The following is a 109737-nucleotide window of genomic DNA, read 5'->3' on the forward strand; positions in this document are numbered from 1 at the left end:
ACCTGATGGTGTCTTGCCGCATTGCGGGTGTGCGCATGGAAGAGACCGTGCGCTGGGTCGGCTGGATGCTGTTTTCGATGTTCCTGGTCATGCTGGCGGTGATTGCATGGCCCGAACTGGCTCTGTGGCTGCCGCGCTACCTGGGCTATTGAGCCCCTGTTTTCGTTTTTTCAACAAGGAGATAACCATGAAACTTCGTCGTCATTTGCTCAGCCTGCTGGCGGTTGCCGCTGGTTTGGGTGCGTTCACCGCCCCTGCGGTGGCTGCTGAATACAAGGCCGAATACCGCATGTCGCTGGTTTTGGGCCCACCCACACCCTGGGGTCAGGCCGGCAAAATGTGGGCCGACATGGTCAAGGAACGCACCCAGGGCCGTATCAACATCAAGCTCTACCCTGGTGTCTCGCTGATCCAAGGCGACCAGACCCGCGAATTCAGCGCGCTGCGCCAAGGCGTGATCGACATGGCTGTGGGCTCCACCATCAACTGGTCCCCCCAGGTCAAGGAATTGAACCTGTTCTCGCTGCCCTTTTTGATGCCCGACTACGCCGCCATTGACGCGCTGACGCAAGGCAGCGTGGGTCAGAAAATTTTCCAGACCCTGGACAAGTCGGGTGTGGTGCCCCTGGCGTGGGGTGAGAACGGCTTTCGTGAATTGACCAACTCCAAGCGCCCCATCAAGTCCCCAGCAGACTTGAAGGGCATGAAAATCCGTGTGGTGGGCTCGCCCATTTACTCGGACATGTTCTCGGCCATGGGCGCCAATCCCACGCAAATGAGCTGGGCCGATGCGCAGCCTGCGCTGTCCAGCGGCGCGGTGGATGGCCAGGAAAACCCCTTGTTCTTGTTCACCGTGCTGAAAATGCACAACGTGGGCCAGAAATTCGTGACCACCTGGGGCTATGTGGCCGATCCGCTGATCTTTGTGGTCAACAAGGACATCTGGGCATCGTGGACACCTGCTGACCAGGCCATCGTGCGCCAGGCGGCTGTGGACGCGGGCAAAGCCGAAATCGCGATCGCCCGCAAAGGCCTGGTCGAAGCCGACAAGCCTGTGCTCAAGGACATCGCTGGCATGGGCGTGACGGTGACATCGCTGAGCGCCGAAGAGCGCGAAGCCTTCGTCAAGGCCACCCGCCCGGTGTACGAGAAGTGGAAAAACACCGTGGGCCCCGCCCTGGTGAAAGAGGCCGAGACCGCCATCGCTGCACGCAAAAAGTGATGCCTAACGTGGCCAGCACACGCGCTGCTGGCCACGCGTTTCCTGTCTTGGTTTTGGCCATGACACTGCCCAAGGGCATTTCACGGTGACCCTGTGGCTTTCTTGCTGCGAGCGAGACACGCGAAGTGGCCTGCTGGCACCACAATCCCCGAATGCCCCAACCGATTCACCTACACCGACACGACCAACGTGCTTTGCTCGTGGCCTTGGTGCTGATCGTCATCTGGGGGGGCAACTTCACCCTCCAAAAGTACCTGTTTGACCTGATCACGCCGGGGGGGTTCTTGTGGGCGCGTTACCTCATCATGCCGTTGTGCGCCTTGGTTTTGATGCGCTGGCGTTTTGGTGTCTGGCTGCCGCCTTTGCCCCGCAAAGATTGGCAGCACATGGCCTGGCTGGGCTTCATTGGTCACTCCCTGCATGTGGGCTTGGTGACCTATGGCATCCATTGGTCCACGGCGTTTTCCAGTTCGGTGATTCTGGCCTGCGGGCCGATTTTCACCTTGCTGATTTTGCGCATGCAGGGCCTGGAGCGACTGAGCTTGCCCCAAATGGGTGGGGTGGCTTTGGCTTTTGGCGGCGTGTTGATGTTCTTGTCCGACAAATTGCTGGGCGGCAATTGGCGTGCAGGTGGTGGTGATCTGGTCTTGCTTGTTGCGGCCGGGCTTTTCTCCTATTACACCGTGGCGGTCAAGCCCGTGATGCAGCGCCACGGACCCGTGCTCACCATGGGTTACGCCACCTTGCTGGGCGGTTTGCCCGTGATGCTCTTGTCGGTGCCGGCGGGCATGGCCGCGAACTGGTCCGTGCTCGATGTTTGGGCTTGGGTGGGATTGTTTTGGTCTGTACTGGTCTCGGCCTTTGCCGGCTGGCTGGCTTGGGGCTGGATCAACAACGTGCGCGGCGTGGCCCGCACGGCCCCTTTGATGTATCTGATGCCGCCCATGGCGGGCCTGTTTGCTTGGGCGCTGTCGGATGAGCACTACACCTGGATCAAGATTGCCGGGGCCGGCGTCACACTGCTGGGCGTGGCGCTGGCGCAGTACGCTGGACAGATCAAGTGGCGCTTGCGTTGACCTGTGTGGCGCTCAGGCAGGCGCGGGCCAGGGCGTGCTGCCACCACCAGCCAGGTCAGGCTTTGATCCAGGTGTCGTAGGCGGTTTTGCAGATCAGGGCCAGCACCACGAAGATGAAGACCTGGCGAACAAAGCCCGCCCCGTGTTTGAGCGCCAGGCGCGTGCCGATCAGGCTGCCGATGATGTTGGCCACCGCCATGGCCAGTGCCAGATGCCACCACACATGGCCTTGGTAGGCGAACAGCATGAGGGCCGAAAAATTGGTCGCCACGTTGATCAGCTTGGCCGAGGCCGAGGCATTCAAAAAGTCATAACCGAGCAGCCGCACGTAGGCAAAGACCAGGAAACTGCCTGTGCCGGGGCCAAAAAACCCATCGTAAAAACCAATGGTCAAACCGATGCCTGAGGCGATCCAGGCTTCCTTTGGGCCGGCAAAGCGCGGGGCGTGCTGGCGGCCCATGTCTTTTTTGGCCAAGGTGTAGACCAGCACGGCTGCCAGCAGCACGGGCAGGGCCTTGCGAAACAGGGCCGGGTCGACCTGCGTGACCACCCAGGCCCCGATGACCGAACCCACCAGGCCCGCGCCCGCAGCGGGCAGCAAGGAGCGCCAGGGCAGGACCACTTTGCGGCTGTACTGGACTGTGGCAAAGGCGGTGCCCCAGATCGAGGCGCTTTTGTTGGTGCCAAACAAGGTGGCGGGGGCGGCGCCGGGAAAGGTGGCAAACAGAGCGGGCAGCAAGATCAGACCGCCACCGCCCACGATCGAGTCGATCAGCCCGGCCAGCAGCGAGGCCAGCGAAACAATCAGTAATTCCATGCCGGCGATTGTGGCACTTGGCGTTGGCCCCGCTTGTCCCGTCCGGGCGTGTGGGGCGGCCAAAAAAAAAGCGCCGCTTGCGCGACGCTTGGGAAAATCACACCTCGTTCGGATGTTGGTTCATGTTCGAATTCTTAGGGTGTCGAGATGTCTCCTCGGCCCTCGGGATGCCCATACTGCTTTGCATCGAGTGCATGAAATGTACGGGAACAAGACCTCGGTTTTTCTCAGGGATTTCCCCATTCAGGGGAAATCCCTGATGCCCATCCAGGCACCACCTGCAAAAAGCGCACCTTTGAGAGCGGCGGGGCAGGCCCAAGCCGATTAGCCGTGACCGTTGATCTTGTGGCCCGGTTGAAACGGACCCCGGGTCAAGCCCGGGGCCACCATGCGCCAACCTGACCCGGTTGGACTGGCGCTGTTACTTGGCTGTGGGCATCACAAATTCCGCACCCTTGCCAATGCTTTCAGGCCAGCGCTGCATGATGGACTTTTGCTTGGTGTAAAAGCGCACGCCCTCTTCGCCGTAGGCGTGCATGTCGCCAAACAGCGAACGCTTCCAGCCGCCAAAGCCGTGCCAGGCCATGGGCACCGGGATCGGCACGTTGATGCCGACCATGCCGACCTGGATGCGGCGCGAAAACTCGCGTGCCACGTTGCCGTCGCGGGTGAAGCAGGAGACGCCATTGCCGAACTCGTGGTCGTTGATGATCTGCACCGCCGTGCCGAAGTCGGGCACGCGCACGCAGCTCAGCACCGGGCCAAAAATCTCTTCCTTGTAGATCTTCATGTCGGTGGTCACGTGGTCGAACAGCGTGCCGCCCAGCCAGAAGCCTTGCTCGCAGCCTGCACCGGCTTTGGCGCCGTCAAAGGCGCGGCCATCCACCAGCAGCTTCGCGCCCTCGGCCACGCCGGCGTCGATGTAACCCTTGATGCGCTGACGCGCGGCGTCGGTCACGATGGGGCCCATCTCGGCGGCCAGGTTCTCACCGTTGAGCACTTGCAGGGCCTTTGTGCGCTCAACCAGCTTGGGCAGGATCTTGTCGGCCACATCGCCCACCAGCACCGCCACCGAAATCGCCATGCAACGCTCGCCGGCCGAGCCGTAGCCCGCGCCAATCAAAGCGTCCACGGTTTGGTCGATGTCGGCGTCGGGCATCACCACCAGGTGGTTCTTCGCGCCCCCCAGGGCTTGCACGCGCTTGCCGTGGTGCGCACCGGTTTCATAAATGTAGTTGGCAATCGGGGTGGAGCCCACGAAGCTGATGGCCTTCACATCGGGGTGCTCGAGCAGCGCGTCGACGGCTTCTTTGTCGCCTTGCACCACGTTGAACACGCCGTCGGGCAGACCGGCTTTTTTCAGCAACTCGGCCATGAACAGCGACGGTGTCGGGTCGGTCGGGCTGGGTTTGAGGATGAAGGTGTTGCCCGCCGCAATCGCGACCGGGAACATCCACATGGGCACCATCACAGGAAAGTTGAAGGGCGTGATGCCGGCCACCACGCCCAGGGGCTGGCGCATCGTCCAGTTGTCGATGCCCGTTGACACCTGCTCGGTGTAGTCGCCCTTGAGCAACTGGGGGATGCCGGTGGCAAATTCCACGATGTCGATGCCGCGCGAGACTTCGCCCTGCGCGTCGGTGAAGACCTTGCCGTGTTCGGCGGTGATCATGTGGGCCAGCTCGTCCTTGTGCAGGTTCAGCAGCTCCAAAAACTTGAACATCACGCGGGCTCGGCGCAGGGGCGGCGTGTCGGCCCAGGCGGGGAAGGCGGCTTGGGCGGCGGCCACGGCTTGGGCCACTTCGGCGCTGTTGGCCAGGGCCACGTGGCCGGTGACAGCCCCTGAAGCAGGGTTGGTGACAGGCTGGCTGCGGCCCGAAGCGCCTGCAGCCACTTGGCCGTTGATGTAGTGGCCGATTTGGGAAATGCTCATCTGGGACTTTCGTTGTGAATGTGGGAGCGCGCCCCTGCGCGCGAAGGTTTTTTGTGCAAGCTGTTCAGTTTAGGCACCACCGCCACCGCCTGCAATGCCGCAAATCTGAATTGATTGTTCAAAATAGTGAACAATGTATGCATGGAAGAGCAAAAAATCAACGCCCTCTGGACCCACCTGCACTGGCTGAGCGTGCTGGCGCAGCAAGGCAGTTACACGGCCGCCGCTGCCCGGCTGGGGGTGAGCAAGGCCGCCATGAGCCAGCGCATCGCCGAGCTGGAGCGTGCCGCCAAAGTCACCTTGGTGCAGCGCACCACCCGCAGCCTGCGCCTGACCGAGGCGGGCCAAAAGCTGGTGGACGAAACCCGTACCGCGTTCGAGCAGATCGCGCAGAGCTTCGCCCAGGTGCGTGACCTGGCCGAGCAGCCCAGCGGCTTATTGCGCGTGACCGCCCCTGTGGCACTGGCCCGCCAGCAACTGGTGCCGTTGATCGCCGCTTTCTTGCAAGACTTTCCGGATGTGCGCATCGAGTTGGACCTGTCCGACCGCTTGAGCGCCTTGGCCACCGAAGGCTATGACCTGGCCATTCGCCACACGGCCCGCCCACCCGACACCCATGTGGCTTGGGTGCTGTGCCCCACCCAATCGGTGCTGGTGGCCACCCGCGCATATCTGCGCCAGCATGGCGAGCCGCAAAGCCCTGCCGAGTTGCAAGCCCACAACTGCCTGCATTACCCCCGCTCGCAAGACACCCCGGCGTGGACCTTCGAGCCGCGAGGGGGCGTTGGTGGCGCTTCAGAAATCCGTGAGCGGGTCACTGTGCCGGTGACCGGCAACTTCGCCGCCAACAACAGCGAAGCCCTGCGCGAAGCGGCCTTGACGGGCGCGGGCATCGCCCTCATGCCCGACTTCAGTGCCCAGGCCGAGTTGCGCCAAGGGCATCTGGTCCGCGTCTTGCCCGACTGGCAGCCTGTGGGGGCATTTGCCGAAACCATCTACGCCATCCGCCCTTACGCACCGCATGTGCCCCGCGCCGTGGCGGCGCTGGTCGCGCATTTGAAGAAGGGTTTGGCGCCCGGTTTTGCTTGAGGGTCAGCGTCCGGCCAGAACCGGAAACAGTTTGTGCAGCCCGTCGGCCATCACTTCGACCGCGAGCGCCGCCAGGATCAGGCCCATCAGCCGGGTCATGACGTTGATGCCGGTTTTGCCCAAAATCCGCGCAATCGGCGTGGCCAGTGAAAAGCACAAGGCCGTGGCCAGGGCGATGACCACGCCGTAGCCGACCAAGGTGCCCAGTTGGGCGAAGTTCTTGGCTTTTTCGGCATAAATCACCACGGTGGACATGGTGGCTGGGCCGGTCAGCAGCGGGATGGTCAGCGGCACAACGGCGATGCTGGCCCCCACCGCCGCTTTGGCTTCGGCGTCGTGCACTTCGTCGGCATTGGCCCGTGCCTCGGCGGGTTGGGCGTTGAGCATCGACAGGGCCGAGGTGAGCAGCAGCATGCCGCCGCCGACCTGGAAGCTGGCCAGGGAGATGCCGAAAAATTCGAGAATTTGCAGGCCCAGCAAGGCGCTGGCCGCGATCACCACAAAGGCAGAAAAAGACGACACCCAAATCGTTTTTTGGCGTTGGGCTGGGCTGAAGCCCTGGGTGTAGTGGATGAAGAAGGGCACGATGGCCAGCGGGTTGACGATGGCCAGCAGGGTGATGAGTGGTTTGAAGTCCATCGCCCGATTGTGCGCCGCTTCAGCTCGGTTCTATGGCTGCGGGCGTGCGGCGGCGGAACATGCCCCAGCCTTCCATGTGCAGCACTTTGTCGCCATGCTGGTTGAACATCTCCCACAGGTTGCGCGTCATGCCCACATCCGGGCGTTTGCCCATGGGCTTGGTCTCGAGCACCGTGCTTTGCAGGCGCAAGGTGTCGCCCGGGTACACCGGCTTGAGCCATTTGATGCCTTCCAGACCCGGTGAGCCCAGGCTCGAGGTTTCGTGCAGGAAGTTGGTCACCATCAGCCGCATGGCCATGGCGCAGGTGTGCCAGCCGCTGGCCGACAGGGCGCCAAAGACCGAGTCCTTGGCCGCTTCGTCGTCCAGGTGAAAGGGCTGCGGGTCAAACTGGGTGGCAAAAGCAATGATCTCTTCGCGGGTGGGCGTGATGGTGCCCAGGTCGCGCACCTGGCCGGTGGCCATGTCTTCCCAGTGGTACTTGATCTCGGCCATCAGCGGCCTCCCGAAATGTCCAGAAAGCTCATGGTGGTGTAGCTGGCGTTGTCCGACAGCAGCCACACAATGCCCTCGGCCACTTCTTGGGCCGTGCCGCCGCGCCCCACGGGCACCAGGTGCTGCAGCGTTTTGACGCGGTCGGGCAAGCCGCCTGATGCATGGATCTCGGTTTCGATGAGGCCGGGGCGCACAGCGTTGACGCGGATGCCTTCGGCGGCGACCTCCTTGGCCAGACCGATGGTGAAAGCATCGATCGCGCCTTTGGCGGTGGCGTAGTCCACATACTGGCCTGGTGAACCCAGGCGCGATGCCGCACTCGACACATTGACGATGCTGCCACCTTCGCCGCCGTGTTTGTGGCTCATGCGGCGCACGGCCTCGCGGGCGCAGATCATGCTGCCGATCACGTTGATGTCAAACATGCGTTTCCATCGGACCACGCTCATCTCGTCCACACGGGCGGTCACATCGACCACGCCGGCGTTGTTGACCAAGCCGGTCAGGCGTCCGAATTTGGCGTCAATGTGCTCGAACATGCGCAGCACCTGGTCCTCCTGCGCCACATCGGCCTGCACCGACATGGCTTGCCCGCCCGAGGCGCGGATCTGGCGCACCACTTCGTCGGCGGCCAGCGAATTGGCGGTGTAATTCACCGCCACGGACCAGCCGTTTTGAGCCGCCAACAAGGCGGTGGCCGCCCCGATGCCCCGGCTGCCGCCGGTCACCAACAAGACCTTGTTCATCGCGTGTCTCCTGCAAAAATAGCTGCTTGCGGTTAAAACCGTGGCTTCAAAGATTACACAACACACAAGGAGACAGCATGGGTCGCACAGTGGACTATTACTTCGCCCCGCAAAGCCCCTGGGCATATTTGGGCCACCAGCGCCTGGCCGACATCGTGCAGCGCACCGGTGCCACGGTGCGCGTCATGCCCATTGACCTGGGCGGTAAGGTGTTCCCGATTTCGGGCGGCTTGCCCTTGGGGCAGCGTGCGCCGCAGCGCCAAGCCTACCGTTTGGTGGAGATGCAGCGATTCAGCCAGCACTTGAATGTGCCCTTGAACCTCAAGCCCAAGTATTTCCCCGTGGGCGGCGACGATGCGGCCCGGCTGATCATCGCCGCCGATCTGGCACAAGGCCAGCAGGCCGCCATGAAAATTGCGGGCGCGATTTTGGCGGCTTGCTGGGCGCAAGAGCGCAACATGGCCGACGACACGGTGCTGGCCGAGTTGCTGAGCGAGCAGGGCCTGCCGGGCCAGTGGATGGCGGCTTCGCGCACCCAGGGGGTGCAAGAGCGCTACGAAAGCCACACCCAGTCGGCCATCGATGCGGGGGTGTTTGGCGCACCGAGCTATGTGGTCGATGGCGAGATTTTCTGGGGCCAGGACCGTCTTGACTTTGTCGAGCGTGCGCTGGCCCGTTGAACGCAGTTGTCACTGAAAGGCAAACACATGGGAACGATGATGGAACTGCACAGCGCAGACGGCACAGCAGTGCCCGCCTACGAGGCTCGACCTGCAGGCATACCCAAGGGGGCTGTGGTGGTGATTCAGGAGATTTTTGGCGTCAACAGCCACATCCGCGCTGTGGCCGACGGCTATGCCGCCGAGGGTTACCTGGCGGTGGCTCCGGCCGCCTTTCACCGCGTCAAACCATGGGTGACGCTGGGGTACACCGATGCGGACATGGGCGAAGGCTTTGGCTACAAAACAGCGGTCGAGGCCTTGCCCGCGCCGGGTGTGATGCAGGACATTCAGGCCGCCATTGACCATGCGGCGCAGGCCTCAGGCGGCAAGAAAGTGGGCATCGTGGGTTATTGCTGGGGCGGCTTGCTGACCTGGCGTGCGGCCTGCACCTTGTCCGGCCTGAGCGCGGCAGTGCCGTATTACGGTGGGGGTATGACCACAGAGGTGGAAGCCGCCCGTCAGCCTCGCGTGCCTGTTCTGGCGCACTTTGCCGAGGAGGACAAGTGGATTGCGTTGGACACGGTGGTCGCATTCCAAAAGGCTCACCCCGAAGTGGCCGTCCACACCTATGCGGCGCATCACGGCTTCAACTGCGACCAGCGTGGTTCTTGGCATGCGCCTTCGGCCCAGCTGGCGCGGGAGCGTACGTTGGCCTTTTTCAAACAGCACATGGGCTGATCTGGCCGATCAATCGCCTGTCCGCGCCAAGTAGCGCTTGCGCCAGAACACCAAGCCCAAGGTGATGGCAATGGCCGCCATGCCGCCCAGCGTCCACCAAAAGGCGCTGGCGGTGTGCAGCCAGGGCATGAATTCAAAGTTCATGCCGAACACCGCCGCGATCAGGTTCAGTGGCAAAAAGATCGCGGTCAGCGCCGTCAGGGTGCGCATGATGTCGTTGGTGCGGTTGCCTTGGGCATTGAAGTGCATTTGCACCGCGGTTTCGGTGTTGTGCTCCAGGCGGCGCACGTGGTGCACGACCCGGTCAATGTGTTCCAGCACATCGCGGCAGCGCACCCTCAGCAACTCGTGCTCGCGCAGTGCCCCTGGGTCTTCGCTGACCACCCAGTCGTCCAGGGTTTCGTTCCAGTTGAGCATGGCGGTGTGCTGGTCGTCGCACAGGTCTTCGAGTTGGTGCAGGGCCAATCGCGCTTGAAGCAGGGCGTCCCAGCGGCGAAAACGTGCACCGGGGTGGATCAGCTCGGCCTGCCAGTGGTCGAGTTGGCGGCTCAGTTCACGGCGCAAGTCCAGGTAGGCGTCCACCATCTGGCTGACAATGCGCAGCATCATGTCGGCGGGGCTCAAGGGGATGCCCCGCGCACCGGCCGAGCGGGGGTCGTGCGCCAAGGCCTTGTCGCCCGTCGCGTTCAACAGGCGGCTGGCGTAGGCTTCGCGCACGGCGCAGTCGTCGGGGTGAACGCTCAGCAGCACCCTCTCAAACACCGCAAAACCCACCGGGCTGGTGTCGATGCGCTGCAAAATGGGGGGTCCGGGCCGTTTGCCCTGGGCGTGTGCGGCTTGGGTTGGGCTGTGCCGGGCCGCAGTGCCTGTTTGCTGCGCCAATCGGCGAAACACCAGCAGGTCGTAGTGCGAGGTGAAGTCGTAGCGCGAGGGCAGTTGGGCGTTGAGCAAGTCCGAGACATGCAGGTCCACCAGGCCCTGGCCTGTCAGCTGGTGCAGGCAAGCCTGGATGGCGGGCAAATGGCGCTCGAAATGCGAGCTCGAAAAAGCCAACCAAACAAAGCCTTGCTCGGGCAAAACCTCAGGCAGGGGGGTGACTGAGCCCTGCACAGGCCAAGCCTGCACCTGGCTGCCCTGAATGGCAAACACCCGCAACCCGGGCACTTCTGAAGGGCTGTGGCCGTTTTTCAATGGGCCGCGATCCAGCGGGCGGCGTCGCGGGCAAAGTAAGTCAGCACGCCATCGGCGCCGGCCCGTTTGAAGGCCAGCAGGCTCTCCATCATCACCAAATCATGGTCCAGCCAGCCGTTTTGCGCCGCTGCCTTGAGCATGGCGTATTCCCCCGACACCTGGTAGGCGAAAGTGGGTACCTTGAACTCGTCTTTGACGCGGCGCACGATGTCCAGATACGGCATGCCGGGCTTGACCATCACCATGTCGGCGCCTTCGGCCAGGTCCATGGCGACTTCGCGCAGGGCTTCGTCGCTGTTGCCCGGGTCCATCTGGTAGACCTTTTTGTTGCTCTTGCCCAGGTTGCCGGCCGAGCCGACCGCGTCGCGGAAGGGGCCATAAAAGGCGCTGGCGTATTTGGCGCTGTAGGCCATGATGCGGGTGTGGATCAGGCCACGCGCCTCCAGCGCTTGGCGGATCGCCCCGATGCGTCCGTCCATCATGTCGCTGGGCGCCACCATGTCCACGCCGGCTTCGGCCTGGGTCAGAGCCTGCTGGACCAGCACGGCGGTGGTTTCGTCGTTCAGGATGTAGCCGGTCTCGTCGAGCAGGCCGTCTTGGCCGTGGCTGGTGAAAGGGTCCAGTGCCACATCGGTCATCACGCCCAGTTCGGGGAAGCGTTTTTTCAGCTCACGCACCACACGCGGCACCAGGCCGTTGGGGTTCATGGCTTCGCTGCCGGTCGGGTCTTTCAGGCTGGCGTCGATCACCGGGAACAGCGCCATGACCGGGATGCCGAGCTTCACGCAGTCTTCGGCCACCGGCAGCAGCAGGTCCAGGCTCAGACGCTCCACGCCGGGCATCGAGCCCACTTGCTGGCGCTGGTTTTGCCCGTCCAGCACAAAGACCGGGTAGATCAGGTCGTGCGGTGTGACGCGGTTTTCGCGCACCAAATTGCGGGTGAATTCGTCACGGCGCAAGCGGCGTGGGCGGTTGGCGGGGAAGGGGGCGACTGGGTTCATGCTGAAAATTGTGCCTGAAGTCCCCGCAGATGCCAAAATTTGCGGGGTGCGCGCAGTCGCTCAGGCGGCAGTCCGGGTCCGCAAGGCGGCCCTGTTGTATCAAATACCAAAAAGCACATAAATGCAAAACATGTGCTTGTTATTGGTTTTGTTATTTGCTAAATTGCACTCCGGGCAGCTTGCTGCCTCCCGCTTTTCCTCCCTGAGCGGGGCCCTGACGCGGTAACGCCAAGGGGCTTCCTGCCCTCGGCCTCAGGCCGGGGGTTTTTTTTGCCTGCGCAAGACAAGGGGCAGACCCCGCCATCACTGACTACACTTGAGCCATGCTCTGGATCAAAGCCCTCCACATCGTTTTCATTGCCAGCTGGTTTGCGGGTCTGTTCTACCTGCCGCGGATTTTCGTCAATCTGGCAATGGTCGAGCCTGGCTCGGTCGCGGAACGGGCGCGTTTGCTGTTGATGTCGCGCAAGCTCTACCGCTTCATGACCATTTTGGCCATCCCGGCCCTGGCTTTGGGGTTGTGGCTTTGGCTGTATCACGGCATTGGCCTCGGTTCGGGGCAGGGCTGGATGCATGCCAAGCTGCTGATTGTGTTGGCCTTGCTCGGCTACCACCACAGCTGTGGTGTTTTGCTGCGCAAATTCGAGAGCGGTCAGATGCAGCGCAGCCACGTCTGGTTTCGCTGGTTCAATGAGGCGCCGGTGTTGATGATGGTGGCGGCCGTCATTTTGGTGGTGGTCAAGCCGTTTTAAGTGGCGAACATGCGCGCCACCCCACTGCGCACAACGGCCGCTTGGCCCCTGGTATGGATCTATGCGGTCCTGATCGTCTATGCCAGCCTCTATCCTTTTGACAGTTGGCGTATTCAAGGCATTGCCCCTTGGGCCTTTTTGACAGCCCCTTTGCCGCGCTACTGGACAGGTTTTGATGTCGGCTCCAACGTGGCCGGCTATGCGCCCTTTGGGTTTTTGATGGCCTTGGCCTTGCATCGGACCCGCGACCGTTGGCCCGCTGTGGCCTTGACCACCCTGACGGCAGCGGTGTTGTCCCTGACGATGGAGTCCCTGCAGATGTTCTTGCCTGTGCGGGTTCCTTCCAATGTGGATGCTGCATTGAACATCTGTGGCGCTTTCGCTGGGGCAGCCATGGCCAGCGCTTTGGAGCGGGTGGGCATGCTCGACCGCTGGAGCCGCTTTCGTGACCGTTGGTTCGTGCCCGATGCCAGTGGTGCCATGGCTTTGTTGGCGGTGTGGCCTCTGGCCTTGCTGTTTCCAGCGCCGGTGACGTTTGGTTTGGGGCAGGTGCTGGAGCGGGCTGAGGCCGCTTTGGCCCATCTTCTGGAAGACTCCCTGTTGCTGGAATGGTTGCCGTTGCGCGAGGTAGAACTGCAACCCTTGTTGCCCGTGAGCGAAATCTTGTGCGTGGCCATCGGCTTGCTGCTGCCCTGTTTGCTGGCTTTCGGGGTGTTGCGCCTGTGGGTGCAGCGCATGGTGGTGGCGGCGCTGTTGGTCGGCGCGGGGTTCGCGGCCAGCGCTTTGTCGGCCGCGCTCACTTATGGCCCGGCCCACGCCTGGGGTTGGGTCAGCTCCGAGGTGTGGACCGGCTTGGCCTTGGCGCTTGCCGCCGGGTTGGGCCTGTCGTTCTGTGCGGCTCGGGTGTGTTGGGTGCTGGCGCTGGCGGCCTTGGTGTGGCAACTGAGCTTGCTCAACAATGCTTCGGCCGATGCCTACTTTGCCCTGACGCTGCAAACCTGGGAGCAGGGGCGCTTCATCCGCTTTCATGGCCTGAGCCAGTGGCTGGGGTGGTTGTGGCCTTATGCCTTGCTGGTGTATTTGATCCATCGCCTGTCCTCGCCCGGCCTTGCGAAAGATGCGTGATCAGGTCCGGACCTAAAATTCAGGCATGACCATTGAAAACCCCAGCCCCTATTTCAAGCGCCACATCTTTTTTTGCCTGAATGAGCGCAAAAACAACGAGGCCTGCTGCGCCAAGCAGGGTGCGCAAGAGGCCTTTGACCATTGCAAAGCCCAGGTCAAATCGCTGGGTTTGGCGGGGCCCGGAGAGGTCCGCGTCAACAAAGCGGGTTGCCTTGACCGTTGCTCGGGTGGGCCGGTGGCCGTTGTTTATCCGGAAGGCGTTTGGTACAGCTATGTGGACAAAGCCGACATCGATGAAATTGTCGAGTCGCATTTGAAAAACGGCCAGGTCGTTGAGCGACTGCGCACACCTGAGCACCTGGGGCGCTGATGAACTCAGCGACGCAATCCTTGATCCTGCAAGGCCAGGCTGGGCCCATCGAAGCCTTGTGCGATGCCCCTGTGCAAGGGGACATCCAGGGAACCGCAGTCATCGCACACCCCCACCCTTTGTTTGGCGGGACCATGCAAAACAAGGTGGTGCAGACCCTGGCCCGCGCCTTTGTGCAGTGTGGCTGGCAGGCCGTGCGCTTCAATTTTCGGGGCGTGGGGGCCAGCGCCGGCGCCTACGATGAGGGGCGCGGCGAAGCGGCGGACATGCAGGCGGTGATCGACCAAGTGGCATCCTCAGGCCCATTGGCGCTGGCCGGTTTTTCCTTTGGGGCCTTTGTGACCAGCCATGTCGCCCGGACATTGGCCCCCGTGCGCGGCCTCGACAAGCTGGTCTTGGTCGGCACAGCCGCTTCGCGCTTTGAGGTGGCTCCGGTTGCGCCCGAGCTGCACGAGCAAACCTTGGTGCTGCACGGGGAGCAAGACGATACGGTTTCTTTGGCCAGTGTGATGGATTGGGCCAGACCCCAATCCTTGCCAGTCACGGTCATTCCCGGGGTCGAGCATTTCTTTCACGGACAATTGCCCCTTCTCAAAACCTTGGTCGCCAGGCACCTGCGTGCCTGAACCCCAGCGCCCCGCAGCAGAGCGCTTCCAGACGGTAAAGACCCGCATGACAACTTCATTGAAAACATTGGCCTTGGCGTTTTTGGCGGTCCTGACCCTGTGCGCTCAGGCACAAATGCCGCAGCCCCCCGAGGTGGCGGCCAAAGCTTATTTGCTGATCGATGTCACGGCCAATCAGGTGCTGGCGGCCAAAGACCCGGACATGGCGGTGGAGCCGGCCTCTTTGACCAAATTGATGACGGCGTATTTGGTGTTCGATGCCCTGAAGTCCCGCAAAATTGACCTCAAGCAAACTCTGCCGGTCTCCGAGCGGGCCTGGAAAATGCCGGGCTCGCGCATGTTCATCGACCCCAAAATGCGGGTTCCGGTCGAAGACCTGATCAAGGGCATGGTGGTCCAGTCGGGCAACGATGCCACCGTGGCCCTGGCCGAAGGGGTGGGCGGCAGTGTGGAGCGCTTTGTTCAACTCATGAACGACCAGGCCAAAGTCTTGGGCATGAAGAACTCCACCTACCGCAATCCGGAGGGGCTGATGGAGGCGGGACACAGCACCACAGCCCGGGACCTGGGCATCTTAGCCACCCGCCTGATGCGGGATTTTCCGGAATTTGTCCCTTATTACGCCATCAAAAAGTACCGATACGAAGGCACTCCTGCGGCCAACGACAGCAACCGCAACCTGCTGTTGTTCCGGGACCCTTCGGTGGATGGCCTGAAAACAGGGCACACCAACGCGGCGGGCTATGGCCTGGTGGCCACGGCCAAACGGGACTTCGCCAATGTAGGGTCTCGCCGCCTTTTATCGGTCGTTTTGGGGGCGGACACCGAAAATGCGCGCGCCAACGAAAGCCAGAAGCTTCTCAATTGGGGTTACACCGCTTTTGATGCGGTCAAACTCTTTGAGGCCGGCCAGGTCGTGGTGAGTCCGGCCTTGTGGAAGGGCAAGTCACCGGTCTTGAAGCTGGGTTCTTTCCAGCCACTGGTGGTGGCGGTGCCCGCGGGCACGATTGCCCAGATCAAAACCCAGGTGGCCCGTCCGGATCCGCTGGTGGCACCCTTCATCAAAGGCCAGTCTGTGGGCACGCTGCAGGTGTTGCGTGGTGACCAGTTCTTGTTCGAAGTCCCCCTGGTGGTCTTGGAGGCGGTCGAGCAAGCGGGCATTTGGGGTCGGGCGTGGGACGCCGTGCGCCTGTGGATCAAGTGAGCGCGCGCCTGCCCCGCGGGCCAAATTGTGGATAACTTGCCACCAGCCCGCCAGGCGGTTATACTGGCGGGCTTTTCCGCTTTTGGGGCGGAGAAGTTTCTTTTGTCTTTTCAAACGTTTAGGGACGTTACAAACAATGCCAACCATCAATCAATTGGTGCGTCAGGGGCGCGAGGTCGAAACGATCAAGTCCAAAAGCCCTGCGATGCAAAACTCTCCACAGCGTCGGGGTGTCTGCACACGTGTGTACACCACTACGCCTAAAAAGCCTAACTCCGCTCTGCGTAAAGTTGCCAAAGTGCGCTTGACCAACGGTTTTGAGGTCATCTCTTACATCGGCGGTGAAGGCCACAACCTGCAGGAACACTCCGTGGTTCTGGTGCGCGGTGGTCGTGTCAAAGACTTGCCCGGTGTGCGTTACCACATCGTCCGCGGTTCTTTGGACCTGCAAGGCGTGAAAGACCGCAAGCAGTCTCGCTCCAAGTACGGCGCGAAGAAGCCAAAAGCCAAGTAAACCCTTTGGGGTTGAGATTTTTCGGTGCTGTTTCCCGCGTGGCGCGGTGATCCAGCGAAGTGACCCGAAGCCCGGAATTGTCCAGGTGGGTCGAGTAAGTGAGCTGTTTTGAATAACGCTCGCGGTGTCTGAAAAGATACCAACTGAAGCAATATGAGGTGAAATATGCCACGTCGTCGCGAAGTCCCTAAACGTGAAATCCTGCCGGATCCCAAGTTCGGCAATGTCGAGTTGTCCAAGTTCATGAACGTGATCATGGAAGGCGGCAAAAAAGCTGTGGCCGAGCGCATCATTTACGGTGCCCTCGAAAACATGGAAAAGAAAACAGGCAAAGACCCCGTCGAGCTGTTCTCCATCGCCATCAACAACGTCAAGCCCATGGTGGAAGTCAAATCCCGCCGCGTGGGTGGTGCGAACTACCAGGTGCCTGTTGAAGTGCGCCCTGTTCGTCGTTTGGCCTTGTCGATGCGCTGGATCAAAGAAGCCGCACGCAAGCGCGGTGAGAAGTCGATGGCCCTGCGTTTGGCCAACGAACTGCTCGAGGCCAACGAAGGCCGTGGTGGAGCCATGAAAAAGCGTGACGAAGTTCACCGCATGGCCGAAGCCAACAAGGCGTTCTCGCACTTCCGCTTCTGATTCACAGGGGCTTCATAAACAAGCCCCACACTGTCAGAAGCCAGCCCGCTGGCCCCAAAAGGGGTGGCGGGCTTTAGTACATCATCATCGGAGAAACATATGGCTCGCATCACCCCCATCGAGCGTTATCGCAACATTGGTATTTCGGCGCACATTGACGCTGGCAAGACCACCACGACCGAACGTATTCTTTTTTATACGGGCGTGAACCACAAAATTGGTGAAGTCCATGATGGCGCAGCCACCATGGACTGGATGGAGCAAGAGCAAGAGCGTGGCATCACGATCACCTCGGCTGCCACCACCTGCTTCTGGAAGGGCATGGACGGCTCTTTCGAAGACCACCGCATCAACATCATCGACACCCCCGGCCACGTGGACTTCACGATTGAAGTGGAGCGTTCCATGCGCGTGCTGGATGGCGCTTGCATGGTGTACTGCGCTGTGGGCGGCGTGCAACCTCAGTCTGAAACCGTTTGGCGTCAGGCGAACAAATACAAAGTGCCACGTTTGGCTTTTGTGAACAAGATGGACCGTACCGGTGCCAACTTCTTCAAAGTCGTGGAACAAATGAAGTTGCGCCTCAAGGCCAACCCAGTTCCAATCGTCATCCCGATTGGCGCTGAAGAAAACTTCACCGGTGTGGTCGATCTGCGCAAGATGAAAGCCATCATTTGGGACGAAGCTTCCCAGGGCATGAAGTTCACTTTCGAGGAGATTCCAGCCGACTTGGTTGAAGTGGCCAAAGAGTGGCGCGAGAAGATGGTCGAAGCGGCTGCTGAGGCCTCTGAAGAACTGATGAACAAGTACCTCGAAGAAGGTGACTTGACCGAAGAAGAAATCACGCAGGGCTTGCGCGTTCGCACCATCAACAGCGAAATCCAGCCGATGTTGTGCGGAACAGCCTTCAAGAACAAAGGCGTTCAACGCATGCTGGATGCGGTTCTCGAGTTGATGCCTTCTCCTTTGGACGTGAAAGCCATCAAGGGCTTTGACGAAGACGAAGTGGAAATCACCCGCAAGGCCGACGACAACGAAAAGTTCTCGGCACTGGCTTTCAAATTGATGACCGATCCGTTCGTGGGTCAGTTGACCTTCGTGCGTGTCTACTCCGGCGTGCTGAAAAAGGGCGACACCGTGTTTAACTCGGTGCGCGGCAAGAAAGAGCGCATTGGCCGTATCGTTCAAATGCATGCCAACAACCGTGAAGAAGTCGACGAAATCCGTGCCGGCGACATTGCTGCTTGCGTGGGCTTGAAAGACGTGACCACGGGTGAAACTCTGTGCGATCCCAATGCGGTGATCACACTCGAGCGCATGGTGTTCCCGGACTCGGTGATCCGCCAAGCCGTTGAGCCCAAGACCAAAGCCGACCAGGAAAAAATGGGCATCGCTTTGTCCCGCCTGGCTGCTGAAGATCCATCTTTCCGCGTGCAAACCGACGAAGAATCGGGCCAAACCATCATTGGTGGTCAGGGCGAATTGCACCTGGAAATCATCGTGGACCGCATGAAACGCGAATTCGGTGTGGAAGCCAACGTGGGCAAGCCGCAAGTGGCTTACCGCGAAACCATCCGCAAGACCGTGGACGAAGCCGAAGGCAAGTTCGTGCGTCAGTCCGGTGGTAAGGGCCAGTACGGCCACGTGGTTCTGAAGGTGGAGCCTCAGGAACCTGGCAAGGGCTTTGAATTCGTTGACGCCATCAAGGGCGGTGTGGTTCCTCGCGAATACATCCCTGCGGTTGAAAAAGGCGTGATCGAAGCTTTGGGCCAAGGTGTGTTGGCGGGCTACCCTGTGGTGGACGTCAAAGTCACGCTGCACTTCGGTTCATACCACGATGTGGACTCGAACGAAATGGCCTTCAAGATGGCCGCCATCTTTGGTTTCAAAGAAGGTTGCCGCAAAGCTCAACCGGTCATTCTGGAGCCCATGATGGCTGTGGAAGTGGAGACACCCGAAGACTACGCCGGTAACGTGATGGGCGATTTGTCCTCACGCCGCGGCATGGTCCAGGGCATGGACGACATGGTCGGTGGCGGTAAAGCCATCAAAGCCGAAGTGCCATTGTCCGAAATGTTCGGCTATTCCACGACCCTGCGTTCAATGTCGCAAGGTCGCGCTACCTACACGATGGAATTCAAGCATTACGCTGAAGCCCCTCGCAACGTGGCCGAAGCCATCGTCGCTTCACGCGCAAAGTAATGACAAGCGTGCCCGAGCAAATTCGCCTGCGAATTTGCTCGGGCACCTCTAATTAAAGAACTGTCTGCGATCAAGTGCCACTCTGTGCCCGTGCGGAATGATCAAGCAACCTGATGCAAACATTAAACCAACACACGGGCATTGCTCTTTTTAAGGATTGAAAAATGGCTAAAGAAAAATTCGAACGGACCAAACCCCACGTCAACGTGGGCACCATCGGTCACGTTGACCACGGCAAAACCACCCTGACTGCCGCCATCACCACCGTGTTGGCTGCCAAGTTCGGCGGTGCTGCCAAAGCGTACGACCAGATCGACGCGGCGCCCGAAGAAAAAGCCCGTGGTATCACGATCAACACCGCGCACGTCGAGTACGAGACCGAAAACCGTCACTACGCGCACGTGGACTGCCCGGGTCACGCTGACTATGTGAAGAACATGATCACTGGTGCGGCCCAGATGGACGGCGCTATTTTGGTGTGCTCCGCTGCTGACGGCCCTATGCCTCAGACCCGTGAGCACATCCTGTTGGCCCGTCAGGTGGGCGTGCCTTACATCATCGTGTTCCTGAACAAGTGCGACATGGTCGACGACGCCGAGTTGTTGGAGCTGGTCGAGATGGAAGTGCGCGAGTTGTTGTCTAAGTACGACTTCCCAGGCGACGACACACCCATCGTGCAAGGCTCTGCCAAGCTGGCGCTGGAAGGCGACAAGGGTCCTTTGGGCGAGCAAGCCATCATGAAGCTGGCTGAAGCGCTGGACACTTACATCCCTACGCCTGACCGCGCAGTGGACGGCGCATTCCTGATGCCCGTGGAAGACGTGTTCTCCATCTCCGGTCGCGGCACTGTGGTGACTGGCCGTATCGAGCGCGGTATCGTCAAAGTCGGCGAAGAAATCGAAATCGTGGGCATCAAAGACACGGTCAAGACCACTTGCACAGGCGTTGAGATGTTCCGCAAGCTGCTGGACCAAGGTCAAGCGGGCGACAACGTCGGTATCTTGCTGCGCGGCACCAAGCGCGAAGACGTCGAGCGCGGCCAAGTGCTGTGCAAGCCCGGCTCGATCAAGCCGCACACCCACTTCACGGGCGAGATCTATGTCTTGTCCAAAGACGAAGGTGGCCGTCACACGCCTTTCTTCAACAACTACCGTCCTCAGTTCTACTTCCGTACGACGGACGTGACAGGCGCGATCGAATTGCCAGAAGGCAAAGAGATGGTGATGCCGGGTGACAACGTGTCGATCACTGTGAAGTTGATTAACCCCATTGCGATGGAAGAGGGCTTGCGCTTCGCCATCCGCGAAGGCGGCCGCACCGTTGGCGCTGGCGTCGTGGCCAAGATCATTGCTTAATTCTTTGTGGATCGGTGGCGCAAAGGCCAAGCCTTTGCGCTGCAGCAAGCAGAACACTCACCACAAGGAATTGACATGTCATCCAAGCAAAAAATCCGCATTCGCCTGAAAGCGTTTGACTACAAATTGATCGACCAGTCCGCTGCCGAGATCGTTGACACCGCCAAGCGCACCGGCGCGATTGTCAAGGGCCCCGTGCCTTTGCCAACCCGCATGAAGCGTTTTGACATCCTGCGCTCGCCGCACGTCAACAAGACCAGCCGTGACCAGTTGGAAATCCGCACGCACCAGCGTTTGATGGACATCGTGGACCCCACAGACAAAACTGTGGACGCCCTGATGAAACTCGACCTGCCCGCAGGCGTGGACGTCGAAATCAAGCTGCAGTGATGCAGTTTGGGGTGGCTGAAAAGCCATCCAAACACTTGAAACAAACCTGATTTGCCAGAAATGGCGAGTCGGGCTATAATTTCAGGCTCACCTCTTTTGGGGTGAGATTTATTAACAGTCTTTCACACACCAAACGAGGCTGCCAATTGAAGTGGCCTCGGTGAAAGTTTTGGAGAAAACAATGAGTCTGAGCAACTCCCTCGGGTTGCTGGGTCGCAAGGTGGGCATGATGCGTCTGTTCACTGATGATGGGGATTCCGTTCCTGTCACAGTGCTGGATGTGTCCAACAACCGTGTATCCCAGGTCAAAACCCAAGAGAACGATGGCTATGTCGCTTTGCAGGTGACATTTGGTGCCCGCAAGGCATCGCGCGTGACCAAGCCCATCGCTGGTCACCTGGCCAAAGCCGGTGTTGAAGCCGGTGAAATCATTCAAGAATTCCGCGTGACCGCCGACACGGCCGCCCAGTACGCCGCTGGCGCGACTGTGCCCGTGGCTGCTGTGTTTGCTGTGGGCCAGAAAGTGGACGTGCAAGGCACCTCCATCGGTAAAGGCTTCACCGGCACGATCAAGCGTCACAACTTCAAATCGCAGCGCGCATCGCACGGTAACAGCCGTTCGCACAATGTGCCCGGTTCGATTTCGATGGCGCAGGATCCTGGCCGTGTGTTCCCTGGCAAGAAAATGTCGGGTCACCTCGGTGATGTGACTTGCACCACCCAGAACCTGGCCGTCATCCGCGTTGACGAAGCCCGTGGCCTGTTGATGATCAAAGGTGCCATCCCTGGTTCTAAGGGTGGTTTCGTGACCGTGCGTCCCGCCATCAAAGTCAAAGGAGCGAACTGATGCAGCTCGAACTCCTGAACGACCAAGGTCAAGCCGCCTCCAAAGTGGATGCGCCCGAGACTGTGTTCGGTCGTGAATACAACGAAGCCCTGATCCACCAGATCGTGGTGGCTTATCAGGCCAATGCCCGTCAAGGCACCCGCGCTCAAAAGGACCGTGAACAAGTTCACCACTCTACCAAGAAGCCTTTCAAACAAAAAGGCACCGGTCGCGCTCGTGCTGGTATGACTTCCTCGCCTTTGTGGCGTGGCGGTGGTCGGATTTTCCCGAACATGCCCGACGAAAACTTCACCCAGAAGATCAACAAGAAAATGTACCGCGCTGGTATGGCTTCGATCTTCTCGCAGTTGGCCCGCGAAGGCCGTTTGGCTGTGGTGGATTCCTTCAAGGTTGAGACACCTAAAACAAAGCAGCTCGCTGCCAAGTTCAAGGCCATGAGTCTCGACAATGTGCTGGTGATCGCTGACGAAGTCGACGAAAACCTGTACTTGGCATCGCGCAACCTGATCAACATCCTGATTGTTGAGCCACGTTACGCCGATCCCGTGTCTTTGGTGAACTTCAAGAAAGTCCTCGTGACCAAAGGCGCCATGGACAAACTCAAGGAGATGTTTGCATGAGCGCCGTGAAGTTTGACGAAGGTCGTCTGATGTCCGTGCTGGTTGCCCCCATCGTGTCCGAAAAGGCCACCATGGTTGCAGAAAAATCCAACGCTGTGACATTCAAAGTGCTGCAGGACGCAACCAAGCCTGAAATCAAAGCCGCTGTGGAATTGATGTTCAAGGTCGAGGTCAAAGGCGTCTCTGTGGTGAATACCAAGGGCAAGACCAAGCGTTTTGGCAAGACCATTGGCCGCCGCGACAACGTTCGCAAGGCTTATGTCACGCTGCAACCAGGTCAAGAGCTGAACCTGTCCGGGGAGGCTGCGTAATCATGGCTGTCATCAAGATCAAACCGACATCCCCAGGCCGTCGTGGCGTGGTGAAGGTCACCCGTGACCACCTGCACAAAGGTGAGGGCTACGCGCCGTTGCTGGAACCCCAGCACCAGAAGTCGGGCCGTAACAACAACGGTCACATCACAACTCGCCACAAAGGCGGTGGTCACAAGCACCACTACCGCGTGGTCGATTTCAAGCGCAACAAAGATGCGATTCCGGCGAAAGTCGAGCGCATTGAGTACGACCCCAACCGTACTGCGCACATTGCTTTGCTGTGCTACGCCGATGGCGAGCGCCGTTACATCATTGCCCCCCGTGGCATTGAAACCGGTGCAACCCTGATGTCGGGCCCAGAAGCGCCTATCCGTGCTGGCAACACTTTGCCTATCCGCAACATCCCCGTGGGTTCGACCATCCATTGCATCGAGCTCAAGCCCGGTGCTGGTGCACAAATCGCTCGCTCGGCAGGTGCTTCGGCCACTTTGCTGGCTCGTGAAGGCATCTACGCTCAAGTGCGTATGCGCTCCGGTGAAGTTCGCAAGATCCACATCGAATGCCGTGCAACCATTGGTGAAGTCGCCAACGAAGAGCACAGCCTGCGCCAATTGGGTAAGGCCGGTGTCAAACGTTGGATGGGTATCCGCCCAACCGTTCGTGGCGTGGCCATGAACCCGGTGGACCACCCGCACGGTGGTGGCGAAGGCCGTACCGGCGAAGGCCGTCATGCAGTAGACCCGTGGGGCAACCTCACCAAGGGCTACCGTACCCGTAACAACAAGCGCACACAGGTCATGATCGTGTCGCGTCGCAAGAAGTAAGGGTTAGACAATGACACGCTCTCTCAAAAAGGGTCCATTCGTTGACCACCACTTGTTGGCCAAGGTTGAAAAAGCCGTTGCCACCAAAGACAAAAAGCCCGTCAAGACATGGTCGCGTCGCTCCATGGTTCTGCCCGATTTCATCGGTCTGACCATCGCCGTTCACAACGGCAAGCAACACGTTCCTGTTTATGTGACCGACCAAATGGTTGGCCACAAATTGGGCGAATTCGCATTGACCCGGACATTCAAGGGTCACCCTGCGGACAAAAAAGTCCAGAAGAAATAAGGAAAGACCATGGAAACACGTGCAGTCCTCCGGGGCGTCCGTTTGTCGGTCGATAAAGGCCGCCTGGTCGCCGATTTGATTCGCGGTAAAAAAGTGGATCAAGCTCTGAACATCCTGACTTTCACGCAGAAAAAAGCTGCGGGCATCGTCAAGAAGGTTTTGGAGTCCGCCATCGCCAACGCTGAGCACAACGACGGTGCCGACATCGACGAGTTGAAGGTGAAAACCATCTACGTCGAACAAGGCACCACGCTCAAGCGTTTCACCGCCCGCGCCAAAGGCCGTGGCAACCGCATCAGCAAGCCCACATGCCACGTGTATGTGACGGTTGGCAACTAAGCCAGGAAGAAACATGGGACAAAAAATCCATCCTACCGGCTTCCGTTTGGCCGTGAGCCGTAACTGGTCCAGCCGTTGGTACGCCAGCAACAAAGACTTCGCCGGCATGCTGGCCGAAGACATTAAGGTGCGTGAGTACCTCAAGGCCAAGCTCAAGAACGCTGCGGTTTCCCGCGTGCTGATCGAGCGTCCAGCCAAGAGCGCCCGCATCACCATTTTCTCGGCTCGTCCAGGCGTGGTGATCGGCAAGAAAGGTGAAGACATCGAGTTGCTCAAGAAGGAACTCGCTCTTCGTCTGGGTGTGCCAGTGGCTGTGAACATCGAAGAAGTGCGCAAGCCTGAAATCGATGCCCAACTGATCGCTGACAGCATCACGCAGCAGCTCGAAAAGCGGATCATGTTCCGCCGCGCCATGAAGCGTGCCATGCAAAACGCCATGCGTCTGGGTGCCCAAGGCATCAAGATCATGTCGGCTGGCCGCTTGAACGGCATCGAAATTGCCCGTACCGAGTGGTACCGTGAAGGCCGTGTGCCATTGCACACCCTGCGCGCTGACATCGATTACGCGACTTCTGAAGCCAAGACCACATATGGCGTCATCGGCGTCAAGGTCTGGGTCTACAAGGGTGACACTTTGGGTCGCAACGATGCGCCAGCTTTGGCTGAGCCCCGTTCCGAAGAAGAGCGCCGTCCGCGTGGCCCACGCCGTGATGCACGTCCTGGTGAGCGCCCCGCAGGCGATCGCCGTGGCGGCCCACGTCGTCCCGCTGGCACCAACACAGCACCCACCGACGGCAGCGACAAGCCTGCCGGCGCGGGTGGTGATTCCAAACCCGCCGTTAAGCGCGTACGCACAGTCGCCGCGCCAGCTGCAGCAGCTGACGGTCAATAAGGAGTAATTACATGCTGCAACCTGCTCGCAGAAAGTTCCGCAAGGAACAGAAAGGCCGCAACACCGGCGTCGCTACCCGTGGCAACACGGTGGCGTTCGGTGACTTCGGCCTGAAGTCCACAGACCGCGGCCGTTTGACGGCCCGCCAGATCGAAGCCGCACGCCGTGCGATTTCCCGTCACGTCAAACGTGGTGGCCGCATCTGGATTCGTGTGTTCCCTGACAAACCGATTTCCACCAAGCCTGCTGAAGTGCGTATGGGTAACGGTAAAGGTAACCCCGAATACTATGTGGCTGAGATCCAGCCCGGTAAGGTGCTCTACGAAATCGTGGGTGTGCCTGAAGAGTTGGCCCGTGAAGCCTTCAAATTGGCCGCTGCCAAGTTGCCCCTGCGTACCACTTTTGTGGCCCGCATGATTGGCCAATAATTCAGGAGAAATAAGAAATGAACGCTGCTGAATTGCGCCAAAAAGACGTTGCTGGTGTGAAAGACGAAATCAAAGCGCTGCAAAAAGCCCACTTTGGCCTTCGTATGCAAAAAGCCACGCAACAACTCGGCAACACCGGGACGCTGAGCCAGACTCGCCGTTCCATCGCCCGTGCCAAAACCATCCTTGCCCAAAAGCAAGCCGCCAAGTAAGGAGTGACCATGACGGAAGCTAAAACATCCCTCAAGCGCACCTTGATTGGCAAGGTGGTCAGCGACAAGCGCGCCAAAACCGTGACCGTGCTGGTCGAGCGTCGTGTGAAACACGCCCTCTACGGCAAGATCGTGGCCAAGTCGAGCAAGTACCACGCACACGACGAGACAGGTGAGTACCACCTGGGCGACACCATCGAAATCACGGAAAGCCGTCCGATTTCGAAGACCAAAAACTGGGTCGCTACGCGCCTGGTTCAGAAAGCTGCTGCCGTTTAAGCCCATCCGGCCAACTGCTGCAAACTTTTTGAAAACGACCCACAATGGTGGGTCGTTTTTTTTTACCCCGGCAATATCGCCACAACACAACAAGGAGCACAACATGATCAAAGTCGGAGACACATTGCCCGCAGCCACACTGATGGAATACGTCGAAGTGGAAGGCAACGGTTGCAGCATTGGCCCCAACCCGGTCGACGTGGCCAAAGCCACAGCAGGAAAAACCATCGCCCTGTTTGCCTTGCCTGGGGCTTTCACGCCCACCTGCTCGGCCAAACATGTCCCAGGTTATGTGGAAAACCACGATGCCTTGAAAGCGGCGGGCGTGGACGAAATCTGGTGCGTGAGCGTGAACGACGCATTCGTGATGGGTGCATGGGCGCGCGACCAAAAAACCGGAGCCAAAGTGCGCATGCTGGGCGACGGCAGTGGCGACTTCAGCAAAGCCACAGGCTTGACGCTGGACCTCACAGCGCGCGGCATGGGTTTGCGCAGCAACCGATACTCCATGCTCGTCAAAGATGGCAAGGTCGCCACCTTGAACGTGGAAGGTCCTGGCAAATTCGAAGTCAGCGATGCGGGCACTTTGTTGGCTCAAGCCAAGGGCTGAACGCACGCCAGCGAAAAAAAAAGGGGCCTTGGGCCCCTTTTTTGATGGGTTCGAAAACAGCAGTGGAACAGGTGGGCTGCCCCCCCTCAGAGAATGTCCACCTTGAGGTAATGTGCCCCTGCATGGGGGTTATGGTAGTAGGGCGGAATTTCGACAAAGCCCAAATCTTCGTACAGTGCGCGCGCCGCCTCCATGTCGTCCAGGGTGTCGAGCAAAACAGAGTGGTATGCCGCTGCACGGGCCGCATCCAGAATGCCTTCGGTCAACAATCGACCCAGCCCCAGACCTCGGTAGGCAGGGCGAACATACAGGCGCTTCATTTCGGCAGCATTGGGGTAGTCGCTGGCATCGAATGGCCGCAAAGCGCAGCAACCGGCCACAGTGCCGTCCACCCAGGCCAGAAGCAGCGCCCCACGAGGTTGGGTGTACTCGCCAGGCAGCGAATCGAGCTCTTGCGCAAAATCCTGAAACCCCAAATCCACCGTCAAGCTGGAAGCGTACTCCGTGAAAATGCTGCGGGTGGCGAGCCAATCAGCGCTCTGAACGGGGCTGAGCAATGCAATGACAGGTGAATCTGACGAACGGTTCAAGGGGCGCTTCCTCCACAGACGCACAGTGTAATGGCGACTCAGCTGCCCAGTGACAACAGGCCATAGACGGCCAAGGCCGCCAGTCCCAAGAGAAGCAAAGCCCCAAGACGGTGGCGCAGCTGGTCTTGAGAGACAGGGACCGGTGCAGGCAAGATCTTGTCACCATGCAGCATGGCCGGGACCAAGGGTGGATGTTTCTTGAAGCGGTGCCACAGCAAGGCCAGCAGGTGTGTGATCACCAACAGCAAGATGATCAGTTTGCCCCAGTTTTTGTGCCAAGCGGAGGCCCATGACACCCAGCTGCCGGAGACCAGTGCCGTCAAAGGCCCCGCATTGGCGATTTCATCGTCACTGATCAGACCGGTAGACACTTGCAACAATAAGAAAAACAGCATGGCGACAATGGACCACGAGCCCAGTGGGTTGTGTCCAGCATGGAGGCGATCGGTGGCGCGTGCATTGAGGTAGGCCAAAGCTTGTCTTGGGTGCAAAGGTAAATGGGACCAACGAGACCAATGCCCGCCCGCAAACCCCCAGGCCAGCCTGAAAAGCACCAAAGTGAAGACGGCATAGCCCAAGCGGAAATGCCAAACCATGGCATTGCCCCCCACATTGCCCGTGATGACCAAGCCAATCACACAAAAAGCCAAGGCCCAGTGGAACAAACGGGTGGGCAGATCCCAAATGCGAACTGTGAACATGGACACTTTCATGGATGCGGGAAAGAGAAAATTATGCGAAACTGAAACAAGGATAAATCTTTTTAACCTTTTAACCATGATGGGAGTCAAAGATGAAATACACAATGAGCTGCGCCAGTGCTTTGTTGCTGCTGGCGATGGGCCTGCCCGCCCAGGCGCAATTTGCCAAACCGGAAGATGCGATCAAATACCGCAAGGCCAGTTTCACCGTGATGGCCGCCCATTTCGGCCGTCTGGGTGCCATGGCCAATGGCCGTGCACCCTACGATGCCAAAGCAGCGGCCGACAACGCCGACGTGGTCGCCACATTGGCCAAATTGCCTTGGGCCGCGTTTGGTGAAGGCACCGACAAAGGTGACACCCGCGCCAAGCCAGAGGTCTGGAAAGAAGCTGCCAAGTACAAAGAAGCGGCTGATAAAATGCAAGCCGAAATCGTGAAGCTCAATACGGCTGCCAAAGCGGGCAACATCGATGCGTTGAAGGCGGCTTTTGGTCCGGCAGCCGCCTCATGCAAGGCGTGCCACGACAATTTCCGCAAGGACTGAAGGGCAGCGCAAACCCCAAGCCGAAGTCGATATCGGAAGCGGGTCAGTGCGACCCGCTGACCGATCCGGCTGATGTTCGCATCAGGATTCGGCCAGCAGCTTGTCGATCAGCTGATGCAGTTCAGCAAAATCAGGCGTGCCCACAAAACGTTTGACGACTTGTCCACGCTTGTTCACCAAAAAAGTGGTGGGCGTGAGCTTGACATCGCCCCAAGCGCGCGCCACACCACCGGTGTTGTCAATCGCCACTTTGAAGGGCAACTGACGGGTCTGTGCAAAATTGACCACGTAACTGGGCGGATCGTAGCTCATGGCCACGGCCACCGTTTCATAGCCCCGGTCCTTGAACTTGTTGTAGGTGGCGATCAATTCAGGCATTTCGGCCACGCACGAAGTGCAGCTGGTGGCCCAGAAATTGACCAAGGACACTTTTCCTTGCAATTGTTGAGTGCTGACGGTGCTGCCGTCGAGCAAGACAAAAGAAGACTCTGGCGCACGTTCACCCGCGCAACCGATGAGGGCCAGCAACAGGCCAAGTCCACAGGCACCATTGAAAAAGCGGCGCGCCTGTGAAGGCTGGTTCCAAGGAGAGTTCAAAGGCGTGTTCATGACTGGAAGTCTAATGCGTACGCCATGCCCGTAGAAACCAGGGCCAATGGCAGGCTGCCCCAGCGAAGCGGCGTGACCTCAAACCAATCCCAACAAAAGCTGGGTCAAGCCGTTCGGGTCACTGACCATGGGGTCATGACCGGTGTGCATCTGCATGACGTGTGAGCCCGGCAGCCAGGCCCCGTTCCAAAATTTGGGGTCGACCATGCGTTGGCGGCTGACATCGATGGTGCCCAAAGGCGGCGAGGTGCAGTTGATGAACGTGCGAGGCACACTGGCCACACGTTGTGGATCGAAGTCGAGCACCTGGGTATAAGGCCCGCCCGGATGCGGGGTTTGACGTCTTTGCACCCAAGCATGGTCGGCGGCGCTGAGGCCAAAAACCGACGGGTCGGGGGCAGGGAAAGCATGCAAGGGATCGGCTTGCGCCGCAGCGATGCGGGCATTGCGGGTGGCACTGGCGTGTGTGCTGCTCCAGCTCTCACCGGGTTGGGGCAGTACCGCGTCCAGATACACCAGGCGGCGCAGACGTTCAGGCCTGCGGTCGGCCACGGCCGTGCCCAACATACCGGCGTAAGAGTGCACCACCAGCAACACGTCGTCCATTTCTTCGGCGTCCATGGCGGCCATCACGTCCGCGATGTGACTTTCAAGATCAATGCCCGGGTGCAGCAGATGGGCGCGCTCACCCACCCCGGTCAGGGTGACGGCATGAACGCGGTGCCCGGCTCCCATCAGGCCCGGCACCACCCGCTGCCAACACCAAGCCCCGTGCCAAGCGCCATGAACCAGCAAAAAGTTGGCCATCAGATCACTCCTTTGCCGCGCAAGGGTCCGAGTTGCTCGGCGTTCCAGCCCAGCACTTCAGACAAAACTTCAGCGGTGTGCTGTCCCAGCATGGGCGGCGGCAAATCCTGGCGTACAGGGGTGCGGCTCATCTTGATGGGGCTGGCCACCAGTTTCAGGTCGGGTTTGATGGGGTGCTGCCAATCCTGCACCATGCCGCGGGCTTGGATTTGCGGGTCCACAAAGACCTCGCTCAGGGTGTTGATCGCCCCGCAGGGCACCTTGGCGGCTTCGAGGGCCGCCAGCCAGTCGGCCTTGGTGCGGGTTTTCAGGATGCTCTCCAGCAAGGGCACCAGGGTGTCACGGTGGCGGACGCGTTGGGTGTTTTGCGCGTAGCGCGGGTCCTGTGCCAGTTCGGAGCAGCCGGCCACGGCGCAGAATTTGGCAAACTGCCCGTCGTTGCCCACCGCCAGAATCAAGTGGTCGCGGCTGCCTGGAGCTGAACCCGCTGCGGCCATGACCTCGAACACCTGGTAGGGCACGATGTTTTGGTGCGCGTTGCCTGCGCGGCCCGGCGTTTTGCCGCTGACCAGGTAATTGGAGCCCAGGTTGGCCAGCATGGCGACCTGGGTGTCGAGCAAGGCCATGTCGACTTGCTGGCCTTCGCCTGTGCGCTCAGCGTGGCGCAGTGCCGCCAAAATGGCCACCGTGGCGTACATGCCGGTGAACAGGTCGGCCACGGCCACGCCCACTTTTTGTGGGCCGCCGCCCAGGTCGTCGCGCTCGCCGGTCACGCTCATCAGGCCGCCGATGCCCTGCACCGCATAGTCGTAGCCCGCCCGCTCGCGGTAAGGGCCGGTCTGACCAAAGCCGGTCACGCTGCAATAGACCAGTTTGGGGTTCAAGACACTCAGGCTGGCATAGTCCAGGCCGTAACGGGCCATGTCGCCCACCTTGAAGTTCTCCACAAACACGTCGCAGTGCCGGACCAGTTCCCGGATCAGGGCTTGGCCTTCGGGCTGGGCAATGTCGCAGGTCACCGATCGCTTGTTTCGGTTGGCACCCAGGTAGTAGGCGGCCTCGGCGCTGTCCTGACCCTGGGCATCTTTCAAAAAGGGTGGCCCCCAGGTGCGGGTGTCGTCGCCCGTGCCGGGGCGCTCGATCTTGATGACATCGGCCCCCAGGTCGGCCAAGGTCTGGGTGCACCAGGGGCCCGCCAGAACGCGGGAGAGGTCGAGAACGCGGATGCCGTCGAGTGAATTCATGGGGCACATTGTCGCCAAAACCCAATGTGGCCGCTGATCAGGATAATCACCCCATGCGAATCCATTCCTCGGCCTTGGTGGCCAGCCTCTTTGGGGCCCTGATTTTGAGCGCTTGCAGTCCTGCCCAGAACTGGCGGGACGTGACCTTTGAGGGCAGTGCGCTCAAGGCCCAACTGCCCTGTAAACCTGACCGAACCAACCGCAGCGTGCCCTTGGGCGGCGTGCCTGTCGACTTGCAAGTGGTGGGCTGTGAAAACGGCACAGCCATGGTGGCGGTGATGAGCGCGGCCTTGCCTGTGGGGGCCGATGCCAGCGCGGTGATGGCCGCCTGGCAAAAAGCCACCCTGGACAACGCCCGCGTCTCTCAACCCTTGACGGTCGGGCAGCAGCAGGCCTGGCAGCGCCCCGGCCAGTTGCCTTTGGCGACGTCTGTGCGAGTGCAAGCCCCGGGCCAGCGCGCCAATGGCGAGCCGGTGAACATGGACGCTGTGTGGGGTGCGGTGGCCGATGGCGAGCGGGTCAGGCTGGTCCATGCCGTGGTCTACGACCGCACAATTGCCTTGGAATTGGCCAACACTTTGTTTGATGGGATCAAGCCATGAGCGCCACCACCTTGAACGATCACACTTTGGCGCATCCCGACCACTTGCCGCGGCGCATGGCGGTGGTGGTGTTTCTGGCCTTTGCGCTGGCCTACTTCTTCTCGGCCTTGGTGCGGGCCATCACCGCCACCTTGTCGCCCACCTTGACCGCCGAATTCAGCCTGAGTGCGCAAGACCTCGGGCTGCTGGCGGGGGGGTACTTTTTGGGCTTTTCGCTGACTCAGCTGCCTTTGGGGCGCTGGTTGGACCAGCACGGTCCGAAAAAAGTCATCTTGGCTTTTTTGAGTTTTGCGGTGCTCGGTTGCCTGGCCTTTGCCTGGGCCGACAGTTTTCAAGGCCTGCTGGCCGCGCGCGTGTTGTGCGGCATGGGCGTGAGCGCCTGCCTCATGGCCCCGCTCACTGGGTACCGGCGCTGGTTTGACGCCAGCACCCAGCTGCGCACCAACTCCTGGATGCTGATGACCGGCTCTTTGGGGATGCTGGCGGCCACCTTGCCCGTGCAGTGGCTCATGCCCATCTGGGGCTGGCGTGCGCTGTTTGTGATGCTGGGCGTGATGATCGCCATCGCCATGCTCTTGATTGCCTTGGTGGTGCCGCTGTGGCAAAAAGCCACGCCCACGGCAGCCACAGCGCAAAAGCCGCTCGACGACGATGGCAGTTACCGCGAAATCTGGCGCAGCGCTTATTTTTGGCGCATGTCGCCGATCGGCTTTTTCACTTACGGCGGCATGGTGGCCATTCAGACCCTGTGGGCAGGTCCGTGGATGACCCAAGTGGCGGGCTGGACAGCGGCCGAAGCGGCCCAAGGCTTGTTCCTCATCAATCTGGCCATGCTCGTGAGTTTTTGGTTGTGGGGTTTGATCACGCCGGGACTGGCCCGCCGGGGCATTCCGGTTGAGCGCCTGATTGCCTGGGGTCTGCCCTTGAGCTTTTTGGCGGTTGGCGCTTTGGCCTGGATGGGGTCGGCAGTGGGTGCGGGTGCTGCCGTCGGCTTGGCCTTGTTCTGCGTGACCAGCACCTTTGTGGCGTTGGCTCAACCTGCAGTGGGCATGGCATTTCCCTCGCATCTGGCCGGACGCGCCTTGTCAGCCTACAACTTGGTGGTGTTCGCCGGCATTTTTGTGGTGCAGTGGGGCATTGGTTTGTTGGTCGATGCCGGTCTTGGCATGGGGCTGAGCAAGCCTGCCGCTTACCAGGCTGCGCTGGCCTGTTTTGGCATTTGTTCCATGCTCTCTTGGCTTTACTTCCTGCTGAAAAAGCCGGTTCAGCCCTGATAATGCAAGCCTCATGATCGGCATCCTCATCATTGCTCACGCCCCATTGGCCAGCGCTTTGCGCGACTGTGCTTTGCACGTCTTTCCGGATTGCGCCGCTGGGGTCCTGGCGATCGACGTGCGTTCAGACGACGCGCCAGAAGCCAGCCTGGCCAAGGCGCGTGAAGCCCTTGGCGCCTTGAACACACCCGAGGTTTTGCTGCTCAGCGATGTCTTTGGCGCCACCCCTTGCAACGTGGCCCAGCAACTCAATGACGGTCTGCATACGCGGCTGGTGGCCGGTGCCAATTTGCCCATGTTGTTGCGCAGTGTTTGCTACCGCCACGAAAGTCTGGAGGCCTTGGCCAACCGTGCGCACGCTGGCGGCACGCAAGGCGTGATGCCCGTGGGCAGTACGGCCCCCCAAAACCAAACAGGAAAGAGACATGCCCCAAGCGACCACGACCATCAGCAATAAATTGGGGCTGCATGCCCGGGCCTCGGCCAAGCTGACCAAGCTGGCAGGCAGTTTTCCCTGTGAGGTCTGGATGGGCAAGGGTGAGCGCCGCATCAATGCCAAAAGCATCATGGGGGTGATGATGCTGGCGGCCGGTATCGGCAGTGAGGTGGTGCTCGAAACCGCAGGTGAGCGTGAGCAAGAGGCACTCGATGCGCTGCTGGCCCTGATTGCCGACAAATTTGGCGAAGGCGAGTGAAGGTGTTGTTGGCCACCAAACGACCCATGGAGCCCCAGCGATGACCTTCAGTGTTCATGGTTTGGCGGTGGCCCGTGGCATTGCCATTGGCCGCGCTGTGCTGGTGGCTTCCAGCCGCGTTGATGTGGCGCACTACTTCATCAATCCAGAGCAAGTGCCTGCCGAGATCGAGCGCATGCGATCAGCCCGCGATGCCGTGATCGACGAGTTGCAACGCTTGCAACGCGACATGCCCAAAGATGCCCCACACGAATTGGCAGCATTGCTGGATGTGCACCTGATGCTGTTGATGGACGAAGAGCTCAACACCAGCGTGGTGCAGTGGATCAAGGAGCGCTTGTACAACGCCGAATGGGCGCTGAGCAGCCAACTGGAGATCATTGCCCGGCAGTTTGACGAGATGGATGACCCGTACCTGCGCGAAAGAAAAGCCGATGTGGAGCAGGTTGCGGAGCGTGTGTTGCACAGCCTCAAGGGCACGGGTTCTTTGGTGACCAAGGTCACCCGCCCCGCGCGGCCCCAGCAAGAGTTGCAGCTCGGCGACACCGACGTGCCCTTGGTTTTGATCGCCCACGACTTGTCGCCTGCCGACATGCTGCAGTTCAAGCAAAGTGTGTTCACCGGGTTTGTGACCGATGTGGGTGGCAAAACGTCCCACACAGCCATTGTGGCGCGCAGTCTGGACATTCCTGCTGTGGTGGGTGCCCGCACCGCCAGCCAGCTGATCAAACAAGACGACTGGGTCATCATCGACGGCGATGCGGGCGTGGTCATCGTCGATCCGTCGCCCATCATCCTGGCCGACTATGGTTTCAAGCAACGCCAGGGGGATCTGGAACGAGAGCGGCTGGCCCGATTGCGCCACACCCCGGCGGTCACGCTCGATGGTCAAAAAATCGAATTGCTGGCCAACATCGAGATGCCCGAAGACACCGGTGCCGCGATCACTGCGGGAGCCGTGGGCGTGGGCTTGTTCCGAAGCGAATTTTTGTTCATGGGCCGCAAGGGCGATTTGCCAGGCGAGGAGGAGCAATACCAAGCCTATCGCCGTGCGGTGGACGGCATGAATGGCCTGCCGGTCACCATCCGCACGGTCGACGTGGGGGCGGACAAACCCATTGATGAGGTGCGCCGCGATGCCGCGCACCTGAACCCCGCTTTGGGCTTGCGGGCCATTCGATGGAGTCTGGCCGACCCCGCCATGTTTTTGACACAGTTGCGGGCCATCTTGCGAGCCGCTGCCCACGGCAAAGTCAATTTGCTCATTCCCATGCTGGCGCATGGCAGTGAAATTCGCCAAACCATGGGCTTGATCGAACAGGCCCGCCACGAGCTGGACCGCCGAGGCCAGGCTTATGGGCCTGTGCACCTGGGGGCCATGATCGAGATCCCGGCTGCTGCTTTGTCCTTGCGGCTGTTTCTCAAGTACTTTGATTTCCTGTCCATCGGGACCAATGACCTGATCCAGTACACCTTAGCCATTGACCGGGCCGACGAATCGGTGGCGCACCTGTACGACCCGCTTCACCCGGCTGTCTTGCGCCTGATTGCCGACACCATTGCCGAGTGTCAGCGCCAGGGCAAGGACGTGTCGGTGTGCGGAGAAATGGCTGGAGATGTGGCCATGACCCGTTTGCTGCTGGGCTTGGGTTTGCGCAGTTTTTCCATGCACCCATCGCAGATTTTGTCGGTCAAGCACCAGGTGCTGCGGTCAGACGCCGCCAAGCTGGCGCTTTGGGCCGGTCAAGTGCTGGACTCGGACGATCCAGCCAGTTGCATGGGCCCTTGAGGGTCAGGCCTTGGCGATTTTGTCCTGCGTGCGGGTGTCGAAATCGCTGGCGTCATGGCGTTCGTGCAGTTGGCTCTCGGGTGCACCGATGACCCGGTTGACCATGCGCCCGCGTTGCACGGCAGGACGCTTGGCCAACTCATCGGCCCAGCGGTTCACATGCTCGTATTCGTGCACCTGCAAGAACTCTCCCGCCTCGTACATGGTGCCCTTGGCCATGCCGCCATACCAGGGCCAGATGGCGATGTCTGCGATGGTGTAATCATCGCCGGCAATGAAACGGCGCTCGGCCAAACGCCGATTCAGCACATCCATCTCGCGCTTGACCTCCATGGCAAATCGGTCGATGGCGTATTCGATTTTGAATGGCGCATAGGCATAAAAATGCCCAAAGCCACCGCCCAGGTACGGGGCGCTGCCCATTTGCCAGAACAGCCATGACAGGCATTCGGCACGTTGGGCCGGATCGGTGGGCACCAGGGCGCCAAACTTCTCGGCCAGGTACAGCAAGATCGCCCCCGACTCGAACACCCGCACCGGTTTTTCGCCGCTGCAGTCGAGCAGTGCCGGGATTTTGGAGTTCGGGTTGACATCCACAAAGCCGCTGCTGAACTGCTGGCCTTCCTGGATGCGGATCAACCAAGCGTCGTATTCGGCACCCGCATGCCCCAGGGCCAGCAACTCCTCGAGCATGACGGTGACTTTCACGCCGTTGGGGGTTCCCAGCGAATACAACTGCAGAGGATGCTTGCCGCGTGGCAGATCCTGCTCGTGTGTGGGGCCGGCGATGGGTCGATTGATGTTGGCGAAACGCCCACCATTGGCCTTGTTCCAGGTCCAGATTTTGGGCGGGGTGTAGGGGGTGGGATCGGTCATGGGGGCCTTGAATCAAAACGGGTGGGTGATGGGCTGGGTCAGGATTTTTCTGCCAAGCTCAGACTTGCCGAATGCGCCTGCTGGTCCGCGTGGTAGCTTGATCTGACCATGGCGCCCACTGCGGCATGGCTGAATCCCATTTCGTAGGCCTTGGCCTCGAACATCTTGAAGGTGTCGGGGTGCACGTAACGGCGCACCGGCAGATGGCTGTTGCTGGGGGCCAAGTACTGGCCAATGGTCAGCATCTCGATGTGGTGCGCGCGCATGTCGCGCATGACCTCCAGGATTTCTTCGTCGGTTTCGCCCAGGCCGACCATCAGGCCACTCTTGGTGGGCACATTGGGGAACAGTGCTTTGAATTTTTTCAGCAGGTTCAGTGAGAACTGGTAGTCCGAGCCGGGGCGCGCTTCCTTATAAAGCCGAGGTACGGTTTCCATGTTGTGGTTCATCACATCCGGTGGCGCGGCTTTCAGGATCTCGAGGGCGCGGTCATCCCGGCCCCGGAAGTCCGGCACCAGCACTTCGATCTGGGTGGTGGGCGAGAGTTCACGCGTTTTGCGGATGCATTCCACAAAGTGGCCCGCGCCGCCGTCGCGCAGGTCATCGCGGTCCACGCTGGTGATGACCACGTATTGCAGTTTGAGTTGCGCAATCGTTTTGGCCAAGTTGTCGGGCTCGTTCACATCCAGAGGGTCGGGGCGGCCGTGGCCCACGTCACAAAACGGGCAGCGCCGTGTGCATTTGTCGCCCATGATCATGAAAGTCGCTGTGCCCTTGCCAAAACACTCACCGATGTTGGGGCAGCTGGCCTCTTCGCACACGGTCACCAGTTTGTTGGCGCGCAGCACGTCTTTGATTTCGTAAAAACGGGTGGTGGGCGAGCCTGCCTTGACGCGGATCCACTCGGGCTTTTTCAGCACCTCGGCCTGCTCGACCTTGACCGGAATGCGCGAGAGTTTGGCGGCGGCCTTTTGCTTGGCCATGGGGTCATAGTTGTCCACGCTCTGGACTTCGCGGACCACGGGGCGTTCGGTGGGGGTGTTGCTCATGGGTTTCTTTCAGTCACCGCACGGCGGCGGGTCAGGTGCGTCAATTGGGGCGGTGTTTCAGAGTCGGGCAGCGAGCTGGCCTGCCAGCACCCGGGCGGCTTCTTCCCAAGTGGTTTCAACGCCGATTGTAAAAAGGTCCACGGTTTTCAAGCCGGCATAGCCACAGGGGTTGATACGCTCAAAGGGTTGAAGGTCCATGGCCACGTTCAGGGCCGCACCGTGGTAGGTGCAGTGGCGGCTGACCTTGATGCCCAGCGCGCTGATTTTGCCCAGGCCCTTGAACGGGTCGGCCGCCGGGGCTGGCCCCACCAGGGCCGCGTGGCTGAAGGGATCGTCCAAGCGCACATAGATGCCGGGCGCACCCGCCACCCGGTGGCCTGTCACGCCGAAGTGTGCGAGGGTGCGGATGATCGATTCTTCCAGCTTGAAGACGTATTCCTTGACGTAGTACCCGGCGCGCTGCAGGTTGACCAAGGGGTAAGCCATGACTTGGCCAGGGCCATGAAAAGTGACTTGTCCACCCCGGTTGGTCTGGACCACTGGAATGTCGCCGGGTACCAACAAGTGCGAAGCCAAGCCTGCCAGACCTTGTGTGAACACGGGCGGATGTTCACACATCCAAAGTTCATCGGGGCTGCTGGGTGTGCGAGCGGCCGTGAACGCCTGCATGGCTTCGTAGGTTGGCAAGTAGTCCACCTGCCCAAGAAGCCGAACGTCCATGCTCACATCACAATTTTGACCATCGGGTGCGAGGTCAGAGCGCGGTAGAGGTTGTCGAGTTGTTCGCGGCTGGTGGCCGTGATGCTGAGCGTCACGCCCAGGTAGTTGCCGCCTTTGCTGGGGCGCAACTCGATGGTGGCGGGGTCAAAGCCGGGGTCAAACTGCAAAGCAACTTGGCACATGGCCTCGGCAAAGCCGTCCACCATGGCGCCCATGACCTTGATGGGAAAGACCGAGGGGTATTCGATCAGGGTGTCTTTACGCGGGTCGATGCCAGCGGGTGGTGTGATGGAAGCGCTCATGAGAAGGTCCGTTTTGCCTGCTAGCTTAACGCCAGACGATGACCGCCAAAACCGCTAACCAGCCCAAAGCAAAATTGGCCAGCACCATGGGGTGAATTTCCCCCAAAGCCTTGCCCGCTGCGGGCCAATCGGTGTTTGCCACGGCAGCTTTCAAGCGTCGGAACGGTGCAAACCAGATGGGGGCAAAAATCAGGCACATCAGCAGCCCCAGCCCCGACATGGCGTGCCAACCTTTCGGCGCGAGCTTCAAGTCGGCCATTGACAGCATCCAGAAACCGGTGGCCAGAAGCAAGGCAATCGAGACCCAGACCATGGCAAAAAATCGGGTCAGGACGTCTGACATCAGGACCAGTCGCTCGGGTGGTTGCATTCTGGCGATCACAACCGGGCGCAGCGCCAAAATGACCAAGGCCATGCCGCCCAGCCAAACGATGGCCGCCGCCAGGTGAAAAAATTTAAACCATTCGTACATACGTTTTAACTCAAGGTGTCGTGGTTGAGGAGTTTGGAAATGAAAAGATTTGTGATGACAACATAGAATGCACGCAAAACATACAAATTGCGTGGATTAGGGGAAAAAATGGAAAGGCACGGGTTTTTACGTATAAAATCTGAGGCTTTGCAAAACTTGAAGCATGTTTAACCTGGTTGCCAATTGAGATGACTGACATCGCCTCAACTTCTCAAGTGGCCCCAGACAAACTGAAAGCAAGTGCAACAGATGATGTCACGGAACTTGAATTCAAGCCCCTGACAGCCGAAGAGGCGCAAGCTTGGCGGCTGAAAAATCCTGCATTGATGCCGTGGCGCATCATTGGTTTGCAGGCATTGGTGGGTGTCTTGATGGTTCTGTTGACATGGCTATTGATGGATGAGCGGCGATTGGCTGCATCAGTGGCTTGGGGTGTGGTTGCTGTGGTGATACCTGCCATGGTGTTTGTTAGGGCTTTGAGCCGACAAATGCAAGCGGCCAATCCAAAAGATGCGATGGTGGGTTTGTTTGCCTGGGAGTTGGTCAAAATAGTTTTGACCGTGGCGTTGCTTTTGGCTGCGCCTAAATTGATATCTGATTTGAGCTGGCTTGCCTTGGTGGCCAGCTTTGTGGTGACGATCAAGGTGTACTGGCTGGCCATGGCGCTGGGCTGGGTGCAACGAAAATCGAAATCGACTTTTTATTGAACTGATTGGTGATTTATGTCTGCTGAAAACGCTGGCGCGCATGCCCCAACGGCTGGAGAGTACATCCAGCATCACTTGCAACATCTGCAAATGAATTTCTCATTTGAAGGCGTCAAGCAAACAAGCATCGTCGACTTCAGTTTGTTCAACCTCGATTCGGTTGTGTTTTCGGTGTTGTTGGGTGTTGTTGGCTGTTTCCTTTTGTGGTCTGCTGCTCGCAAAGCCACATCGGGCGTGCCAGGGCGCTTCCAGGCGGCTGTTGAATTGCTCTCCGAGATGGTCGAAAACCAAGCCAAAGGGGTGATTCACAACGCCAAGAGCCGCAAGTTGATTTCACCTTTGGCGCTGACGGTGTTTGTTTGGATTTTCCTTATGAACGCGATGGACATGTTGCCCGTGGACTTACTACCAGGCATTTGGCATGCGGCGGGTCCGGCTTTGGGCTTTAAGGATTACATGCGTGTTGTTCCTACTGCGGACTTGTCTACAACCTTGGGTTTGTCGTGTTCAGTGCTGCTGATTTGCTTGTTTTACAACATCAAAATCAAGGGAGCTGGCGGCTGGGTGCATGAGCTCATTTCGGCGCCCTTTGGTGACCATTGGGCACTGTATCCGATCAATTTCTTGATGCAGATGATTGAATATTTGGCCAAGACCGTATCGCATGGCATGCGACTGTTTGGCAACATGTTTGCGGGTGAGTTGGTGTTCATGTTGATCGCCCTGATGGGTGGCGGCTGGGCGTTGTCAACAACGGGTGTGGGCTTGGCCATTGGCCATGTCATCGCCGGTACTGTGTGGACACTGTTCCACATCTTGGTCATCACCTTGCAAGCCTTCATCTTTATGATGTTGACCTTGGTCTACACAGGCCAGGCGCACGATGCACATTGATGACGTTTTTTTCTTTTCGTGTTTCTTTTTTCCACTAACTTTTAGGAGCTTCTCATGGAAAACATTCTCGGCCTGGTGGCATTGGCTTGCGGTTTGATCGTTGGTTTGGGCGCTTTGGGTGCCTCTATCGGCATCGGCATGATGGGTGGTAAATTCCTCGAATCCGGCGCACGTCAGCCTGAATTGATGAACGAATTGCAGACCAAAATGTTTCTGTTGGCTGGTTTGATCGACGCTGCGTTCTTGATCGGTGTGGCCATTGCTTTGCTGTTCGCCTTCGCCAACCCCTTCGTTTTGAAGTGATCCGCGCACCTCTTCCAACAGAAGAAGGATTGAACCGTGAACATTAACGCTACTCTGTTCATTCAGATGATCGTTTTTGCGATTCTGGTGTGGTTCACGATGAAATTCGTGTGGCCCCCGATCACAAAAGCGCTCGACGAACGGGCACAGAAAATCGCTGACGGCCTCGCTGCCGCCGACAAAGCCAAAGCCGAACTCTCCAACGCCAATGCGCGTGTCGAGTCCGAGTTGGCCAAGTCGCGCAACGAGACGGCTTCGCGCCTGGCTGATGCCGAGCGCCGTGCAAATGGCATCGTTGACGAAGCCAAAGCACGTGCCACCGAAGAAGGCAACAAGATCATCGCCACTGCAAAAGCTGAAGCTGAGCAGGAAGCTGTCAAAGTGCGTGAAGCTCTTCGTGAGCAGGTTGCAGCTTTGGCTGTGAAAGGCGCCGAGCAGATTCTCCGCAAGGAAGTCAATGCAGGCGTTCACGCTGATCTGCTCAGCCGCCTCAAGACCGAGCTGTAAAAGCTCCAGCCAGAGAAGACCATGGCAGAACTTGCTACCATCGCCCGCCCTTATGCCGAAGCGCTTTTCAAAGCGCAGGCATCCGATCTTGCTGGCACGGCCGCTTGGCTGGATGAACTGGCCGCTGTTGCGGAAAACGCGCAATTGCAACAGTTTGTCGACAGCCCCAAAGTGTCCGATGAGCAGGCTTTCGAGCTGATCTCTGGCGTGCTTCGAACAGCACTGCCTGAGGCCGGTAAGAACTTCCTGCGCCTGGTGATCGAAAACCGCCGTCTCAGTGCGCTGGCTGTCGTTGCACAGCAGTACCGGGCCCTCATGAATGCACAAGGTGGCACCGCTGACGCGGTGGTTTACAGTGCATTCCCCATCGACGCTTCGGCCTTGGCCGATTTGTCGTCCACGCTCGAAAAACGCTTTGCGCGCAAGCTCAACGTGAGCGTCGAATTGGATGCAGCCTTGATTGGCGGCATTCGTGTGGTGGTGGGTGACGAGGTGCTCGATACCTCTGTCAAGGCCCGACTGGAACAAATGAAATCGGCCCTCACCGCTTAAGCGGGTGAGACCGGACATATTTAAAGAAAGAAGGAAAGAGTCATGCAACTCAATCCCGCAGAAATTTCTGAACTGATCAAGAGCCGCATTGAAGGGCTGTCCGCCAGCGCCGATATCCGCAACCAGGGCACCGTGGTGTCCGTGACCGACGGTATCGTTCGCGTGCACGGCCTGTCCGATGTGATGCAGGGCGAGATGCTCGAATTCCCGGCCACCGCTGAAGGTGCCGCCACTTACGGTCTGGCCCTGAACCTCGAGCGTGACTCGGTGGGCGCCGTGATCTTGGGCGAGTACGAGCACATTTCCGAAGGCGATACGGTCAAGTGCACCGGCCGCATTCTGGAAGTGCCTGTCGGCCCCGAACTGATTGGCCGCGTGGTGAACGCACTGGGTCAACCGATCGACGGCAAAGGCCCCATCAACGCCAAGATGACCGACGTGATCGAGAAAGTCGCCCCGGGCGTGATCGCACGTAAATCGGTTGACCAGCCTATGCAAACTGGCCTGAAGTCGATCGACTCCATGGTGCCCGTGGGCCGTGGCCAGCGCGAACTGATCATTGGCGACCGTCAGACCGGCAAAACCGCCGTCGCGATCGACGCCATCATCAACCAAAAAGGTCATAACATGACCTGCGTTTACGTCGCGATTGGCCAAAAAGCCTCGTCGATCAAAAACGTGGTGCGCGCTCTGGAACAAGCTGGCGCGATGGAATACACCATCGTCGTGGCCGCCTCGGCATCTGAATCCGCGGCCATGCAGTACGTGTCGGCCTACTCCGGCTGCACGATGGGTGAATACTTCCGCGACCGCGGCGAAGACGCTTTGATCGTTTATGACGATCTGTCCAAGCAAGCCGTGGCTTACCGTCAAGTGTCACTGCTCTTGCGTCGCCCACCAGGCCGCGAAGCCTACCCTGGCGACGTGTTCTATCTCCACAGCCGTCTACTCGAGCGTGCAGCCCGCGTCAACGCCGACTACGTCGAAGCCTTCACCAAAGGCGCCGTCACTGGCAAAACAGGTTCATTGACCGCCTTGCCGATCATTGAGACCCAAGCCGGTGACGTGTCCGCTTTCGTGCCCACCAACGTGATTTCGATCACCGACGGTCAGATCTTCTTGGAAACCTCCTTGTTCAACGCCGGTATCCGTCCTGCGATCAACGCCGGTATCTCGGTGTCGCGCGTCGGTAGCTCCGCCCAGACCAAGATCATCAAAGGCCAGTCCGGCGGTATCCGTACCGATTTGGCCCAGTACCGTGAATTGGCTGCGTTCGCGCAGTTCGCTTCCGATCTGGACGAGTCCACACGAAAGCAGCTCGACCGTGGTGCCCGCGTGACCGAATTGCTCAAGCAAGCCCAGTACAGCCCGCTGTCCATCAGCCTGATGGGCGCCAGCCTGTTTGCGGTGAACAAAGGTTTCATGGACGACATCGACGTCAAGAAAGTTTTGGCTTTCGAGCACGGCTTGCACGCTTACCTGAAGGACTCGTGCGCTGCTTTGCTGGCCAAGATCGAAAGCTCCAAAGCGTTGGACAAAGAGGCGGAAGCCGAATTGCACGCCGCCGTGGCCGCTTTCAAGAAAAGCTTTGCTTAATTTCTACCTGATCAAAAGGAGCCTCTGATGGCATCGGGCAAGGAACTACGCACCAAGATCAAATCGGTGGAAAACACCAAGAAGATCACCAAGGCCATGGAGATGATTTCCGTCTCCAAAATGCGCAAAGCGCAGGAGCGTATGCGCACGGCCCGGCCTTACAGCGAGAAGATTCGCACCATTGCGAGCCATCTCGGTCAGGCCAACCCTGAGTACGTGCACCCCTTCATGAGGCGAAACGACGGCAAGTCGGTGGGCTTCATTGTGGTCACTACGGACAAGGGTTTGTGTGGCGGTTTGAACACCAACCTCTTGCGCGCTGTGACCGTTCAACTGCGTGAAACACAAGCCCAGGGCAAAACCCCTGTGGCCGTGGCCGTCGGTGGCAAGGGTCTCGGTTTTCTGAACCGGGTCAATGCCAAAGTGGTGGCCCATGTGACGCAATTGGGCGATAAGCCGCACCTCGACAAGCTGATTGGCCCCGTCAAAGTGCTGCTCGATGCCTACGCTGCAGGTGAAGTGAGCGCGGTGTACCTGTGCTACAACAAGTTTGTCAGCACCATGGCGCAAGTGCCCACCATCGACATGCTGCTGCCGCTGTCTGCTGCGGACATGAAAGCCGAAACCAAAGAGGCTGGCCATACGCACGCTTGGGATTACATCTATGAACCCGATGCCCAGTCGGTGATTGACGATCTCTTGGTCCGTTATGCAGAAGCCTTGGCCTACCAGGCCGTGGCTGAAAACATGGCCTCCGAGCATGCCGCCCGAATGGTGGCCATGAAGGCTGCGACCGACAACGCCGGCAATGTGATCGGCGAGCTCAAGCTCGTCTACAACAAGACCCGTCAAGCCGCCATCACCAAAGAACTGTCGGAAATCGTCTCTGGCGCAGCCGCGATCAGTGGTTGATTCCCAGTTCTGCAAATTCAAATTATTTGGAGCGAAAAATGCAAGCCCAAGGAAAAATTGTTCAGTGTATTGGCGCTGTGGTCGACGTGGAATTTCCACGCAACCAGATGCCCAAAGTTTATGACGCACTCAAAATGGAAGGCTCTGCGCTGACCCTGGAAGTGCAACAGCAACTCGGCGACGGCATCGTGCGCACCATTGCGCTCGGTTCTTCCGACGGTTTGCGTCGTGGCTTGATGGTGTCCAACACCGGCAAGGCGATCACCGTGCCCGTGGGCAAGGCCACACTGGGCCGCATCATGGACGTGTTGGGTTCGCCCATCGACGAACGCGGTCCAGTGAGCCAGGAACTCACCGCTTCCATTCACCGCAAAGCTCCCGCTTACGACGAACTGAGCCCCTCACAAGAACTGCTGGAAACCGGCATCAAGGTGATTGACTTGGTGTGCCCTTTCGCCAAAGGCGGTAAGGTCGGTCTGTTCGGTGGTGCCGGTGTGGGCAAGACCGTGAACATGATGGAACTCATCAATAACATCGCCAAGGCGCACAGCGGCTTGTCCGTGTTCGCCGGTGTGGGTGAGCGTACCCGTGAGGGCAACGACTTTTATCACGAGATGGCCGACTCCGGCGTCGTGAACCTCGAGAACCTGCCCGAGTCCAAAGTGGCCATGGTGTACGGTCAGATGAACGAGCCACCAGGCAACCGTTTGCGCGTCGCCTTGACCGGTCTGACCATCGCTGAATCCTTCCGTGACGAAGGCAAAGACGTGTTGTTCTTCGTGGACAACATCTACCGCTACACCTTGGCCGGTACCGAAGTGTCCGCCTTGTTGGGCCGTATGCCTTCTGCTGTGGGTTACCAGCCTACGCTGGCCGAAGAAATGGGCCGTCTGCAAGAGCGTATTACCTCTACCAAAGTGGGCTCTATCACATCGATTCAAGCCGTTTACGTGCCAGCGGACGACTTGACCGACCCATCGCCTGCGACCACCTTCGCGCACTTGGACTCCACCGTCGTGTTGTCCCGTGACATCGCTTCGCTCGGTATCTACCCTGCGGTCGATCCATTGGACTCCACCAGCCGCCAGCTGGATCCGCTGGTCGTTGGTCAAGACCACTACGAAACAGCCCGCGCTGTGCAAGGCACCTTGCAGCGTTACCGCGAACTGCGCGACATCATCGCCATCATGGGCATGGACGACTTGGCCCCTGAAGACAAATTGGCCGTGGCCCGTGCCCGCAAGATCCAGCGTTTCCTGTCGCAGCCCTTCCACGTGGCGGAAGTGTTCACTGGCTCGCCCGGCAAATACGTCACCTTGGCCGAAACCATCCGTGGTTTCAAGATGATTGTCGCTGGCGAGTGCGATCACCTGCCAGAGCAAGCCTTCTACATGGTCGGCACCATCGACGAAGCTTTCGAGAAGGCCAAAAAGGCCGCTTAAGGCTGTGCCTCGGGGCGGCATTTGCCCCCCGAAGCCCGCTTTAGAGCACCTTTTTAAGGAGTAAACATGAACACCATCCACGTTGATGTGGTCAGTGCCGAAGAGTCCATCTGGTCGGGTGAAGCCCGGTTCGTGGCCTTGCCCGGTGAGTCTGGTGAGCTGGGCATTTACCCACGCCACACGCCGCTGATCACCCGCATCAAAGCCGGGTCGGTTCGCATCGAGAAGGCTGATGGCGGCGAAGAATTCGTTTTCGTGGCCGGTGGCATTCTGGAAGTGCAGCCCGACTGCGTGACTGTGATGTCGGACACCGCGATTCGCGGCAAAGACCTCGACGAAGAAAAAGCCAATGCCGCCAAGCAATTGGCCGAAGAAGCCCTGCGCAACGCCAAAAGCGAAATCGATTTGGCCGTGGCCCAGTCCGAATTGGCGGTGCTGGCAGCCCAGCTGTCGGCCCTGCGCAAATACCGCAAAAAATAAGACCTGCGCTCAGGCGTGGTGTCTGCTCAAGAGCGGACGTCTTCAAAACCCGGCGCAGCAATGTGGCCGGGTTTTTTGTGCTCCGCCGTACTGTGCACACGTGTAGACTTCACACAACATGAAACGAGCCAAATTGCACGCCGCCATCGTGGGGGGAACACCTGACGATATTGAACAGAGCTTTTATGAAGCCCTGCACAACGCCGACATTGAGCAACTCATGGATTGCTGGGCGGAAGAAGATGACATCGTTTGCGTTCACCCTGGAGGCCCGCGATTGATCGGGCCGGGTGCCATTCGTGCCAATTTTGAGAGCATGTTTGCCAATGGCAGTGTGCAAGCCCATCCGGAAAGAATCCGCAAAATCAGTTCATTGGCCAGTGCTGTGCACCATTTGGTGGAAAGGGTTGAATTGATTACACCGCAAGGCGCCAAGCAGGCGTTTGTGCTGGCAACGAATGTTTTCCACAAGACACCACAAGGCTGGCGCATGGTGGTGCACCATGCCAGTCCGGGGACACCGAACGATATGGCGGATGTAGGCGTGAAGCCCGTGGTGTTGCACTGAACCCATGCAATACAAAGCGCCGGCATGGTTGCCTGGTGGGCACACCCAGACCATTTGGTCAGCACTCTGTTCGCGCAGACGCTGGGGACCCGTGTTGCCCAAAGTCCGCGAGCGCTGGGCCACACCGGATGGCGATTTCATCGATGTCGACCGGCAACAAGCTAGCCGACAGGACAGACCGATGATGGTGTTGTTTCACGGTCTGGAAGGTTCATCCAATAGCCACTACGCGCAGGCTTTTGCCGATTGGGCAGCGGTGCACGATTTCCATTTTGCATTGCCACATTTCCGAGGATGCAGTGGTGAACTCAACCAAGCCCCGCGGGCTTACCATTCGGGCGATCACCAGGAAATTGACTGGGTGCTGGGGCGCCTGCGCCAGAAGCATCAAGCGCAAGGGGGGCAATGCATGGTGGCTGCAGGCGTCTCATTGGGCGGCAATGCGCTCATGCGTTGGGCAGCGGAGCATGGCCAAGAGGCACGTCAAAAGGCGGATGCCATCGCTTCGATTTGCTCGCCCCTTGATCTCGTCCAAAGTGGGCATGCCATGGGCCGGGGATTGAACCGACACATCTACACCCGCATGTTTTTGCGCAGCATGAAACCCAAAGCCATGGCCAAGCTGAAACAGCATCCAGGGTTGTTTGATGCACAAAAACTGATGGCAGCGCGCGATCTTTATGAGTTTGACAATGTGTTCACCGCGCCCCTGCATGGCTTCAGGGATACGGATGAGTACTGGAGCCGAGCTTCAGCCAAGCCTTTGATGAAAAATATCGGTCTTCCTGCATTGGCCTTGAATGCCCGCAATGATCCTTTTGTCCCCGCCAGCAGCCTGCCTCAGCAGATGGACGTGTCAAAAACGGTCACACTCTGGCAACCGGAGCACGGGGGTCACGTGGGGTTTGCACAAGGCAATTGGCCCAGCCATGTTCGTGGCTTGCCTGATGCCGTTGGGGGCTGGCTGATGTCGGCGTCCGGGCATCCGATCACGCAGGGGATGTGACATGGATGACATCGTTCGACAAGCCATGGCCAAATGGCCGAATGTGCCCGATTGTTTCGGCTGGTTGGGCCTTGACAGTCGCGGGCGATGGCTCATGCGGGATGACCAGGTTCAGCGTTTGGGTGCCTTCCAAAGTGGGGTGGAAGGTGCCAAGGGCTCGGTGCTGCGGCATGACAAACTCATTGATTTCATTCAACGCAATTACGAGGCCGATGATCAAGGGCGATGGTATTTCCAAAATGGACCGCAAAGGGTATATGTCGAACTGGAAATGGCGCCTTATGTCTGGCGCTTGAGTGAGATTTTTGAGCCGACCGCACACACAGGGCAAACAACACGTGTCTTGTCATGCCTGGTCGATGAACTGGGTCATGTCTATTTGGACACGCCATTGGGCCTGGGCCTGGTGCACACTTCGGATGTGGTCTTGGTCGCCGATGCCATCGACCAGCGCCACTGGGTGCCAGAAGAATGCTTGTCCCGCAACTTGGCCGACCGCTTTGGTTTCGTGATCAGCCCGCAGAAAGCGCAAAGCCAAGCCAAGACAGACCCACCATAAAAAAACCGACCAAGCTGGTCGGTTCTTTGCGAGGTTTTGAGCGCTTACTTTTTGTCGGCTTCAGCAGCAGGTGCCTTGGGTTCTTCAAACTTGCCACCGGCACTGTTGGCCAGATAAACCACAGCACGGGCAATTTCGATGTCATTGAAATCACCACCACCTTGAGCACCCATGGCACCTTTGCCTTTGAGGGCAGAAGTGACCAAGGTGTCGAGACCTTGTTTGATGCGCACACCCCAAGCGCCAGCATCGGCAAACTTGGGTGCACCAGCAGCCCCTGCTGCATGGCAAGCAGCACATTGCGCCTTGTAAACCTCTTCGCCAGCTTTCAAGGGGCGATTGGCATCGCGAACTTCAACACTGCCCACCTTCTGGATGCGTTGAGCCACAGATTTCTCGGAGTCACTGGCGCCCGGCGCAGTCTTGTTGGCAGAAGTGACGTAAAACACCAGGCCGATGATGATGAACACCGGAATGATGAAAGAAGCAAGGCTGAGCAAAAGCATTTGCTTGGGTGTTTTCACCGGGCCGGTGTGTGCTTCGTGCTGATCGTGGCTGTTGTCGCTCATGAAATCCTCTTGTAGGGCTTGGCCGATGGGCCTTGGGATTGACCGGAATCAACCCAACATTATAGCCGCCCACCCTTCGCAGAGCTTGCATGAACAAGGAAGAAAGACAAGCCGTGAGATAATGCTCATCGTGATCATTGTGCGGCTGTAGCTCAGTGGATAGAGTATTGGCCTCCGAAGCCAAGGGTCGTGGGTTCGATCCCCGCCAGCCGCACCAAAATCAAGTTCGCCACCCTTTGCGGTGGCGTTTTTGTGTCACCAGAACCGTCCGCTCAGCGACTGGTGCTGTCTGGCGTTGTCGGTTCCTGGACTCGGCGCGCACCCGTGAATCGCTTGGTCCAATAGGCCGCTCGCAAGTCGTCTACGCGGACCGCTTTGCCAGCGCTGGGTGCATGGATGAACTTGCCATCGCCAATGTAGATGCCAACATGGCTGAACGTGCGTCGCATGGTGTTGAAAAACACCAAATCACCGGGGTTGAGCTCACTGCGGTCGATTTTCTCAGTGGCCACGGCCTGCTCTTCAGCACGACGCGGCAGCAAACGACCGATGGAAGTTTCGTAAAGGTGACGAACAAACCCACTGCAGTCAAAACCGGATTCAGCAGAATGGCCGCCCCTTTTGTAAGGCACACCCAGTAAGGTCATGGCCTGGCCCAGCATCAAATTGGTTTTTTCGCCAACACTCGTTTTGACTTGATCCCCCAGCTGAATCAAGTTGAGTGTCTCCATTGCACGCTTGTTCCCAGTTCCCTGATCGTCGTCAGGCGCTGCAATGAGCATTGAAGAGGCCAACAACAAACACGTTGCAAGGGCCAAAGGCTTGAATTTCACGTTAGGAACACATCATGGGTAGCCGCACATAATAACCCTTTATGCCGCATTCGGGCACATTCGGGCCCATTCGGGATTGCTCCGGTTCACGTCTCTGCAGCAGCCCAGTCAACCGTTGGCGGGGCCATGTGGATGGGTTTGCGCCATCGGAGGGCAGGTGTCACACACCGTATCGGTCGCGGTAAGCCTGTACCTTGGGCAGGTGTTGGCCCAATTCATGGCCTTTTTGCGCCGACAGGTAGGCCAGCAGGTCGGACAGTTGAGCGATGCAGCACACGTCCATGGCCAGCGTGCCCCGCACGTACTGCACGGCGCTGTGGGGCACGTCTTTGATTGAGCCGTCGGCCTGCTTTTCGGTGGCCATTTCCTGGCGGTCCAGCGCAATCGCAATGGCGTGAGGCGTGGCGCCGGTGGCCTTGATGAGTTCGATGGATTCGCGAGCAGCGGTGCCCGCGCTCATCACGTCGTCCACGATCAGCACGCGCCCTTTGAGTGGCGCGCCCACCAGCGAGCCGCCTTCTCCATGGTCCTTGGCTTCCTTGCGGTTGTAGGCAAAGGGCACGTTCTTGCCCAAGCGGGCCAGCTCGACGGCCACCGCTGCGCCTAGGGGGATGCCCTTGTAGGCTGGGCCAAAAATCATGTCGAACTCGATGCCGCTGGCCAGCAAGGCTTTTGCATAAAATTGCGCCAGTCGGCTGAGTTTGGCGCCATCGTCAAACAGGCCGGCGTTGAAAAAGTAAGGGCTCATGCGCCCGGCTTTGGTCTTGAATTCGCCAAAGCGCAGTACGCCCGAGTCGACCGCAAATTGCACAAATTCCTGAGCGAGCGCCTGCATCTCGGCGCTGCTTGCCTGTCCTGTCACCATGGGGAAGTCCTTGTTCAAACTCACCAGCCTCAACCTCAACGGCATCCGTTCAGCAACGACCAAGGGGGTCGCAGCATGGCTGGCTCAAGAGAAACCCGATTGTATTTGCGTGCAAGAGGTCAAAGCGCAGGCGTCCGATGTGGCGGGCAAGTTTGAAGAGCTGGCGGGTTTGAAGGGGCATTTTCACTTTGCCGAAAAGAAAGGCTATTCGGGCGTGGGTGTTTACTCCCGCCACGAACCCAGTGCCGTGGTGGTGGGATTTGACGGTGGTGAGTTCGATGCCGAAGGGCGCTATGTCGAAACGCGCTTCGACACACCCCAGCGCAAGTTGTCCATCATCAGCGTGTACTTTCCCAGCGGCTCCTCCGGCCCCGAGCGGCAGGAGGCCAAATTTCGATTCTTGAGCAAGATGTACCCGCACCTGATGGCGCTCAAGGCCGAGCGCGATTTCATCGTGTGCAGTGACGTGAACATCGCCCATCAACAGGCCGACCTCAAGAACTGGAAAGGCAACCTCAAGAACAGCGGCTTTTTGCCTGAAGAGCGTGCCTGGATGACGCAGCTGACCACCGAAGGCGGCGTGGTGGATGTGTACCGTCGCCTGCAACCCGAGACCACCGGTGCTTGCTACACCTGGTGGAGCAACCGTGGGCAGGCCTATGCCAAAAATGTGGGTTGGCGCCTGGACTACCACCTGGCCACGCCTGCCGTGGCCGAAAAAGCCCGGGCCGAACACATTTACAAAGGTGAAAAGTTTTCGGACCACGCGCCGATCACCATTTCCTATGAGGGTTTGCTTTGAGGCCCTGACAACCTGAAGCGGTTTCAATGGTTGTTTGGACCCTTGAGCCGAGTCAGGACGAAAAGCACCGGTGCTGCAGGGTCTGCAAGCCCCGAGCGTTCAATAGCGAGAGAGCATGGGTGCGACCCCGAAGGGAACGGGCGCCGCATCCACAGCGGGCATGCCAAAGCGCTGGCATGACGGGCGCGACAAGGCTTCAGCCCCGTGTGTAGGTGAGCATGCGGCCTTTGTAGGCGGCGACGCCATCCTGAGCGACACGGTCTATCCGTTGTTCATGCAGGGCAAAGCCAAGGCGTGCCATGTGTTTGTGAAAGGGGGCACGGTTTCCCCGGTTGGGATCGATCACCCAGATTTCTGAGCGGCTTGCAGCATGGTGATGGATGAAGTTGGCCAGTGTCCCTTCATCGTCACGTTCATACAGAATATCGCTGCCTACAATCAAATCAAAGATCCCGCTGACCTCGGCATCCTGCGCCAAGGTCAGGTTGGGCAAGCCGTCTTCGCGCAGGGCCGCGGTACCCCATAAACCATGACGGTAAGCCATGCGAGGCAAACCGTTCAAACGGGTGTTTTCGTCCAGAAAAGCATGGGTCAAGGGATGGCAGTCACTGGCCGTGATGTTGGCGCCGCGCCTGTGGGCGACCAAACTGGACAGACCCAGGCCACAGCCAATTTCGAGTATCCGCTCAGTGGTCACAGGCCTTTGCGCCATGCGCTCGGCCATGCACTGCCCAGAAGGCCACAGCAAACCAAACAGAGGCCAGGTGGCTGAAGAAATCCCCAGATTGAGGGCCTCGTCCAAAGGGTCATGGAACTGGTTTTTATCGAGCAGCGAACGGATCCACAAATCGTCGACACCGAGGACAGCAATGCTTTCCTGTTTGGTCAGGTAGCCAAGTGAGGTGGTTTGCAAAAGAACAATCGTTGCAGCGCGAGTGCACAAGATGGAAAAGGCGCTGGGTGATGCCACTGTACACCGCGTCTTGTGTGGACGTGCTGGGCTTAATTCGCCAGGAGTGTGCAACAGCGCACCGACATGACAGGTACTTCGATGGAACATGAACTCGGATTTGCCGATCAATGGTTTCAACCGAAAGCGCACATGAAGAAAAAAAATTTGGCTTCCTTGTTTTTTCGTGCTGGTGGCACAAGGCGCAACAGCCCAATCGGTGCCGAGTGCAGGTGGACAAATGCAGCAGATACCGGTGGTGCCCGAGATGCCCGTCATCACTCCCCCTGTGAAGTTGGCACCGCAGGTCACCCAGTCAGCAGCACCTCAAGCTGGGGCTGTCTTTGTGGTGAAGCAACTGAATGTGACGGGGGCCACGGCTTATTCCGCATCGGAGTTGCAACGCGTGGCGGGCTTTGAATCTGGCCGTGAAATCAGTTTGCCCGCGCTGTATGAAATGGCCGAAAAAATCACCCAACACTACCGGCAAGACGGCTATCCATTTCAAAGAACCGATGCAGGTAGAAAACTAAAAAATTTCGGCACCGGTCGCACCATGATCAAACAAACACAGTGTACCGACTTGATCCAGGACAGGAAATCGTCCAATTTCTGGGCGCATGTTCATGCCATGGATGAAGCTGAGTAATTTAAAAAATCTGCTTGCTTTTTTTGTTCATCGGTGTGCCACACCACAGACGCCTGCATGCCTGCGCTTTTAAAGTGGGCCTCTCCATTGGTTCCATTCATTAAAGGCTTTTATGTCAGATCAAAAAACAGCACACGAAAAAATTTCGGCATTGGGCGCCAATATTTCCAGCAACGTGAATGAGGCCTTGCAAGTTGCTCAGCCTGCCATGAACCGCATGAGTCACCGAGCCAAAGACGAACTGCACAACTTGGAGGAATCAGGCAAAGACGCTTATGCAGACGCCAAGCACAAACTTGAGAAAGAAGCCCACCATGTGCGCGTCACCACGGAGCACCTCATTCAGCACTCGCCTTTCAACGCGGTCCTGATCGCGGCAGGCACAGGTGCTGTCGCTGCGTTGGCGGTTTCCTGGTTCATGCGATCACGCCAGCATTGATGTCCACGCTGCTGAAACTGCTGTTGCTGCCGCCTCAATTACTCCAGTCGCATGCGCAAGCGTATGCAGACCTGGCCAGTGAGTTGACGGCCCGCTACCTGTGCACACTCAAAAACAGATGGGTGATGTATGGGCTCAGCGCGCTGGCGATGTTGCTGGCGCTGATTTTCGGCGGCGTTGCTTTGATGCTGTGGTCTGCGTTGCCTCTGCAAAACGCCACACACGCCTGGCTCTTGGTGGCATTGCCAGTCAGCAGCCTGGTCGTCAGTTTGCTTTGCTGGTGGAGGGCACGCAGCCTCCACTTGCAACCGATCCTGAGGGAAATCCAGACACAAATTCAGTTGGATCTTCAGGCCTTACAGCCAGCACATGCAGCATGAGCACCGGTTTGACGCCTGTCCAGCGCTTGGCTGTTTCGAGGGCCATGCTTGCAGACGCATTGCGCGATCCTGCATGGCTGATTTTGATGCGACGCTTGCTCAGTGAAAACCCCCAGAGGAAAGCCACACCCCCTGCTGGCCCCACTTGATTTGCGCTCTTTTTTGATACAGGCATCTCGCCATTTTTTTGGAGTAACAGACATGAAACGATTTGACATCAAACCCCATTCGGCGATGCTGGCTTTGGCCCTTGCGGCCAGTCCGGCGTTGTACGCACAAGAGGGCGCCACCAACACAGGCCTTTACATGGGCATCAGTGCAGGTGAATCCACGGCGAAAATTGACAATGCACGCATCCCACAAAGTCTGCTTGGCACCGGTTTCACCACCGATGCATTGACCATCGACCAAAAGGGCACGGGCTACAAAGCCTTTCTGGGTTTTCCCATGAGCCCCAATTGGGCTGTTGAGACCGGTTATTTTGATTTGGGGCGTTTTGGTTTTGATGCCAGCACCACGCCTGCTGGTACTTTGGCTGGCTCTTTGCGGATCAAGGGCTTGAACCTGGATCTGGTGGGCACATTGCCGATCACCGACCGTTGGTCTTTGCTCGGTCGCGTGGGTGCAGCCTACGCACAAACCAAGGGCACATTCAGTGGCACAGGCGCTGCGGCCGTCACCCCGACTGCAACCAGCAAGCGCGAGACCAACTACAAGTATGGTTTGGGCACCCAGTACGCATTCACGCCGGCACTGACTTTGCGTCTCGAAGGTGAGCGCTATCGGGTCAATGATTCGGTGGGGCAGCGTGCCAACGTCGACCTGGTTTCTTTGGGACTGGTGTACCGCTTTGGTGGCGCAGCGCCTGCAAGCAAGTCGGCTTATGCCCCTTATGTGGCGCCCGCAGCCGAGCCGGTTTACACGCCGCCGCCAGTGGTTGCCCAAGCGCCTGTGGTGACCCCAGCGCCAGCGGTGGTGCCAGTTGTGCCACCTCAACCGGCACCCAAGCCTTGGGTCAAAGTCAAGCTGGAGGCCGATTCTTTGTTTGGCTTTGATCAGGACAACTTGCAAGCCGATGGCAAACAAGCCTTGGACAAATTGCTCCTGGAGCTCAAGGATGTGAATGACGAGGCCATTCAGGTCACGGGGCACACAGACCGATTGGGGTCCAAAGCCTACAACGACAAGTTGTCCATGCGCCGTGCAGAGGCTGTTCGCAACTACTTGGTCCAAGTGGGCGGCATGCCCGCCGCCAAAGTGACCGCCATTGGCGTGGGTTCAACACAGCCTGAAACCCAGTCCAGCGATTGCAAAGGCATGAAGGCAAGCCAGGCCTTGATCACCTGCTTGCGAGTAGACCGCCGCGTTGATGTGGAAGTGACCGGGTCACAACAACAGCGCTGAGTTCTGCTGAGCAAAAAGCCTGCACCCCCAAAAGGTGCAGGCTTTTTTCATGCCCAGTGAGCGGGGCTTGCGCCGCCGTGTTGGCTTTAAAGACGGCGACCTTGAATCACGCGCACCAGGACCACCACGATGGCGATGACCAGCAAAACATGGATCAACCCTCCCATGGTGTAAGAAGACACCAAGCCCACCAGCCACAACAAGACCAAGATGATGGCAATGGTTTCAAGCATGGCCGTGCCTCACTTGGCGGGTTTGTTGACTTCGTGCCCGATCACCCCACCCACTGCGGCGCCACCCAAGGTGCCGGTGGTGCTGCCGCCGGTCAGTATCGAGCCACCAATGGCACCGACCCCCGCGCCAATGGCGGTGTTCTTTTCTTGCTGCGTCATGCCAGAACAGGCGGACAAAATCAGGGAGGCCACAGCGAACAAGGCCGTGCCTGAGATTCGAATCAGTGGGTGAGAAGTGTGCATGGCGGGACTCCTTGTCTGCGAAGACAGATCACTGGCCCATCCTCCCGCCACCATGGCGCGAGCACAGCCAGAGGTCCCAAGATAGGGGAAGCGGTGACACAGGTCTGTCTGCTGCACCACAATGGCGACCGGTTAGGGTTGTCGCCTTGTGCGTTCGATCCAATCACGATGCGCCGTCAGCAGAGACAAGGACACCCACAGAAATGATGAAGTCCGCGGCACTTTGAATGTCTGACTCCAGGGCACGGCGAGCCTTGTCAGCATCGCGCCTGAGAATCGAGTCGACCATGCTGGCGTGGTGGGTCAAGGCCGTGCGCTGACCGACGCGCACCGGACCTGATCGCATGTCGTAATTCAGGATCGGTCCAATGCGCAACCACAATGCTTCGATCAATTGCATCATGACCGGCATTTGAGCGCCACGGTAAATGGCGAAATGCAGTTCCTTGTTCAGATGAATCAGCTGCGCACCATCGGGCACCTCATTGTTCATCTCCCGGATAAAGCTGTCATGCCACATGACGATCTGCTGAGTGGCCTCTTTGCTCAAGCATTGAGCCGCTGTCGCTGCGGCAAGTCCCTCGAGATTCTTGCGTATGCTGGTGATCTCCCTGAATTGACTCACAGTCATCAAAGGCACGCGCAGGGTTCTATTGGGCAACAACTCCAGCGCCTGCTCCGCTGTCAAGCGCTGAACAGCTTCACGCACGGGCATGACACTCACACCCAAGGCCTCCGCCATGCTGCGCAATGAAATTTGCTCGCCCGGCATCATGCGTCCGCTGATCAACAACTCTTTGAATTGTCCGTAGACATCTGCGCTCAAGGTTTGGCGCTTCAACGGGGTAAGAAGTTGGGTGGCTGACATGTTTTCAAGATCCATTGGGCGAGCTTAGCGCGTAAACACAGGGACACGGACAAAGGGTTATCACCGATGTTTGATCTGTGATCACAGATTATTGTGGTGCCAGGAGCCAAATTTTGTGGCTTCGATCACAACGTCCAATGGACCTACAAGGAGACAGCCCATGACTGAAAAGAAGCTTTCACCCGATCAACAAAAGCGGCGACTGGTGGTGAGTGCCGCGGCAACGGCAGCCGTCGGACTGTCGGCGCCCGCATTTGTTCGAGCGCAGCCCAGCGCCTTCAAAATCGGACACTTGACCCCCCGAACTGGATTTTTGGGACCCATGGGCGAATACGCTGTGATGGGCGCCACGCTGGCCATGGAAGAAGTCAACTCAGCAGGCGGTGTGCTTGGCCGTCCGTTTGATGTTATGTTTGAGGACAGCGTCAATCCGCAAACAGCATCGACCAAAGCCCAGCGCATGGTCGAGCGCGACAAAGTGGACTTTTTGGTGGGCGAAATCAGCTCAGCCTCTGGCCTGGCCATCTCTCAAGTGGCCACACGTGCACAAAAGATGTTTTTGCAAACAGGCTGCAACTCAGACGAACTGCGAGGCAAAAGCTGCAGCCGTTTCATGTTCCACCTGGAAGCCAACAACAGCATGTATGTGAAAACCGTTGGACGCGAAATGCTGCGCCAAAACATGGTGAAGGGCAAACGCTGGATGGCATTCACCGCAGACTATGCATTCGGTCACGACTTGTTTGAAAAGACCAAACGCTTCATGGACGAAAACGGTGCCATTTTCATCTCGAACGACATGGTGCCCACTGATGCGACCGAGTTCAGCTCATTGATTCTGAAAGTGCGCCAGCAACGACCCGACTTGGTGATGAGCAACCTGGCCGGTAACTCCACCACCAACTTCATGAAGCAATACAAGGAATTCAATCTGCCGATTCCTTTGGCGGGTGCAGACCTGAATGCTGTCAGTATTTGGGGCGCCGGAGAAGGCAGCTTCCAAGGTACATGGCCCATCATTTGGACACACCAAGTCAATGCACCGTCTGCCAAAGCATTCACCGAACGCTTCACCAAGCGCTTTGGACGCCCACCAGACAATCAGGCCGTCGCCGACTACTTGGCCATCAAGATATTGGCCAGAGCGATGCAGGAAACCAAATCGGCTGACACTCAAAAACTGATTGCTTACCTCGAAAGTGGCGTCAAATTTGATGTGTTGCGCGCACGTGAGGGCTATTTCCGTCCGTGGGACCACCAACTGATGTTTGAGATGTACACCGTCAAACCCGTGGCGGGCAAAGCGGCGAACAAGTGGGACGTCATGGAAACCAGCGCGCCAGTACCCGGTGCCAATGAAAGTCTGGAAGTTCTGGCGCCAACACGCCAGGAAAACGCCTGCAACTTCACTTGATGGGCCACATGCCAGGCATCCATCAGGGATGCCTGGCAATCTTTTATCCGAGGGGAGATGGCTTTGGCCAATGAAATTGTGTTTTTGCTGGAGCAAGTGCTCAATGGCTTGCTGATGGGCGTTTACTACCTGCTGATTGCATTGGGCTTGTCCATCATTTTCAGCCTAGGCGGCGTGGTCAATCTTGCACATGGTGCCTTGTTTGCCATCGGCGCCTATTTCATGGTTCAAATCACCCAGATCGCCGGGTATGGCGTCGCCTTTGTGGCCGCACCGCTGCTGGTGGCGGTCTTGGGGATGGTCTTGGAGCGTTTGTTCCTGCGCCATTTTTACAAGGCAGATCCGGCGCTCAGCTTGCTGTTCACTTTTGGATTGGCCATGGTGATTGAGCAAGCCTTGCGGATCGTCTACGGGGCGTCTCCCTTGCAATTCAATATTCCCGAATTTGCACGAGGCCAGATGATGGCGGGCGATTTCATGTACCCCTATTACCGACTGGGCATGCTGGGTATCGCCAGTGTGGCCTTGCTATTGACTTGGCTCCTGCTGAACAAAACACCCTTTGGAAAAGTGGTGAAGGCGGGTGTCTCTGATCCCGATATGGTCCGAGCGCTGGGCATCTCACTGGCGCCGATATTGACCGCCGTCTGCGGCCTGGGTATTGGCTTGGCCGGATTGGCTGGCGTGCTGCTGGCGCCCATCAGCGGTGTCCATCCGGCGATGGGGCACGAAATCATGACGGCAGCTTTTGTTGTGGTTGTGATTGGTGGTCTGGGCAGCTTCTGGGGCGTTGTCGCGGCCGCACTTTTGGTGGGCGTGATCCGTGGCCTGACCACCTACTTTTATCCCGCCGCCTCGGAAGCCTCGCTTTACGTGTTGATGCTGGCAGTTTTACTCTTGCGCCCACGGGGACTGATGGGTGAACGCATGGACAGGTTGGAGTAAATCATGAGCACACAGACACACTCCTCTTTTTCTTCGAGCGCAAGTTCTGGCACGGGTACAGCCGCCAATCATGAAAGGCGTGTCTTTTTAGGCATGCTGGCGGGCTTGGTGCTGCTTCCATGGGCCCTCATGGCCGGTGGCTTGACGATGACCTCTGTCGTGGATTGCGTGTTGCTGGCCATGGTGGGCTTGGGCCTGAACCTGTTGCTGGGTCATACGGGTTTGGTTTCATTTGGCCATGGTGCATGGTTCGGTCTTGGCGCTTATGCCGTGGCCCTGTTCCAAAAGCACTTCTTTCCTGAATCTGTGGTCCTTCCCTTGGTGCTGGCCATAGGCTTGGTGATGGGCAGCGCCGCAGTGCTGGGGGCCGTGATTTTGAGGCGCAAGGGCGTTTATTTTTCCTTGCTGACGCTGGCCTTGAGCGCATTGACCTTCACGGTCGCCTACCGCTGGACCGCATTGACGGGGGGAGAAAATGGTTTGGGGGGCATTGAGCGCCAAGCGATCATGGGCCTCAAGTTGGATGACCCTTGGGTTTTCTACGGATTTGTGGCGGTGCTGGCCTTGCTTGTCGGTGCATTCATGCTCCGGTTGATGCACTCACCGTTTGGAAAAGTGTTGGTGGCGATTCGAGAAAATGAACAGCGCACACGGTTCATTGGATACCCCATTCAGCGCTACAAACTGGTCGCGTTTGTCATTTCTGCAACGGTGACAGGACTGGCCGGTGGCCTGTTTGTTTTGAACCACCGAATCGCATCGGCCGAAATGCTGTCGGTACAGTTCTCAGGCGAACTGTTGGCGATGGTGCTCATCGGTGGCATGCGCAGTTTTGCAGGCCCCATCATTGGTGCCATATTCTTCTTGTTGTTCCGTGAATATCTGTCGCAGTTCACAGAAAACTGGCTGCTCTACTTTGGGCTGGTTTTTGTTGGATTTGTTTTGCTCTCACCGTCTGGATTGGTGGGCATTGGTCAGCGCCTGATGCGGTGGATTCGCCCACCATTGATCACCGCGGCGGCCATGTCAGCCAGAAAAGTCCCCAGCGTTGCCCGACCCATTCCCTCGTTTTTGCCGACGAACTGCCAAGAAACATTGGTGGCCCAAGGCGTGTCCAAACATTTTGGCGGGGTACGGGCCGTCCATGAGGTCTCCTTGAGCATCAAGCCGCTGGGTTTGCATGCCCTGATTGGACCCAACGGAGCGGGCAAAACCTCATTGTTCAATTTGATCTCGGGTCTGTACAGCCTGGACACCGGATCGATCCGATTGGGCGACAAAGTGTTGGGCAAGGAAGACCCATGCGCCACGTGTCAAGCCGGGCTGAGCCGATCGTTCCAAATCACCAACCTGTTCAAAGGCTTGAGCGTTCATGAAAATTTGCGCTTGTCGGTCATGGCCAGAGATGGCGGTCGCTTTGCCATGTTGCGGCGCGCAGACACCCTGCTGACCACGGAGCAACAGACCTCAGAGTTGATTGAGTTTTTAGGCGTGGATGGCATGCAGTTGGCCGTGGCCGAGGATCTTTCGTATGGCGGTCAGCGCCTGGTGGATATGGGCCTGGCGCTGGGCTCAGCGCCATCCATGTTGCTCTTGGATGAGCCTTTGGCAGGTCTATCCGCCAATGAGCGTGAGCGAATTGGCTTGCTGATCCGCCACCTGGCCAATCACATCGCTGTCTTGCTGGTCGAGCACGATGTGGACAGGGTGTTTGAGCTGTCAGACCGCATCACCGTGATGAGCATGGGTGAGGTGCTGGTCGAAGGCACGTCTGAACAAATCCAAGCGGACCACCGCGTCAGGGAAATCTACATCGGATCGGGCACAGAAGCCTTGGCCCGAAAAGTGGTGCCTACTCGCATCGGCGAAAAAACCGCGATCCAAGTCAATGGGCTTGAGGCTTTTTACGGTAAAAGCCACATCCTTTCAGGCATTGGTTTTGAAGCCAAAGAAGGTGAGGTACTGGCGATCTTGGGGCGCAACGGTGCAGGAAAGTCCACCTTGCTCAAAAGCCTCATTGGCATGGCCAGGCTGGGTGCAGGTGAGGTGCACATTGATCAGCAATCCATTTCCACACCCGTGCCCGAAGTCATGGCCAGACTGGGCATTGCCTTTGTCCCGCAAGGTCGCCGACTTTTCCCCGGTTTGACGGTGCGCGATAACTTGATGTTGGGTCGACTCAAAAGATCCAATCACGGGAAAAACAACTGGACCGACGAGCGGATTTTTGATGTCTTTCCTCGCCTGAAAGAACGCTACGACGTCAATGTCGAATCCCTGTCAGGTGGTGAACAACAAATGGTGGCCATTGCGCGAGCGCTGTCTGGCTATGTCAAGGTTTTGCTGCTGGACGAGCCCTTTGAGGGCCTGTCACCCGCGATGACCGAAGAGGTTTTCAATGCGATATTGAAACTCAAAGGGGAAGTCACCATGCTGATCGTCGATCACAACTTGGATTTGACACTCGCCCTGTCGGATCGCGCGCTTGTGCTGGATCGTGGGCGCATCTCTCATCTGGGACCTGCGCTGCCACTGCTCAAAGACTTGGACTACCGGCGTGAAAAGCTGTGGATCTGATGCTTGCTGTTTAAACCATCACTTTTAAAACCCCAAAACCCATGCAAATTGAAACTACTCCCACCCCTCTCAAAGTCTTGATCACCGCGGGAGCCAGCGGCATCGGCTTGGTGACTGCACAAGAATTTTTGAAGATCGGCGCGAAGGTCTATATCTGTGATGTCAGTGAGTCAGCTTTGCAAAAGGCCTTGCAAGACAACCCTGGCTTGAGTGGCTGTCTGGCAGACGTGTCGATCGAAGCGCAAGTCATCCATTTGATCGAACGCGCCCAAAAAGCACTCCATGGTTTGGACGTGCTGGTCAACAACGCAGGGATTGCGGGACCTACAGCGCGCATTGAAGAAATGGATCTGAACGATCTGGAGATGACACTCAAAGTCAATGTGGTCGGTCAGTTTTTATGCGCCAAGCATGCCGTTCCACACCTGCGGCGCTCGACGCAAGCCTCCATCATCAACATGTCTTCTGCAGCGGGGCATTTGGGCATGCCTGGCCGATCGGCTTATTCCGCATCCAAATGGGCTGTCATCGGATTGACCAAATCACTGGCCATTGAATTGGGCAAGGAAGGCATTCGCTGCAATGCTGTTTTGCCCGGGGCGGTGGATGGTCCGCGCATTCGCGCAGTGATCGCTGCCAAAGCCCAGATCATGAACAAGCCGCTGGCCGATGTCACAAGCGATTACGAAAACCAGTCCGCATTGGGCAGGATGGTGTCACCCCAAGATGTGGCGAACACGGTGGTCTTTGCTGCAAGCCAGGCGGCACGCAGCATCAACGGCCAAGCCCTCGCCGTGGATGGCCACACGCAAGCACTGAGCTGAAAGATCAACATGTCAAAAAAATTCACTGTTGCCGTGGTCGGTTCTGGGCTGATTGGCCAGGCTTGGGCCCTGGTTTTTGCAAGGGCCGGTTGTGAAGTCCGAATGTGGGACGGCAATCCCAGTGCCTTAAAACCGGCCAGAGAAATGGTCGCAACCTTGGCCCAAGAGCTTCAGCAATGTGGTCTTGTCGAGGATGCCGAAGTTCTGATGTCGCACGTCCAGGTGTGCGAGGTGCTCGCTGATGCGCTGGCCAACGTGGACTACGTGCAAGAAAGTGTTCCAGAAGTTTTGGCCGTCAAGCAAGCCCTTTACGCCCAGTTGGACACGCTGACCCCAGAGCAGGCCGTGATTGGCAGCTCCACCTCCAGCATTCCGGCTTCAGCATTCACTGAAAATCTGAAGCACCGCCAGCGCTGCCTGGTGGCGCACCCCGTTAACCCGCCCTATTTGGTGCCTGTTGTTGAAATTTGTGGGGCCCCTTGGACCTCGCAGGAGGCGGTTCAGTCTTGCATCGATTTGATGCATCGGGTCAAACAAAAGCCGGTACACGTGCGCCGCGAACTGGAGGGTTTCATCCTCAATCGTTTGCAGGGCGCTTTGCTGCGAGAGGCCTTCAGACTCGTCGAGCAAGGGTATGTGGATGTGGATGGACTTGACGTCACGATCCGTGAAGGCTTGGGTCTTCGATGGTCTTTCATGGGGCCCTTTGAAACCATCGATTTGAATGCGCCGGGTGGCTTGGCCGATTACTGCCATCGCTACGGCGACATGTACCAGTCGATTGCCCAAGAGCAGGTATCGACGGCGCCATGGTCTGAGCAATTGATTGAGGAGATCCATTCCGCACGCCGAACCATGCTCCCCACAGAATCTTTAGGAGATCGGCGCAACTGGCGAGATCGCCGGCTCATGGCGCTTGCATTGCACAAAAAAATGCTCGAATCTCAACCGTAAATCAGGAGTCAAACATGAGCAAAAGTCGTAAGGTCATCATCACTTGCGCCCCAACTGGCGCCATCCACACACCCAGCATGTCTCCACACCTTCCGGTGACCGCGGATGAAATTGCAAAAGCAGCGATTGACGCAGCGCAGGCTGGCGCGGCCATTCTTCACCTTCACGCGCGCGATCCGGTCGACGGCAAACCCTCGCAAGACCCCGAGCTGTTCGTCCCCTTTTTGGAAAAGATCAAAGCCAGTACAGACGCCGTCATCAACATCACCACGGGAGGCAGTCCACACATGACGGTAGAAGACCGCATGCGCCCCGTGATGCGTTTTCAGCCCGAAGTGGCTTCGCTCAATATGGGCTCCATGAACTTTGGCCTTTTTCCGATGCTCGAGCGTTACAAAAACCTCCAGCACGACTGGGAGCGCCAGCACTTGGAAAACAGCCGTGATCTGGTTTTCAAGAACACCTACAAAGACATCGAAACGATCCTGCGAAGGGGTACGGACAACGGCACACGCTTTGAATTTGAATGCTATGACATCAGCCACCTGTACAACTTGTCCCACTTCATGGACAGAGGCTTGGTCAAAGGGCCACTTTTTGTTCAATCTGTTTTTGGAATTCTGGGCGGTATTGGTGCCCATCCTGAAGATTTGATGCACATGCGTCGCACGGCCGACCGACTGTTTGGAGATCAGTACCAATGGTCCATCCTGGGGGCTGGTAAAAATCAAATTCCCCTTGCCAGCATGGGCGCGGCCATGGGCTCCCATGTTCGTGTCGGACTGGAGGACTCTTTGTGGATGGGCCCCGGTCAACTGGCCCAATCCAGTGCGGAGCAAGTGCGCCGCATTCGCACGGTGCTTGAGGCGTTGAATCTCGAGATTGCGACGCCGGCAGAAGCCAGACAACTGTTGAACTTAAAAGGCGGCCAACAGGTGGCATTTTGAAAATTGAGCAGCGACCGCTGTTCGGTCTGAAGGGCCGCTTGGCGTTGGTGACGGGTTCCACCCGAGGCATTGGCTTGGCCGCAGCCCAAACATTGGCCAGGCAAGGGGCGACCGTGGTCATCAATGGCCGAGATCCCTTATCGGTACAGCGCACCGTTGACAGTGGAAAGAATGAGGGCCTCGATTTCAAAGCCATGGCTTTTGATGTGGGAGACCCTGTCGCTGGCGTGCAAGCGCTGGATCGCATTGAGCAAGAGTGGGGTCCCCTGGACATCTTGTTTGCGAATGCAGGCATTCAACATCGCGCTGCGCTGCTGGGGTTTGACTTGGCCGACTTTCAGCGCGTGGTCGCATTCAATCTCACGGCGCAGTGGGCCTTGGCCCAACACGCTGCCCGGTCCATGGTGTCCCGAAAAAAGGGGCGAATCCTGTTTACGGGATCCATCACGGCTGTTTTGGGGCGAGAAAATGTCAGTGCTTACACCGCCGCCAAAGGCGCTCTGCATGCCTTGGTGCGTCAATGGTCCGCAGAACTTGCGCCTGCAGGTGTGACGGTCAACGCCATTGCACCGGGTTATATACAGACCGAGTTGACCGAGGCCCTGTGGACCGATCCTTCATTCAATGCATGGTTGGAAAAGCGAACCCCTGCCGGTCGATGGGGGCAAGCGCAAGACTTGGCGGCAGCGGTCACTTTTTTGGCCTCAGACGAAGCCAGTTTCATTACCGGACAAACGCTTGTGGTCGATGGGGGCTTGTCATCGACCATGTGAGCAGTTTCATCTTGGTGCGTAAGGCCTGTGACGGGGTCTTCAGTGCCATTGCATTCTGGCGGATGGTCGTGTTCTGGGGGCGTTGTGGCACCCGTTCACCCACAAGAAGTGCAGCGTTCAATACATTTCTTGCACCAAGCTGTGATGCCACCAGGGTCGAACAAAAAAGTGACGAACCCATCGCAACAGCGCGACCCTTCATTTCTGCGCTGTGTGCCCATCGTGCTTAGCCATTCATTCAACAAACACGGCAAGAGATAGACAAGACGTAAAGTGGCGGCGGTGTGATGATCGTGAACAAGTTCTTGGCACAAGAAAGTCTGCCAGTTTCGCTGCGTATGAGCGTTGTTGATGCCGGAGAAGTCAAGCTGGAGATTCGGCCAGAAAAATCAAATGCCAAAACCCTGGCAATGTCGTCGGTATGCGAAAAGTTGAGTGCAACTTAATTTGCCATCTGGTCTGCCCCGAATTTTGGGCAACTTCGAAAATCAACTTCCATGTAGCTCCTCAACAGACATGAGATATCAAGCACATTGGGAAACAACGTTGTTTGAATCAACCCAGCCAGGCATTTATCTTTAGCGTGGCGACCAAAAAAGCAATCCTTGGTAGGTGGTTTTGAACGCTGTGCAGCACGCATTTTCGAAGCGAACAGGCAGTTCTCATCCGTAACCGTGTCAAAACGACTATGGCCCAACTATGCATAAAACGAAAAATACGCCTCATAAATTCGATTAGACAAATGAGCAGGGCTGTCTATAAGATGAATTCATCCTTATCAGGAGGCAAATCTCGTGGATGTATCTCGCTTTCCCCGCATCAGCCTTGGCCATTTCCCGACCCCCCTCGAGCCGATGGCCAACCTCACGTCACTTTTGGGCGGCCCTCGTCTGTGGATCAAGCGTGACGATTGCACCGGTCTTGCGTCAGGCGGGAACAAAACGCGCAAGCTCGAATACCTCATGGCTGAGGCCGTTGCAGCGCGTGCGGATATCGTGATTACCCAAGGGGCCACTCAATCAAACCATGCCCGGCAGACTGCTGCCGCTGCCGCCAAACTGGGCATGAAATGCCTCATATTGCTGGAAGACCGAACAGGCAGCACCGATCCAGATTACACAGACAACGGCAATGTGTTGCTCAATCGTCTGCATGGTGCCACCGTAGAGCGACGTGCCGGCGGCACCAATATGCAACAAGAGATGGAAGCGGCCGCTGCACGTTTGCAGAGCGATGGCATGCGTCCTTATGTGATTCCCGGAGGGGGGTCCAATCCCGTAGGTGCTCTGGGGTATGTGAATGCGGCATTGGAGTTGATCGAGCAGGCTGCTGCGCGTGGCTTGAAAATTGATTATTTGGTGCACGCCACGGGCAGCGCCGGGACGCAAGCTGGACTGGCGGCGGGTCTGTATGCAGCAAACAGTGACATCCGGTTGCTTGGAATCGGTACACGGGCCCCAAAGGAAAAGCAGGAAACCATGGTGTTCGACCTGGCCTGCAGAACACTCGACTACATGGGCATGCGAGCGGGTTTGGGTCGTGACTCCGTGGTGGCCAATTGCGACTACGTGGGGCCCGGTTATGGCTTGCCGACCCCCGGCATGGTAGAGGCGGTTGAGATTCTGGCCCGCAGCGAAGGGTTGCTCCTCGATCCAGTCTATTCAGGCAAGGGCATGGCAGGCCTCATCGATTTGATTCGAAAAGGTCATTTCAAGGCCACGGATAACGTCGTCTTTCTTCACACGGGCGGCTCAGTCGGTTTGTTTGGATACCCGGCAGCGTTCGGGTACAAACCATCCTAATTTTTTTGCTGCAGGACGTTTTATTTCACCCATCACAGGAGCATTTATGACGAAATTTTCGAAAATTACATTGGCTTTACTCGGTGGACTGCTCAGTGTGGCACCACCAGTCATGGCCCAAACAACCTTGCGGCTTTCCACCTATGTCAACGAAATAGATCCTCGCCATGAAGGATTCAAGAAGTTTGCAGATCTGGCTGCGGCAAAAACTTCTGGGCGAGTGAAGATACAAATTTTTCCCTCATCGACGCTTCATGGTTGGAGCGAGGGTATTGATGCGATGCAAGGGGGTGTCTCAGACATCAGTTGGGTTCCCGCCGATCAAAGGTTGCCTTGCTACCGTGTGACTTCCCTGTACCCCATGGTCGTTGACATGAGTAAGCAAATCGAGCTTGATGCCGCCTACTCCGCACTCATGAAAGACGAAGCTGCTAAGGCAGGCCTGGTCCCACTGATCAATTCCAATTACTCGTACGATCAAGAGTGGTGGTTCAAAAAGCCCGGTACTGATTTGTCCAAGATGAACGGCATGTTGGTGCGCTCGATTGGACCCCTGGTCTCGATGATGATCGAAACATGGGGTGGAAAACCAGTGTTCATCGCTCCCAAAGAGGTCTTTCAATCAGCTGAGCGCGGCGTTGTGGACGGCATCAATATGGGCGTCGCCACCTACAGCGCCAATAAGCTTTGGGGGGTCATGCCACATATGGTGAAAGCCAATTTGTTCTACGGCAACATCAATTACATGATCAACAAGCGTAAATTTGAAGGCTTGAGTCCAGCCGATCAAACGGCCTTGATGGCCGCCGCTCGTGAATCTGAAGCGTGGCTCAAACCCGTCTATGAAAAGTCTGTTGATACGGATATTGCCAATGCCGTCAAGCAAGGAGGCACGGTTACAAATGTGCCGCCGGCTCAACGCAAGGCCATGGCCGATTTGATTTCTGCCAAATGGAAACCCGAAGTGGACAAGGCCTGTGGCTTAGACCAAGCCAACAAAGTACGCGCTTTGTTCACGCAGTACTCTGCTAAATGATGATGCTGGCTGCATTACTGCAAAAAGTGGAGCGACTTGCCGTTTGGCTTGCAGGCATTGGCGCGATGATCATCATCGTGCAGATGCTTTGGATTTCATATGGCGTATTCATGCGCTATGTCATATCTAAGCCAGACGGCATGGTGACTGAGGCAACAGCGCTGCTCTTGTTTCCTGCGGCTTTTTTGGGACTTGCATTTGCATTGAAAGAGGACGCATATCCCAAGGTGTCTTTTTTACTTGACGCATTGCAACCCCGAGGTCGGCGTTGGCTTGAAGCACTGAACTTTGTGTTGATGATCATCGTTGGCGGTTTTTTTGCCATCGCAGCAGTCAAGGCGACGATGGGCTCTTTTGAATCGGGTGCCGCATCTGAAATTCTCCTTTGGCCGCGCTACCTTTTTTGGGGGCCAGGTGCTTTAGCGCTTACCGTCTTCACAATCCACGCCGGTCTCAAACTCGCAGTGCTTGTCGCGGCAAGCTCGGACGACATGAACGACCCAACAGCCTCGCACGGCAAGCCAAGTTAGGAGTGATGATGGAGTGGTACCAAGTTGGATTGGGCCTCATGGCCTTGCTGGTTTTGTTCATTGGTATCGGTTTACCGATTCCTTTTGCACTGGCGGCTGCCTCGATGCCGTTCCTATTTCATATCCAGGGCTGGTCTACAGCGCTTGTCAGTAGCCAACTCAAGCTCTGGGGTGTATGGATTGACTATGTGTTGCTGTCGGTTCCGCTTTTCGTCTTCTTGGGCGAATTGATTGGTCGATCGAATATTGGCCCGAACCTTTATCAGTTCATGCATCGCGGGGTGCGTATACGTGGGTCGGCTGCCTATGGGAGCATTGCAGCTTGCGCCGGTTTCGGAGCTGTTTGCGGCTCTTCAATGGTTGGATCGTTGACCATTGGCGGTGTTGCATTGCCCGAGATGAAAAAACTGGGTTACGACAATCGGCTCTCAAGCGGGGTGCTGGCAGCTGGCGGCACACTGAGCGTGTTGATTCCTCCAAGCCTTATTCTTCTGTTTTACGGCATTGTGACGGATACATCGATCGGCGATTTGTTCATTGCGGGCATCGTTCCTGGTTTGGTGTTGGTGCTGTTTTTTTGCCTGATCGTCTATGTATGGGGAAAACTCTACCCCTCACACATTCCCGACGCCGATGCCACCGCGCGCACCAGTTTTCGTGAAATGCTCATCTCTTTGGGCCCCATATTTTTGGTTGGACTCGTGATCACAGTCTCCATCTATACCGGTATTGCAACGCCGACTGAAGCCGCAGCCGTCGCAGCACTTTTGACGGTCGTTCTCGCCTTTGCCGTTGGCGGACTGGACATGACCGGCCTGAAGGCTTCATTGATGTCAACCATGCGCACCATGGGGTACTTGGGTCTGCTGCTTTCAGCCGGGGTATTGTTCGGCTTTGTGATGACCTACTATCGTGTTCCGCAGCAGTTCACAGAGTTGTTCCAAACTTTTCAACTCAGCCCATATGCTGTGCTCTCGATCGTGATTGTTTTTTACCTTGTTCTCGGCATGTTCCTTGAGCCTGTGTCCATGACTTTTATCACATTGCCCACCATTTACCCGCTGATGCACGCTGCTGGATTCGACATGATCTGGTTTGGCATTATCTTCACCATCACGATGGAGATCGCTGTGCTTACGCCACCGGTAGGTCTTAATTTGTATGTCATTCAAGGGATCAGTCGAGGATCTATTTCAATCAGCGAAGTGATTTATGGTTGTTTGCCATTTATCGGAAGCATGTTGGTTTTGATTGCATTGCTGATCCTGTTGCCTGAAATTGCAACTGGACTGCCGAAAGCCATGAAATGATTGAATCCCAAACAACCTCTTTGCCGTTTCGCCGCGCCGGAGCAGGCCCGACTCTGGTCTTGGTACATGGTTATTTAGGTGGATCGAGCCAGTGGGTGGCCGAAATAGAGAGATTGCGCCATTTTTTTGACGTCATCGCTGTTGATCTCGCAGGTTATGGTGATGCGAGACACTTGAACGCACCCAAGGATATTGCGGCTCACGCGCATTCTGTCTTAACAACTTTGGATCAGTTAGGCATCCGCGAATTTCATCTTCTTGGACATTCCATGGGTGGCATGGTGGTGCAGGAAATCGTCCATCAAGCACCGCAAAGGGTCATGCGTTTGGTGCTTTATGCCACAGGTCCCCAGGGCAGTATTCCCGGGCGTTTTGAGACCATGGCGCGATCGCGTGAGCGATTGGCCGAAGATGGTGTCGAGAGCACAGCCCGGCGCATTTGCGCCACTTGGCTACTTGACCGTGAAGCTTCACCCGCTTACAACTTGCTCGCTTCACTTGGAACATGCGCCAGCTACCAGGCTGCTGAGGCCGGTTTGTGGGCAATGGAGGGCTGGGATGGACGTCACAGATTGATGAACATCCAGCAGCAAACCCTGATCGTCTGGGGTGAGGCTGACCGCAGCTACGGCTGGTCTCAAATAGAAGCACTTTGGAGAGGCATTCCTGGCGCCTCTTTGGCGGTGCTACCTGCTTGTTCACATGCACTGCACCTAGAGCGCACAGCAATGTTTCATGGGATTTTGCTCGACTTCTTATCCACTACTGCCCATCGCAATTCGGCTGTATCTTCATGATCGCCCATGGCCTTATGTAGTCCTCTGCTCACTGAATTGAGCACAGCGAACCGGTCAATCGAAGACGCAGGCCTGGTTGTGAATCCATGATTCACAGGCGCTCAAGCGCGAGATGATGCTTTGATGGATGAGAAAGCGCACTCGGAAAAGGCTTTTCCCTGAAGTTTTCATTGTTGATCACCATGGTGGTGGACCCATCGGGCATCGACCTTGCACTGTGGCCATCAGACTGGTTTGGCCGTGCCCCGCTGGGTCGAGGCTGTGTATCGCTCGGATGTGAAAATAGAATCAGCATGGGGCAAGCTTTCTTTGCGAGAAAACTTGAGTCATCATCAAATCGGGGGAACCCATGGAACTCAAGTGGCTTGACGACTACTTGGCATTGATTGAAACCGGTTCTTTTTCAGCAGCAGCTGAAAAGCGCCATGTTTCGCAGCCGGCCTTTTCAAGGCGCATCCAGCATCTGGAAGAATGGTTAGGCGTTGAGTTGATCGATCGAACGCACAAACCCCTGCGCTTTACACCGCTGGCCACACAGCATGAATCGTCGTTTCGAGGTTTGGTAAATCAAGTTTACGAATTTCGATCCACGCTCAAGTCAGATGCCAACTCAAGCCCGGGGCTGGTGATTTCTGCGCAACACAGTCTTGCAGCAGCTCACCTTCCTGCATTCCTGCAAAAGCTGCGAACACTCCATCCCGAACAACGCTTTCGAATTCGCTCAGAAAACCGAGATGAGGGGGTGGCCTTGCTGCTTCGCGGTCAGGCAGATATTTTGCTCGTATATGAATCCAACACTTCTGTCACAGGCATCCCTGCGCAACTGGCGACTCCCTGCGCTTTGGGAGATGATGTTTTGGTATTGGTGGCCAGTCCCAAACTCTGCATGTCGAAAGATTTTTCAAGACCTGATCACCCATTGCCATTGCTTTGTTTTCCGCCAGAGAGTTTCTTTGGTCAAACGGTCCGCACCCATGTCTTGCCTGAGCTCATGCAGTCTCGCTTGGTGGCTGTGCAATACGTCAGCGAGTTCAGTCTCGGTTTGCGAGAAATGGCCCTGATTCATCAAGGTGCAGCTTGGCTTCCTCGCAGCCTGATCGCTCAAGACTTGAAGCGTAAAACCCTGCAAGAACTACCCACGATCGGACGTGAAGTCCCCTTGACGATCATGGCTTACTTTGCCAACCATGGCAGTCAGCCGCTCCAGCAGCTGTTTGCCAAATTTAGCGCGGCCCAAGCCAAGGTTTAGCCTTTTAAATCTAAGCCATATTCAAATCGTCCTGCGCAAGTTCTTGGCCATTGGTTTTGTGGGTCTTTATGGTGTTGGTGTTCGTGTTCGTCAATTCAGCCGGTTGGCTATCCATTGAAACGGCGTAGCCCTGAGCGTTTTTTTTGTCTGTTCCGTGTTTTTGCCACCACCGCTTGGGTGCCGAAATCCTTGTTTGTTCTTTTGTCAAAAGCTCCCGGGCAAGGCTATTACCTACACAGACATGGACGCGCGACTTCTCAACCTGGACATCACGCTCCCTATAATTTGTACATGTTGCAATACCAAACCATTCCCGTCACGCCATTCCAGCAAAACTGCTCTCTGATTTGGGACGACCAGACCCTGCAGGCGGCGGTGGTGGATCCGGGGGGAGATTTGGATGTGTTGCTGGGGGCCGCCCAACGTCTGGGCCTCAAGCTCGAGCAGATTTGGATCACCCATGGTCATCTGGACCATGCCTCGGGCACCGCCGATTTGGCCGAACAGTTGGGGGGTCTGCCGATCATCGGACCGCATCCGGCAGACCAGTTCTGGATTGATGGCTTGCCTGCTGCGGCAGCTGCCTACGGTTTCCCACCTGCGCGCGTTTTCAAGCCCACGCGCTGGCTGGCCGATGGGGATACCGTGACCTTGGGTGCGCACACTTTGCAGGTGCGCCATTGCCCTGGGCACACGCCTGGCCATGTGGTGTTTTATTCACCTGAGATCAAGCGAGCGTTTGTGGGTGATGTGCTGTTTGCGGGCAGCATTGGCCGCACTGATTTCCCGCAAGGCAACCACGACGATTTGATCGCCAGCATCACCGCGCGTTTGTGGCCCATGGGCAATGACACGGTGTTCATTCCTGGTCATGGCCCTGAGAGCACGTTTGGTCGTGAACGACAGTCCAACCCTTACGTGGGTGGGACCTGAATCGGGTCAGCCCCGGCGGGCTTGCTCGTAAAGGTGCTGGACTTTGGGCAAGTTGGCTTCGAGTTCCTGAATTCGGTTGGTCCCGCTGGGGTGCGTCGACAGGAATGAGGGGCTGCCATTGCTGCTGGCCGCTTGCATTTTTTGCCACAGGCTCACGCTGGCTTCGGGCTTGTAACCACCTCGTGCGGCGATCTCCAAGCCCACCAAGTCAGATTCGGTTTCGTCATCACGGCTGTATTTCAGCGTGAGCAATTGCGTGCCCAGGTTCGCCGCCACATCGCCCAAAGAGCCCAACCCCAGCAGTTGAGAAGCAATGGACAGGCCAATGCTGGTGGCCTGGCTCTTGGCCAGACGTTCACGCGCGTGTTCGCGCAGGGCATGCGCCATCTCGTGCCCCATGATCATGGCCACTTCGTCGTCGTTGAGCTTCAGTTGGTCCAAGATCCCGGTGTAAAAAGCGATCTTGCCGCCGGGCATGCACCAGGCGTTGATTTGTTTGCTGCCAATCAGGTTCACTTGCCACTTCCAGTCACGCGAACGCGGGTTCCATGACGCCGTGTGCGGGATGAGTTTTTCCGCGATGGTGTGCAAGCGTTGCAGTTGCGGGTGACCATCGGGGGCCAGTGCGCCTTTGGCGCGGGCATCGGCCAGAACTTGTGTGTACTGCTGCCGTGCTGAAGTTTCCAGCGTTTCGGCCGGGACCAATTTGCGCAAGCCGGAAGAAGAACCCACGTCCACCTGCGCCAAAGCCGAGCCGGCGGCCGAGGCCCCTGCCGCCAACAAAAAGGCACGCCGGGCTTGCCAGCGCGGCGAGGCATCGGCCGATCCACTGGAAGAGGGACCGTTCGGAGGATTTTTGAGGTCACAGAGCAGGCACATGGTGTGCAAATGATAGCGGCTTGCCCAACTTCAAGGTGTCAGGCCCTTTGGGTCGGCCGATAATGGCGCATGGCTGAAACTGCAACCCCTTTTGAACAAGCCCCCCCGAGCACGGTGCGCACCTGGCGCGAGGCGCTGCGCCTGTACTTGCAGCCCGCCAGCTTGCGCATGTTGGCGCTGGGCTTTGCGGCGGGCTTGCCGCTGCTGTTGGTGCTGGGCACGCTCAGTTTTCGGTTGCGCGAGGCGGGCATTGACCGCAGCACCATTGGTTATCTCAGCTGGGTCGGTCTGGCGTATGGCTTGAAATGGATGTGGGCCCCGCTGGTCGACCGCATGCCCATACCTTGGCTCACACGCCAACTGGGGCGCAGGCGCAGCTGGCTGCTGGTGTCGCAGCTCGTCATCGCGCTCGGGCTGGTGGGCATGGCGCTCAATGACCCATCGCAACTGCTTGGCCCTTTGGTGGCCTGCGCCTTGGCCGTGGCGGTGGCTTCGGCCACGCAAGACATTGCGCTGGACGCCTACCGCATCGAATCGGCCGAGGTGAACGCGCAAGCCGCCTTGGCGGCCAGTTACCAGACGGGGTATCGCCTCGCCATGATCTGGGCCGGGGCCGGTGTGTTGTGGGTGGCGGCTTGGGCCCAAGGCGAGCAAGCCACAGGCTATATGCAATCGGCTTGGCAAGCGGCTTATCTGGTCATGGCACTGAGCATGCTGCCGGGCATGGCGGTGGTGCTGGCTTCGCCCGAGCCTGTGCCTGCCCCTTTTGCACCAGCCCGCAACCTGCTCGAGTGGCTCCAGGGTGCGGTGGTCCAGCCTTTTGCCGATTTTTGGTTGCGCTACCGCTGGCAAGCGGTGCTGTTGTTGGCCTTGATCGCGGTCTACCGCATCAGCGACGTGGTCATGGGCATCATGGCCAACCCGTTTTACGTGGACATGGGCTTCACCAAGACCGAAGTGGCCAGTGTGACCAAGGTGTACGGCGTCATCATGACCTTGGTGGGTGCGTTTGTGGGCGGTGTGCTGTCGGCTCGGTTGGGCGTCATGCGGGTGCTCATGCTGGGCGCGGCGCTCAGTGCAGCCAGCAATTTGCTGTTTGTCTGGCTCAGTGGCGTGGGCCACGACGTGCAGGCGCTGGTCTGGGTGATTTCGGCCGACAACCTGGCCAGCGGCATCGCTTCGGCCGCCTTCATCGCCTATTTGTCATCGCTGACCAACATCAGTTATTCGGCCACGCAATACGCGCTGCTCAGCTCCATGATGCTGTTGTTGCCCAAGTTCATTGCCGGGTTTTCGGGTGATTTTGTCGACGCCCACGGCTATGCCAGCTTCTTCACGGCCACAGCCTGGTTGGGCGTGCCGGTGCTGCTGCTGGTGGCGCTGGCCTCGCGGGTGCATGCGCGCAAGGCTTGAAGCCATTGCTCGCCGGTTTGGCTGGGCCCAGGATTTACCCAGCTTTACAAAACCGAAACTCTGGGCACTTCGGCTTGGAGGATGATCACCCCATGCAACAACTTTTGATGATCGAAGACGATGTGCGCTTGGCGGGCATGGTGGCAGATTACCTGGGGCAAAACGGCTTTGCCGTGGTGCACTCGCCCGACGCCCACAGCGGCCTGGCCCGTTTGCAAACGCCGGGCGTGGACTTGGTCATCCTGGACCTGATGCTGCCCGACATGGATGGCCTGCAGGTTTGCCAGCGCATCCGCGCCCTGCCTGGCAGCACAGGCCAGGTGCCGGTGCTCATGCTCACGGCCAAAGGTGACCCCATGGACCGCATCATTGGCCTTGAAATGGGGGCCGACGATTACCTGCCCAAGCCCTTTGAGCCACGCGAGTTGCTGGCCCGCATCAAGGCCATCTTGCGTCGCAAAAATAACGGGAACGACACGCCCCCACAGCGCATGCAATTTGGCTCGCTGGAGATTGACCGCGATGCCCGCCGCGTCAGCGTCAAGGGGCAGGACTGCGAGCTGACCTCGTACCAATACGACTTGCTGGTGGCGCTGGCCGAACGCGCCGGGCGCGTGCTCACGCGCGACCAGATCATGGAGGCCGTGCGGGGCCGCGAACTCGAAGCCTTTGACCGCTCCATCGACGTGCACATGGGCCGCATCCGTGCCGCCATCGAGGCCGACCCCAAAGCGCCGCAACGCATCCTCACCGTGCGCGGTGTGGGTTATGTGTTTGCCCGCCAGCAAGACTGAGCGCCGATCATGCCCATTCGCAGTTTCTCGCGCCAGTGGTCACGCCACCTGTACTTGCGCATCTGGCTGGCCGTGGTGGTGGGCGTGGCGCTGCTCATGCTGTTGGTGGGTTGGGCCTGGCGCGCCACGGTCGAGCACCATGCCGCGCCGCCAGCGCCGCGTGAATGGGTGGTGTTGAACGCCAACGGCGATGTGCTGGCCAGCACCACCCGGGCCGGGCCGGGCGCACCTTTGGTCTTTGATGTGCCCTTGCCCGACGGTCAAACCCTGCCTCTGCAAGTGCAGCGCAGCGGCGAGCGATCGGCCGAGCGGCCCCATGCCCCCGCTGCGCATGGCATGCCTGGCATGGGGCTCGGCCCGAACGGCCGTTTGCCGCCACATTGGCGCCAGGACATGCCTTGGTGGGCCAAGCCTTCAGGTTTTTTCTGGATGCTCGGCCTCATTGGGCTGGCTGTGGCGCTGGGTCTGTACCCGGTGGTGCGCAGGCTGACGCAGCGTCTTGAGGGCCTGCAGCGCGGCGTGCAGCGTTGGGGCGAGGGCGACTTGTCGGTGCGCGTGACGGTGCAAGGCGACGACGAGGTGGCCGACCTGTCCGAGCGCTTCAACGCGGCGGCCGAGCGCATCGAAGGCCTGATGGCCTCGCAAAAGTCATTGCTGGCCAACGCCTCGCACGAGTTGCGCTCGCCGCTGGCCCGCATTCGCATGGGCTTGGAGCTGATGAACGGCCCGGCGGATTCAGACGCATGGGCACGCAGTCGGGCCGAAATTTTGCGCAACATGGCTGAACTGGACCAGCTGATCGACGAGATCTTGCTGGCCAGCCGCTTGAACGCCAAGGAGGCCGACATCGGTACCGTGGAGGCGGTGGATCTGGTGGGCCTGTGCGCCGAAGAGTGCGCGCGGGTCAGCGCAAGGCTGGATGTCCCCGAAGGCCTGGCCCAGCTCGAAGTACCCGGCGTGGCCAAACTGCTGCGCCGGATGGTGCGCAATCTGCTGGAAAACGCCCGCCGTTATGGCGCCAGCAGCCAAGCTGCTCTGCAGGGCAATGGCATTGTGCTGTGCTTGAAGCCCCAAGGTGGACGGGTTCACATCGAGGTCGGTGACCATGGACCTGGCGTGCCCCCCGCCTACCGAGATCGGATCTTTGAGCCGTTTTTCCGTTTGCCCGGGACCAGCGAGCGCGTTGGCGGCGTGGGTTTGGGGCTGTCGCTGGTCAAATCGATTGCCGAGCGCCACGGCGGATGGGTGCGGTGCGCAGACCGAGCCGGTGGTGGTGCTTGCTTCGAGGTGAGTTTGCCCCAAAGCAAAACGGCGAACACCTGAGTGTTCGCCGTGGGGCGGCTGCGCCATCGCCTGTTTGCGCCGCGCGGGAATCAGTGGTGGTGCCCTACCACTTCCCCTGCTTTCATTTTGTAAACCGTGCCGCAATAGGGGCACTTGGCTTCACCGGTTTTGGCCACATCCAAGTAGACCTTGGGGTGGCTGTTCCAGAGTTTCATGTCGGCTTTGGGGCTGGGACAAAACACACCGCCTTGGGGGTTCAGGTCGGTGGCCAGCAGTTCAACAGCTTGGGTGCTCATGCTGGCCTTCCTCAAACCAAGGTCAGCCAGTGGGCGTATTTCGGGTTACGGCCGTTGACGATGTCAAAAAATGCGCTCTGGATTTTTTCGGTGATCGGGCCACGGCTGCCCACGTAGCCTTCTTTGCCCAGTTCGATGCGGTCGAGTTCGCGAATGGGCGTCACTTCGGCGGCGGTGCCGGTGAAGAAGGCTTCGTCGGCGATGTAGACCTCATCGCGGGTGATCCGCTTTTGCACGATCTCCAGACCCAGGTCTTTGGCAATGTGGAAGACGGTGTTGCGGGTGATGCCGTTCAAGGCGCCGGCCGACAAGTCGGGCGTATAGATCACGCCGTTCTTGACCACAAAGATGTTCTCGCCTGCGCCTTCTGACACAAAGCCCGAGGTGTCGAGCAGCAGGGCTTCGTCGTAACCCTCGTCGGTCACTTCCATGTTGGCCAAAATGGAGTTGGTGTAGTTGCTCACCGCTTTGGCCTGCGTCATGGTGATGTTGACGTGGTGGCGGGTGTAGCTGCTGGTTTTGACGCGGATGCCGCGCTTCATGCCTTCTTCGCCCAAATAGGCGCCCCACGTCCAGGCGGCCACCATCAGATGGATGGTGTTGCCCTTGGGGCTGACGCCCAGCTTTTTGTCGCCAATCCAGGTCAAGGGGCGAATGTAGCCCGATTCCAGCTTGTTCTCGCGCACCACGGCACGTTGGGCTTCGTTGACCTGCGCTGGGGTGAAGGGGATGGCCATGCGCAAAATTTTGGCGCTGTTGAACAGGCGCTCGGTGTGCTCTTGCAGGCGGAAGATGGCGGTGCCTTGCTCGGTTTTGTAGGCGCGCACGCCTTCAAAAGCACCGCAGCCGTAGTGCAAGGTGTGGCTCAGCACATGGATCTTGGCATCGCGCCAATCCACCATCTGGCCGTCCATCCAGATTTTGCCGTCACGGTCTGACATGGAGGGAATGACAACGCTCATGAAAGTGTCCTTTGAAGTAGCTGCAATAAACAGGGTTGGCGAGGATTTTAAGGGTTTGGCTCTTCGGGGCGTGCCAGTGTCCATTCGGTCAACTTGCCGCCCACAAAAGTACAGGTCACCACCGATTCGCTGGTGTCGGTCCAGGTGTAGACCTCGGGTTGGGCGTCTTTTTCGGATAAAAGTTTGCCCAAAGAGCGTGTCATCGCGATCACGTGCATCAAATTGACGCCTTTTTTCAGCTTGGCGTTGAGCATCACGGCGCTGGCCACATGGCCGATGGGCCGGTTGGCGGCTTTTTTCAGGATGGTGACCAAGCGCGTGAAGTGCAGCAGCACCCACATGACCACACCGCCCACGGCCAGGGCAATGCCCGCCCACTGAAAAGCCTGCCAGGCCCCCACAGTGAACACGACGATGGCCAGCGGAGTCAGTATTTTGGTGAAATTCATGGGGGCAGATTGTGCCCTGATTGCCCGGTCATTTCCGCAGGGGCCTCAGTCCAAACCTCGCACCACCTGCATGGCTTCTTCGATGCGCTCGACCGGGTAGATGGTCAGGCCCTCGAAGGCCTTGTCGTTTTTCTTGGGGGCGTTGGCTTTGGGCACCACCGCCACCTTGAAGCCCAGCTTGGCCGCTTCTTTCAGGCGGTCTTGTCCGCGTGGGGCGGGGCGCACTTCGCCCGCCAGGCCCACTTCGCCAAAGGCAATGAAGCCCTTGGGCAAGGCTTTGCCGCGCAGGCTGCTGGTGATCGCCAGCATCACGGCCAGGTCGGCCGCCGGCTCGCTGATGCGCACGCCGCCCACCGCGTTGACAAACACGTCTTGGTCCATGCAGGCCACGCCCGCATGGCGGTGCAGCACCGCCAGCAGCATGGCCAGGCGGTCGCGGTCCAGGCCCACCGACAGACGGCGTGGGCTGGGGCCACCGCTGTCCACCAAGGCCTGAATTTCCACCAACAGCGGGCGGGTGCCTTCGAGCGTGACCATCACGCAACTGCCGGGCACGGGCTCGGCGTGTTGGCTCAAAAAGATGGCACTCGGGTTGCTCACGCCTTTGAGGCCCTTTTCAGTCATGGCGAACACGCCAATTTCGTTCACCGCACCAAAGCGGTTTTTGATGGCGCGGATCAGGCGGAAGTTCGAATGCGTGTCGCCCTCAAAGTAGAGCACCGTGTCCACCATGTGTTCCAGCACGCGTGGGCCTGCCAGCGCGCCTTCTTTCGTGACGTGGCCCACCAGCACGATGGTGGTGCCGGTGGCTTTGGCCGTGCGCGTCAGGTGCGCCGCGCATTCGCGCACCTGTGCCACCGAGCCGGGGGCGCTGGTCAATTGGTCTGAATAGACCGTCTGGATCGAGTCGATGATGGCGATGCCCGGCTGGCGAGATTGCAGGGTGTGCAGGATCTTTTCAAGCTGGATCTCGGGCAGCACCGGCACTTGCGAGTCGGGCAGGCCCAGACGGCGCGAGCGCATGGCCACTTGCGCGCCGCTTTCTTCGCCCGTCACATACAGGGTTTGCATGCCACTGCGTTGCAATGCGTCCACCGCCTGCAGCAGCAAGGTGGATTTGCCAATGCCCGGGTCGCCGCCGATCAGCACCACACCGCCTTCGACCATGCCGCCGCCCAGCACCCGATCGAGCTCGTCAATGCCGGTGGGGTGGCGTTCAAAATCGGCCGCTTCAATTTGAGCCAGGGGCAGCACCTCGGAGGTGGGGGCCAGCGAGGCATGGACCGAGCCAAAGCGGTTTTTCCCGGCGGCGGGCTCGCTGGATCCTTCGATCAAGGTGTTCCAGGCGTTGCAGCTGGGGCATTTGCCCATCCAGCGGGCACTGGTGCCGCCGCATTCGGTGCAGGTGAATATCGATTTGTCTTTGGCCATGCAGCGATTGTGCCTTTGAGATCGCGCCACTCAGCGCCAGGCGTTGACCATTTCTCGGGTGATGTCGGCAGCGCTCAGGCTGCGCGCGGTGGCGGCGTTTTGACCCGACCACAGGGGGGTGAAGTCGCTCAAGCCCCGAGCCTCGGCTGCGGCACGCAAGGGGGCAATGGCTGCTGTGGCCAGTGGAAACGCCGGGGCCGCGGGGTTCAAGGCGCCGAGTTCGCGCATCAAGCGGTTGACGATGCCGCGCGCTGGGCGGCCGCTGAACAAGCGTGTGAGGGCCGTGTGCTGCGCCTCGGGCGATTGCAAGGCCGCCCGGTGCAGCGCGCTGGTGGTGGCCTCGTGGCTGCACAAATAAGCCGTGCCGATTTGCACACCGGCCGCGCCCAGCGCTTGGGCTGCAGCCACGCCTGGGGCCGAACCAATGCCGCCAGCGGCGATCACGGGCAGTTGCACGGCCTGAACGATTTGGGGCAACAGCGCTAACGTGCCCATTTGGGTGCTCAGGTCATCGGTCAAAAACATGCCCCGGTGCCCGCCCGCTTCCAAGCCTTGGGCGATCACGGCATCCGCGCCATTCGCTTGCAGCCAGACGGCTTCTTGCACCGTGGTGGCCGATGACAGCACCAGACTGCCCCAACTTTTCACACGGGCCAATAAATCGGGCGCTGGCAGGCCAAAGTGAAAGCTGACCACCGCCGGACGAAAGGCCTCCAGCACATCGGCACTGTCGTGACCAAAGGGCACGCGGCCTGCGCCGCTGGGCATGTGGGCTGGGTCCAGGCCCATGCCGCGGTAATAGGGCGACAAAACCTGTTGCCAGGTGGCTTCCTGCACAGGATCTGCGGCCGGCGGGCTGTGGCAAAAGAAGTTGACGTTGTAAGGCCGATCGGTCACGCTGCCCAGGGCTTGCAGTTCGGCCTGCAAGCTTTCGGGGGTGAGCATGGCGGCCGCCAAAGATCCCAAGCCACCCGCTTCGCAGACGGCGGCTGTCAGTCGGTGGTCTTGCACGCCGGCCATGGGGGCCTGAATCACGGGTGCTGCAAGACGAGAAAGCAAATCGGCAAAAGACATGGCCAGCTCTTTAAAGTGGGGGCTTAAAGTCGGGGCTGAAAGCAGGCTAGCATCTTATGAGATGCCGCCAAGCGGTCAACTGGCCACAGAACTGTCGAGCCTCATGGCGTTCTGAACTGAGCGTACAGGCCTGACAAGCACGCAGAAGCACCTGACGACCTGAATTGGATCTGGCATCCCATCCAAAGCAGATTTTTGGGGAGGGGTTGTCGCTGCGTTCCGAATTTTCGGATGGACAGGTGGGTGGCCATCCGGAGACAACTTTGCAGCGGGCGTGGCCAGTCGCTCACTCCGCCATGGCTCAGCGGTTGGAGGCCATCGCTTGGCGTTTGCGCTTGGCCATTATCCGGGCCGAGTTGAGGCCGGTGAGGACCATGATGGGCCACAAGAAAGTGCAGACCATGGCCCACAACACGCGGCTGGCCAGAGAGTGGCCACCTTCGGCCGTGTCGATCTGTTGAGGCCCCTCGCTGAAGATGTGCCTATAAGAAAACGTCAAGAGACCGAATACAGCACCAAACAAGAGGAACAGGTAGATGTAAATGTTCACGGCAATCTCCTGATGAGCACGATCAGGGCCGTCCAAATGGGCGGTTGGCCTGACCTCACGTCGACATGTTAAACCAGTGTCATAAAAATATGACAGTTTATTGTGCACATAAACTTTTACACATGAGGTTTTTCAACCGCTCTCGGCCTGAAGTGCTCGCCTGAGCAGGCGAGGGTTCAAAGCTGTTCGCACGGATCAAGGCCTCGCACCTGCCGCTCGGACCCTGCGCAAGAACGGCTCAGCGCAATTTTGAGGTCACAACCCAGTGGGACGCAGTTCAGAACGCCATGAGATTCGACAAGCAAAGCCGTCTCGGGCTGGTGAAAACCCTCATGGCGATGCCGATGCATTCATTTAACATGTTAAATAAATGACCGCCATGACCACTTTTGTCCATCGCAACCTGCCGCGCCTTTTGCTCGAAGCGCGTGAGTCGGTGATGGCGCACACCCGACCGAGCTTGCGCCAGCATGGCTTGTCGGATCAGCAGTGGCGTGTTTTGCGGGTGCTGGGAGAGCACGCCCTCCAGCCAGGTGGGGTCGAAACTGGACGTGTGTCCAAGGAGGCCTATTTGCTGGGGCCCAGCTTGACGGGGGTGCTCAACCGCATGGAGCGCGACGGTCTGATTGAGCGCCAGCGTTGCCCCAAAGACGCTCGCCGCACGGTGGTGAGGGCCACCACAGCAGGACTGGCCAAGGTGCAGGCCTTGTCGCAAACCATCGAGACCCACTACAGCTGGATGGAACAGCAATTGGGCAAAGCGCAGCTGATGGCCATGTACGACCTGCTGGACAAAGTGATCGCCATGGACGTGCCCGGTGGGCGTGCCGATGAAACGACCGAGGAGTAAGGCATGAAGATGGACCGAACGGCCGCGCAAATCTGGCAACCCGCAGGCACGGTGTACGGCACCTTGCTCAATTTCCGCCGCGAGTGGGACCTGTGGGCCCCCCGCATGGCGCAGGACCCCCACAAAGCCGCGCCCCAAGCGCCTGTGCTGTACATCAAGACCGCCAACACTTTCAGTCCTGCCGGGCAGGGATTGCTGTTGCAAGACGGCGTGACGGAGGTCGACATCGGTGCATCGCTGGGTTGGGTGGTTGGCGAAGACGGCCAGGTGGAAGGTGCTGTGCTGGTCAACGATTGGAGCGTGCCGCACGCGAGCTACTACCGCCCGCCGGTCAAGTTCCGTTGCCGCGATGGTTTTCTGGCGCTGCCCGATCAGGTGACACCGGGCCAAGCCTCAGATTGGTCGGCATTGCAAATCGAGGTGCGCCGCAATGGCGCCTTGGTGCAGACGGTCGATCTGCGGGATGTGATGCGCGACGTGCCCACGCTGCTGGCCGACGTGGGTGAATTCATGACGCTGCAGCCCGGCGATGTGCTGATGGTGGGCACCGACTGCCTGCCGGACGGCACGCGGCCACGCGCGAAGGCGGGGGATCGGGTGGACATTTCGGCGCCCGGCTTTGCCAGCGTCGTCACGCATGTGAAAGGCCAGGCATGAAACACGCACGCATCGCCTGGGCGGGGGCTATTCAGCAAGCGGTCGAGTCCGATGGCCAGTTGCTCATCACCCAAGGCCCGCACAAAGGCCGCCCGGTGAACCCAGACGAGGTGGTTTGGTTGCCGCCGCTCGCCCCCGTGCCCCAAGCGCGCACCGTGATCGCGCTGGGCCTGAACTACGCCGACCATGCCAAGGAACTCGCCTTCAAGGCGCCTGAAGAGCCTCTGGCCTTCATGAAGGGCGAGGCCTCGCTCATTGGCCACAAAGCCTTCACGAAGCGGCCCGTGGATGTGGCCTACATGCACTACGAGTGCGAGCTGGCCGTGGTGATTGGCCGCACCGCGCGCCGCGTGAAGAAGGCCGATGCCGACGACTTCATTGCGGGCTACGCCGTGGCCAATGACTACGCCATCCGCGATTACCTGGAAAACTGGTACCGCCCCAATCTGCGCGTGAAAAACCGCGACACCTGCACCCCCATCGGCCCCTGGCTGGTCGATGCGGCCGACGTTCCCAATCCGATGGCGCTGAAATTGCAGACCACCGTCAATGGCCAAGTCACGCAAAGCGGCAGCACCGCCGACATGATTTTTGATGTGCCCACGCTGATCGAATACTTCAGCAGTTTCATGACACTGAATCCGGGCGACCTGATCTTGACCGGCACGCCCGACGGCATCGTGAACGTGAACCCCGGCGATGTGATCGTCACCGAAATCGAAGGCATTGGGGCCTTGACCAACACCATCGTGAAAGCAGAACCGTGAAAATCGACCACCTGATCAATGGCATCCCTGTTGCGGGCAGCGACTACTTTGAAACCGTCAATCCCGCCACCCAAGAGGTGCTGGCCGAAGTGGCCTCGGGCGGCGAAGCCGAGGTCCATGCCGCCGTCGCTGCCGCCAAAGCCGCTTTCCCGAAATGGGCCAACACGCCGGCCACCGAGCGCGCCCGGGTCATGCGCAGGCTGGGCGACCTGATCACGAAACACGTGCCCGAGATCGCCGAGACCGAAACCCGTGACTGCGGCCAGACCATCAGCCAGACCGGCAAACAACTGGTGCCGCGCGCGGCCGACAATTTCCACTACTTTGCCGAAATGTGCACCCGCGTGGACGGCCACACCTACCCCACGCCCACGCACCTGAACTACACGCTGTTCCACCCGGTGGGCGTGTGCGCGCTGATCAGCCCCTGGAACGTGCCCTTCATGACCGCGACCTGGAAGGTCGCGCCCTGTCTCGCCTTTGGCAACACCGCCGTGCTGAAGATGAGCGAGTTGTCGCCTTTGACGGCTGCGCGCTTGGGTGAGCTGGCGCTGGAAGCGGGCGTGCCCGCGGGTGTGTTGAATCTGGTGCACGGTTACGGCAAGGAAGCGGGTGAGCCTTTGGTGGTGCACCGCGATGTGCGCGCCATCAGCTTCACCGGCTCCACCGTCACGGGCAACCGCATCGTGCAAAGCGCGGGCCTCAAGAAGTTCAGCATGGAGCTGGGTGGCAAGAGCCCGTTTGTGATTTTTGAAGACGCCGACCTGGACCGCGCGCTGGACGCCGCCATTTTCATGATCTTCAGCAACAACGGCGAGCGCTGCACCGCAGGCAGCCGCATCTTGGTGCAGCAAAGCATTTACGCCGACTTTGCCGCCAAGTTTGCTGAACGCGCTAAGCGCATCAGCGTGGGCGACCCGCTCGATGAAAAAACCATCGTCGGCCCGATGATCTCCAAAGCCCACCTGGCCAAGGTGCGCAGCTATATCGAACTCGGCCCCCAAGAAGGCGCGACGATGCTGTGTGGTGGCCTGGACCAACCCGGTTATGCCGCCGACCTGCCTGCACACGTGAAGAACGGCAACTTCGTCTGGCCCACCGTGTTTGCCGACGTCGACAACCGCATGCGCATCGCGCAAGAAGAAATCTTTGGCCCCGTGGCCTGCCTGATCCCCTTCAAGGACGAGCCCGATGCCATTGAAAAAGCCAACGACATCGACTATGGCCTCTCGAGCTACGTCTGGACCGAAAACCTGGGCCGCGCCCACCGCGTGGCCGCAGCGGTCGAGGCGGGCATGTGCTTCGTCAACAGCCAGAACGTGCGCGACCTGCGCCAACCCTTTGGCGGCACCAAGGCCAGCGGCACGGGCCGCGAAGGCGGCACCTGGAGCTATGAGGTCTTCTGTGAGCCCAAAAACGTGGCGGTGTCGATGGGCAGCCACCACATCCCGCATTGGGGAGTTTGACCATGGGTCAGTTAGCACTCGCCGCCAAAATCACCCACGTGCCCAGCATGTACCTGAGCGAAATGCCGGGGCCGCGCTTTGGCACGCGCCAAAGCGCCATCGACGGCCACAGGGAGATCAGTCGCCGCTGCCGCGCCCTGGGGGTGGACACGTTGGTGGTGTTTGACACGCACTGGTTGGTCAACGCCAATTACCACATCAATTGCGCGCCGCACTTCAAGGGCGAGTACACCAGCAACGAGTTGCCGCACTTCATCCACCACATGGCGTTTGAAGCGCCGGGCAACCCCGAGCTGGGGCATTTGCTGGCCCAAGTGGCCAACGAACACGGCGTGGAAACGCTGGCGCACGACAACACCACCTTGCAGCCCGAATACGGCACGCTGGTGCCGCTGCGTTACATGAACGAAGACCAGCACTTCAAGGTGGTCTCGGTCTCGGCCCTGTGCATGGTGCATTACCTGAACGACAGCGCCCGCCTGGGCTGGGCCATGCGCCAAGCGGTGGAAAAGCATTACGACGGCAAGGTGGCGTTTCTGGCCAGCGGCTCGCTCAGTCACCGCTTTGCCCAAAACGGCCTGGCGCCGGAGTTTGCGCACAAGATCTGGAGCCCGTTTTTGGAGCAGCTCGACAAGCAGGTTTTGCAGATGTGGGGCCAGCGCGAGTGGAAAGCCTTTTGCGAGATGCTGCCCGAATACGCCAGTAAAGGCCACGGCGAGGGTTTCATGCACGACACGGCCATGCTGATGGGCGCGCTCGGCTGGACGGGCTACGACGGCAGCGCCGACATCGTGACGCCGTATTTCGGAGCCAGCGGCACGGGCCAGCTCAATGCGGTCTTTGACGTCACGCCGCAATCGGGTGCGCACATTCCGCCAGCGCAGGCCAGCAGCGCGACGGGCTACACCGCCGTGAGCACGAGGCTTTGACCATGCCCCATCTCGTGATCCTCTACACCGGCCAATTGGATGCCGAAGTCCACATGACCACCTTGTGCCGACAGCTGGCCGACGCCATGCTCACCGTGCAAGACGAAGACGGCATGCCAGTCTTTCCTACGGGCGGCACCCGCGTGCTGGCTTACCCCGCACCGCATTACGCTGTGGCCGATGGCGGTACGGCGGGCTTGGCCGCGGGGCTGTATGACCAGAACCCCCATGGGGGCTCGGGCGACTATGCTTTTGTGTACCTGAACGTGCGCATGGGCCGTGGTCGCAGTGAGGCCACCCAGCAACGCGCCGGACACACCTTGCTCGAAGTGGCCAAGGCCTTCTTCGCGCCCATCATGGCCCAGCGCCACATCGGCATCACGCTCCAAATCGATGTCGGCCCCGAGGTGTTTGACGCCAAGCACAGCAACCTCCATCCCCTGTTCAACAAGGCCTGAGCCATGTCCGTGTTCACCGAAGACCAGATCCAGCAACTCGCCCTCGAGCTGAACCAGTCCGAAAAATCGCGCGTTCAGATCGAGCATTTTTCCAAGCGCTTTCCGGGCATGACGATCGAAGACGGCTACCGCATCAACCGCGCCTGGATGCAGATCAAGTTCGCCGAGGGGCGACGGATGATTGGCCACAAGATCGGGCTGACCAGCCGCGCCATGCAGGTCTCCAGCCAGATCGACGAGCCCGACTACGGCACGCTGCTCGACGACATGCGCTACGACTGCACGCCCGGTCAGGTGCTGGACATTCCACACGCGAATTTTATCGCGCCCCGTGTGGAAGTGGAGTTGGCCTTCATCCTCAAAAACGAATTGCGCGGCCCGGATGTGACCGTGGAGCAGGTGCTCGCAGCGACCGAGTACGTGACGCCCGCGATCGAGATCATCGACTCGCGCATCGAACAGTTCGACCGCCACACCAAGGCCATGCGCCGGGTGTTTGACACCATCAGTGACAACGCGGCCAACGCGGGCATTGTCTTGGGCGCCAAGCGCGTTGATCCACTCACCACCGACTTGCCCTGGTGCGGCGCGGTGCTGCGCCAAAACGGTGTGGTCGAGGAAACGGGCCTTGCCGCCGGCGTGCAAGGGCACCCTGCCGTGGGCATTGCCTGGCTGGCCAACAAGCTCGCGCCCTGGGGTGAGCACCTGCAGGCGGGCGAGATCGTGCTGGCAGGCTCGTTCACCAAACCCGCACCCGCCAAGGTGGGCGATGTGTTTGATGTGGACTATGGGCCGTTGGGCAAGTTGGAGTTTCGTTTTGTTTGAGCCCTTGAATGCGTCTGCAGTGGCTTCGTTTTACGACAGTGGGATGATGCCGGGTTCGGGGTGGCGGCCCGGGCTCAGAGGCGCTTCGCTTTGCCACATCGCCCAGACCGCCACCCCGAACCCCGCATCCTGCCAACCTTGATGACCTCAAAGGAGTCGCCTCATGAACACCCCTGTGAATACTTTCAAACAAGCCCTTCAAAACCAACGCCCCCAAATTGGCCTGTGGATGGGTTTGGCCAGCGCTTACACCGCCGAAATTTGCGCCCTGGCCGGATTCGATTGGCTGGTCATCGACGGCGAACACGCGCCCAATGACCTGCAGAGCATCCAGGCCCAGTTGCAAACGGTGGCGGCCTACCCCGCCAGCCACCCGGTGTGCCGTGTGCCCATCGGTGACACGGCGCTCATCAAGCAATACCTGGACCTGGGGGCGCAAAACATATTGGTGCCCATGGTCGACACGCCCGAGCAGGCCGCGCAACTGGTGCAGGCCATGCGCTACCCGCAAGACGACGGCCAAGGCGGCGTGCGCGGCATGGCCGGTGCGCGGGCCTCGCGGTGGGGCCATTACCCGGATTACTTCCAGCGCGCCAACCAAGAGGTGTGTTTGCTGGTGCAGGTCGAATCGCGCGAAGCGCTGAAAAACTTGGATGCGATTGCCGCCACGCCTGGTGTGGACGGTGTGTTCATCGGCCCGGCCGATTTGTCGGCTTCGATGGGCCATGTGGGCAACGCGGCGCACCCCGACGTGCAAGCCGCCATCCAAGACGCCATCGCCCGCATCCTGAAAGCGGGCAAGGCGCCCGGCATCCTGACGCCCGACGAGAAAATGGCGCAACAGTATTTGTCACTTGGGGCTGTGTTCGTGGCCGTGGGCCTGGACACGCAAATCCTGATGCGCCAGACCGCCGAGCTGGCAGGGCGCTTCAAGACCGAGGTGAGCGCCATGGCACCCGCCAAAGGCAGCACCTACTGAAAAAAATCGGGATCTGACCCCCATTCACTCCAAAGGAGATCGTGATGTTTCCAAACCCTCAGGCGGTGGTGCCCTCTTTGCAAGCGCGGGTGCACCCTGACGAATGGCAGACCCGTTTGGAACTGGCCGCTTGTTACCGTGTGTTTGCGATGCTCGGCTGGACCGAGATGATCTACAACCACATCACCGTGCGACTGCCCGACAGCGTGACCGGGGGTGACAAGCAGTTCCTGATCAACCCCTTTGGCTTGCACTACAGCGAGGTCACGGCCAGCAACCTGGTCAAGATCAACATGCAAGGTGATGTGCTCGATGGATCGCCCTACAAAGTCAACCCCGCCGGTTTTGTGGTGCATGCCACGCTGCACGGCGGCATCGAGGGAGCGCACTGCGTGATGCACACCCACACCACCGCCGGCGTGGCCGTGGCGTGTTTGCAGGACGGTCTCTCGCAAAGCAACTTTTACTCGGCCCAGCTGCACGGCATGGTGGCCTACCATGACTTCGAGGGCATCACCATCCACGCCGAAGAGGGACCGCGCGTGCTGAAAAGCATCGGCCAAAAGCCTGCGGTGATCCTGCGCAACCACGGCTTGCTCTCCTGGGGGCAGACGCTGCCTCAGACCTTTGCGGTCTTGTGGACTTTGCAGCGGGCGTGCGAGATTCAATTGGCCACGCAGAGCATGGGCGCACCGATTCCGGTGCCCGAAGCGGTTGCGGCCCAATGCACACGCGATGCGCTGCAATTCAACCCCAACCATGGGGCCGGGCAGGACGTTTTTCAAGCACTGGTGCGCCAAATGGACAAGCAAGACACAGGGTGGCGCGCATGAGCGATGCCATGAATGACATCAAATTCGACAAAATCGCGATCGTCGGCGCAGGCGCCATTGGCGGCTGGATGGGCGTGCACCTGGCGCGCACCGGGGCACAGGTCAGCGTGCTGGCGCGCGGGGATACGCTGCAAGCGGTGCAGCAGCATGGCTTGCAGCTGCACCAAGGGGGCGCGTTGCACACCGTGGCCGCGAAGGCATCCAGCGACACTGCGACCCTCGGCGTGCAGGACCTGGTGGTGATCGCCGTCAAGGCCCCGTCCTTGGCATCGGTGGCGCAACAGATCGGCCCGCTGATCGGCCCGCGCACCATGGTGCTGACGGCCATGAACGGTGTGCCATGGTGGTTTTTGCAGGGTTTCGGTGGCCTGGTGGCCGGACGCTCACTCGACGCGGTAGACCCGGGTGGTGCCATCGCCAGCGCCTTGCCTGCTCGGCACATCATCGGCTGTGTGGTGCATGCCAGTTGCTCGGTGGATGCGCCCGGCGTCTTCCGTCACCACTTTGGTGACGGCCTGATCGTGGGCGAGCCTTCTGGTGAGATCACCCCCCGCGTTCAGGCCTTGCATGCGCTGCTGTGCCAGGCAGGCTTCAACGCCACGCTGTCACCGCAAATCCAGAAAGACATCTGGTACAAACTTTGGGGCAACATGACGATCAACCCGATCAGCGCCTTGACCGGGGCCACCACCGATCGGATCCTTGACGACCCCTTGGTGCGCCAATTCATCTCGGGCGTCATGCTGGAAGCCAAAGCGATTGGGGCACACATGGGCATCCCCATCGCCCAAGAACCCGAAGACCGACATGCCATGACGCGCAAACTGGGGGCGTTTCGCACCTCCATGCTGCAGGATGTGCAGGCGTCCAAGCCCGTGGAGCTCGATGCCTTGGTTTCGGCCGTGCGTGAGTTGGGGCAACTCACGCAAGTTGCAACGCCGCTGACGGATGTGTTGCTGGGACTGAGCCGTTTGCATGCGCAAGGCCTGGGGCTGTATGGAACCCCGTCTGGCCGTCCCGTCCGCCAAGATGGCGCAGGCCATTGAATGCGACAACACCCACCCCAGGCCATGGTCTGCCCCTGTCCTCACCCAGTCGCGTGGATGTCATCGCCCGGGTCTGAGGGGCGTTAAATTGCCCTGATGTCCTCCCCACCGGCTTCTCCCCTTGCATTTTCCCGGTTGTCTTTGACTGGGTTTCTCACGCTTTTGCTGATCGCCTTGATGATGGGTGCCAACCACGTGGCGGCCCGCACGGCCTTCAACCATGGTGTGGACGTGGTGACTGCGGTGACCTTTCGCAGCACGGTCACCGCCTTCGTGGTCGCGCTGATTCTGTGGCAACAAAAGGTCGCGCTTCAACTGACAGTCCGGCACCGAAAAAGCCTTTTGCTGATCGGTGCTTTGATCGCGGTTCAAAGTGTCTGCCTTTACTCGGCCGTCGCCCGCTTGCCGGTGGCCTTGGCGCTGCTGGCCTTCAACACCTACCCCTTGTTGACCGCGTTTTGGGCGCGTGTCTTGTACGGCCACCGCCCCGAGCGCATGGTATTGCTGGCCATGCCGGTGATGCTGATGGGTCTGGCGCTGGCGCTCGATGTGCTGGGGGCAGCCTCTGGCCTCGGGGCCGCCGAGCATTGGGGTCAGATCGGGGCAGGTGTGGCCTTTGCACTGGCGGCGTCCGCCACATTTGGCCTGGCGCTGGTCATCACCCAGCACGAGGCCGCCGACGTGGACGGGCGCTTGCGCACCTTCACCACCATGGGCACGGTGGCCATTTTGGCGGCTGTGGTGGCCTTGACCCAAAGCGGTATTCATTTGCCCAACGCCAGCGCAGGTTGGTGGGGCTTGGGGGCCTTGACGTTTTTGTACGGCACCGCCTTCACCATCATGTTCACTGTGCTGCCCAAATTGGGGGTGGTGGGCAACTCGGCCATCATGAATGTGGAGCCCGTTTTTGCGCTGGTGTTGGCCTGGGCGCTGCTGGGGCAATCGATCGCGCCGATGCAGTTGGTCGGCGCTTTGGTGGTGGTCGCCACCGTCATGTGGCTGGGCTTGCGCAAGCGCTGACTTGCTTGGCAGCTGGCGTCTGAGGGATACCCGAGTTTGATATCCCCGACTGGATCGGGGATCTGTGGCTTCGGTGGGGATGGCTACGGCGAGACCACAGCGCGCCCACACCGGGTTCCGAAACTGAGCGGGGTCAGTCCTTTTTTAGCGCCAAGGCTTTGTCATAAAGCTCGTTTTTGGACTCGCCCGTGATCTCGGCAGCGAGTTTGACAGCGGTTTTCAGGGGCAATTCGGGCAACAGCACTTGCAACACACGCAGGCCCTCGCCTGCGGATGCCGCCACAGGCGCGTCGTGCAGCACCAGCACAAACTCACCGCGCAGTCGCTCGGGTTTCTCAGCCAGCCAGCTCGGCAAGTCCTGAGTGGTGAGGGTTTCGATTTGCTCAAACTGCTTGGTCAGCTCGCGTCCCACGGTGATGGGGCGTTGGCCCAAAACCGACAGCGCTTGGGCCAAAGCTTCGATCCGGTGCGGCGCCTCCAGCAGCACCACGGCCCGGCTTTCCATCGCCAAGGTTTGCACGGCACGCGCGCGCTCGGCCGACTTGCTGGGCAAAAAGCCCGCAAACACAAAGCCGTCGTCACCCGTCATGCCCGAGGCACTGAGCGCGGTGGTCACACTGCTGGCGCCTGGCAAGGGCAACACGCGGTGACCGGCTTGGCGCACGGCGCTGACCAGCCGGGCTCCGGGGTCGCTGATGGCCGGGGTGCCTGCATCGCTCACATAGGCCACCCGTTCGCCTTGGGCCAGCCGAGCGATCACGTTTTGTGCGGCTTCGGCTTCGTTGTGCTGGTGAACCGCCAACAGCTGCGCGCCAGGACGGTCCAGACCGTAAGCCCGCAGCAGTTGCTGGGTGTGACGGGTGTCCTCACAGGCCACGGCATCCACCTGCGACAAGATGTGCAGGGCACGCAGGCTGATGTCGGCGAGGTTGCCAATCGGGGTGGCCACGACATACAGTGTGCTGGCCGGGTGGTTTTGCGATCCGGCAGCTTCGTGCGCGGCCTCCAGGGCTTTGGCGAACGAGGCAGACAAGGGAGAGGGCGTCAATGCAATTCCTCAAAAAAGACAAGGTCGGTCAGACCACCAAAGCCCGGGGTGATGCGGGCGAAGACGAGGCGCTGGCCTATTTGCAGGCGCGGGGTTTGCGTCTGCTGCAGCGCAATTATCGGACGCCCGGCCGTGGGGGTGGCGAAATCGACCTGATCATGCAGTCTGCCGATGGCACCGTGGTGTTTGTCGAGGTCAGAAAACGCAGCCGCATCGACCATGGCGGGGCGGCTGCGAGCATCGGCTACGCCAAGCAAAGGCGCATTATTTTTGCGGCCCACCATTACCTTTTGCGTTGGCGTCAGCTGCCGCCAGCACGCTTTGACGTGGTGACCGTTGAGGCCACCGGGCCCGAATGGCTGCAGGCGGCTTTTGATGCCACTTGAAATCTCGGGGAAAAAACGGTGTCTCAAGGCGGCAGCCCTGTGGGCGGGGTTATCATCCCCACCGCATGCTTGACCTTCGAATCCAACAACATTTCATCGACAGTGCAGATCTGCACTACCAGGTGGCCGAGACTTTGGCCAAGCCTGTGGATTCGGCTGTCCAGGCTGTTTTGGCCTGTGTCACGGGGGGCGGCAAGGTGCTGGTCGGTGGCCTGGGCCCTTCTGCTGCGCTGGCCCAGTACCTGGCGAACTTGCTGGTGGGCGGGTTCGAGCGCGAGCGCCCGGGTTTGGCGGCCATCGCCTTGTCCTCGGACGCCCTGACGGCCACCCGCTGGGCCGATGGACAAGCTTTGGCCCGTCAGGTGCTGGCGCTGGGCCAAACCGGTGATGTGTTGGTGCTCATCAGTGCCGATGGCAGCGAACCCGCCTTGACCGATGCGGTTCAGGCTGCCCACGACCGTGAAATGACGGTGTTGGCCTTGACCGGACACCATGGCGGAGGCTTGGCCCGCCAATTGCGTGAAACCGATGTGCATGTGTGCGTGCCGCATGAGCGGGCCGCGCGAATTCGTGAGGTGCAGCACCTGGTGCTGCACTGTCTGTGTGATGGAATTGACACCCAGTTGTTGGGTGAACAGGAGCCTGTTTAAATGAAACGCAATCTTCGATCCTTGGTCTTGACCGGTGCTGTGTTGGCCACTGCTTTGACGGCCATCTCTGGCTGCGCGCCGATGCTCCTGGGGGGTGTGGTCGCCACGGGCATCGTGGCCACCGACCGGCGCACCACGGGTGCTCAGGTGGAAGACGAGGGCATTGAGCTCAAAGTGGCCAGTGCCGTGCGCCGGGATCTGGGTGACCGTGTCCACCTGAATGTGACCAGCTTCAACCGCAAGGTCCTGCTCAGCGGTGAGGCGCGCACGCAGGCCGACAAGGACCGTGCAGAAAAACTGGCGCAGGCCCAGGAAAATGTCCAGTCTGTCTTGAACGATCTGGCGTTGGCACCGCCCAGCAGCCTGACCCAGCGCTCCAAAGACGCGGTGATCACCAGCCAGGCCAAGGCCGCCTTCATTGACGCCAAAGACCTTCAGGTCAACTCGATCAAAGTGGTGACCGAGCGCGGCATTGTGTATTTGATGGGCCGCGTGACAGCGCGTGAAGCCAAACGTGCCACCGACATCGTGCGCGGCATCGGTGGTGTGGCCAAAGTCGTGCGCGTGTTCGACGAGATTTCCGAAGAAGAACTCAAGCGTTTGAGTCAGCCACCTTTGACCAAGTGATACAGGGCATGCCCCAGGAAAAAGAGCGGCTTGTGAGCTGCTCTTTTTGATGCCAATGCCGGTTTAAGCCCGCGTGAGCGGGTGGCCATGACCTTTGGCGGCGCGCATCAGCGCAAGCGACGGATCAGGCTGGAGGTGTCCCAGCGGCCACCGCCCATTTTTTGCACATCGGCGTAAAACTGGTCCACCAGCGCCGTCACCGGCAAAAGGGCACCATTGCGCTTGGCTTCGTCCAGCACCAGGCCCAAGTCCTTGCGCATCCAGTCCACCGCAAACCCAAACTCGAACTTGTCGTCGGCCATGGTCTTGCCCCGGTTGTCCATTTGCCAGCTTTGGGCCGCGCCCTTGCCGATCACGTCGAGCACCTGGTGCATGTCCAGCCCGGCTTGTTGGCCGAACGCAATCGCCTCGGACAGGCCTTGCACCAGCCCGGCAATGCAGATCTGGTTGACCATCTTGGCCAACTGACCGGCACCGGATTCGCCCAACAGGGTGAAGGCGCGAGAAAAAGCCATGCCCACGGGCTTGACGGCGTCAAAAGCGGCGGTGTCGCCACCGCACATGACAGTCAGCAGGCCGTTTTGTGCGCCAGCCTGACCCCCCGAGACGGGGGCATCGATGAACTGCAGACCCAGTTTTTGGGCTTCGGCCGACAACTCCCGGGCGACGGACGCCGAGGCCGTGGTGTGGTCCACAAAGATCGCGCCAGGCTTCATGCCGGCAAAAGCACCGTCCGGGCCCAGCACCACGCTGCGCAGATCGGCGTCGTTGCCCACGCAGGCAAACACGATGTCCACACCTGCTGCCGCCTCACGCGGCGTGGGGGCCGTGGCGTTGCCGGGGCATTCGGCGGCCCAAGCGGCGGCTTTGGAGGCGCTGCGGTTGTACACGGTGACGTGGTGCCCGGCGCGCGCCAGGTGGCCGGCCATGGGGTAGCCCATCACGCCCAGGCCCAAAAAGGCGACTTTTTTGGCGGGCGTCGTGTCGTAGGTTTTGGCGGCGATTTGGCTCATGGGTTTCTCGTAGAGGAGTGAAAAAAAGGCTATTTTGGCAGCCTGCGGGTGCTCTGGCGTGAACCGGGTGCTTTGGGTTGACCATGGGGTGCCATGGGCGCTTTTGGTACGCTCAAGCCATGAACCCCTCAATTGCCGACAACATCGCCCGTGTGCAGGCGCAAATTCAGGCCGCTTGCCAGGCCGCTGGCCGCACTTCAGACAGCGTGCAGTTGCTGGCCGTGTCCAAAACCTGGGGGCCCGATGCCGTGCGCCAGGCCCATGCCGCAGGACTGACGGCCTTTGGTGAAAACTACATCCAAGAAGCGGTGGACAAGATCACCGCCTTGCGCGATTTGCCCCTGCAGTGGCATTGCATCGGCCCGATCCAGAGCAACAAGACGCGTCTGGTGGCCGAGCACTTTGACTGGGTGCACAGCGTGGACCGCCTCAAAATTGCCCAGCGCCTGTCAGAGCAGCGCCCGGCCGATTTGCCGCCCTTGCAGGTGTGCATCCAGGTGAATGTGGACGGCGGCGAGAACAAATCGGGTGTGAGCCCGCAAGAGCTGCCTGCGCTGGCGCAAGCCGTGGCGGCTTTGCCGCGCCTGCAGCTGCGCGGCCTGATGACCCTCCCCGAACCCGCCGAGACCGATGCGCAAATGCGCGCTGTGCACCGCCAAGCCAAAGACTTGTTTGATCATTTGTGCGCGCAGGGCATGCCCCTGGATACCTTGTCGATGGGCATGAGCGCCGACATGGCCGCCGCCATTGCCGAGGGCAGCACGATGGTGCGGGTGGGCACCGCCATTTTTGGCCAACGCTGAACGCTCAAGTCGCTGTGTTCAGTGGCCTTGTCCCGTGCGAAGCTGCAACAGTCTGCGCCGCGCGCCCACCCCGGATGACGTTGTGGGTCAGCACGATCAAGAGTTCAAAAAATCAGTCTAAATTGTCCCGGACTTGACCGGGGGTCGCCTGGGCAGCCCCGCACAATGGCCAGATGCAAAACATCCATTCCCCTCTGCAGGCGCAACTGGTCCAATGGCGGGTGGCCCCTGGTGCGACCGTGGCCGCAGGCGAAGTGCTGGTGATTTTGGAAGCCATGAAAATGGAACACGAAATCTCCGCCAGCCAGGCCGGGCGTGTGGGCGAGCTGTACTTTCAAGCAGGTGAGGCGGTGGCCGAGGGCGAGGTGCTGGGTGTGCTCATGCCCTTGACCGAGGATGTTCTGCGGCCAAAGGCCACTGCCGCCAGCACGACAACTGCCCCTCTTCCAATGGACCGCGCTGACCTGCAAAAGCTGCAAGTCCGCCTGGCCTTCACCCATGACGCGGCACGCCCCGAGGCCGTGGCCAAGCGCCATGCCCTGGGCTTGCGCACCGCCCGCGAGAACATCGCCGACCTGTGCGACGAGGGCTCCTTCGTGGAATACGGCGCTTTGGCCGTGGCCGCGCAAAGCCGCCGCCGCAGCGCCGATGACCTCATGCGCAACACCCCCGCCGACGGCATGGTCACGGGCATGGGCTGCGTCAACGGCCAGCGCGTGGTGGTCATGGCCTACGACTTCACCGTGCTGGCCGGCACACAGGGCATGCGCAACCACCAAAAGACCGACCGCATGCTCGGCGTGGCATTGCAAAACAAGCTGCCCGTGGTGCTGTTCGCCGAAGGCGGTGGGGGCCGTCCTGGGGATGTCGATGTCGCCATCGTGGCGGGCCTGAACCTGGCCACATTTGCTTCGTTTGCCCGCCTCAATGGCCGGGTGCCGGTGGTGGGCGTGGTGGCGGGGCGCTGCTTTGCGGGCAACGCCGCCTTGCTGGGCTGCTGCGACCTGATCATTGCGACCCGTGACAGCAACATCGGCATGGGCGGCCCGGCCATGGTCGAAGGCGGTGGCTTGGGCGTTTTCCCACCCGAGCAGATAGGCCCAAGCGCTGTGCAGTACAGCAACGGCGTGATCGACATCCTGGTGGACAACGAAGCGCAGGCGGTGACTGCGGCGCGGCATTACCTGTCGTCTTTTCAGGGCCTGCAAACCACATGGCAAGCGCCGCCCGTCCAAGCGCTGCGCCATGTGGTGCCCGAAAACCGTGTGCGCGTGTACGACACGCGAGCGGCCATGCAAGGTATCGCCGATGAGGGCAGCCTCTTGTTGCTGCGCACCGGTTTTGGTGTGGGCATCCACACCGCGCTGGCGCGCATCGCGGGGCGGCCGGTGGGGCTCATGGCCAATAACCCGCTGCACTTGGGTGGCGCGATCGACGCCGATGCGGCCGACAAAGCCGCGCGCTTCATGCAGCTGTGCAACGCGCATGGCTTGGCCCTGGTGAGTCTGGTGGACACCCCCGGCTTCATGGTCGGGCCGGACACCGAGGCGACCGCGCAGGTGCGCCATGTCTCGCGCATGTTTGTGGCGGCCGCGCACCTGCGGGTGCCCTGGCTCAGCGTGGTCCTGCGAAAAGGCTATGGTCTGGGCGCCATGGCCATGACGGGTGGTGGCTTTCACGAAACGCTGGCCACGGTGGCCTGGCCCACCGGCGAGTTTGGGGGCATGGGCCTCGAGGGGGCGGTGCGACTGGGTTACCGCAAGGAACTCGAAGCGGTGGCCGAGGGCCCCGAGCGCGAAGCCTTGTTTGCGCAGTTGTTGGCACAGCAATACGACAACGGCAGCGCCATCAACATGGCGGCCACGCTGGAGATCGATGCGGTCATTGACCCTGCCTCTACGCGCGATTGGCTGGTGGCGGGGCTGGAGGCCGGGAAAATCCGGCCCTTCGACGGCGCACTGGCCATAGACACTTGGTGATTGAAGCCATGGACCCCCGATCAAGTCGGAGGTGACACGAATCTGTCATGCCCGCGCATGCGGGTATCCATGCCTGACCGAAGGCCAGGATGCCCGATCAGGTCGGGCGTGACAAAGGCACCCGCGCAGGCAGCACCGTGCCCACGCATTCCCCGAAACCAATGCGCGCAGCGCCTTCGCGTTCACACCAACCGCGCAGCACCACGCTGTCGCCGTCTTCCAGCCAAGTGCGCTGCTCGCCATTGGGCAGCGCGATCGGGTTTTTGCCGCCGGTGGTCAACTCGATCAGCGCGCCCGCCTGGTCCAGTGTGGGGCCCGACAGCGTGCCGCTGCCCAGCAGATCGCCCGGCTGCAGGTTGCAACCGTTCACGGTGTGGTGCGTGAGCATTTGCGCCACCGTCCAGTAGGCGTGACGGTAACTGGTGCGGCAGATGCTTGTATCGGCTTGTCCAGCTTCGCGCATCTTGGGTGTTTGCAGGCCCACTTGCAACTGGATGTCGAACGCGCCGCCGGCTCGGTTGGCCGCCGAGTCCAGATAGGCCAGGGGCTGCGGGTCACCCTCGGGCCGGGTGAAGGCCACGCGGTAAGGGGCGAGCGCTTCGAGTGTCACCACCCAGGGTGAGACCGTGGTCGCGAAGTTCTTGGCCAGGAAGGGGCCAAGCGGCTGGTATTCCCAGCCTTGGATGTCGCGGGCCGACCAGTCGTTGAGCAGGCAGATGCCGAACACATGGTCTTCGGCTTGGGTGATCGGCACGGATTCGCCCAAGTCGTTGCCGCTGCCCACAAAGATGCCCAACTCCAACTCGATGTCCAGCCGCTTGCAGGGGCCCAAGGATGGGGCCTCTGCGCCAGGGGCCATGGTTTGACCCACCGGACGGCGAAACTGCTGGCCCGACACGCCAATGCTGGAGGCACGGCCGTGGTAGCCGATCGGCACCCATTTGTAGTTGGGCAGCAACGGGTTGTCCGGTCGGAACTGTTTGCCGATGTTGGTGGCGTGGTGCACCGAAGTGTAGAAGTCGGTGTAGTCGCCAATGCGGGCGGGCACATCGTATTCGGCCTGCGCTTGCGGCACGAGGCACGATTGCAATATGGCTTGCTCAGCGGAGCCCTCGCGCAAGGCGCGTGACAAGGCCAGGCGCAGGGCGCTCCAGGCATTGGTGCCCAGCGCCATCAGCGCATTGAGCTTGTCTTGTGCGCCTGCCTGGGCTGCGGCAGCCGCATCGCCTTTGAGCACGCCGGACGTGGCGACAGCGGCCAAATCCAGGATTTGGTCGCCAATGGCCACGCCGCCCCGGAATGTTTCAGCGCTGCCTTGGCGGCGGAACAGGGCAAACGGCAGGTTCTGGATGGGAAAGTCAGTGCCGGGCAAGTTCGCCGAGCTCACCCAGCTTTTGAGGGCGGGGTTGTGGGTGTCGTTGAGCAGGGTCATTCGGATGGCTTTCAAGACGCCATGCTGCCGTCGTGCATCCAGGCGGCGTGTTGGGGCGCGCGCTTGGTTTGGCTCCATTCTTCGAGCATGTCCCATTTCACCGCGTCGAGCTTTTTCATCATCTCGGGCGTGCCGCAGTCGGCGGCCAACTCCAGGCGGTGACCACTCGGGTCAAAGAAATAAATGCTCTTGAAGATGGTGTGGTCGACAGGGCCGAGCACCTCGATACCCGCCGCCACCAGCTTGTCTTTGGCGGCCAGCAAGGTGGCCATCGAATCGACTTTCAGCGCCAGGTGCTGCACCCAGGCAGGGGTGTTTTCGTCGCGCCCCATCTCGGGCTGGCTGGGCAGCTCAAAGAAAGCCAGGATGTTGCCCTGGCCCGCATCGAGAAAGATGTGCATGTAAGGATCGGGCGCTTTGGTGGACGGCACTTCGTTTTCGGCAATGGCCAAAACGAATTTCATGTCCAGGTGCTTTTGGTACCACTCGACAGTTTCTTTGGCGTCTTTGCAGCGGTAGGCGACGTGGTGAACGGATTGAACGAGCATGGTGGGTCTCCTGGTGGTCGTGTGATCAGAGGTCTTGCAGGGCAGCGGTGATCTGCTGCTGAAACAGGTTTTCGTCGGCCAAAGCGTTGGCGTTGAGCAGGGCCAGCTTGACGAGGAACAGCTGGGCCTTGTTGGCGCCGGCCTGGTCAATGGCGGTGGCCAGCGCGTCGTAGACGGTTTCGAGGCCGTCGATCGTGAGTTGCTTGTCGGTCATGCGGTTTCCTTATTGCGGCAAGGCGGAGGTCAGGGCGGCTTGCAAGCGCGTGGCATCCAGGGTGATCCAGCGTGCACAAATGTGTTGGTCGGGGCGCAGCAAATAGGCGCCGCCGTTGGCTGGAATCCCGTAGCGCTGGCGCAGGTGGCCGTCGGCGTCGGGCAGGGTCTGATCGGCGCCCGCCACTGGCTTGGCCGCGCCCACCGCCATCACCTTCAGGGGCAGGCCTTGGCTGCGGGCCTGGTCGATGACCGTTTGCAAAGCGCTGGGCAAGGATGCTTCATCGGTGAAGTACAGCAGATCAAAGCCGCCGCCCAGGTGGTCGAGCAAAAAGTCGTTGGCACCCAAGCGCACATTTTGTGGGGGGGCGCCATGCGCAGGGCCGCTTTTGAACAGGCCGTTGTCGTCGCCCGCGCTGTTGAGCATGGAGTGGGTGTACTCGTGCGGACGCGAGGTGCGCCAGTGGTACAGCGGCCGCACAAAGTCTTGCGTGAGCGAGAGCGAGAGCACCGCATCGCGCAGCAGGCGAAAGCCGGGGCTGGGTGGGGCCATGAAGCGGGTGCTCTTGCCCGCCTCGGTGATGATCTCGCGCGCCGCGCCCACGCGCTCGGCGCAGTGGTTGGCCAGCAGCGTTGGACCCGCGAGGCCTTGGACCACATAGGCCAGATGCCAGCCCAGCGACTGCGCGTCTTGGAATGCGGTGTTGGCCCCACGTACGCCAAAAATCGGCAGCAGGTGGGCCGCATCGCCCGTGAAGATGACGCTGCCGTGCACGAATTCAGGCAGCGTGAGCGTGCGGGCCGAATACACCGAGGACCAGTCCATTGTCCACTTCAGACCGGCGTGGCCGATCATGGCCAACTGGGCATCGATGCGGGCCTTGAGCGATTCGGGGCGCAGCGCGTCTTCGGGTGTTTCACCAGGCGGCAGCTGGTAGTCCACGCGCCAGATGCCGTGGGGTTCGCGGTGCATCAGGATGGTGTTGCCGGGGTTCCACTCGGGGTCAAAAAAGGCCAGGCGCTCGGTGGGGTAAGGGAGGTCAATCTGGATGTCGGCGATCACGAAAAATCCTTCGTAGGACGCGCCTTCCATTTGCAAATTCATCGCGCTGCGGATACCCGAGCGCCCCCCGTCGGCGGCCACCACCCAATCGCTCTCCAGATCGTATGGGCCTTCCGGGGTGTCGACTTCCAATTGTGCGAAACCGTCTTTTTGCACCACGGCGTTGACCTTGTTGCCCCAGCGAAAGTCGATCAGCGGCTGGGCTTTGCACGCATCGTGCAGGTACTCCTCCATGAACTGCTGCTGTACGTTGATGATCGGAAAAAACCGGTCATCGCTGTCGTGCGGTGCTTCCATGCGGAACACGCGTTGCCCCCGGTAATACGAATTGCCAAAGCGCCAAGGCAGGCCCCTTGCGGTCATGCGATGGTCCACGCCGACTTGCTGCAGGATTTCCATCGAACGGCGCGTGAAGCAAATCGCGCGGCTGCCTTGCGAGAACTGCAACTCGGCACTCAGCACCACGCTGGGCACGCCGTGGCGCGCGAGCTCAAGGGCCGTGACCATGCCGGCTGGGCCGGCGCCGACGATTACGACCTTTTGGCGGCCTTGCTTCGGGTGCGCCGAGGCCAGCCACGGCTTGAAAACCTCGTAGGTGTAGTAAATCGAAGGGCGCGCTTCGGTGCTGGGTGTGTGCATGGTGGGCTCGTTGTGGGGGTTCAGCGCGGGCGGGCGTGGGCAATCAGGCGGTCGAACAGGCCACTCAAGGTGGTTTGTTCTTTTTCGGTGAGGCAACCAAAAATGTCTTGGTTGCGCTGGTGGACCATGTCCATGGCGCGTTCAAACACTTCGCGCCCGGCGGGTGTCAGGGTCAACACCACGCCACGGCCGTCATCGGGGTGGTCGGCTTTGAGCACCAGGCCCTGATCGACCAAGGCCTGCGCTGCCCGGCTGGCCTGTCCTTTGTTCAGGTTGGCTTTGTCGGCCAGTTCCTTGACGGACAAAGGCTCAAAGGTGCCAACGGTCGTCAGGCACCGCCCATCGCTCATCGACAAACCCGTGCGCTGCGGATAGACCGACTGGCTGTCCATGTCGGTCAGCTTGTGCAGTTGGTGCAGGCGGTAGGTCAGCGTGCGGTCAAGGGGCTTGGACATTCGGCGCTTCGGTCTGAAGGGTGGAGAACGAAGGCCGATCTTAGTTTTATTTGGTTGCGCGCGCAACTAAGTAGAAACACCGATGGTTGTGCGCGCAACCAAGTGCCTGCCCGGTGGTCGGCGCTTGGGCGCCGGCCAAGCCGTCCTGGTTTAGAAGCGCTCGAGCTCCGGGTGCTTGATCGCGCCCGCCCGCACCAGCATGCGGCCGTATTCGGCGCAGCGGTTGAGTGTGGGAATGACCTTGCCCGGGTTGAGCAGGCTTTGCGGGTCAAAAGCGCGTTTGACGGCGAACATCTGCTCGTTCTCTGCCGCGCTGAACTGCACGCACATGCTGTTGACTTTCTCGATGCCCACGCCGTGTTCGCCGGTCACCGTGCCGCCCATGGCGACGCTGGTTTCCAGGATGTCGGCGCCAAACAGTTCGCAGCGGCGCAGCTGGTCCGGGTCGTTCGCATCGAACAGGATCAGCGGGTGCAGGTTGCCGTCGCCCGCGTGGAACACGTTCAGGCAGCGCAAGGCGTACTTTTCTTCCATCTCGGAAATCGCTTGCAGGATGTCGGCCAGCCGTTTGCGCGGGATGGTCGAGTCCATGCACATGTAGTCGGGGCTGATGCGCCCGGAGGCCGGAAAGGCGTTCTTGCGGCCGCTCCAGAACTTCAAGCGCTGGGCTTCGTCGCGGCTGACCGAAATGGCCGTGGCGCCACAGTTGCGCAGCACGGCGCTCATGCGGCCAATTTCTTCTTCGACCTCTTCGGGTGTGCCGTCGCTCTCGCACAGCAAAATCGCCGCCGCGCTCAGGTCGTAGCCCGCATGGACAAAGTCTTCCACCGCGATGGTCATGGGACCGTCCATCATTTCCAGGCCCGCCGGGATGATGCCCGCAGCGATGACAGCAGCCACCGCGTCACCGGCTTTGCGCACATCGTCAAAGCTGGCCATGATGCAGCGCGCCAGTTGGGGCTTGGGCACCAGCTTGACGGTGACTTCGGTGGTCACAGCCAGCATGCCTTCGCTGCCCACCAGCACGGCCAGCAGGTCGTAGCCCGGGGTGTCGAGCGCATCGCTGCCGAATTCAATCGGGTCGCCCTCGATGGTGAAGCCCTTCACCTTGAGCACGTTGTGCACCGTCAGACCGTATTTGAGGCAGTGCACGCCGCCCGAGTTTTCGGCCACGTTGCCCCCGATGGTGCAGGCGATCTGGCTGGACGGGTCGGGCGCGTAATACAGGCCGTAGGGCGCTGCCGCCTCGCTGATGGCCAGGTTGCGCACGCCGCACTGCACCACCGCCGTGCGGCTGACCGGGTCGACCGCCTTGATCTGGTTGAAGCGCGCCATGGACAGCGTCACACCCAGGCGGTGCGGCATGGCCCCGCCCGACAGGCCCGTGCCCGCGCCACGTGCCACCACCGGCACTTGCAAAGCGTGGCAGGCTTTGAGCACCGCCTGCACTTGCGCCTCGGTTTCGGGCAGGGCCACCACCAAGGGGCGCTCGCGGTAGGCGGTCAGGCCGTCGCACTCGTAAGGCGTGGTGTCCTCGGGGGTGTACAGGATGGCGTCTTGTGGCAGCACCCGGCCCAAGGCCTGCACCACGGCGCGTTGGCGCTGGGCACGTTCAGTGGCGGTCAGTTGCTGTGTTTCGTTGGGGGTGTGGGCGCTCATGGCGTGCAAAACCTTGGAATGAAGGCCTGAATGTACGCCCATGAGGGCTTTCATGGGCTGAATATTCTTTGATGGGCTTGTGAAAAGCGCACAGCACGGGCGCATGGCTGCGGGAGACTGCCCCTGCGGCCACAAGCAGTGGCTGGCTTGCGCACGCTGTCGCGGGCGGGGGCGCGCTTGCTCGGGGAGGGCTCAGGCCAGTGCTTTTTTCAGCCAGTCGGCAAAAGTGGCGCATTCCCAGCGCTCCATGGTGCCGGTGCGCCAGCACAAATAGTGGGCGTGGGGGCTGGGCACGCTGCGCTCGAACAGGCGCACCAGTTGCCCGCTCTCCAGCCAAGGGGCGCCCAGCTTGGTGCGGATCAGGCCCACGCCCAGGCCTTGGGCGGCAGCGTCGCACATCAGGCCGATGTCGTTGAAGGACGAGCCTTCGGTGGGTTCGGGCCAATCGAGGTCGTGCGCCGCAAACCAGGTGCGCCAGGGCTCCAGGGGGCTGCGCAGAAGGGATACGCCTTGCAGGTCTTCGGCGGTGGCAAAGGGGCCGTTTTCGCGCAACCAAGCCGGTGACGCCAAGGGGGTGACGTCGTCCTTGGCCAGGCACACGTGCTCCACATCCGAGTAGCGGCCCGTGCCAAAGCGCACCGTGAGGTCGGCGTCTTCGGCCACCACATCCAGCAAAGGAATGCTCACCTGCAGCGTGATGTCGATTTCGGGGTAGGCGTCTAAAAAATGCTTCAGGCGCGGCATGAGCACCGAGCGCGCAAAGGTGGGCGTGACCGCCAGACGCAGTTTGCGACGACCGGGCGTGTTGCTGGCGCTGGGAAAGCGCTGCAGCGACACCAGGCCCTCGCGCACATGGGCCAAGTATTCGATGCCTTCGGTGGTGAGTGAAAAATCCGCCCGTCCAAACAGCTTGGTGCCGATGATTTGCTCGAGCTGCTTGACGCGGTGGCTCACGGCGCTGGGTGTCACGCAAAGTTCTTCGGCCGCTTGGGTCACGCTGCGCAAACGCGCCAGTGCCTCAAAGGTCAAGAGACACTGGATGGGCGGGATGCGAGAGGCGGCGGACATTTGGAGTGGGTTAGAGACAGCGCTGAAGATCTGTCCCGCAAAGCTTAATCGGTTGGGGACAGCGCTGAAGATCTGTCCCGCAAAATAATTTATTTGAAAATCACGGTCTTATGGCCGTTGATCAGCACGCGGTGTTCGCTGTGCCACTTCACGGCGCGGGCCAGCACCTGGCTTTCGGTGTCGCGGCCAATCGTGGTCAGGTCTTCCACGGTCTTGCTGTGGTCCACGCGGGCCACGTCTTGCTCGATGATCGGGCCTTCGTCCAGATCGGCTGTCACATAGTGTGCAGTCGCGCCGATCAGCTTCACGCCCCGGTCGTGTGCCTGGTAGTAAGGCTTGGCGCCTTTGAAGCTGGGCAAAAAGCTGTGGTGGATGTTGATGGCGCGGCCTGCCAGTTTGCGGCACAGGTCGTCAGAGAGGATTTGCATGTAACGCGCCAGCACCACCAATTCGGCGCCTTCGGACTGGATGATCTCGTACTGACGGGCCTCGGCTTGGGCCTTGTTGTCCTTGCTGACCGGGATGTGGTGAAACGGCACGTTGTAGCTGGCCGCCAGTTGGTAGAACTCGCGGTGGTTGCTCACGATGGCGCGGATGTCCAAAGGCAGCAAGCCGCTTTTCCAGCGGAACAGCAGGTCGTTCAGGCAGTGGCCTTCCTTGCTGACCATGAGCACCGTGCGCATGGGCTGGGACGTGGCGTGCAGGTCCCATTTCATTTGAAAGGTCTGGGCAAAAACGCCCCACTGTGCATTCAAAGTCTCGCCATCGGCCAGAGCGCAAGCGAACTGCACGCGCATGAAAAACAGACCCGTATCGTGGTCGTTGTATTGGGCGGCTTCTTCGATATTGCCCCCACGCTCCAGCAAAAATCCTGAAACGGCATGCACGATGCCGGTGCGGTCAGGGCAGGAAAGGGTGAGGATGTAGGTGGTCGTCATGGCTTGAAGCTGCGGTGTTCGCTGTCACCTTCGTGAGGGTGGGCATGTTCGTTTTAACGTCCTATTGTAGGAGACCCCTATGGCTGGGGCAGGCCGGGTGTCGCGCCGGGGCGATGGGCTGAGCGTTTGCCCTTTAAACTGCTCGGCTTGATCGAACCCGAGGAGTTTTGCTGTGGCCCACACCGACCTGAACATGGACAACCAGTGGTTGCCTTTCACGCCCAACCGCACGTTCAAGCAAGACCCGCGCGTGTTTGTAGGTGCCGAGGGCATGCACTTCACCACCCACGATGGCAAAAAAGTCATCGATGGCATCTCCAGCCTGTGGTGCGTGGGTGCGGGTCACAACCGCCGCCCGATCAACGAAGCCATCAAAAAACAGCTGGACACGCTGGACTACGCCACGGCCTTTCAGGCCAGCAACGACAAGGCCTTCAAGGCGGCGCAGATGATCGCCGAGATGGCCCCCGGTGACCTGAACAAGGTGCTGTTTTGCAATTCGGGCTCCGAAGCCGCCGACACCGCCCTGAAAGTGGCTCTGGCCTACCACCGCGCACGTGGCGAAGGCCACCGCAATGTGTTCATTGGCCGTGAAAAGGGCTACCACGGGGTCAACTTTGGCGGCATGAGCGTGGGCGGCCTGCCTGCCAACCGCAAGGTGTATGGCGCGCAGCTGCTGCCGCGTGTGGACCACATGCGCTTCATCCACGACCCGGTCAACCACGCTTACATCCACCACGAAGAACCCGTGTGGGCCGAAGACCCCTTGTTGGAGCTGGAAAACCGCATTCTGGTGTTGCACGACCCGAGCAACATCGCCGCCGTGATCGTCGAGCCGATTGCCGGCAGCGCGGGCTGGTACATCCCGCCCCAAGGCTATGTGAAGCGTTTGCGCGAAATTTGTGACAAGCATGGCATCTTGCTGATTTTTGACGAGGTCATCACCGGCTTTGGCCGCTTGGGCGTGAACTTTGGGGCGGATTACTACGGTGTGGTGCCGGACATGCTGAACTTTGCCAAGGCCGTGACCAACGGCGTGATCCCGCTGGGTGGCGTGATCTGCCGTGACTTCATCTACGACGCCATGATGAACGCCAACTCACCGGCCCATGCGATCGAGTTTTTCCATGGCTACACCTATTCAGGCCACCCTGTGGCCTGCGCCGCGGCCATTGCCACGCTCGACTTGATGAAGGAAGAAAACCTGTTCGCTCGTGCGGGCCAGCAAGGCCGTGTTCTGGGCGATGCCATGCACAGTGCACTCAAGGGCTTGCCCCATGTGATCGGCATCCGCACGCTGGGTCTGGCCGGTGCGGTGGAGCTGGCCAGCATCCCGGGCACGCCCGGCAAGCGCGCCTACGACATCTTCATGGACTGTTTCCACCATGGCGTGTGGGTCCGTCCGGCTGGCGAAAACATCGTCATCTGCCCACCCTACATCGTGGAAGACGCGCACATCGACCAGATCGTGCAGACCGTGGCCGACAGCATCCGCAGGCATGCTTGAGCGGATGATCTGCGAAGCATGAGCGTGGCGCTTCGAGCGGCGCTGACCTTGCTGGTGGCGCTGATGGCCGCCCAGCTTTGTGTGGGGCTGCGCACCCCGATTCCTTGGATGTTGGGGCCATTGCTGGTCACGGCCGTGGCTTCGGTGTGGGGTGCACCCACCTACAGTGTGCCCTGGCTGCGCAACGCTGGGCAATGGGTGATTGGGGTGGTGCTGGGGCTGTATTTCACCCCGCAAGTGGGTGCCTTGGTGGTCAGCCTGTGGTGGGCCATTGCGCTGGCGGTGCTTTGGGCCTTGGTCCTGGGTGCCTTGTTTGACGCCTGGTTGCAACATCGTCACAGGGCTGACATGGCCCATTTGCCGCCCAAGGCTTGGCGGGCAACCACTTACTTTGCCAGTGCGATCGGCGGTGCGTCCGAAATGACCTTGCTGGCCGAGCGCCACGGCGCGCGCACCGATCTGGTGGCCGCCGCCCACAGTGTGCGCCTGGTGCTGGTGGTGTTGACCTTGCCTTTTGCCATGCAGTGGGCACAAAGCCACTGGGGTTTGCAGGTGGATGCGCGTTTGCTGCCCGGTCCGGTGGTGGCCCATGGGTGGGGTTTGTTGGGTTTGGCACTGGTCACGGGGGCGGGCGCCTTGGTCATGGTGGCTTTCAAGCGGACCAATCCCTGGTTCATGGGCGCTTTGCTGGTCTCGATGGGCTTGACGCTGTCAGGCGTGCATTGGTCGGCCGTGCCCACGGATTTGTCGAATGCCGCACAGTTGCTCATCGGCATCAGCCTGGGTGTGCGCTTTCAGCGTGAATTTGTGCACACCGCACCGCGTTGGCTCGCCACGGCGGCCTTGGGCGCTGTGGCCATGATGCTTTTGTCGCTGGGGTTTGGCCTGTTCTTGGCCCACAGCACGGGCTTGCACCCGGCCACCCTGATTTTGGGAACCTCTCCCGGTGGCATTGCCGAGATGGCCATCACCGCCAAGGTCTTGCAGTTGGGGGTGCCGGTGGTCACGACCTTTCAGGTCTGCCGTTTGGTGGCGGTGCTGATTTTGGTGGGGCCGATTTTCAAGTGGGTCGGCAGACACAAAAAAGCCGCCTGAAGGGCAGGCGGCTGATGATGCGTCGGGCGAAGATGCGGCTTTGACATGCGTCAGGCCCGCAAGTTCGGTGCACCCTGAGCGGAGCCGTCGTGTCAGTGCACCACGACCGGTTGCTGGGCCAAGCCGGTGTAGCCTTCGAGCGTGTCTTCGACTTCTTCCTGCGTCGGGGTGTGCTGCTGCCAGGCCTGGATTTGCTGTTGAAACATTTCAGCCCACGAGCCGTCCAGATACACCTCTTTGCCTGAGCGCTTGTCCACGATTTCAAAACCATGGCGTTCCAGCAGGGGTGGGCTGGTCACGGGGGCCGGTTCGGCAGGTGCGTTGGCCAACACATGCATCACGGCAAAGGTTTCGGATTCGTAGAGCAGGTTCATGCGTTCATTCTCCCTCAAGTTCTGCTCCACAAGTGGGGCTTTTCAGAACAACTTCAAGATGGTGTGGTTTTTTCTCCGGCAGGGGCCGAAGCGGGCAGTGGGGGCAAGGCTTCTTGGCCGCGCATCACCAAATCGATGTAGCTGCCGCTGACCTGGGTGATGCGGATGCGAACAGGCATCCAGGCGTGCTGTGCAGAGACCCAGAACTCGACTGTGGCGTCGAAGCGGTTGCGCGGCTGACACACCCATTTGAGGGTGGAGACGGCTTGTCCGTTCAGTTGCAGGGTTTCAGGCGCCCCCAGAGTCAACAGCCAAGGCAGAGCGTCCCGGATGGTGGCGGTTTGCAGCAGCAAACGCGTGCCGGGTTGGAAGCGCTGGGGCTCACCGGCCATGGCTGCGGCCAGTTGCACATACAGGCTGATCTGGTCTTGTGCACCCGCTTCGAGCACGGCCACCGGGGCGTTGTTGCTGAAGATCACCCGGTTTTGCATGCGGTCAAAGTGGGCGGCCCGCTCGTTGCGCCAGCTGTCCGAGAAACGGTTGGGGGCCAGGCCTGCGCTGGTGATGTCGCCCTGGCTGCGCCAGTGGCGGGTGCCCACCAAAAATGCCTTCACCGACAGGCCCAAGGCATAAGCCGTCTCGTTGTGCTGCCACCTCAATTCACCGCTGGCGTGGTAATTCAAGCCCTTGTCCTGGCCCGTCAGGCGGTAGCTCAAC

127 protein-coding genes, 1 tRNA gene and 1 pseudogene (2 of these 129 running past the window's edge) are annotated in these 109737 nt (G+C 59.6%); 86 read left to right on the plus strand and 43 right to left on the minus strand.

Features of this window, described 5'->3' with window-relative positions:
* The 3 genes from LHAB_RS05045 to LHAB_RS05055 form a co-directional block, all read left to right on the plus strand.
* Window positions 1-152: the 3' end of a TRAP transporter large permease gene (locus LHAB_RS05045; protein ID WP_090044257.1), read on the plus strand. 1147 nt of this gene lie to the left of the window's left edge; only the last 152 of its 1299 coding nucleotides appear in the window; the start codon falls outside the window, past its left edge; the stop codon is at window positions 150-152.
* A gap of 35 nt (window positions 153-187) precedes the next feature.
* Window positions 188-1222, plus strand: coding sequence for a DctP family TRAP transporter solute-binding subunit (locus LHAB_RS05050; RefSeq protein WP_090044258.1), 1035 nt, complete (start codon window positions 188-190; stop codon window positions 1220-1222).
* A 152-nt stretch (window positions 1223-1374) separates the two neighbouring features.
* Window positions 1375-2298 carry a DMT family transporter gene (locus tag LHAB_RS05055; protein ID WP_090044259.1) on the plus strand — a complete coding sequence of 308 codons (924 nt, stop codon included), beginning with the start codon at window positions 1375-1377 and terminating at the stop codon, window positions 2296-2298.
* Window positions 2299-2353: 55 nt separating this feature from the next.
* Here the strand turns inward: LHAB_RS05055 and LHAB_RS05060 are convergent, their stop codons facing one another.
* Window positions 2354-3115, minus strand: a complete 762-nt coding sequence (locus LHAB_RS05060; protein ID WP_090044260.1) for a sulfite exporter TauE/SafE family protein — start codon at window positions 3113-3115, stop codon at window positions 2354-2356.
* A 421-nt stretch (window positions 3116-3536) separates the two neighbouring features.
* Window positions 3537-5048 carry a CoA-acylating methylmalonate-semialdehyde dehydrogenase gene (locus LHAB_RS05065; protein ID WP_090044261.1) on the minus strand — a complete coding sequence of 504 codons (1512 nt, stop codon included), beginning with the start codon at window positions 5046-5048 and terminating at the stop codon, window positions 3537-3539.
* A 141-nt stretch (window positions 5049-5189) separates the two neighbouring features.
* Here LHAB_RS05065 and LHAB_RS05070 point away from each other — a divergent pair, with 141 nt between their 5' ends.
* The gene (locus tag LHAB_RS05070; protein ID WP_090044263.1) at window positions 5190-6137 is read left to right on the plus strand and encodes a LysR family transcriptional regulator; all 948 of its coding nucleotides are present in this window, start codon (window positions 5190-5192) and stop codon (window positions 6135-6137) included.
* Between the two features lie 3 nt (window positions 6138-6140).
* Here LHAB_RS05070 and LHAB_RS05075 read toward each other — a convergent pair whose 3' ends face one another.
* The 3 genes from LHAB_RS05075 to LHAB_RS05085 are packed head-to-tail and all read right to left on the minus strand — an operon-like array spanning window position 6141 to window position 8015.
* Complete coding sequence (locus LHAB_RS05075; RefSeq protein ID WP_090044266.1) at window positions 6141-6776, minus strand: MarC family protein; 636 nt, start codon at window positions 6774-6776, stop codon at window positions 6141-6143.
* 19 nt (window positions 6777-6795) lie between these two features.
* A complete protein-coding gene (locus tag LHAB_RS05080; protein ID WP_090044268.1) occupies window positions 6796-7269 on the minus strand; it encodes a MaoC family dehydratase in 474 nt (157 codons plus the stop codon).
* Entirely contained in the window at window positions 7269-8015 is a 747-nt protein-coding gene (locus LHAB_RS05085) for an SDR family oxidoreductase (protein WP_090044270.1), read from the minus strand. The genes LHAB_RS05080 and LHAB_RS05085 overlap by 1 nt, the downstream gene beginning before the upstream one ends.
* 77 nt (window positions 8016-8092) lie before the next feature.
* Here LHAB_RS05085 and LHAB_RS05090 point away from each other — a divergent pair, with 77 nt between their 5' ends.
* Window positions 8093-8695: a 2-hydroxychromene-2-carboxylate isomerase gene (locus tag LHAB_RS05090; protein ID WP_090044273.1), complete on the plus strand. Its 603-nt coding sequence runs from the start codon at window positions 8093-8095 to the stop codon at window positions 8693-8695.
* Between the two features lie 27 nt (window positions 8696-8722).
* Entirely contained in the window at window positions 8723-9415 is a 693-nt protein-coding gene (locus LHAB_RS05095; RefSeq protein ID WP_090047700.1) for a dienelactone hydrolase family protein, read from the plus strand.
* Window positions 9416-9424: 9 nt separating this feature from the next.
* Here the strand turns inward: LHAB_RS05095 and LHAB_RS05100 are convergent, their stop codons facing one another.
* The gene (locus LHAB_RS05100; RefSeq protein ID WP_369814126.1) at window positions 9425-10570 is read right to left on the minus strand and encodes a magnesium transporter CorA family protein; all 1146 of its coding nucleotides are present in this window, start codon (window positions 10568-10570) and stop codon (window positions 9425-9427) included.
* Window positions 10571-10602: 32 nt separating this feature from the next.
* Window positions 10603-11607: a porphobilinogen synthase gene (gene hemB, locus LHAB_RS05105; RefSeq protein ID WP_090044276.1), complete on the minus strand. Its 1005-nt coding sequence runs from the start codon at window positions 11605-11607 to the stop codon at window positions 10603-10605.
* 323 nt (window positions 11608-11930) lie between these two features.
* On the opposite strand from hemB, the gene LHAB_RS05110 reads away from it, so the two are divergent.
* The 21 genes from LHAB_RS05110 (at window position 11931) to LHAB_RS05210 (ending at window position 26435) form a co-directional block, all read left to right on the plus strand.
* Entirely contained in the window at window positions 11931-12359 is a 429-nt protein-coding gene (locus LHAB_RS05110) for a CopD family protein (protein ID WP_090044278.1), read from the plus strand.
* 9 nt (window positions 12360-12368) lie between these two features.
* Window positions 12369-13484: a VanZ family protein gene (locus LHAB_RS05115; RefSeq protein ID WP_090044280.1), complete on the plus strand. Its 1116-nt coding sequence runs from the start codon at window positions 12369-12371 to the stop codon at window positions 13482-13484.
* Window positions 13485-13509: 25 nt separating this feature from the next.
* Window positions 13510-13854: a (2Fe-2S) ferredoxin domain-containing protein gene (locus LHAB_RS05120; RefSeq protein ID WP_090044283.1), complete on the plus strand. Its 345-nt coding sequence runs from the start codon at window positions 13510-13512 to the stop codon at window positions 13852-13854.
* Complete coding sequence (locus LHAB_RS05125; protein ID WP_090044286.1) at window positions 13854-14480, plus strand: alpha/beta hydrolase; 627 nt, start codon at window positions 13854-13856, stop codon at window positions 14478-14480. Before LHAB_RS05120 ends, LHAB_RS05125 begins: the two co-directional genes overlap by 1 nt.
* Before the next feature lie 46 nt (window positions 14481-14526).
* Window positions 14527-15684, plus strand: coding sequence for a D-alanyl-D-alanine carboxypeptidase family protein (locus LHAB_RS05130; protein WP_090044289.1), 1158 nt, complete (start codon window positions 14527-14529; stop codon window positions 15682-15684).
* Between the two features lie 136 nt (window positions 15685-15820).
* On the plus strand, window positions 15821-16198 hold the full coding sequence (gene rpsL, locus LHAB_RS05135) for a 30S ribosomal protein S12 (protein WP_011466063.1): 378 nt from the start codon (window positions 15821-15823) through the stop codon (window positions 16196-16198).
* 165 nt (window positions 16199-16363) lie between these two features.
* Entirely contained in the window at window positions 16364-16834 is a 471-nt protein-coding gene (gene rpsG, locus LHAB_RS05140; protein ID WP_019426275.1) for a 30S ribosomal protein S7, read from the plus strand.
* 99 nt (window positions 16835-16933) lie between these two features.
* Window positions 16934-19036, plus strand: a complete 2103-nt coding sequence (gene fusA, locus LHAB_RS05145; protein ID WP_090044291.1) for an elongation factor G — start codon at window positions 16934-16936, stop codon at window positions 19034-19036.
* A 164-nt stretch (window positions 19037-19200) separates the two neighbouring features.
* Window positions 19201-20391: an elongation factor Tu gene (tuf, locus tag LHAB_RS05150; RefSeq protein ID WP_053172486.1), complete on the plus strand. Its 1191-nt coding sequence runs from the start codon at window positions 19201-19203 to the stop codon at window positions 20389-20391.
* A gap of 75 nt (window positions 20392-20466) precedes the next feature.
* Complete coding sequence (rpsJ, locus tag LHAB_RS05155; protein WP_019426908.1) at window positions 20467-20781, plus strand: 30S ribosomal protein S10; 315 nt, start codon at window positions 20467-20469, stop codon at window positions 20779-20781.
* 181 nt (window positions 20782-20962) lie between these two features.
* Entirely contained in the window at window positions 20963-21628 is a 666-nt protein-coding gene (rplC, locus tag LHAB_RS05160; RefSeq protein ID WP_090044293.1) for a 50S ribosomal protein L3, read from the plus strand.
* Window positions 21628-22248 (plus strand): 50S ribosomal protein L4, encoded by a 621-nt coding sequence (gene rplD, locus LHAB_RS05165; protein ID WP_019426906.1) that lies wholly within the window; start codon window positions 21628-21630, stop codon window positions 22246-22248. The genes rplC and rplD overlap by 1 nt, the downstream gene beginning before the upstream one ends.
* Window positions 22245-22559: a 50S ribosomal protein L23 gene (rplW, locus tag LHAB_RS05170; RefSeq protein ID WP_053172819.1), complete on the plus strand. Its 315-nt coding sequence runs from the start codon at window positions 22245-22247 to the stop codon at window positions 22557-22559. Before rplD ends, rplW begins: the two co-directional genes overlap by 4 nt.
* Window positions 22560-22561: 2 nt before the next feature.
* The gene (rplB, locus tag LHAB_RS05175) at window positions 22562-23386 is read left to right on the plus strand and encodes a 50S ribosomal protein L2 (RefSeq protein ID WP_090044295.1); all 825 of its coding nucleotides are present in this window, start codon (window positions 22562-22564) and stop codon (window positions 23384-23386) included.
* 10 nt (window positions 23387-23396) lie between these two features.
* Complete coding sequence (rpsS, locus tag LHAB_RS05180; RefSeq protein WP_007847809.1) at window positions 23397-23675, plus strand: 30S ribosomal protein S19; 279 nt, start codon at window positions 23397-23399, stop codon at window positions 23673-23675.
* A gap of 9 nt (window positions 23676-23684) precedes the next feature.
* On the plus strand, window positions 23685-24014 hold the full coding sequence (rplV, locus tag LHAB_RS05185; RefSeq protein WP_019426902.1) for a 50S ribosomal protein L22: 330 nt from the start codon (window positions 23685-23687) through the stop codon (window positions 24012-24014).
* Window positions 24015-24027: 13 nt separating this feature from the next.
* Window positions 24028-24906: a 30S ribosomal protein S3 gene (rpsC, locus tag LHAB_RS05190; protein WP_090044298.1), complete on the plus strand. Its 879-nt coding sequence runs from the start codon at window positions 24028-24030 to the stop codon at window positions 24904-24906.
* Window positions 24907-24917: 11 nt separating this feature from the next.
* Window positions 24918-25334: a 50S ribosomal protein L16 gene (gene rplP, locus LHAB_RS05195; protein ID WP_019426900.1), complete on the plus strand. Its 417-nt coding sequence runs from the start codon at window positions 24918-24920 to the stop codon at window positions 25332-25334.
* 17 nt (window positions 25335-25351) lie between these two features.
* A complete protein-coding gene (rpmC, locus tag LHAB_RS05200) occupies window positions 25352-25546 on the plus strand; it encodes a 50S ribosomal protein L29 (RefSeq protein ID WP_090044301.1) in 195 nt (64 codons plus the stop codon).
* A gap of 9 nt (window positions 25547-25555) precedes the next feature.
* Window positions 25556-25825: a 30S ribosomal protein S17 gene (rpsQ, locus tag LHAB_RS05205; protein WP_090044304.1), complete on the plus strand. Its 270-nt coding sequence runs from the start codon at window positions 25556-25558 to the stop codon at window positions 25823-25825.
* Window positions 25826-25928: 103 nt separating this feature from the next.
* A complete protein-coding gene (locus LHAB_RS05210) occupies window positions 25929-26435 on the plus strand; it encodes a peroxiredoxin (protein WP_090044307.1) in 507 nt (168 codons plus the stop codon).
* Between the two features lie 86 nt (window positions 26436-26521).
* Here LHAB_RS05210 and LHAB_RS05215 read toward each other — a convergent pair whose 3' ends face one another.
* Together LHAB_RS05215 and LHAB_RS05220 are read right to left on the minus strand one after the other, a co-directional pair.
* A complete protein-coding gene (locus LHAB_RS05215) occupies window positions 26522-27025 on the minus strand; it encodes a GNAT family N-acetyltransferase (protein ID WP_090044310.1) in 504 nt (167 codons plus the stop codon).
* Window positions 27026-27063: 38 nt separating this feature from the next.
* Window positions 27064-27726: a cytochrome b/b6 domain-containing protein gene (locus LHAB_RS05220; RefSeq protein ID WP_090047702.1), complete on the minus strand. Its 663-nt coding sequence runs from the start codon at window positions 27724-27726 to the stop codon at window positions 27064-27066.
* A gap of 92 nt (window positions 27727-27818) precedes the next feature.
* Here LHAB_RS05220 and LHAB_RS05225 point away from each other — a divergent pair, with 92 nt between their 5' ends.
* Window positions 27819-28271, plus strand: coding sequence for a c-type cytochrome (locus LHAB_RS05225; protein ID WP_090044312.1), 453 nt, complete (start codon window positions 27819-27821; stop codon window positions 28269-28271).
* A gap of 81 nt (window positions 28272-28352) precedes the next feature.
* Here the strand turns inward: LHAB_RS05225 and LHAB_RS05230 are convergent, their stop codons facing one another.
* The 3 genes from LHAB_RS05230 to LHAB_RS05240 form a co-directional block, all read right to left on the minus strand.
* Window positions 28353-28880, minus strand: coding sequence for a TlpA disulfide reductase family protein (locus LHAB_RS05230; protein ID WP_090044315.1), 528 nt, complete (start codon window positions 28878-28880; stop codon window positions 28353-28355).
* Window positions 28881-28958: 78 nt separating this feature from the next.
* The gene (locus tag LHAB_RS05235; protein WP_090044318.1) at window positions 28959-29687 is read right to left on the minus strand and encodes an alpha/beta fold hydrolase; all 729 of its coding nucleotides are present in this window, start codon (window positions 29685-29687) and stop codon (window positions 28959-28961) included.
* Window positions 29687-30931: a CaiB/BaiF CoA transferase family protein gene (locus tag LHAB_RS05240; protein WP_090044321.1), complete on the minus strand. Its 1245-nt coding sequence runs from the start codon at window positions 30929-30931 to the stop codon at window positions 29687-29689. Before LHAB_RS05240 ends, LHAB_RS05235 begins: the two co-directional genes overlap by 1 nt.
* Window positions 30932-30984: 53 nt before the next feature.
* Here LHAB_RS05240 and LHAB_RS05245 point away from each other — a divergent pair, with 53 nt between their 5' ends.
* Genes LHAB_RS05245 through ptsP form a run of 5 tightly spaced genes read left to right on the plus strand, consistent with a single transcriptional unit; the run spans window position 30985 to window position 35291 of the window.
* Window positions 30985-31533, plus strand: coding sequence for a hypothetical protein (locus tag LHAB_RS05245; protein ID WP_090044323.1), 549 nt, complete (start codon window positions 30985-30987; stop codon window positions 31531-31533).
* Complete coding sequence (locus LHAB_RS05250; protein WP_090044325.1) at window positions 31530-32807, plus strand: MFS transporter; 1278 nt, start codon at window positions 31530-31532, stop codon at window positions 32805-32807. Before LHAB_RS05245 ends, LHAB_RS05250 begins: the two co-directional genes overlap by 4 nt.
* Before the next feature lie 13 nt (window positions 32808-32820).
* Entirely contained in the window at window positions 32821-33264 is a 444-nt protein-coding gene (locus LHAB_RS05255; RefSeq protein WP_090044327.1) for a PTS sugar transporter subunit IIA, read from the plus strand.
* A complete protein-coding gene (locus LHAB_RS05260) occupies window positions 33233-33502 on the plus strand; it encodes an HPr family phosphocarrier protein (RefSeq protein ID WP_090044329.1) in 270 nt (89 codons plus the stop codon). The genes LHAB_RS05255 and LHAB_RS05260 overlap by 32 nt, the downstream gene beginning before the upstream one ends.
* Before the next feature lie 40 nt (window positions 33503-33542).
* Window positions 33543-35291: a phosphoenolpyruvate--protein phosphotransferase gene (ptsP, locus tag LHAB_RS05265; RefSeq protein ID WP_090044332.1), complete on the plus strand. Its 1749-nt coding sequence runs from the start codon at window positions 33543-33545 to the stop codon at window positions 35289-35291.
* Window positions 35292-35294: 3 nt separating this feature from the next.
* Here the strand turns inward: ptsP and yghU are convergent, their stop codons facing one another.
* From yghU to LHAB_RS05290, 5 genes are read right to left on the minus strand one after another with little or no spacing between them, the layout of a single operon-like run.
* Entirely contained in the window at window positions 35295-36167 is an 873-nt protein-coding gene (gene yghU / locus LHAB_RS05270; RefSeq protein WP_090044334.1) for a glutathione-dependent disulfide-bond oxidoreductase, read from the minus strand.
* Between the two features lie 38 nt (window positions 36168-36205).
* On the minus strand, window positions 36206-37216 hold the full coding sequence (lipA, locus tag LHAB_RS05275; RefSeq protein WP_090044336.1) for a lipoyl synthase: 1011 nt from the start codon (window positions 37214-37216) through the stop codon (window positions 36206-36208).
* 57 nt (window positions 37217-37273) lie between these two features.
* Entirely contained in the window at window positions 37274-37936 is a 663-nt protein-coding gene (gene lipB / locus LHAB_RS05280; protein WP_194943103.1) for a lipoyl(octanoyl) transferase LipB, read from the minus strand.
* A gap of 2 nt (window positions 37937-37938) precedes the next feature.
* Window positions 37939-38238, minus strand: a complete 300-nt coding sequence (locus LHAB_RS05285) for a DUF493 family protein (RefSeq protein WP_090044342.1) — start codon at window positions 38236-38238, stop codon at window positions 37939-37941.
* Between the two features lie 25 nt (window positions 38239-38263).
* Window positions 38264-38710, minus strand: a complete 447-nt coding sequence (locus LHAB_RS05290; RefSeq protein WP_090044344.1) for a CopD family protein — start codon at window positions 38708-38710, stop codon at window positions 38264-38266.
* Window positions 38711-38898: 188 nt separating this feature from the next.
* Here LHAB_RS05290 and LHAB_RS05295 point away from each other — a divergent pair, with 188 nt between their 5' ends.
* The 12 genes from LHAB_RS05295 to LHAB_RS05350 all read left to right on the plus strand — a co-directional run bounded on the left by LHAB_RS05295 (window position 38899) and on the right by LHAB_RS05350 (window position 48236).
* Entirely contained in the window at window positions 38899-39417 is a 519-nt protein-coding gene (locus LHAB_RS05295; RefSeq protein WP_090044349.1) for an ATP synthase subunit I, read from the plus strand.
* Window positions 39418-39432: 15 nt separating this feature from the next.
* Entirely contained in the window at window positions 39433-40311 is an 879-nt protein-coding gene (gene atpB, locus LHAB_RS05300; RefSeq protein WP_090044352.1) for a F0F1 ATP synthase subunit A, read from the plus strand.
* 54 nt (window positions 40312-40365) lie between these two features.
* Window positions 40366-40614, plus strand: a complete 249-nt coding sequence (gene atpE / locus LHAB_RS05305) for a F0F1 ATP synthase subunit C (protein ID WP_019426878.1) — start codon at window positions 40366-40368, stop codon at window positions 40612-40614.
* 36 nt (window positions 40615-40650) lie between these two features.
* Window positions 40651-41121 carry a F0F1 ATP synthase subunit B gene (locus LHAB_RS05310; protein WP_090044355.1) on the plus strand — a complete coding sequence of 157 codons (471 nt, stop codon included), beginning with the start codon at window positions 40651-40653 and terminating at the stop codon, window positions 41119-41121.
* Window positions 41122-41142: 21 nt separating this feature from the next.
* A complete protein-coding gene (locus tag LHAB_RS05315) occupies window positions 41143-41673 on the plus strand; it encodes a F0F1 ATP synthase subunit delta (protein WP_090044358.1) in 531 nt (176 codons plus the stop codon).
* Window positions 41674-41715: 42 nt separating this feature from the next.
* On the plus strand, window positions 41716-43269 hold the full coding sequence (atpA, locus tag LHAB_RS05320) for a F0F1 ATP synthase subunit alpha (protein WP_090044361.1): 1554 nt from the start codon (window positions 41716-41718) through the stop codon (window positions 43267-43269).
* A 27-nt stretch (window positions 43270-43296) separates the two neighbouring features.
* A complete protein-coding gene (gene atpG / locus LHAB_RS05325) occupies window positions 43297-44181 on the plus strand; it encodes a F0F1 ATP synthase subunit gamma (protein WP_090044363.1) in 885 nt (294 codons plus the stop codon).
* A 38-nt stretch (window positions 44182-44219) separates the two neighbouring features.
* Window positions 44220-45623 carry a F0F1 ATP synthase subunit beta gene (gene atpD, locus LHAB_RS05330; RefSeq protein ID WP_019426873.1) on the plus strand — a complete coding sequence of 468 codons (1404 nt, stop codon included), beginning with the start codon at window positions 44220-44222 and terminating at the stop codon, window positions 45621-45623.
* 66 nt (window positions 45624-45689) lie between these two features.
* Window positions 45690-46103, plus strand: a complete 414-nt coding sequence (locus tag LHAB_RS05335; RefSeq protein WP_090044366.1) for a F0F1 ATP synthase subunit epsilon — start codon at window positions 45690-45692, stop codon at window positions 46101-46103.
* 118 nt (window positions 46104-46221) lie between these two features.
* The gene (locus LHAB_RS05340; RefSeq protein ID WP_090044369.1) at window positions 46222-46671 is read left to right on the plus strand and encodes a YybH family protein; all 450 of its coding nucleotides are present in this window, start codon (window positions 46222-46224) and stop codon (window positions 46669-46671) included.
* Window positions 46672-46675: 4 nt separating this feature from the next.
* Window positions 46676-47677: a YheT family hydrolase gene (locus tag LHAB_RS05345; protein WP_090044371.1), complete on the plus strand. Its 1002-nt coding sequence runs from the start codon at window positions 46676-46678 to the stop codon at window positions 47675-47677.
* Window position 47678: 1 nt separating this feature from the next.
* Entirely contained in the window at window positions 47679-48236 is a 558-nt protein-coding gene (locus LHAB_RS05350; RefSeq protein WP_090044373.1) for a DUF2946 family protein, read from the plus strand.
* 44 nt (window positions 48237-48280) lie between these two features.
* Here the strand turns inward: LHAB_RS05350 and LHAB_RS05355 are convergent, their stop codons facing one another.
* The gene (locus tag LHAB_RS05355; protein ID WP_090044376.1) at window positions 48281-48805 is read right to left on the minus strand and encodes a c-type cytochrome; all 525 of its coding nucleotides are present in this window, start codon (window positions 48803-48805) and stop codon (window positions 48281-48283) included.
* 141 nt (window positions 48806-48946) lie between these two features.
* Here LHAB_RS05355 and LHAB_RS05360 point away from each other — a divergent pair.
* Window positions 48947-49022, plus strand: a tRNA-Arg gene (locus LHAB_RS05360).
* A 55-nt stretch (window positions 49023-49077) separates the two neighbouring features.
* On the opposite strand, the gene LHAB_RS05365 is transcribed toward LHAB_RS05360, so the two are convergent.
* Together LHAB_RS05365 and pyrE are read right to left on the minus strand one after the other, a co-directional pair.
* The gene (locus LHAB_RS05365; protein ID WP_090044379.1) at window positions 49078-49587 is read right to left on the minus strand and encodes a C40 family peptidase; all 510 of its coding nucleotides are present in this window, start codon (window positions 49585-49587) and stop codon (window positions 49078-49080) included.
* A gap of 211 nt (window positions 49588-49798) precedes the next feature.
* A complete protein-coding gene (pyrE, locus tag LHAB_RS05370) occupies window positions 49799-50503 on the minus strand; it encodes an orotate phosphoribosyltransferase (protein WP_090044382.1) in 705 nt (234 codons plus the stop codon).
* A gap of 10 nt (window positions 50504-50513) precedes the next feature.
* On the opposite strand from pyrE, the gene LHAB_RS05375 reads away from it, so the two are divergent.
* Window positions 50514-51305 (plus strand): exodeoxyribonuclease III, encoded by a 792-nt coding sequence (locus LHAB_RS05375; RefSeq protein WP_090047704.1) that lies wholly within the window; start codon window positions 50514-50516, stop codon window positions 51303-51305.
* A 196-nt stretch (window positions 51306-51501) separates the two neighbouring features.
* Here the strand turns inward: LHAB_RS05375 and LHAB_RS05380 are convergent, their stop codons facing one another.
* Window positions 51502-52218, minus strand: coding sequence for a class I SAM-dependent methyltransferase (locus LHAB_RS05380; protein ID WP_090044385.1), 717 nt, complete (start codon window positions 52216-52218; stop codon window positions 51502-51504).
* 277 nt (window positions 52219-52495) lie between these two features.
* Here LHAB_RS05380 and LHAB_RS05385 point away from each other — a divergent pair, with 277 nt between their 5' ends.
* From LHAB_RS05385 to LHAB_RS05400, 4 genes are all read left to right on the plus strand, one after another.
* On the plus strand, window positions 52496-52903 hold the full coding sequence (locus LHAB_RS05385; RefSeq protein WP_194943105.1) for a POTRA domain-containing protein: 408 nt from the start codon (window positions 52496-52498) through the stop codon (window positions 52901-52903).
* 112 nt (window positions 52904-53015) lie between these two features.
* On the plus strand, window positions 53016-53342 hold the full coding sequence (locus LHAB_RS05390; RefSeq protein ID WP_090044390.1) for a hypothetical protein: 327 nt from the start codon (window positions 53016-53018) through the stop codon (window positions 53340-53342).
* An 83-nt stretch (window positions 53343-53425) separates the two neighbouring features.
* Window positions 53426-53722 carry a hypothetical protein gene (locus tag LHAB_RS05395; protein ID WP_194943106.1) on the plus strand — a complete coding sequence of 99 codons (297 nt, stop codon included), beginning with the start codon at window positions 53426-53428 and terminating at the stop codon, window positions 53720-53722.
* Window positions 53723-53923: 201 nt separating this feature from the next.
* Complete coding sequence (locus tag LHAB_RS05400; protein ID WP_090044395.1) at window positions 53924-55126, plus strand: OmpA family protein; 1203 nt, start codon at window positions 53924-53926, stop codon at window positions 55124-55126.
* Between the two features lie 86 nt (window positions 55127-55212).
* Here LHAB_RS05400 and LHAB_RS14635 read toward each other — a convergent pair whose 3' ends face one another.
* The 3 genes from LHAB_RS14635 to LHAB_RS05410 all read right to left on the minus strand — a co-directional run bounded on the left by LHAB_RS14635 (window position 55213) and on the right by LHAB_RS05410 (window position 56470).
* Window positions 55213-55359 (minus strand): lmo0937 family membrane protein, encoded by a 147-nt coding sequence (locus LHAB_RS14635; protein ID WP_194943107.1) that lies wholly within the window; start codon window positions 55357-55359, stop codon window positions 55213-55215.
* Between the two features lie 9 nt (window positions 55360-55368).
* Entirely contained in the window at window positions 55369-55602 is a 234-nt protein-coding gene (locus tag LHAB_RS05405; protein WP_090044397.1) for a glycine zipper 2TM domain-containing protein, read from the minus strand.
* 163 nt (window positions 55603-55765) lie between these two features.
* Window positions 55766-56470: a GntR family transcriptional regulator gene (locus LHAB_RS05410; RefSeq protein ID WP_090047705.1), complete on the minus strand. Its 705-nt coding sequence runs from the start codon at window positions 56468-56470 to the stop codon at window positions 55766-55768.
* Window positions 56471-56630: 160 nt separating this feature from the next.
* On the opposite strand from LHAB_RS05410, the gene LHAB_RS05415 reads away from it, so the two are divergent.
* The 14 genes from LHAB_RS05415 to LHAB_RS05480 all read left to right on the plus strand — a co-directional run bounded on the left by LHAB_RS05415 (window position 56631) and on the right by LHAB_RS05480 (window position 72561).
* A complete protein-coding gene (locus LHAB_RS05415) occupies window positions 56631-57884 on the plus strand; it encodes an ABC transporter substrate-binding protein (protein ID WP_090044400.1) in 1254 nt (417 codons plus the stop codon).
* Window positions 57885-57941: 57 nt separating this feature from the next.
* The gene (locus LHAB_RS05420; protein ID WP_090044402.1) at window positions 57942-58829 is read left to right on the plus strand and encodes a branched-chain amino acid ABC transporter permease; all 888 of its coding nucleotides are present in this window, start codon (window positions 57942-57944) and stop codon (window positions 58827-58829) included.
* A gap of 3 nt (window positions 58830-58832) precedes the next feature.
* The gene (locus LHAB_RS05425) at window positions 58833-61406 is read left to right on the plus strand and encodes a branched-chain amino acid ABC transporter ATP-binding protein/permease (RefSeq protein WP_228763354.1); all 2574 of its coding nucleotides are present in this window, start codon (window positions 58833-58835) and stop codon (window positions 61404-61406) included.
* A 41-nt stretch (window positions 61407-61447) separates the two neighbouring features.
* Window positions 61448-62230: an SDR family oxidoreductase gene (locus LHAB_RS05430; RefSeq protein ID WP_090044405.1), complete on the plus strand. Its 783-nt coding sequence runs from the start codon at window positions 61448-61450 to the stop codon at window positions 62228-62230.
* A gap of 9 nt (window positions 62231-62239) precedes the next feature.
* Window positions 62240-63184 (plus strand): 3-hydroxyacyl-CoA dehydrogenase, encoded by a 945-nt coding sequence (locus LHAB_RS05435; RefSeq protein WP_090044408.1) that lies wholly within the window; start codon window positions 62240-62242, stop codon window positions 63182-63184.
* Between the two features lie 14 nt (window positions 63185-63198).
* Complete coding sequence (locus tag LHAB_RS05440; protein ID WP_090044411.1) at window positions 63199-64131, plus strand: 3,5-dioxohexanoate:acetyl-CoA acetone transferase; 933 nt, start codon at window positions 63199-63201, stop codon at window positions 64129-64131.
* On the plus strand, window positions 64128-64904 hold the full coding sequence (locus LHAB_RS05445) for an SDR family NAD(P)-dependent oxidoreductase (RefSeq protein WP_228763355.1): 777 nt from the start codon (window positions 64128-64130) through the stop codon (window positions 64902-64904). Before LHAB_RS05440 ends, LHAB_RS05445 begins: the two co-directional genes overlap by 4 nt.
* 794 nt (window positions 64905-65698) lie before the next feature.
* Window positions 65699-66706 (plus strand): D-cysteate sulfo-lyase, encoded by a 1008-nt coding sequence (locus LHAB_RS05450; protein WP_090044413.1) that lies wholly within the window; start codon window positions 65699-65701, stop codon window positions 66704-66706.
* A 46-nt stretch (window positions 66707-66752) separates the two neighbouring features.
* Complete coding sequence (gene dctP / locus LHAB_RS05455; RefSeq protein WP_090044416.1) at window positions 66753-67742, plus strand: TRAP transporter substrate-binding protein DctP; 990 nt, start codon at window positions 66753-66755, stop codon at window positions 67740-67742.
* Complete coding sequence (locus LHAB_RS05460; protein ID WP_090044419.1) at window positions 67739-68272, plus strand: TRAP transporter small permease; 534 nt, start codon at window positions 67739-67741, stop codon at window positions 68270-68272. The genes dctP and LHAB_RS05460 overlap by 4 nt, the downstream gene beginning before the upstream one ends.
* A gap of 38 nt (window positions 68273-68310) precedes the next feature.
* Window positions 68311-69582 carry a TRAP transporter large permease gene (locus LHAB_RS05465; protein ID WP_228763356.1) on the plus strand — a complete coding sequence of 424 codons (1272 nt, stop codon included), beginning with the start codon at window positions 68311-68313 and terminating at the stop codon, window positions 69580-69582.
* Window positions 69579-70379 (plus strand): alpha/beta fold hydrolase, encoded by an 801-nt coding sequence (locus LHAB_RS05470; protein WP_090044421.1) that lies wholly within the window; start codon window positions 69579-69581, stop codon window positions 70377-70379. The genes LHAB_RS05465 and LHAB_RS05470 overlap by 4 nt, the downstream gene beginning before the upstream one ends.
* 349 nt (window positions 70380-70728) lie before the next feature.
* The gene (locus tag LHAB_RS05475) at window positions 70729-71628 is read left to right on the plus strand and encodes a LysR family transcriptional regulator (RefSeq protein WP_090044423.1); all 900 of its coding nucleotides are present in this window, start codon (window positions 70729-70731) and stop codon (window positions 71626-71628) included.
* A gap of 291 nt (window positions 71629-71919) precedes the next feature.
* On the plus strand, window positions 71920-72561 hold the full coding sequence (locus LHAB_RS05480; RefSeq protein ID WP_090044427.1) for an MBL fold metallo-hydrolase: 642 nt from the start codon (window positions 71920-71922) through the stop codon (window positions 72559-72561).
* Window positions 72562-72567: 6 nt separating this feature from the next.
* Here the strand turns inward: LHAB_RS05480 and LHAB_RS05485 are convergent, their stop codons facing one another.
* Window positions 72568-73440: a M48 family metallopeptidase gene (locus tag LHAB_RS05485; protein ID WP_090044429.1), complete on the minus strand. Its 873-nt coding sequence runs from the start codon at window positions 73438-73440 to the stop codon at window positions 72568-72570.
* Between the two features lie 69 nt (window positions 73441-73509).
* On the opposite strand from LHAB_RS05485, the gene LHAB_RS05490 reads away from it, so the two are divergent.
* The 3 genes from LHAB_RS05490 (at window position 73510) to LHAB_RS05500 (ending at window position 76970) form a co-directional block, all read left to right on the plus strand.
* Window positions 73510-74853 (plus strand): AmpG family muropeptide MFS transporter, encoded by a 1344-nt coding sequence (locus LHAB_RS05490; RefSeq protein ID WP_090044431.1) that lies wholly within the window; start codon window positions 73510-73512, stop codon window positions 74851-74853.
* A 92-nt stretch (window positions 74854-74945) separates the two neighbouring features.
* The gene (locus tag LHAB_RS05495; protein ID WP_090044433.1) at window positions 74946-75647 is read left to right on the plus strand and encodes a response regulator transcription factor; all 702 of its coding nucleotides are present in this window, start codon (window positions 74946-74948) and stop codon (window positions 75645-75647) included.
* Between the two features lie 9 nt (window positions 75648-75656).
* A complete protein-coding gene (locus LHAB_RS05500; protein ID WP_090044436.1) occupies window positions 75657-76970 on the plus strand; it encodes a sensor histidine kinase in 1314 nt (437 codons plus the stop codon).
* A 50-nt stretch (window positions 76971-77020) separates the two neighbouring features.
* Here LHAB_RS05500 and LHAB_RS05505 read toward each other — a convergent pair whose 3' ends face one another.
* From LHAB_RS05505 to LHAB_RS05530, 6 genes are all read right to left on the minus strand, one after another.
* Window positions 77021-77227 (minus strand): zinc-finger domain-containing protein, encoded by a 207-nt coding sequence (locus tag LHAB_RS05505; protein ID WP_090044438.1) that lies wholly within the window; start codon window positions 77225-77227, stop codon window positions 77021-77023.
* 11 nt (window positions 77228-77238) lie between these two features.
* Window positions 77239-78189, minus strand: coding sequence for a branched-chain amino acid transaminase (locus LHAB_RS05510; protein WP_090044440.1), 951 nt, complete (start codon window positions 78187-78189; stop codon window positions 77239-77241).
* Window positions 78190-78236: 47 nt separating this feature from the next.
* The gene (locus tag LHAB_RS05515) at window positions 78237-78638 is read right to left on the minus strand and encodes a glycerate kinase (protein WP_090044442.1); all 402 of its coding nucleotides are present in this window, start codon (window positions 78636-78638) and stop codon (window positions 78237-78239) included.
* 45 nt (window positions 78639-78683) lie between these two features.
* Complete coding sequence (radA, locus tag LHAB_RS05520) at window positions 78684-80069, minus strand: DNA repair protein RadA (protein ID WP_090044444.1); 1386 nt, start codon at window positions 80067-80069, stop codon at window positions 78684-78686.
* Between the two features lie 30 nt (window positions 80070-80099).
* A complete protein-coding gene (locus tag LHAB_RS05525) occupies window positions 80100-81143 on the minus strand; it encodes an NAD(P)H-dependent flavin oxidoreductase (protein WP_090044446.1) in 1044 nt (347 codons plus the stop codon).
* Window positions 81144-81444: 301 nt separating this feature from the next.
* On the minus strand, window positions 81445-81693 hold the full coding sequence (locus LHAB_RS05530) for a hypothetical protein (protein WP_090044448.1): 249 nt from the start codon (window positions 81691-81693) through the stop codon (window positions 81445-81447).
* A gap of 370 nt (window positions 81694-82063) precedes the next feature.
* On the opposite strand from LHAB_RS05530, the gene hpaR reads away from it, so the two are divergent.
* From hpaR to LHAB_RS05585, 11 genes are all read left to right on the plus strand, one after another.
* On the plus strand, window positions 82064-82543 hold the full coding sequence (hpaR, locus tag LHAB_RS05535) for a homoprotocatechuate degradation operon regulator HpaR (RefSeq protein WP_090044450.1): 480 nt from the start codon (window positions 82064-82066) through the stop codon (window positions 82541-82543).
* 3 nt (window positions 82544-82546) lie between these two features.
* Entirely contained in the window at window positions 82547-83200 is a 654-nt protein-coding gene (locus LHAB_RS05540) for a fumarylacetoacetate hydrolase family protein (RefSeq protein WP_228763357.1), read from the plus strand.
* Complete coding sequence (locus tag LHAB_RS05545; protein WP_090044452.1) at window positions 83197-83967, plus strand: fumarylacetoacetate hydrolase family protein; 771 nt, start codon at window positions 83197-83199, stop codon at window positions 83965-83967. The genes LHAB_RS05540 and LHAB_RS05545 overlap by 4 nt, the downstream gene beginning before the upstream one ends.
* Window positions 83964-85433, plus strand: a complete 1470-nt coding sequence (gene hpaE, locus LHAB_RS05550) for a 5-carboxymethyl-2-hydroxymuconate semialdehyde dehydrogenase (RefSeq protein ID WP_090044454.1) — start codon at window positions 83964-83966, stop codon at window positions 85431-85433. Before LHAB_RS05545 ends, hpaE begins: the two co-directional genes overlap by 4 nt.
* A gap of 2 nt (window positions 85434-85435) precedes the next feature.
* Entirely contained in the window at window positions 85436-86362 is a 927-nt protein-coding gene (gene hpaD, locus LHAB_RS05555; protein WP_090044456.1) for a 3,4-dihydroxyphenylacetate 2,3-dioxygenase, read from the plus strand.
* Window positions 86363-86364: 2 nt separating this feature from the next.
* Window positions 86365-86820 carry a 5-carboxymethyl-2-hydroxymuconate Delta-isomerase gene (locus LHAB_RS05560; RefSeq protein ID WP_090044458.1) on the plus strand — a complete coding sequence of 152 codons (456 nt, stop codon included), beginning with the start codon at window positions 86365-86367 and terminating at the stop codon, window positions 86818-86820.
* Window positions 86821-86823: 3 nt separating this feature from the next.
* On the plus strand, window positions 86824-87645 hold the full coding sequence (hpaH, locus tag LHAB_RS05565; protein WP_369814102.1) for a 2-oxo-hept-4-ene-1,7-dioate hydratase: 822 nt from the start codon (window positions 86824-86826) through the stop codon (window positions 87643-87645).
* Between the two features lie 163 nt (window positions 87646-87808).
* On the plus strand, window positions 87809-88624 hold the full coding sequence (locus LHAB_RS05570; RefSeq protein ID WP_090044459.1) for an aldolase/citrate lyase family protein: 816 nt from the start codon (window positions 87809-87811) through the stop codon (window positions 88622-88624).
* A 44-nt stretch (window positions 88625-88668) separates the two neighbouring features.
* On the plus strand, window positions 88669-89457 hold the full coding sequence (locus tag LHAB_RS05575; protein WP_090044461.1) for a class II aldolase/adducin family protein: 789 nt from the start codon (window positions 88669-88671) through the stop codon (window positions 89455-89457).
* Between the two features lie 8 nt (window positions 89458-89465).
* The gene (locus tag LHAB_RS05580; protein ID WP_228763358.1) at window positions 89466-90503 is read left to right on the plus strand and encodes a 2-dehydropantoate 2-reductase; all 1038 of its coding nucleotides are present in this window, start codon (window positions 89466-89468) and stop codon (window positions 90501-90503) included.
* Window positions 90504-90599: 96 nt separating this feature from the next.
* Window positions 90600-91523 carry a DMT family transporter gene (locus tag LHAB_RS05585; RefSeq protein ID WP_090044466.1) on the plus strand — a complete coding sequence of 308 codons (924 nt, stop codon included), beginning with the start codon at window positions 90600-90602 and terminating at the stop codon, window positions 91521-91523.
* Between the two features lie 133 nt (window positions 91524-91656).
* Here LHAB_RS05585 and rsmI read toward each other — a convergent pair whose 3' ends face one another.
* A complete protein-coding gene (rsmI, locus tag LHAB_RS05590) occupies window positions 91657-92556 on the minus strand; it encodes a 16S rRNA (cytidine(1402)-2'-O)-methyltransferase (protein ID WP_090047714.1) in 900 nt (299 codons plus the stop codon).
* A 14-nt stretch (window positions 92557-92570) separates the two neighbouring features.
* On the opposite strand from rsmI, the gene LHAB_RS05595 reads away from it, so the two are divergent.
* The 3 genes from LHAB_RS05595 (at window position 92571) to LHAB_RS05605 (ending at window position 94234) form a co-directional block, all read left to right on the plus strand.
* A complete protein-coding gene (locus LHAB_RS05595; RefSeq protein WP_090044468.1) occupies window positions 92571-92957 on the plus strand; it encodes a YraN family protein in 387 nt (128 codons plus the stop codon).
* 65 nt (window positions 92958-93022) lie between these two features.
* Window positions 93023-93607 carry an SIS domain-containing protein gene (locus LHAB_RS05600; protein ID WP_090044470.1) on the plus strand — a complete coding sequence of 195 codons (585 nt, stop codon included), beginning with the start codon at window positions 93023-93025 and terminating at the stop codon, window positions 93605-93607.
* Window positions 93608-94234 carry a BON domain-containing protein gene (locus LHAB_RS05605; protein WP_090044472.1) on the plus strand — a complete coding sequence of 209 codons (627 nt, stop codon included), beginning with the start codon at window positions 93608-93610 and terminating at the stop codon, window positions 94232-94234.
* Between the two features lie 107 nt (window positions 94235-94341).
* Here the strand turns inward: LHAB_RS05605 and LHAB_RS05610 are convergent, their stop codons facing one another.
* Window positions 94342-95247: an NAD(P)-dependent oxidoreductase gene (locus LHAB_RS05610; RefSeq protein ID WP_090044474.1), complete on the minus strand. Its 906-nt coding sequence runs from the start codon at window positions 95245-95247 to the stop codon at window positions 94342-94344.
* A 119-nt stretch (window positions 95248-95366) separates the two neighbouring features.
* Between LHAB_RS05610 and LHAB_RS05615 the strand changes: the two genes are divergently transcribed.
* Together LHAB_RS05615 and LHAB_RS05620 are read left to right on the plus strand one after the other, a co-directional pair.
* Window positions 95367-96050 carry a YggS family pyridoxal phosphate-dependent enzyme gene (locus tag LHAB_RS05615; protein WP_090044476.1) on the plus strand — a complete coding sequence of 228 codons (684 nt, stop codon included), beginning with the start codon at window positions 95367-95369 and terminating at the stop codon, window positions 96048-96050.
* Between the two features lie 146 nt (window positions 96051-96196).
* Window positions 96197-98029, plus strand: a pseudogene (locus LHAB_RS05620) (carboxyl transferase domain-containing protein); the annotation flags it as partial.
* 97 nt (window positions 98030-98126) lie between these two features.
* Here the strand turns inward: LHAB_RS05620 and fahA are convergent.
* The 8 genes from fahA to purU form a co-directional block, all read right to left on the minus strand.
* Entirely contained in the window at window positions 98127-99461 is a 1335-nt protein-coding gene (gene fahA, locus LHAB_RS05625; RefSeq protein WP_090044480.1) for a fumarylacetoacetase, read from the minus strand.
* Between the two features lie 11 nt (window positions 99462-99472).
* On the minus strand, window positions 99473-100009 hold the full coding sequence (locus tag LHAB_RS05630; RefSeq protein WP_090044483.1) for a VOC family protein: 537 nt from the start codon (window positions 100007-100009) through the stop codon (window positions 99473-99475).
* 25 nt (window positions 100010-100034) lie between these two features.
* Window positions 100035-100223 carry a DUF2783 domain-containing protein gene (locus LHAB_RS05635; RefSeq protein WP_090044485.1) on the minus strand — a complete coding sequence of 63 codons (189 nt, stop codon included), beginning with the start codon at window positions 100221-100223 and terminating at the stop codon, window positions 100035-100037.
* A gap of 9 nt (window positions 100224-100232) precedes the next feature.
* On the minus strand, window positions 100233-101924 hold the full coding sequence (locus LHAB_RS05640; RefSeq protein ID WP_090044488.1) for an FAD-dependent monooxygenase: 1692 nt from the start codon (window positions 101922-101924) through the stop codon (window positions 100233-100235).
* A gap of 20 nt (window positions 101925-101944) precedes the next feature.
* Complete coding sequence (locus LHAB_RS05645) at window positions 101945-102379, minus strand: MarR family winged helix-turn-helix transcriptional regulator (RefSeq protein ID WP_090044490.1); 435 nt, start codon at window positions 102377-102379, stop codon at window positions 101945-101947.
* Window positions 102380-102529: 150 nt separating this feature from the next.
* Entirely contained in the window at window positions 102530-104038 is a 1509-nt protein-coding gene (locus LHAB_RS05650) for an FAD-linked oxidase C-terminal domain-containing protein (RefSeq protein ID WP_090047716.1), read from the minus strand.
* 192 nt (window positions 104039-104230) lie between these two features.
* Entirely contained in the window at window positions 104231-105106 is an 876-nt protein-coding gene (locus tag LHAB_RS05655; RefSeq protein WP_090044496.1) for a LysR substrate-binding domain-containing protein, read from the minus strand.
* Between the two features lie 89 nt (window positions 105107-105195).
* Entirely contained in the window at window positions 105196-106044 is an 849-nt protein-coding gene (gene purU, locus LHAB_RS05660; RefSeq protein WP_090044498.1) for a formyltetrahydrofolate deformylase, read from the minus strand.
* Window positions 106045-106216: 172 nt separating this feature from the next.
* Here purU and LHAB_RS05665 point away from each other — a divergent pair, with 172 nt between their 5' ends.
* Both LHAB_RS05665 and LHAB_RS05670 read left to right on the plus strand, forming a co-directional pair.
* Window positions 106217-107551: an omega-aminotransferase AptA gene (locus LHAB_RS05665; protein ID WP_090044501.1), complete on the plus strand. Its 1335-nt coding sequence runs from the start codon at window positions 106217-106219 to the stop codon at window positions 107549-107551.
* Window positions 107552-107569: 18 nt separating this feature from the next.
* On the plus strand, window positions 107570-108646 hold the full coding sequence (locus LHAB_RS05670) for an AbrB family transcriptional regulator (protein ID WP_090044504.1): 1077 nt from the start codon (window positions 107570-107572) through the stop codon (window positions 108644-108646).
* A 92-nt stretch (window positions 108647-108738) separates the two neighbouring features.
* Here LHAB_RS05670 and LHAB_RS05675 read toward each other — a convergent pair whose 3' ends face one another.
* Window positions 108739-109020 carry a BTH_I0359 family protein gene (locus tag LHAB_RS05675; RefSeq protein WP_090044506.1) on the minus strand — a complete coding sequence of 94 codons (282 nt, stop codon included), beginning with the start codon at window positions 109018-109020 and terminating at the stop codon, window positions 108739-108741.
* Window positions 109021-109073: 53 nt separating this feature from the next.
* A protein-coding gene (locus LHAB_RS05680) for a DUF3108 domain-containing protein (protein WP_228763359.1) crosses the window boundary here: on the minus strand, window positions 109074-109737 show its 3' portion. 578 nt of this gene lie beyond the right edge of the window; the window shows 664 of its 1242 coding nt (coding positions 579-1242); its start codon lies off the right edge, out of view; its stop codon occupies window positions 109074-109076.

The organism is Limnohabitans sp. 2KL-27 (assembly GCF_001269345.1).
In the GTDB taxonomy this organism is placed as follows: Bacteria; Pseudomonadota; Gammaproteobacteria; order Burkholderiales; family Burkholderiaceae_C; genus Limnohabitans_A.

Bases quoted from the DNA above. Each gene is read 5' to 3' on its own strand.
- LHAB_RS05050 (WP_090044258.1), top strand. From the start codon at position 188: ATGAAACTTCGTCGTCATTTGCTCAGCCTGCTGGCGGTTGCCGCTGGT.
- LHAB_RS05055 (WP_090044259.1), top strand. From the start codon at position 1,375: ATGCCCCAACCGATTCACCTACACCGACACGACCAACGTGCTTTGCTC.
- LHAB_RS05060 (WP_090044260.1), bottom strand. From the start codon at position 3,115: ATGGAATTACTGATTGTTTCGCTGGCCTCGCTGCTGGCCGGGCTGATC.
- LHAB_RS05065 (WP_090044261.1), bottom strand. From the start codon at position 5,048: ATGAGCATTTCCCAAATCGGCCACTACATCAACGGCCAAGTGGCTGCA.
- LHAB_RS05070 (WP_090044263.1), top strand. From the start codon at position 5,190: ATGGAAGAGCAAAAAATCAACGCCCTCTGGACCCACCTGCACTGGCTG.
- LHAB_RS05075 (WP_090044266.1), bottom strand. From the start codon at position 6,776: ATGGACTTCAAACCACTCATCACCCTGCTGGCCATCGTCAACCCGCTG.
- LHAB_RS05080 (WP_090044268.1), bottom strand. From the start codon at position 7,269: ATGGCCGAGATCAAGTACCACTGGGAAGACATGGCCACCGGCCAGGTG.
- LHAB_RS05085 (WP_090044270.1), bottom strand. From the start codon at position 8,015: ATGAACAAGGTCTTGTTGGTGACCGGCGGCAGCCGGGGCATCGGGGCG.
- LHAB_RS05090 (WP_090044273.1), top strand. From the start codon at position 8,093: ATGGGTCGCACAGTGGACTATTACTTCGCCCCGCAAAGCCCCTGGGCA.
- LHAB_RS05095 (WP_090047700.1), top strand. From the start codon at position 8,723: ATGGGAACGATGATGGAACTGCACAGCGCAGACGGCACAGCAGTGCCC.
- hemB (WP_090044276.1), bottom strand. From the start codon at position 11,607: ATGAACCCAGTCGCCCCCTTCCCCGCCAACCGCCCACGCCGCTTGCGC.
- LHAB_RS05110 (WP_090044278.1), top strand. From the start codon at position 11,931: ATGCTCTGGATCAAAGCCCTCCACATCGTTTTCATTGCCAGCTGGTTT.
- LHAB_RS05115 (WP_090044280.1), top strand. From the start codon at position 12,369: ATGCGCGCCACCCCACTGCGCACAACGGCCGCTTGGCCCCTGGTATGG.
- LHAB_RS05120 (WP_090044283.1), top strand. From the start codon at position 13,510: ATGACCATTGAAAACCCCAGCCCCTATTTCAAGCGCCACATCTTTTTT.
- LHAB_RS05125 (WP_090044286.1), top strand. From the start codon at position 13,854: ATGAACTCAGCGACGCAATCCTTGATCCTGCAAGGCCAGGCTGGGCCC.
- LHAB_RS05130 (WP_090044289.1), top strand. From the start codon at position 14,527: ATGACAACTTCATTGAAAACATTGGCCTTGGCGTTTTTGGCGGTCCTG.
- rpsL (WP_011466063.1), top strand. From the start codon at position 15,821: ATGCCAACCATCAATCAATTGGTGCGTCAGGGGCGCGAGGTCGAAACG.
- rpsG (WP_019426275.1), top strand. From the start codon at position 16,364: ATGCCACGTCGTCGCGAAGTCCCTAAACGTGAAATCCTGCCGGATCCC.
- fusA (WP_090044291.1), top strand. From the start codon at position 16,934: ATGGCTCGCATCACCCCCATCGAGCGTTATCGCAACATTGGTATTTCG.
- tuf (WP_053172486.1), top strand. From the start codon at position 19,201: ATGGCTAAAGAAAAATTCGAACGGACCAAACCCCACGTCAACGTGGGC.
- rpsJ (WP_019426908.1), top strand. From the start codon at position 20,467: ATGTCATCCAAGCAAAAAATCCGCATTCGCCTGAAAGCGTTTGACTAC.
- rplC (WP_090044293.1), top strand. From the start codon at position 20,963: ATGAGTCTGAGCAACTCCCTCGGGTTGCTGGGTCGCAAGGTGGGCATG.
- rplD (WP_019426906.1), top strand. From the start codon at position 21,628: ATGCAGCTCGAACTCCTGAACGACCAAGGTCAAGCCGCCTCCAAAGTG.
- rplW (WP_053172819.1), top strand. From the start codon at position 22,245: ATGAGCGCCGTGAAGTTTGACGAAGGTCGTCTGATGTCCGTGCTGGTT.
- rplB (WP_090044295.1), top strand. From the start codon at position 22,562: ATGGCTGTCATCAAGATCAAACCGACATCCCCAGGCCGTCGTGGCGTG.
- rpsS (WP_007847809.1), top strand. From the start codon at position 23,397: ATGACACGCTCTCTCAAAAAGGGTCCATTCGTTGACCACCACTTGTTG.
- rplV (WP_019426902.1), top strand. From the start codon at position 23,685: ATGGAAACACGTGCAGTCCTCCGGGGCGTCCGTTTGTCGGTCGATAAA.
- rpsC (WP_090044298.1), top strand. From the start codon at position 24,028: ATGGGACAAAAAATCCATCCTACCGGCTTCCGTTTGGCCGTGAGCCGT.
- rplP (WP_019426900.1), top strand. From the start codon at position 24,918: ATGCTGCAACCTGCTCGCAGAAAGTTCCGCAAGGAACAGAAAGGCCGC.
- rpmC (WP_090044301.1), top strand. From the start codon at position 25,352: ATGAACGCTGCTGAATTGCGCCAAAAAGACGTTGCTGGTGTGAAAGAC.
- rpsQ (WP_090044304.1), top strand. From the start codon at position 25,556: ATGACGGAAGCTAAAACATCCCTCAAGCGCACCTTGATTGGCAAGGTG.
- LHAB_RS05210 (WP_090044307.1), top strand. From the start codon at position 25,929: ATGATCAAAGTCGGAGACACATTGCCCGCAGCCACACTGATGGAATAC.
- LHAB_RS05220 (WP_090047702.1), bottom strand. From the start codon at position 27,726: ATGTTCACAGTTCGCATTTGGGATCTGCCCACCCGTTTGTTCCACTGG.
- LHAB_RS05225 (WP_090044312.1), top strand. From the start codon at position 27,819: ATGAAATACACAATGAGCTGCGCCAGTGCTTTGTTGCTGCTGGCGATG.
- LHAB_RS05230 (WP_090044315.1), bottom strand. From the start codon at position 28,880: ATGAACACGCCTTTGAACTCTCCTTGGAACCAGCCTTCACAGGCGCGC.
- LHAB_RS05235 (WP_090044318.1), bottom strand. From the start codon at position 29,687: ATGGCCAACTTTTTGCTGGTTCATGGCGCTTGGCACGGGGCTTGGTGT.
- LHAB_RS05240 (WP_090044321.1), bottom strand. From the start codon at position 30,931: ATGAATTCACTCGACGGCATCCGCGTTCTCGACCTCTCCCGCGTTCTG.
- LHAB_RS05245 (WP_090044323.1), top strand. From the start codon at position 30,985: ATGCGAATCCATTCCTCGGCCTTGGTGGCCAGCCTCTTTGGGGCCCTG.
- LHAB_RS05250 (WP_090044325.1), top strand. From the start codon at position 31,530: ATGAGCGCCACCACCTTGAACGATCACACTTTGGCGCATCCCGACCAC.
- LHAB_RS05255 (WP_090044327.1), top strand. From the start codon at position 32,821: ATGATCGGCATCCTCATCATTGCTCACGCCCCATTGGCCAGCGCTTTG.
- LHAB_RS05260 (WP_090044329.1), top strand. From the start codon at position 33,233: ATGCCCCAAGCGACCACGACCATCAGCAATAAATTGGGGCTGCATGCC.
- ptsP (WP_090044332.1), top strand. From the start codon at position 33,543: ATGACCTTCAGTGTTCATGGTTTGGCGGTGGCCCGTGGCATTGCCATT.
- yghU (WP_090044334.1), bottom strand. From the start codon at position 36,167: ATGACCGATCCCACCCCCTACACCCCGCCCAAAATCTGGACCTGGAAC.
- lipA (WP_090044336.1), bottom strand. From the start codon at position 37,216: ATGAGCAACACCCCCACCGAACGCCCCGTGGTCCGCGAAGTCCAGAGC.
- lipB (WP_194943103.1), bottom strand. From the start codon at position 37,936: ATGGACGTTCGGCTTCTTGGGCAGGTGGACTACTTGCCAACCTACGAA.
- LHAB_RS05285 (WP_090044342.1), bottom strand. From the start codon at position 38,238: ATGAGCGCTTCCATCACACCACCCGCTGGCATCGACCCGCGTAAAGAC.
- LHAB_RS05290 (WP_090044344.1), bottom strand. From the start codon at position 38,710: ATGTACGAATGGTTTAAATTTTTTCACCTGGCGGCGGCCATCGTTTGG.
- LHAB_RS05295 (WP_090044349.1), top strand. From the start codon at position 38,899: ATGACTGACATCGCCTCAACTTCTCAAGTGGCCCCAGACAAACTGAAA.
- atpB (WP_090044352.1), top strand. From the start codon at position 39,433: ATGTCTGCTGAAAACGCTGGCGCGCATGCCCCAACGGCTGGAGAGTAC.
- atpE (WP_019426878.1), top strand. From the start codon at position 40,366: ATGGAAAACATTCTCGGCCTGGTGGCATTGGCTTGCGGTTTGATCGTT.
- LHAB_RS05315 (WP_090044358.1), top strand. From the start codon at position 41,143: ATGGCAGAACTTGCTACCATCGCCCGCCCTTATGCCGAAGCGCTTTTC.
- atpA (WP_090044361.1), top strand. From the start codon at position 41,716: ATGCAACTCAATCCCGCAGAAATTTCTGAACTGATCAAGAGCCGCATT.
- atpG (WP_090044363.1), top strand. From the start codon at position 43,297: ATGGCATCGGGCAAGGAACTACGCACCAAGATCAAATCGGTGGAAAAC.
- atpD (WP_019426873.1), top strand. From the start codon at position 44,220: ATGCAAGCCCAAGGAAAAATTGTTCAGTGTATTGGCGCTGTGGTCGAC.
- LHAB_RS05335 (WP_090044366.1), top strand. From the start codon at position 45,690: ATGAACACCATCCACGTTGATGTGGTCAGTGCCGAAGAGTCCATCTGG.
- LHAB_RS05340 (WP_090044369.1), top strand. From the start codon at position 46,222: ATGAAACGAGCCAAATTGCACGCCGCCATCGTGGGGGGAACACCTGAC.
- LHAB_RS05345 (WP_090044371.1), top strand. From the start codon at position 46,676: ATGCAATACAAAGCGCCGGCATGGTTGCCTGGTGGGCACACCCAGACC.
- LHAB_RS05350 (WP_090044373.1), top strand. From the start codon at position 47,679: ATGGATGACATCGTTCGACAAGCCATGGCCAAATGGCCGAATGTGCCC.
- LHAB_RS05355 (WP_090044376.1), bottom strand. From the start codon at position 48,805: ATGAGCGACAACAGCCACGATCAGCACGAAGCACACACCGGCCCGGTG.
- LHAB_RS05365 (WP_090044379.1), bottom strand. From the start codon at position 49,587: ATGCTCATTGCAGCGCCTGACGACGATCAGGGAACTGGGAACAAGCGT.
- pyrE (WP_090044382.1), bottom strand. From the start codon at position 50,503: ATGGTGACAGGACAGGCAAGCAGCGCCGAGATGCAGGCGCTCGCTCAG.
- LHAB_RS05385 (WP_194943105.1), top strand. From the start codon at position 52,496: ATGCAGCAGATACCGGTGGTGCCCGAGATGCCCGTCATCACTCCCCCT.
- LHAB_RS05390 (WP_090044390.1), top strand. From the start codon at position 53,016: ATGTCAGATCAAAAAACAGCACACGAAAAAATTTCGGCATTGGGCGCC.
- LHAB_RS05400 (WP_090044395.1), top strand. From the start codon at position 53,924: ATGAAACGATTTGACATCAAACCCCATTCGGCGATGCTGGCTTTGGCC.
- LHAB_RS14635 (WP_194943107.1), bottom strand. From the start codon at position 55,359: ATGCTTGAAACCATTGCCATCATCTTGGTCTTGTTGTGGCTGGTGGGC.
- LHAB_RS05405 (WP_090044397.1), bottom strand. From the start codon at position 55,602: ATGCACACTTCTCACCCACTGATTCGAATCTCAGGCACGGCCTTGTTC.
- LHAB_RS05410 (WP_090047705.1), bottom strand. From the start codon at position 56,470: ATGTCAGCCACCCAACTTCTTACCCCGTTGAAGCGCCAAACCTTGAGC.
- LHAB_RS05415 (WP_090044400.1), top strand. From the start codon at position 56,631: ATGACTGAAAAGAAGCTTTCACCCGATCAACAAAAGCGGCGACTGGTG.
- LHAB_RS05420 (WP_090044402.1), top strand. From the start codon at position 57,942: ATGGCTTTGGCCAATGAAATTGTGTTTTTGCTGGAGCAAGTGCTCAAT.
- LHAB_RS05425 (WP_228763354.1), top strand. From the start codon at position 58,833: ATGAGCACACAGACACACTCCTCTTTTTCTTCGAGCGCAAGTTCTGGC.
- LHAB_RS05430 (WP_090044405.1), top strand. From the start codon at position 61,448: ATGCAAATTGAAACTACTCCCACCCCTCTCAAAGTCTTGATCACCGCG.
- LHAB_RS05435 (WP_090044408.1), top strand. From the start codon at position 62,240: ATGTCAAAAAAATTCACTGTTGCCGTGGTCGGTTCTGGGCTGATTGGC.
- LHAB_RS05440 (WP_090044411.1), top strand. From the start codon at position 63,199: ATGAGCAAAAGTCGTAAGGTCATCATCACTTGCGCCCCAACTGGCGCC.
- dctP (WP_090044416.1), top strand. From the start codon at position 66,753: ATGACGAAATTTTCGAAAATTACATTGGCTTTACTCGGTGGACTGCTC.
- LHAB_RS05460 (WP_090044419.1), top strand. From the start codon at position 67,739: ATGATGATGCTGGCTGCATTACTGCAAAAAGTGGAGCGACTTGCCGTT.
- LHAB_RS05465 (WP_228763356.1), top strand. From the start codon at position 68,311: ATGGCCTTGCTGGTTTTGTTCATTGGTATCGGTTTACCGATTCCTTTT.
- LHAB_RS05470 (WP_090044421.1), top strand. From the start codon at position 69,579: ATGATTGAATCCCAAACAACCTCTTTGCCGTTTCGCCGCGCCGGAGCA.
- LHAB_RS05475 (WP_090044423.1), top strand. From the start codon at position 70,729: ATGGAACTCAAGTGGCTTGACGACTACTTGGCATTGATTGAAACCGGT.
- LHAB_RS05480 (WP_090044427.1), top strand. From the start codon at position 71,920: ATGTTGCAATACCAAACCATTCCCGTCACGCCATTCCAGCAAAACTGC.
- LHAB_RS05485 (WP_090044429.1), bottom strand. From the start codon at position 73,440: ATGTGCCTGCTCTGTGACCTCAAAAATCCTCCGAACGGTCCCTCTTCC.
- LHAB_RS05490 (WP_090044431.1), top strand. From the start codon at position 73,510: ATGGCTGAAACTGCAACCCCTTTTGAACAAGCCCCCCCGAGCACGGTG.
- LHAB_RS05495 (WP_090044433.1), top strand. From the start codon at position 74,946: ATGCAACAACTTTTGATGATCGAAGACGATGTGCGCTTGGCGGGCATG.
- LHAB_RS05500 (WP_090044436.1), top strand. From the start codon at position 75,657: ATGCCCATTCGCAGTTTCTCGCGCCAGTGGTCACGCCACCTGTACTTG.
- LHAB_RS05505 (WP_090044438.1), bottom strand. From the start codon at position 77,227: ATGAGCACCCAAGCTGTTGAACTGCTGGCCACCGACCTGAACCCCCAA.
- LHAB_RS05510 (WP_090044440.1), bottom strand. From the start codon at position 78,189: ATGAGCGTTGTCATTCCCTCCATGTCAGACCGTGACGGCAAAATCTGG.
- LHAB_RS05515 (WP_090044442.1), bottom strand. From the start codon at position 78,638: ATGAATTTCACCAAAATACTGACTCCGCTGGCCATCGTCGTGTTCACT.
- radA (WP_090044444.1), bottom strand. From the start codon at position 80,069: ATGGCCAAAGACAAATCGATATTCACCTGCACCGAATGCGGCGGCACC.
- LHAB_RS05525 (WP_090044446.1), bottom strand. From the start codon at position 81,143: ATGTCTTTTGCCGATTTGCTTTCTCGTCTTGCAGCACCCGTGATTCAG.
- hpaR (WP_090044450.1), top strand. From the start codon at position 82,064: ATGACCGCCATGACCACTTTTGTCCATCGCAACCTGCCGCGCCTTTTG.
- LHAB_RS05540 (WP_228763357.1), top strand. From the start codon at position 82,547: ATGAAGATGGACCGAACGGCCGCGCAAATCTGGCAACCCGCAGGCACG.
- LHAB_RS05545 (WP_090044452.1), top strand. From the start codon at position 83,197: ATGAAACACGCACGCATCGCCTGGGCGGGGGCTATTCAGCAAGCGGTC.
- hpaD (WP_090044456.1), top strand. From the start codon at position 85,436: ATGGGTCAGTTAGCACTCGCCGCCAAAATCACCCACGTGCCCAGCATG.
- LHAB_RS05560 (WP_090044458.1), top strand. From the start codon at position 86,365: ATGCCCCATCTCGTGATCCTCTACACCGGCCAATTGGATGCCGAAGTC.
- hpaH (WP_369814102.1), top strand. From the start codon at position 86,824: ATGTCCGTGTTCACCGAAGACCAGATCCAGCAACTCGCCCTCGAGCTG.
- LHAB_RS05570 (WP_090044459.1), top strand. From the start codon at position 87,809: ATGAACACCCCTGTGAATACTTTCAAACAAGCCCTTCAAAACCAACGC.
- LHAB_RS05575 (WP_090044461.1), top strand. From the start codon at position 88,669: ATGTTTCCAAACCCTCAGGCGGTGGTGCCCTCTTTGCAAGCGCGGGTG.
- LHAB_RS05580 (WP_228763358.1), top strand. From the start codon at position 89,466: ATGAATGACATCAAATTCGACAAAATCGCGATCGTCGGCGCAGGCGCC.
- LHAB_RS05585 (WP_090044466.1), top strand. From the start codon at position 90,600: ATGTCCTCCCCACCGGCTTCTCCCCTTGCATTTTCCCGGTTGTCTTTG.
- LHAB_RS05595 (WP_090044468.1), top strand. From the start codon at position 92,571: ATGCAATTCCTCAAAAAAGACAAGGTCGGTCAGACCACCAAAGCCCGG.
- LHAB_RS05600 (WP_090044470.1), top strand. From the start codon at position 93,023: ATGCTTGACCTTCGAATCCAACAACATTTCATCGACAGTGCAGATCTG.
- LHAB_RS05605 (WP_090044472.1), top strand. From the start codon at position 93,608: ATGAAACGCAATCTTCGATCCTTGGTCTTGACCGGTGCTGTGTTGGCC.
- LHAB_RS05610 (WP_090044474.1), bottom strand. From the start codon at position 95,247: ATGAGCCAAATCGCCGCCAAAACCTACGACACGACGCCCGCCAAAAAA.
- LHAB_RS05615 (WP_090044476.1), top strand. From the start codon at position 95,367: ATGAACCCCTCAATTGCCGACAACATCGCCCGTGTGCAGGCGCAAATT.
- fahA (WP_090044480.1), bottom strand. From the start codon at position 99,461: ATGACCCTGCTCAACGACACCCACAACCCCGCCCTCAAAAGCTGGGTG.
- LHAB_RS05630 (WP_090044483.1), bottom strand. From the start codon at position 100,009: ATGCTCGTTCAATCCGTTCACCACGTCGCCTACCGCTGCAAAGACGCC.
- LHAB_RS05635 (WP_090044485.1), bottom strand. From the start codon at position 100,223: ATGACCGACAAGCAACTCACGATCGACGGCCTCGAAACCGTCTACGAC.
- LHAB_RS05640 (WP_090044488.1), bottom strand. From the start codon at position 101,924: ATGCACACACCCAGCACCGAAGCGCGCCCTTCGATTTACTACACCTAC.
- LHAB_RS05645 (WP_090044490.1), bottom strand. From the start codon at position 102,379: ATGTCCAAGCCCCTTGACCGCACGCTGACCTACCGCCTGCACCAACTG.
- LHAB_RS05650 (WP_090047716.1), bottom strand. From the start codon at position 104,038: ATGAGCGCCCACACCCCCAACGAAACACAGCAACTGACCGCCACTGAA.
- LHAB_RS05655 (WP_090044496.1), bottom strand. From the start codon at position 105,106: ATGTCCGCCGCCTCTCGCATCCCGCCCATCCAGTGTCTCTTGACCTTT.
- purU (WP_090044498.1), bottom strand. From the start codon at position 106,044: ATGACGACCACCTACATCCTCACCCTTTCCTGCCCTGACCGCACCGGC.
- LHAB_RS05670 (WP_090044504.1), top strand. From the start codon at position 107,570: ATGAGCGTGGCGCTTCGAGCGGCGCTGACCTTGCTGGTGGCGCTGATG.
- LHAB_RS05675 (WP_090044506.1), bottom strand. From the start codon at position 109,020: ATGAACCTGCTCTACGAATCCGAAACCTTTGCCGTGATGCATGTGTTG.